The 115343-nt window shown below is 30.2% G+C and carries 115 protein-coding genes (1 of these 115 running past the window's edge); 49 read left to right on the top strand and 66 right to left on the bottom strand.

All coding sequences use genetic code 11. The features are described 5' to 3' along the window. The 3 genes from ACOQN8_RS11675 to ACOQN8_RS11685 all read left to right on the top strand — a co-directional run. Positions 1–2083: T9SS type B sorting domain-containing protein (locus tag ACOQN8_RS11675; RefSeq protein WP_420552822.1), on the top strand; the 2083-nt coding region annotated here is incomplete at its 5' end. A 51-nt stretch (positions 2084–2134) separates the two neighbouring features. Continuing rightward, entirely contained in the window at positions 2135–3040 is a 906-nt protein-coding gene (locus tag ACOQN8_RS11680; RefSeq protein ID WP_150901277.1) for a PorP/SprF family type IX secretion system membrane protein, read from the top strand. 12 nt (positions 3041–3052) lie between these two features. After that, the gene (locus tag ACOQN8_RS11685) at positions 3053–5206 is read left to right on the top strand and encodes an OmpA family protein (RefSeq protein WP_420552823.1); all 2154 of its coding nucleotides are present in this window, start codon (positions 3053–3055) and stop codon (positions 5204–5206) included. A gap of 387 nt (positions 5207–5593) precedes the next feature. Here the strand turns inward: ACOQN8_RS11685 and ACOQN8_RS11690 are convergent, their stop codons facing one another. The 6 genes from ACOQN8_RS11690 to ACOQN8_RS11715 all read right to left on the bottom strand — a co-directional run bounded on the left by ACOQN8_RS11690 (position 5594) and on the right by ACOQN8_RS11715 (position 12606). Continuing rightward, positions 5594–6733: an energy transducer TonB gene (locus ACOQN8_RS11690; RefSeq protein WP_272152073.1), complete on the bottom strand. Its 1140-nt coding sequence runs from the start codon at positions 6731–6733 to the stop codon at positions 5594–5596. 150 nt (positions 6734–6883) lie between these two features. Then, entirely contained in the window at positions 6884–7564 is a 681-nt protein-coding gene (locus tag ACOQN8_RS11695; RefSeq protein ID WP_420552824.1) for an energy transducer TonB, read from the bottom strand. Between the two features lie 74 nt (positions 7565–7638). Then, positions 7639–8301, bottom strand: coding sequence for an energy transducer TonB (locus ACOQN8_RS11700; protein WP_420552825.1), 663 nt, complete (start codon positions 8299–8301; stop codon positions 7639–7641). A gap of 182 nt (positions 8302–8483) precedes the next feature. Continuing rightward, positions 8484–9413 (bottom strand): peptidylprolyl isomerase, encoded by a 930-nt coding sequence (locus ACOQN8_RS11705; RefSeq protein ID WP_272152076.1) that lies wholly within the window; start codon positions 9411–9413, stop codon positions 8484–8486. A 57-nt stretch (positions 9414–9470) separates the two neighbouring features. Beyond that, a complete protein-coding gene (locus ACOQN8_RS11710) occupies positions 9471–11024 on the bottom strand; it encodes a hypothetical protein (RefSeq protein WP_420552826.1) in 1554 nt (517 codons plus the stop codon). Then, complete coding sequence (locus tag ACOQN8_RS11715; RefSeq protein ID WP_150901271.1) at positions 11017–12606, bottom strand: peptide chain release factor 3; 1590 nt, start codon at positions 12604–12606, stop codon at positions 11017–11019. The genes ACOQN8_RS11710 and ACOQN8_RS11715 overlap by 8 nt, the downstream gene beginning before the upstream one ends. A gap of 107 nt (positions 12607–12713) precedes the next feature. On the opposite strand from ACOQN8_RS11715, the gene idi reads away from it, so the two are divergent. Genes idi through ACOQN8_RS11730 form a run of 3 tightly spaced genes read left to right on the top strand, consistent with a single transcriptional unit; the run spans position 12714 to position 14625 of the window. Continuing rightward, complete coding sequence (gene idi / locus ACOQN8_RS11720) at positions 12714–13235, top strand: isopentenyl-diphosphate Delta-isomerase (RefSeq protein ID WP_272152078.1); 522 nt, start codon at positions 12714–12716, stop codon at positions 13233–13235. 1 nt (position 13236) lies between these two features. Next, positions 13237–13650: a 6-pyruvoyl trahydropterin synthase family protein gene (locus ACOQN8_RS11725; RefSeq protein WP_272152079.1), complete on the top strand. Its 414-nt coding sequence runs from the start codon at positions 13237–13239 to the stop codon at positions 13648–13650. 3 nt (positions 13651–13653) lie between these two features. Next, a complete protein-coding gene (locus tag ACOQN8_RS11730) occupies positions 13654–14625 on the top strand; it encodes a type I phosphomannose isomerase catalytic subunit (protein WP_420552827.1) in 972 nt (323 codons plus the stop codon). 58 nt (positions 14626–14683) lie between these two features. Here ACOQN8_RS11730 and ACOQN8_RS11735 read toward each other — a convergent pair whose 3' ends face one another. Continuing rightward, a complete protein-coding gene (locus ACOQN8_RS11735) occupies positions 14684–15034 on the bottom strand; it encodes a hypothetical protein (RefSeq protein WP_150901268.1) in 351 nt (116 codons plus the stop codon). Positions 15035–15512: 478 nt separating this feature from the next. Here ACOQN8_RS11735 and kdsB point away from each other — a divergent pair, with 478 nt between their 5' ends. The 5 genes from kdsB to ACOQN8_RS11760 all read left to right on the top strand — a co-directional run bounded on the left by kdsB (position 15513) and on the right by ACOQN8_RS11760 (position 18178). Continuing rightward, positions 15513–16247, top strand: a complete 735-nt coding sequence (gene kdsB, locus ACOQN8_RS11740; RefSeq protein ID WP_235274166.1) for a 3-deoxy-manno-octulosonate cytidylyltransferase — start codon at positions 15513–15515, stop codon at positions 16245–16247. Continuing rightward, the gene (locus ACOQN8_RS11745) at positions 16240–16926 is read left to right on the top strand and encodes an HAD family hydrolase (protein ID WP_150901266.1); all 687 of its coding nucleotides are present in this window, start codon (positions 16240–16242) and stop codon (positions 16924–16926) included. The genes kdsB and ACOQN8_RS11745 overlap by 8 nt, the downstream gene beginning before the upstream one ends. 1 nt (position 16927) lies before the next feature. Then, positions 16928–17557, top strand: coding sequence for a CatA-like O-acetyltransferase (locus ACOQN8_RS11750; RefSeq protein ID WP_420552828.1), 630 nt, complete (start codon positions 16928–16930; stop codon positions 17555–17557). Positions 17558–17578: 21 nt separating this feature from the next. Then, positions 17579–17845, top strand: a complete 267-nt coding sequence (locus ACOQN8_RS11755) for a hypothetical protein (RefSeq protein WP_150901264.1) — start codon at positions 17579–17581, stop codon at positions 17843–17845. Between the two features lie 135 nt (positions 17846–17980). After that, the gene (locus ACOQN8_RS11760; protein WP_150901263.1) at positions 17981–18178 is read left to right on the top strand and encodes a hypothetical protein; all 198 of its coding nucleotides are present in this window, start codon (positions 17981–17983) and stop codon (positions 18176–18178) included. A gap of 195 nt (positions 18179–18373) precedes the next feature. On the opposite strand, the gene ACOQN8_RS11765 is transcribed toward ACOQN8_RS11760, so the two are convergent. From ACOQN8_RS11765 to pdxH, 3 genes are read right to left on the bottom strand one after another with little or no spacing between them, the layout of a single operon-like run. Then, positions 18374–19270, bottom strand: coding sequence for a Ppx/GppA phosphatase family protein (locus ACOQN8_RS11765; RefSeq protein WP_150901262.1), 897 nt, complete (start codon positions 19268–19270; stop codon positions 18374–18376). A gap of 8 nt (positions 19271–19278) precedes the next feature. Continuing rightward, positions 19279–19767 carry a SixA phosphatase family protein gene (locus ACOQN8_RS11770; protein WP_299123174.1) on the bottom strand — a complete coding sequence of 163 codons (489 nt, stop codon included), beginning with the start codon at positions 19765–19767 and terminating at the stop codon, positions 19279–19281. Between the two features lie 31 nt (positions 19768–19798). Next, positions 19799–20446, bottom strand: coding sequence for a pyridoxamine 5'-phosphate oxidase (gene pdxH, locus ACOQN8_RS11775; RefSeq protein WP_150901260.1), 648 nt, complete (start codon positions 20444–20446; stop codon positions 19799–19801). Between the two features lie 236 nt (positions 20447–20682). Between pdxH and ACOQN8_RS11780 the strand changes: the two genes are divergently transcribed. The 4 genes from ACOQN8_RS11780 to ACOQN8_RS11795 all read left to right on the top strand — a co-directional run bounded on the left by ACOQN8_RS11780 (position 20683) and on the right by ACOQN8_RS11795 (position 24711). Beyond that, on the top strand, positions 20683–22839 hold the full coding sequence (locus ACOQN8_RS11780; RefSeq protein WP_150901259.1) for a TonB-dependent receptor: 2157 nt from the start codon (positions 20683–20685) through the stop codon (positions 22837–22839). Positions 22840–22939: 100 nt separating this feature from the next. After that, positions 22940–23359 (top strand): DUF2141 domain-containing protein, encoded by a 420-nt coding sequence (locus ACOQN8_RS11785; RefSeq protein WP_235274161.1) that lies wholly within the window; start codon positions 22940–22942, stop codon positions 23357–23359. 6 nt (positions 23360–23365) lie between these two features. Further along, complete coding sequence (locus ACOQN8_RS11790) at positions 23366–23992, top strand: hypothetical protein (RefSeq protein WP_150901257.1); 627 nt, start codon at positions 23366–23368, stop codon at positions 23990–23992. A 56-nt stretch (positions 23993–24048) separates the two neighbouring features. Next, the gene (locus tag ACOQN8_RS11795) at positions 24049–24711 is read left to right on the top strand and encodes an HAD family hydrolase (RefSeq protein ID WP_299123186.1); all 663 of its coding nucleotides are present in this window, start codon (positions 24049–24051) and stop codon (positions 24709–24711) included. Here the strand turns inward: ACOQN8_RS11795 and ACOQN8_RS11800 are convergent. Both ACOQN8_RS11800 and ACOQN8_RS11805 read right to left on the bottom strand, forming a co-directional pair. After that, positions 24708–25394: an SGNH/GDSL hydrolase family protein gene (locus ACOQN8_RS11800; RefSeq protein ID WP_420552829.1), complete on the bottom strand. Its 687-nt coding sequence runs from the start codon at positions 25392–25394 to the stop codon at positions 24708–24710. The two genes, ACOQN8_RS11795 and ACOQN8_RS11800, sit on opposite strands and share 4 nt — an antisense overlap. 96 nt (positions 25395–25490) lie before the next feature. Beyond that, positions 25491–26153: an NAD(P)H-dependent oxidoreductase gene (locus ACOQN8_RS11805; RefSeq protein ID WP_420552830.1), complete on the bottom strand. Its 663-nt coding sequence runs from the start codon at positions 26151–26153 to the stop codon at positions 25491–25493. Between the two features lie 99 nt (positions 26154–26252). Between ACOQN8_RS11805 and ACOQN8_RS11810 the strand changes: the two genes are divergently transcribed. Next, complete coding sequence (locus tag ACOQN8_RS11810; RefSeq protein ID WP_150901253.1) at positions 26253–26588, top strand: winged helix-turn-helix transcriptional regulator; 336 nt, start codon at positions 26253–26255, stop codon at positions 26586–26588. A 60-nt stretch (positions 26589–26648) separates the two neighbouring features. Here ACOQN8_RS11810 and ACOQN8_RS11815 read toward each other — a convergent pair whose 3' ends face one another. The 4 genes from ACOQN8_RS11815 to ACOQN8_RS11830 all read right to left on the bottom strand — a co-directional run bounded on the left by ACOQN8_RS11815 (position 26649) and on the right by ACOQN8_RS11830 (position 28193). Then, positions 26649–26828, bottom strand: a complete 180-nt coding sequence (locus ACOQN8_RS11815; RefSeq protein WP_420552831.1) for a hypothetical protein — start codon at positions 26826–26828, stop codon at positions 26649–26651. Positions 26829–26959: 131 nt separating this feature from the next. Further along, positions 26960–27418, bottom strand: coding sequence for an HAD family hydrolase (locus tag ACOQN8_RS11820; protein WP_420552832.1), 459 nt, complete (start codon positions 27416–27418; stop codon positions 26960–26962). A gap of 30 nt (positions 27419–27448) precedes the next feature. Further along, a complete protein-coding gene (locus ACOQN8_RS11825; RefSeq protein ID WP_420552833.1) occupies positions 27449–27883 on the bottom strand; it encodes a hypothetical protein in 435 nt (144 codons plus the stop codon). Between the two features lie 13 nt (positions 27884–27896). Further along, positions 27897–28193 carry a hypothetical protein gene (locus ACOQN8_RS11830; protein ID WP_420552834.1) on the bottom strand — a complete coding sequence of 99 codons (297 nt, stop codon included), beginning with the start codon at positions 28191–28193 and terminating at the stop codon, positions 27897–27899. Between the two features lie 480 nt (positions 28194–28673). Here ACOQN8_RS11830 and ACOQN8_RS11835 point away from each other — a divergent pair, with 480 nt between their 5' ends. The 8 genes from ACOQN8_RS11835 to ACOQN8_RS11870 all read left to right on the top strand — a co-directional run bounded on the left by ACOQN8_RS11835 (position 28674) and on the right by ACOQN8_RS11870 (position 33213). Further along, positions 28674–29123 carry a hypothetical protein gene (locus ACOQN8_RS11835; RefSeq protein WP_420552835.1) on the top strand — a complete coding sequence of 150 codons (450 nt, stop codon included), beginning with the start codon at positions 28674–28676 and terminating at the stop codon, positions 29121–29123. A gap of 87 nt (positions 29124–29210) precedes the next feature. Then, the gene (locus ACOQN8_RS11840; RefSeq protein WP_420552836.1) at positions 29211–29807 is read left to right on the top strand and encodes a hypothetical protein; all 597 of its coding nucleotides are present in this window, start codon (positions 29211–29213) and stop codon (positions 29805–29807) included. A 42-nt stretch (positions 29808–29849) separates the two neighbouring features. Beyond that, complete coding sequence (locus ACOQN8_RS11845; protein ID WP_420552837.1) at positions 29850–30230, top strand: helix-turn-helix domain-containing protein; 381 nt, start codon at positions 29850–29852, stop codon at positions 30228–30230. Between the two features lie 59 nt (positions 30231–30289). Continuing rightward, positions 30290–30685, top strand: a complete 396-nt coding sequence (locus ACOQN8_RS11850) for a VOC family protein (RefSeq protein WP_420552838.1) — start codon at positions 30290–30292, stop codon at positions 30683–30685. Positions 30686–30700: 15 nt separating this feature from the next. Next, on the top strand, positions 30701–31249 hold the full coding sequence (locus ACOQN8_RS11855; protein WP_235274146.1) for a VOC family protein: 549 nt from the start codon (positions 30701–30703) through the stop codon (positions 31247–31249). 160 nt (positions 31250–31409) lie between these two features. Continuing rightward, positions 31410–32027, top strand: a complete 618-nt coding sequence (locus ACOQN8_RS11860) for a hypothetical protein (protein ID WP_420552839.1) — start codon at positions 31410–31412, stop codon at positions 32025–32027. A 76-nt stretch (positions 32028–32103) separates the two neighbouring features. Next, positions 32104–32835 carry a DUF6348 family protein gene (locus ACOQN8_RS11865; protein ID WP_420552840.1) on the top strand — a complete coding sequence of 244 codons (732 nt, stop codon included), beginning with the start codon at positions 32104–32106 and terminating at the stop codon, positions 32833–32835. Beyond that, the gene (locus tag ACOQN8_RS11870) at positions 32836–33213 is read left to right on the top strand and encodes a hypothetical protein (RefSeq protein ID WP_420552841.1); all 378 of its coding nucleotides are present in this window, start codon (positions 32836–32838) and stop codon (positions 33211–33213) included. 7 nt (positions 33214–33220) lie between these two features. On the opposite strand, the gene ACOQN8_RS11875 is transcribed toward ACOQN8_RS11870, so the two are convergent. The 17 genes from ACOQN8_RS11875 to ACOQN8_RS11955 form a co-directional block, all read right to left on the bottom strand. Beyond that, the gene (locus ACOQN8_RS11875) at positions 33221–33811 is read right to left on the bottom strand and encodes an SMI1/KNR4 family protein (RefSeq protein WP_420552842.1); all 591 of its coding nucleotides are present in this window, start codon (positions 33809–33811) and stop codon (positions 33221–33223) included. Between the two features lie 59 nt (positions 33812–33870). After that, positions 33871–34647, bottom strand: coding sequence for a hypothetical protein (locus ACOQN8_RS11880; RefSeq protein ID WP_420552843.1), 777 nt, complete (start codon positions 34645–34647; stop codon positions 33871–33873). 78 nt (positions 34648–34725) lie between these two features. Further along, entirely contained in the window at positions 34726–35622 is an 897-nt protein-coding gene (locus ACOQN8_RS11885) for an oxidoreductase (RefSeq protein ID WP_420552844.1), read from the bottom strand. Between the two features lie 79 nt (positions 35623–35701). Then, on the bottom strand, positions 35702–36247 hold the full coding sequence (locus ACOQN8_RS11890) for a Crp/Fnr family transcriptional regulator (RefSeq protein ID WP_420552845.1): 546 nt from the start codon (positions 36245–36247) through the stop codon (positions 35702–35704). 20 nt (positions 36248–36267) lie between these two features. After that, on the bottom strand, positions 36268–36996 hold the full coding sequence (locus ACOQN8_RS11895; RefSeq protein WP_420552846.1) for a hypothetical protein: 729 nt from the start codon (positions 36994–36996) through the stop codon (positions 36268–36270). 26 nt (positions 36997–37022) lie between these two features. Next, complete coding sequence (locus ACOQN8_RS11900) at positions 37023–37973, bottom strand: XdhC family protein (RefSeq protein WP_420552847.1); 951 nt, start codon at positions 37971–37973, stop codon at positions 37023–37025. A 16-nt stretch (positions 37974–37989) separates the two neighbouring features. Continuing rightward, on the bottom strand, positions 37990–38382 hold the full coding sequence (locus tag ACOQN8_RS11905) for a hypothetical protein (RefSeq protein WP_420552848.1): 393 nt from the start codon (positions 38380–38382) through the stop codon (positions 37990–37992). 101 nt (positions 38383–38483) lie between these two features. Further along, positions 38484–38858: a M23 family metallopeptidase gene (locus tag ACOQN8_RS11910; protein WP_420553776.1), complete on the bottom strand. Its 375-nt coding sequence runs from the start codon at positions 38856–38858 to the stop codon at positions 38484–38486. Between the two features lie 71 nt (positions 38859–38929). Continuing rightward, positions 38930–39454, bottom strand: coding sequence for a hypothetical protein (locus tag ACOQN8_RS11915; RefSeq protein WP_420552849.1), 525 nt, complete (start codon positions 39452–39454; stop codon positions 38930–38932). Positions 39455–39498: 44 nt separating this feature from the next. Further along, a complete protein-coding gene (locus ACOQN8_RS11920) occupies positions 39499–40077 on the bottom strand; it encodes a GNAT family N-acetyltransferase (RefSeq protein ID WP_420552850.1) in 579 nt (192 codons plus the stop codon). Beyond that, on the bottom strand, positions 40067–42328 hold the full coding sequence (locus ACOQN8_RS11925) for a xanthine dehydrogenase molybdopterin binding subunit (RefSeq protein WP_420552851.1): 2262 nt from the start codon (positions 42326–42328) through the stop codon (positions 40067–40069). The genes ACOQN8_RS11920 and ACOQN8_RS11925 overlap by 11 nt, the downstream gene beginning before the upstream one ends. Beyond that, the gene (locus tag ACOQN8_RS11930) at positions 42328–43728 is read right to left on the bottom strand and encodes an FAD binding domain-containing protein (protein WP_420552852.1); all 1401 of its coding nucleotides are present in this window, start codon (positions 43726–43728) and stop codon (positions 42328–42330) included. The genes ACOQN8_RS11925 and ACOQN8_RS11930 overlap by 1 nt, the downstream gene beginning before the upstream one ends. 52 nt (positions 43729–43780) lie before the next feature. After that, positions 43781–44278 (bottom strand): GNAT family N-acetyltransferase, encoded by a 498-nt coding sequence (locus tag ACOQN8_RS11935; RefSeq protein WP_420552853.1) that lies wholly within the window; start codon positions 44276–44278, stop codon positions 43781–43783. An 86-nt stretch (positions 44279–44364) separates the two neighbouring features. Next, positions 44365–46209, bottom strand: a complete 1845-nt coding sequence (locus ACOQN8_RS11940; RefSeq protein WP_420552854.1) for a PLP-dependent aminotransferase family protein — start codon at positions 46207–46209, stop codon at positions 44365–44367. 76 nt (positions 46210–46285) lie between these two features. Then, entirely contained in the window at positions 46286–46969 is a 684-nt protein-coding gene (locus ACOQN8_RS11945) for a DUF6891 domain-containing protein (RefSeq protein WP_420552855.1), read from the bottom strand. A 48-nt stretch (positions 46970–47017) separates the two neighbouring features. Further along, positions 47018–47686 carry an FRG domain-containing protein gene (locus ACOQN8_RS11950; protein ID WP_150901235.1) on the bottom strand — a complete coding sequence of 223 codons (669 nt, stop codon included), beginning with the start codon at positions 47684–47686 and terminating at the stop codon, positions 47018–47020. Positions 47687–47707: 21 nt separating this feature from the next. Beyond that, complete coding sequence (locus ACOQN8_RS11955) at positions 47708–49354, bottom strand: M1 family metallopeptidase (RefSeq protein ID WP_420552856.1); 1647 nt, start codon at positions 49352–49354, stop codon at positions 47708–47710. Between the two features lie 84 nt (positions 49355–49438). Between ACOQN8_RS11955 and ACOQN8_RS11960 the strand changes: the two genes are divergently transcribed. The 4 genes from ACOQN8_RS11960 (at position 49439) to ACOQN8_RS11975 (ending at position 53121) form a co-directional block, all read left to right on the top strand. Further along, positions 49439–50239: an SDR family oxidoreductase gene (locus tag ACOQN8_RS11960; protein WP_420552857.1), complete on the top strand. Its 801-nt coding sequence runs from the start codon at positions 49439–49441 to the stop codon at positions 50237–50239. A 68-nt stretch (positions 50240–50307) separates the two neighbouring features. Continuing rightward, positions 50308–50961, top strand: coding sequence for a fructose-6-phosphate aldolase (fsa, locus tag ACOQN8_RS11965; RefSeq protein ID WP_150901232.1), 654 nt, complete (start codon positions 50308–50310; stop codon positions 50959–50961). A 74-nt stretch (positions 50962–51035) separates the two neighbouring features. After that, entirely contained in the window at positions 51036–52703 is a 1668-nt protein-coding gene (menD, locus tag ACOQN8_RS11970) for a 2-succinyl-5-enolpyruvyl-6-hydroxy-3-cyclohexene-1-carboxylic-acid synthase (protein WP_420552858.1), read from the top strand. Position 52704: 1 nt separating this feature from the next. Further along, complete coding sequence (locus ACOQN8_RS11975) at positions 52705–53121, top strand: S1 RNA-binding domain-containing protein (protein WP_150901230.1); 417 nt, start codon at positions 52705–52707, stop codon at positions 53119–53121. Between the two features lie 67 nt (positions 53122–53188). On the opposite strand, the gene ACOQN8_RS11980 is transcribed toward ACOQN8_RS11975, so the two are convergent. Beyond that, complete coding sequence (locus tag ACOQN8_RS11980) at positions 53189–54436, bottom strand: alpha/beta hydrolase (RefSeq protein WP_420552859.1); 1248 nt, start codon at positions 54434–54436, stop codon at positions 53189–53191. A 92-nt stretch (positions 54437–54528) separates the two neighbouring features. On the opposite strand from ACOQN8_RS11980, the gene ACOQN8_RS11985 reads away from it, so the two are divergent. The 11 genes from ACOQN8_RS11985 (at position 54529) to ACOQN8_RS12035 (ending at position 63275) form a co-directional block, all read left to right on the top strand. Further along, positions 54529–55368 carry a 1,4-dihydroxy-2-naphthoyl-CoA synthase gene (locus ACOQN8_RS11985; protein WP_150901228.1) on the top strand — a complete coding sequence of 280 codons (840 nt, stop codon included), beginning with the start codon at positions 54529–54531 and terminating at the stop codon, positions 55366–55368. A 16-nt stretch (positions 55369–55384) separates the two neighbouring features. Further along, positions 55385–55579, top strand: coding sequence for a hypothetical protein (locus ACOQN8_RS11990; RefSeq protein WP_420552860.1), 195 nt, complete (start codon positions 55385–55387; stop codon positions 55577–55579). 16 nt (positions 55580–55595) lie between these two features. Continuing rightward, positions 55596–56204 carry a fumarylacetoacetate hydrolase family protein gene (locus ACOQN8_RS11995; protein ID WP_420552861.1) on the top strand — a complete coding sequence of 203 codons (609 nt, stop codon included), beginning with the start codon at positions 55596–55598 and terminating at the stop codon, positions 56202–56204. Between the two features lie 46 nt (positions 56205–56250). Beyond that, the gene (locus tag ACOQN8_RS12000; RefSeq protein WP_420552862.1) at positions 56251–57501 is read left to right on the top strand and encodes a competence/damage-inducible protein A; all 1251 of its coding nucleotides are present in this window, start codon (positions 56251–56253) and stop codon (positions 57499–57501) included. Positions 57502–57579: 78 nt separating this feature from the next. After that, positions 57580–57819 carry a 50S ribosomal protein L28 gene (gene rpmB, locus ACOQN8_RS12005; protein WP_020082122.1) on the top strand — a complete coding sequence of 80 codons (240 nt, stop codon included), beginning with the start codon at positions 57580–57582 and terminating at the stop codon, positions 57817–57819. Between the two features lie 28 nt (positions 57820–57847). Next, a complete protein-coding gene (rpmG, locus tag ACOQN8_RS12010) occupies positions 57848–58030 on the top strand; it encodes a 50S ribosomal protein L33 (RefSeq protein WP_029034962.1) in 183 nt (60 codons plus the stop codon). Between the two features lie 38 nt (positions 58031–58068). After that, on the top strand, positions 58069–58221 hold the full coding sequence (locus ACOQN8_RS12015; RefSeq protein WP_150901225.1) for a DUF4295 domain-containing protein: 153 nt from the start codon (positions 58069–58071) through the stop codon (positions 58219–58221). 191 nt (positions 58222–58412) lie between these two features. After that, positions 58413–59366, top strand: a complete 954-nt coding sequence (gene ftsY, locus ACOQN8_RS12020; protein WP_150901224.1) for a signal recognition particle-docking protein FtsY — start codon at positions 58413–58415, stop codon at positions 59364–59366. 95 nt (positions 59367–59461) lie between these two features. Next, on the top strand, positions 59462–61051 hold the full coding sequence (locus ACOQN8_RS12025; RefSeq protein WP_420552863.1) for an amidase family protein: 1590 nt from the start codon (positions 59462–59464) through the stop codon (positions 61049–61051). Positions 61052–61097: 46 nt separating this feature from the next. Continuing rightward, on the top strand, positions 61098–62450 hold the full coding sequence (rimO, locus tag ACOQN8_RS12030) for a 30S ribosomal protein S12 methylthiotransferase RimO (protein ID WP_420552864.1): 1353 nt from the start codon (positions 61098–61100) through the stop codon (positions 62448–62450). Positions 62451–62540: 90 nt separating this feature from the next. Continuing rightward, positions 62541–63275: a Dph6-related ATP pyrophosphatase gene (locus ACOQN8_RS12035; protein ID WP_272148563.1), complete on the top strand. Its 735-nt coding sequence runs from the start codon at positions 62541–62543 to the stop codon at positions 63273–63275. A gap of 5 nt (positions 63276–63280) precedes the next feature. Here ACOQN8_RS12035 and ACOQN8_RS12040 read toward each other — a convergent pair whose 3' ends face one another. The 9 genes from ACOQN8_RS12040 to ACOQN8_RS12080 form a co-directional block, all read right to left on the bottom strand. Further along, positions 63281–64435 (bottom strand): sensor histidine kinase, encoded by a 1155-nt coding sequence (locus tag ACOQN8_RS12040; protein WP_420552865.1) that lies wholly within the window; start codon positions 64433–64435, stop codon positions 63281–63283. Further along, a complete protein-coding gene (locus ACOQN8_RS12045; protein WP_420552866.1) occupies positions 64436–65536 on the bottom strand; it encodes an FIST signal transduction protein in 1101 nt (366 codons plus the stop codon). Between the two features lie 123 nt (positions 65537–65659). Continuing rightward, positions 65660–65968 carry a DUF6122 family protein gene (locus ACOQN8_RS12050; protein WP_150901218.1) on the bottom strand — a complete coding sequence of 103 codons (309 nt, stop codon included), beginning with the start codon at positions 65966–65968 and terminating at the stop codon, positions 65660–65662. Then, positions 65968–66522 (bottom strand): PAS domain-containing protein, encoded by a 555-nt coding sequence (locus ACOQN8_RS12055; protein ID WP_420552867.1) that lies wholly within the window; start codon positions 66520–66522, stop codon positions 65968–65970. Before ACOQN8_RS12055 ends, ACOQN8_RS12050 begins: the two co-directional genes overlap by 1 nt. A 17-nt stretch (positions 66523–66539) precedes the next feature. Continuing rightward, positions 66540–68024 carry a S10 family peptidase gene (locus ACOQN8_RS12060; RefSeq protein WP_420552868.1) on the bottom strand — a complete coding sequence of 495 codons (1485 nt, stop codon included), beginning with the start codon at positions 68022–68024 and terminating at the stop codon, positions 66540–66542. Positions 68025–68053: 29 nt separating this feature from the next. Beyond that, entirely contained in the window at positions 68054–68815 is a 762-nt protein-coding gene (locus ACOQN8_RS12065) for a TIGR02757 family protein (protein ID WP_420552869.1), read from the bottom strand. A gap of 3 nt (positions 68816–68818) precedes the next feature. Beyond that, positions 68819–69370: a CPBP family intramembrane glutamic endopeptidase gene (locus tag ACOQN8_RS12070; protein WP_420552870.1), complete on the bottom strand. Its 552-nt coding sequence runs from the start codon at positions 69368–69370 to the stop codon at positions 68819–68821. 46 nt (positions 69371–69416) lie between these two features. Then, a complete protein-coding gene (locus tag ACOQN8_RS12075; protein ID WP_420552871.1) occupies positions 69417–70079 on the bottom strand; it encodes an ABC transporter ATP-binding protein in 663 nt (220 codons plus the stop codon). A gap of 90 nt (positions 70080–70169) precedes the next feature. Beyond that, on the bottom strand, positions 70170–72662 hold the full coding sequence (locus ACOQN8_RS12080) for a DUF5916 domain-containing protein (RefSeq protein ID WP_420552872.1): 2493 nt from the start codon (positions 72660–72662) through the stop codon (positions 70170–70172). A 242-nt stretch (positions 72663–72904) separates the two neighbouring features. Between ACOQN8_RS12080 and sucC the strand changes: the two genes are divergently transcribed. Next, positions 72905–74101 carry an ADP-forming succinate--CoA ligase subunit beta gene (sucC, locus tag ACOQN8_RS12085; RefSeq protein WP_150901211.1) on the top strand — a complete coding sequence of 399 codons (1197 nt, stop codon included), beginning with the start codon at positions 72905–72907 and terminating at the stop codon, positions 74099–74101. 86 nt (positions 74102–74187) lie between these two features. Here sucC and ACOQN8_RS12090 read toward each other — a convergent pair whose 3' ends face one another. The 16 genes from ACOQN8_RS12090 to ACOQN8_RS12165 form a co-directional block, all read right to left on the bottom strand. Further along, positions 74188–75462: an outer membrane beta-barrel protein gene (locus tag ACOQN8_RS12090; protein WP_420552873.1), complete on the bottom strand. Its 1275-nt coding sequence runs from the start codon at positions 75460–75462 to the stop codon at positions 74188–74190. Between the two features lie 77 nt (positions 75463–75539). Further along, positions 75540–77528, bottom strand: coding sequence for an excinuclease ABC subunit UvrB (gene uvrB / locus ACOQN8_RS12095; RefSeq protein ID WP_420552874.1), 1989 nt, complete (start codon positions 77526–77528; stop codon positions 75540–75542). Between the two features lie 26 nt (positions 77529–77554). Beyond that, positions 77555–80254 (bottom strand): T9SS type B sorting domain-containing protein, encoded by a 2700-nt coding sequence (locus tag ACOQN8_RS12100; protein WP_420552875.1) that lies wholly within the window; start codon positions 80252–80254, stop codon positions 77555–77557. A 71-nt stretch (positions 80255–80325) separates the two neighbouring features. Further along, positions 80326–83121 carry a T9SS type B sorting domain-containing protein gene (locus ACOQN8_RS12105; RefSeq protein WP_420552876.1) on the bottom strand — a complete coding sequence of 932 codons (2796 nt, stop codon included), beginning with the start codon at positions 83119–83121 and terminating at the stop codon, positions 80326–80328. 148 nt (positions 83122–83269) lie between these two features. Further along, a complete protein-coding gene (locus ACOQN8_RS12110; RefSeq protein WP_420552877.1) occupies positions 83270–87346 on the bottom strand; it encodes a choice-of-anchor L domain-containing protein in 4077 nt (1358 codons plus the stop codon). Between the two features lie 92 nt (positions 87347–87438). Next, complete coding sequence (locus ACOQN8_RS12115; RefSeq protein WP_420552878.1) at positions 87439–91953, bottom strand: T9SS type B sorting domain-containing protein; 4515 nt, start codon at positions 91951–91953, stop codon at positions 87439–87441. A 52-nt stretch (positions 91954–92005) separates the two neighbouring features. Then, positions 92006–92854 carry an ABC transporter permease gene (locus ACOQN8_RS12120; RefSeq protein ID WP_272148580.1) on the bottom strand — a complete coding sequence of 283 codons (849 nt, stop codon included), beginning with the start codon at positions 92852–92854 and terminating at the stop codon, positions 92006–92008. Between the two features lie 19 nt (positions 92855–92873). Next, positions 92874–93770 carry an ABC transporter ATP-binding protein gene (locus ACOQN8_RS12125; protein ID WP_420552879.1) on the bottom strand — a complete coding sequence of 299 codons (897 nt, stop codon included), beginning with the start codon at positions 93768–93770 and terminating at the stop codon, positions 92874–92876. A 127-nt stretch (positions 93771–93897) separates the two neighbouring features. Beyond that, the gene (locus tag ACOQN8_RS12130; protein WP_150899269.1) at positions 93898–94596 is read right to left on the bottom strand and encodes a response regulator transcription factor; all 699 of its coding nucleotides are present in this window, start codon (positions 94594–94596) and stop codon (positions 93898–93900) included. Positions 94597–94608: 12 nt separating this feature from the next. Continuing rightward, on the bottom strand, positions 94609–96174 hold the full coding sequence (locus ACOQN8_RS12135; RefSeq protein WP_272148583.1) for a sensor histidine kinase: 1566 nt from the start codon (positions 96172–96174) through the stop codon (positions 94609–94611). Between the two features lie 109 nt (positions 96175–96283). Next, positions 96284–96874 carry a dephospho-CoA kinase gene (gene coaE / locus ACOQN8_RS12140; RefSeq protein WP_420552880.1) on the bottom strand — a complete coding sequence of 197 codons (591 nt, stop codon included), beginning with the start codon at positions 96872–96874 and terminating at the stop codon, positions 96284–96286. Between the two features lies 1 nt (position 96875). After that, positions 96876–97805 (bottom strand): YbbR-like domain-containing protein, encoded by a 930-nt coding sequence (locus ACOQN8_RS12145; protein ID WP_420552881.1) that lies wholly within the window; start codon positions 97803–97805, stop codon positions 96876–96878. Between the two features lie 76 nt (positions 97806–97881). Then, positions 97882–98202, bottom strand: a complete 321-nt coding sequence (yajC, locus tag ACOQN8_RS12150) for a preprotein translocase subunit YajC (RefSeq protein WP_150899265.1) — start codon at positions 98200–98202, stop codon at positions 97882–97884. Continuing rightward, a complete protein-coding gene (locus ACOQN8_RS12155; RefSeq protein ID WP_420552882.1) occupies positions 98202–98666 on the bottom strand; it encodes a DUF1573 domain-containing protein in 465 nt (154 codons plus the stop codon). The genes yajC and ACOQN8_RS12155 overlap by 1 nt, the downstream gene beginning before the upstream one ends. Before the next feature lie 41 nt (positions 98667–98707). Then, complete coding sequence (gene nusB / locus ACOQN8_RS12160; RefSeq protein ID WP_150899263.1) at positions 98708–99646, bottom strand: transcription antitermination factor NusB; 939 nt, start codon at positions 99644–99646, stop codon at positions 98708–98710. A gap of 77 nt (positions 99647–99723) precedes the next feature. Next, on the bottom strand, positions 99724–100824 hold the full coding sequence (locus ACOQN8_RS12165; protein WP_420552883.1) for a Glu/Leu/Phe/Val family dehydrogenase: 1101 nt from the start codon (positions 100822–100824) through the stop codon (positions 99724–99726). A gap of 163 nt (positions 100825–100987) precedes the next feature. On the opposite strand from ACOQN8_RS12165, the gene ACOQN8_RS12170 reads away from it, so the two are divergent. Both ACOQN8_RS12170 and ACOQN8_RS12175 read left to right on the top strand, forming a co-directional pair. Continuing rightward, the gene (locus ACOQN8_RS12170; protein WP_420552884.1) at positions 100988–102742 is read left to right on the top strand and encodes an ABC transporter ATP-binding protein; all 1755 of its coding nucleotides are present in this window, start codon (positions 100988–100990) and stop codon (positions 102740–102742) included. 81 nt (positions 102743–102823) lie between these two features. Continuing rightward, positions 102824–103183, top strand: coding sequence for a PUR family DNA/RNA-binding protein (locus ACOQN8_RS12175; RefSeq protein WP_150899260.1), 360 nt, complete (start codon positions 102824–102826; stop codon positions 103181–103183). 159 nt (positions 103184–103342) lie between these two features. Here ACOQN8_RS12175 and ACOQN8_RS12180 read toward each other — a convergent pair whose 3' ends face one another. From ACOQN8_RS12180 to ACOQN8_RS12190, 3 genes are read right to left on the bottom strand one after another with little or no spacing between them, the layout of a single operon-like run. Continuing rightward, positions 103343–104389, bottom strand: coding sequence for a chorismate-binding protein (locus ACOQN8_RS12180; RefSeq protein WP_420552885.1), 1047 nt, complete (start codon positions 104387–104389; stop codon positions 103343–103345). Then, positions 104386–105237: an alpha/beta fold hydrolase gene (locus ACOQN8_RS12185; RefSeq protein WP_420552886.1), complete on the bottom strand. Its 852-nt coding sequence runs from the start codon at positions 105235–105237 to the stop codon at positions 104386–104388. The genes ACOQN8_RS12180 and ACOQN8_RS12185 overlap by 4 nt, the downstream gene beginning before the upstream one ends. Then, a complete protein-coding gene (locus ACOQN8_RS12190) occupies positions 105238–105654 on the bottom strand; it encodes a PaaI family thioesterase (RefSeq protein ID WP_420552887.1) in 417 nt (138 codons plus the stop codon). Positions 105655–105710: 56 nt separating this feature from the next. On the opposite strand from ACOQN8_RS12190, the gene ACOQN8_RS12195 reads away from it, so the two are divergent. The 3 genes from ACOQN8_RS12195 to ACOQN8_RS12205 are packed head-to-tail and all read left to right on the top strand — an operon-like array spanning position 105711 to position 107558. Then, a complete protein-coding gene (locus ACOQN8_RS12195; RefSeq protein ID WP_150899256.1) occupies positions 105711–106199 on the top strand; it encodes an IS1096 element passenger TnpR family protein in 489 nt (162 codons plus the stop codon). 5 nt (positions 106200–106204) lie between these two features. Further along, positions 106205–106825, top strand: a complete 621-nt coding sequence (locus ACOQN8_RS12200) for an L-threonylcarbamoyladenylate synthase (protein WP_150899255.1) — start codon at positions 106205–106207, stop codon at positions 106823–106825. 52 nt (positions 106826–106877) lie between these two features. Continuing rightward, positions 106878–107558, top strand: a complete 681-nt coding sequence (locus ACOQN8_RS12205; protein WP_150899254.1) for a ceramidase — start codon at positions 106878–106880, stop codon at positions 107556–107558. A gap of 15 nt (positions 107559–107573) precedes the next feature. Here ACOQN8_RS12205 and ACOQN8_RS12210 read toward each other — a convergent pair whose 3' ends face one another. Next, the gene (locus tag ACOQN8_RS12210) at positions 107574–108677 is read right to left on the bottom strand and encodes a hypothetical protein (RefSeq protein ID WP_420552888.1); all 1104 of its coding nucleotides are present in this window, start codon (positions 108675–108677) and stop codon (positions 107574–107576) included. A gap of 118 nt (positions 108678–108795) precedes the next feature. Between ACOQN8_RS12210 and ACOQN8_RS12215 the strand changes: the two genes are divergently transcribed. Further along, positions 108796–110040: a hypothetical protein gene (locus tag ACOQN8_RS12215; RefSeq protein ID WP_420552889.1), complete on the top strand. Its 1245-nt coding sequence runs from the start codon at positions 108796–108798 to the stop codon at positions 110038–110040. Between the two features lie 2 nt (positions 110041–110042). Here ACOQN8_RS12215 and ACOQN8_RS12220 read toward each other — a convergent pair whose 3' ends face one another. Together ACOQN8_RS12220 and ACOQN8_RS12225 are read right to left on the bottom strand one after the other, a co-directional pair. Then, positions 110043–111041, bottom strand: coding sequence for a glycosyltransferase family 2 protein (locus tag ACOQN8_RS12220; RefSeq protein ID WP_420552890.1), 999 nt, complete (start codon positions 111039–111041; stop codon positions 110043–110045). Positions 111042–111088: 47 nt separating this feature from the next. After that, a complete protein-coding gene (locus ACOQN8_RS12225; RefSeq protein ID WP_150899250.1) occupies positions 111089–111532 on the bottom strand; it encodes a type I restriction enzyme HsdR N-terminal domain-containing protein in 444 nt (147 codons plus the stop codon). 17 nt (positions 111533–111549) lie between these two features. On the opposite strand from ACOQN8_RS12225, the gene holA reads away from it, so the two are divergent. The 3 genes from holA to ACOQN8_RS12240 all read left to right on the top strand — a co-directional run bounded on the left by holA (position 111550) and on the right by ACOQN8_RS12240 (position 113874). Further along, positions 111550–112551 (top strand): DNA polymerase III subunit delta, encoded by a 1002-nt coding sequence (gene holA, locus ACOQN8_RS12230; protein ID WP_420552891.1) that lies wholly within the window; start codon positions 111550–111552, stop codon positions 112549–112551. Then, positions 112551–113129 (top strand): Crp/Fnr family transcriptional regulator, encoded by a 579-nt coding sequence (locus ACOQN8_RS12235; protein WP_420552892.1) that lies wholly within the window; start codon positions 112551–112553, stop codon positions 113127–113129. Before holA ends, ACOQN8_RS12235 begins: the two co-directional genes overlap by 1 nt. Before the next feature lie 67 nt (positions 113130–113196). Then, the gene (locus ACOQN8_RS12240) at positions 113197–113874 is read left to right on the top strand and encodes a hypothetical protein (RefSeq protein WP_420552893.1); all 678 of its coding nucleotides are present in this window, start codon (positions 113197–113199) and stop codon (positions 113872–113874) included. Between the two features lie 469 nt (positions 113875–114343). Here the strand turns inward: ACOQN8_RS12240 and ACOQN8_RS12245 are convergent, their stop codons facing one another. Then, positions 114344–115343, bottom strand: partial view of a serine hydrolase gene (locus ACOQN8_RS12245; RefSeq protein ID WP_420552894.1) — the 3' portion only. The gene runs 470 nt beyond the window's last position; only the last 1000 of its 1470 coding nucleotides appear in the window; its start codon lies beyond the right edge, outside the window; its stop codon occupies positions 114344–114346.

The raw sequence follows: 115343 nt of genomic DNA on the forward strand, positions 1-115343 counted from the left end.
TGCGATTTTCCCAGCAGGAAATACTACAGTAATTTGGACTGTGACTGATGCCGCAGGAAATGCAGTAACATGTGCTCAAACAGTAACTGTAAATTGTATAGATACTGATGGTGATGGTATACCAGATGTGACTGATGTAGATGATGATAATGATGGAATTCCAGATACTGAAGAAGGAACAGTAGATACTGATGGAGATGGAATTATTGATAGCTTAGATTTAGATAGTGATAATGATGGTATTTTAGATGTAGATGAAGGAGGTAATGGTTCATTAGATATAAATGGAGATGGAGTTATTGATTCTAATGATTCAGGATTTGTTGATGCTAACAATGATGGTCAAGCAGATGGATCAGTAGATGCAAATGAAGAGCCAGATACTGATGGAGACGGAGTACCAGATTATAAAGATTTAGATAGCGATAATGATGGTATTAATGATGTGATAGAGAATGGAAATGGATCATCAGATACGAATGGAGATGGAGTTATTGATTCTAATGATACAGGAGGGGCAGATTCAGATGGAGATGGAATAGCTGATAGTGTAGATGGAAATACAGCTGGATTTGGAGAAGGAAACTCAGGAAATGGAAATACAGTAGATACTGATGGAGATGGGATACCAGATTACCAAGATTTAGATAGTGATGATGATGGTGTAAATGATGTTGTAGAAGGAGGAAACCCAGATAGAGACGGAGATGGTCAAATAGATGATGCATTAAATGATTCAGATGGAGATGGTATTCCAGATAACTCTGATGGATTCAATGGGCATGGAGATGCTAATGATCCACCTGCTGATTCAGATTCAACTGATCCAAATAGTGGAGGAAATGGTACTGTAGGGGATAGTGGTACAGATTCAGATGGAGATGGTATTGCAGATAGTGAAGATGCATTAGATGGATTTGGAGATGCTATTGATACAGATGGAGATGGTATTGCAGATAGTATGGATTTAGATGATGACAATGATGGAATTCCAGATACAGAAGAAGGGACAGGAGATACTGATGGAGATGGAATAATTGATAGTTTAGATTTAGATAGTGATAATGATGGTATCTTAGATGTAGATGAAGGAGGTAATGGTTCATTAGATATGAACGGAGATGGTGTAATTGATTCTAATGATAGTGGGTTTGCAGATGCAAATAATGATGGTCAAGCAGATGGTTCAGTAGATGTAAATGAAGAACCAGATACTGATGGAGATGGAGTACCAGATTATAAAGATTTAGATAGCGATAATGATGGTATTAATGATGTGATAGAAAACGGAAATGGATCATCAGATATTAATGGAGATGGAGTTATTGATTCTAATGACGGAGCTTCAGGAGCTGATTCAGATGAAGATGGAATAGCTGATAGTGTTGACGGAGATGATGCAGGATTTGGAGAAGGGAATTCAGGAGATGGAGATACAGTTGATACTGATGGAGATGGAGTACCAGATTACCAAGATCTAGATAGTGATGATGACGGTGTTAATGATGTAGTGGAAGGAGGAAATTCAGATATTGATGGTGATGGTCAAGTAGATAATCCTCTAGATGATACAGATGGAGATGGAATAGCAGATAGTGTTGATGGATTAGACGGTTTTGGAGATGCTAACGATCCTAATAACGATTCAGATTCAACAGATCCAAATAGTGGAGGAAATGGTATTGTTACTGATAGTGGAACTGATGCAGATGGAGATGGAATAGCAGATAGTGTTGATGGATTAGATGGATTTGGAGATGCTTATAATGATGACTGTATCAAAGATGAAAATTATATTATTAGTCCAAATGGTGATAATTTAAATAATTATTTGCATATTGAATGTATTGATAATCCTGAGTATAGAAACAATACACTTGAAATTGTTAATCGTTGGGGTAATATTGTATACAGAGTAAAAGGTTATTCAAATATTGATAGTAATAAGAGGTTTGAAGGTATTTCAAATGGAAGAGCAACTATCAGTGTAGACGATAAATTACCAGTAGGAACTTACTTCTATAAGTTAAATTTAGGTAATGGATCACCAATAAGAAAAGGATGGATTTACATAAATCGATAAAAATTAGTATTTTAACAGTAGAATAAATTGATGTATAAAAGTTAAAGTTAAATGAAATTAAACCTAATCTTAGTATTTAGCATATGTTGTGTGTTTATTATAAATGCACAACAAGACCCTCAGTATACACAATACATGTATAATACTATGAGTGTAAATCCCGCTTATGCCGGATCTCGAGGCCACGGAGTTATTACTGCAATTGGTAGAACTCAATGGGTTGGTTTTGACGGTGCCCCAGAAACACAAAATTTAAGTTATGATACTCCTTTAGGGTATTCAGGTTTAGGTTTAGGTGTAAATTTGGTAAATGATAAAATAGGACCATCCCACGAAATTTATTTAGATGCAAATCTATCTTATACAGTAGAAACAAGTGATTTAGGAAATTTAGCATTTGGTTTACGTTTAGGAGGTAGATGGTTGAATATAGACTGGACTAAAGGTAGAGTGCAAGATGCTGAAACCTTTCCCCCAGTTAATAGATTTTTACCAACTATAGGAGCTGGTATTTATTTTCATAAACCTGAATGGTATATTGGTTTATCAGTTCCTAATATCTTAAGAAAAGAACATTACGATGCAGATACAGCTGTAGGTGAAGTAGCTGTAGAACGAATGCACTTTTTCTTAATAGCAGGTTATGTTTTTGATATAAATGAAGATTTAAAGTTTAAACCAGCAGCTTTATTAAAAGGTGTTTCTGGAGCTCCATTATCATTAGATGTATCAGCTAATTTACTATTTAATGAAAAGTTTAGAGTTGGTTTAGGTTGGAGATGGGGAGATTCTATAAGTGGACTTTTAGGATTTCAGGTATCAGATTCAATGTTAATAGGTTATTCTTATGATTTAACAACCTCAAATTATAATGTCGTTAATTCTGGAACACATGAAATTATGCTACGTTATGAGTTATTAAGAGAAATAAGATACAGATCTCCTCGATTTTTTTAAAAATAACATCTTATGAATTTAAAGAATACTTTATTACCAATATTATTAATGGTAGTTATTGCTGGTTTTGGACAAAGCAAAAAAGTAGCAGACCGTTATTATGATGAGTTTTCTTATGTTCAATCAGCAAAACTTTACAAAGCGTTAATAGAGAAGAAAGGAGATAGTTCTAAGCATGTAATAAGCCGTTTAGCAAATTCTTATTATAATAATGTTGAAACAGAAAAAGCTGAAAAATGGTACAAAAAGTTAGTGTCAATTTATAAAGATGATTTAGAGGATAGATATTTATTTAAATACGCTCAAGTACTTAGAAGTAATGGAAAATATAAAAAATCTGATTCTATTTTTTTAACGTTAGCTTCATCAGAAAATAATAATAGAAAGAAAGAATTAAAAAAAGAAAATTACTTACTAGATTATTCATCTAATAAAAACGTAAGAATAGGAATTAGAAATTTAGCAATTAATACTCCTTTTTCTGACTTTGGAGGAATGTTGTTAAATGGTAAATCATATTTTACTTCAGCAGTGCCAAAAGGAGGTAAGAGAGAAAGAATTTACAAATGGAATAATCAACCATTTTTGAATATTTATAGTGCTGAAGAAGAAATTCAAACACTAGAGGAAAATGTAAAAGATACAGTTTTAACGTTAGTTAGACCTCGTTTAATAGATGTACCTATTAGTTCAGATTATCATGAATCAACACCTATATTTACCAAAGATGGCAAAACTATTTATTTTACTAGAAACAATGTAAGTGGTAAAAAAGTAGGAAGAGACAAAAAGAATACATCAAATTTAAAAATCTATAAGGCGAATTTTATCAGTGGTTTTTGGATGAATGTAAGAGAATTGCCGTTTAATGGAGATGAATATTCAGTTGGTCATCCAGCATTAAGTCCCGATGAAAAAACATTATACTTTGTGTCTAATATGCCTGGAGGTTTTGGAGCGACAGATATTTATAAAGTTGCTATTTTAGATGATGATGAATATGGAGAACCAATTAATTTAGGAGAAACAATTAATACTTCAGATAAAGAGATGTTTCCTTTTGTAGGTGAAGACAATACCTTATATTTTTCTTCAAATGGACATTTAGGCTTAGGATTGTTAGATATTTTTCAATCAAAAATAAAAAATGATTCTATTTTTTCACCTATTAAGAATTTAGGATATCCATTTAATAGTAAGAGAGATGATTTTTCATTTTTTATAGATGAAACTGGTAAAAAAGGGTTCTTTTCTTCTAATAGAAAACAAGGAAAAGGAGATGACGATATTTATAGTTTTTTCATATATACCGATCCACAAATATGTAAACAATCTATCGAAGGTATAGTAACAGAAACAGTAAATAATACACCAGTAGATGGAGCAATTGTTAAGCTTTTTGATTTACAAGGAAAGGTAATAAAAGAAGCGATATCAGACTTTAATGGTAAGTATGTATTTAATGACATTTTATGTGATAAAAATTATAATATTCTTGCCAGTAAGTTAGATCATAAAACAACAGGTAAAAGAATGATAAAAATAATTAAAGGAAAGCCAACAAGTGTAGATCTAAATTTAATTCCTTTAATTGTTGGAAACCAAATTGTAATTAATCCTATTTATTTTGATTATAACAGAGCTATTATTAGAGAAGATGCACAATATGAATTAGAAAATATTGTCACAGTTATGACTAATCACCCAGAAGTGGTAATTAAAATTGAATCACATACAGATAGTAGAGGTCCTAGTGATTATAATAGAAAGTTATCTGATAGAAGAGCAAAATCTACAAGAGATTACATTTTATCTAGAGGTATAGAAAAAAATAGAATTATTAGTGCCATAGGATATGGAGAAGATCAACTGTTAAATGATTGTAATGATGCTAATAAAAGAAAATGTACAGAAGAAGAGCATCAAAAAAACAGAAGATCATATTTTTATATAGTTAAAGGAGTTGATAAGATAAAAGCTAGACAAGAAGCAGAAAAAATAGCTGTACAAAAGAGAATATCTAAAAGAAACAATTTCTTAGATTTTTTAAGAAAGAATTTTAAAAAATCTAAAAGCGATAGAGCAGAGGATAATAAATGTTATAGAGACTCAGAAAGAGATTGTGATGATAAGAAAAATATGATTATAAAGAATTATAAGAATTAAATAATTCTTTGATAAGTTTTCATAAACCTCTTATAAAGTAGTTTTATTAATCGATTAATTTTGATTTAAACTAGGGTTATAGGAGGTTTTTTATATCTATATATAAGATTCATTGATTTATATATTATTGAGCTTAAATAAGTGTTTTTATAACTTTATTAATAGTCAAAATAACCTCTTATCAAAAAAAATATCGATATATTAATAAAAGAACTATTATTAGTAATAAATAGTAGTTGTTATGAAATAGATATTATAAATAGAAAGATAAGAATAAACTAAGATTTTAATTAAACTTACTTCTACTAACACATCTTTTCAGGTATTTAAAAGCATAAAAAAAACGGATCATTTGATCCGTTTTTTTATTATTATTTATATAAACTCTTAGTTAAGAGTAAAGTTTACTGGAATGTAATATTCTACGTTAGCTACTTTTCCGTTTTGCTTACCAGGAATGAAAGTAGGTAATTTAGAAACCATTCTTTTAGCTTCTTGCTCTAATAAATGACCATTTTTAGGACCTTTCATTCTAATGTTACTTACTTTACCGTCTTTACCAATTATAAAACGTACCCATACTTTTCCTTCTATATTCTGCGCAGCTGCAGCATCAGGATAGTTAAAGTTTCTTTGAATATGGCTTACCATTCTTTCGTTAAAACAGTTAATCTTTTGAACGTCAGAAACTTTTAAACATGCTTTAAATTGAGGTATACTTTGAACTTGAGAAAACTTAACAAAGTCTGTTATTAATGTTTCTTTAGCAGGAGCTTTTACAACAGTTTTTGGAGTAGCTTTCTTCACTACTTTTTTAGCTGCTACAACATTGTTAGTAGTTTTAGCAGTTTTAGTAGGGTCTCTAAAAGTAATAGGAACACCATACTTAACTTTAACATTTCTTCCATTATGCTTACCAGGAATAAATTTAGGTAAAGTATTGATAATTCTGCTAGCCTCTTTTTCTAATGATTCTCCTCCTTTAGGCCCTCTTAATTGAATAGATTCTACACTACCTTGCTCGTTTATTGTAAACTGAACTAAAACTCTCCCCTGAACTCCTTTATCAAGAGCTTCTTGTGGATATTTGAAATTCTTCAAAATGTGCTTAGACATTTGAGTTTCAAAACATTTAGCCTGCTTTATTAATGGAACATTATTACATTTAGTAAATAAAGGAATCTCTTCAACTAAATTGAAAGGTACTTTTTCTATAGTAGAAGAATTATCTTCTAATTCAAGTTTTCCAATCAATAAAGAATTCTTCTTAACATCAGCAACTTTCTGAGTAGAGTTCATTGATCCTACAGCAGAAACAGCTTCTTTGTTCTTACGAACTACACGTCTTCTTGTAGAAACACTAATTGATAATTGCTTTTTATCTCCATCTTTACCATCCTCAATAGCACACTTAGTTATACTATTTGGATCAGCAATTGAATCATCAGGAGTATCACATTTTTCTTGTTGAGAAACAGCCATTGTAGACACTAGCATAGCTGCCACTAGTAAAGGGAATTTCTTCATAATAGTACTCTATTTAAGGGGTTAACAAGAAGGTTAACGTATTATTAGGTTGTAAATGTATGAAAAAATAGAAAACAAGCAAACTTATTTAAACTTTTTTTATAAACAAGTTAAATTACTGTAAAATAAGGTGTTAGTTTTGGTCCATGTTTAAGAACTCTTTTTTGGCATTTTGAAGATAATAGGTAATGCATATTTAACATTAACTTTATTACCGTTATGTACACCTGGGATAAATTTAGGAAGTTTAGCTATTAATCTTGTTGCTTCAGCTTCTAATAACTCTCCTCCTTGAGGACCTCTTTTCTTAATATCAATTACTTTACCTTCCTTATCGATAGTAAATTGAACTAAAACTTTACCTTCAATTCCTTGTGTAAAAGCTTCTTTAGGATAATTAAAGTTATTAATGATATGTTTTATCATTTGTTGTTCAAAACATTTAGATTGACCTAAAAGAGGCGTGTTTTCACATTTCTTAAATAATGGAATTTGTTCTACCAAATGAAAAGGTATCTTTTTTAAAGAAGATACAATATCGTTTTTAATGTTAAGTTTCTGTACGTTTAAAGTATTGTCTTTTATGTTTTTAACTTCATTGGAAGCATTTAGCGAAACGTTAGATTGTCTTACTTTTCTATGCCTTTTTCTAGTCGATAATTGCTTACTATCTGAATTTTCAAGAGCTTTCTTTACATCTTCAATAGAACATTTGGTTACACTAATACTATTAGGATCAGCAATATTCTCATTAGGTGTCTCACATTTTTCTTGAGCTATAGCAATTGTAGAGATAAATAAAGCTATAACTATTGAAAGGGGAAATCTCATAGTTAGTTTTTAAAAGGGTTATTTTGGGAGTGTGAAAATAATATAACGTTATGATATATTGAGTGTTTGGTATATTAATTTAATGTTAAGTTAAGAGGAAAAGAATAAGTAACTACAACTGGAATGCCTTGTACTTTACCAGGAGTAAAGTTTGGAAGTTTATTAAGTATTCGTATTAACTCTTTGTTTAGTAGTTTGTTATGTTTTTTACTTTTGATTCTTGGTTTTATAACTTTACCATAAATATCAATACTAAATTGAATGAATACTTTATCCTTAATTGACTCATCAAGAAACTCATAAGTAGAAAATTTTTTAGAAAAATGAGTATTTATTTTTTCTTTAAAACACTTAACATTATCTTTTCTTGTAGAATTTTTACATGAATTAAACATTGGGATTTCTTCCACAAGATTAAAAAGAACTTCTTTTGTTGCATTAGGAAGTTTTAAAACAGTTTTATTGTTTTGTATTCCTAAATCAATATTGTTTCCTTCTACTTTTAGTTGACTTGATTCTTGTTTATTAGCAATTTTCTTGAGAGGTCTCTTTCTAATTATTCTTGTTCTGGTGATTTTTTTCGTATAATCTTCTTTTTCTTCAATTTCACATTTTTTAACAGATATTGTATTTGGGTCAATAGTATTTTCTTTTTGAGTTTCACATACATTAACCTGACTATAAATGTATAGTACATTAAATAGATAGAATAGTGGAATAAGTATAACCTTTTTCATTTTAAATTGTCTTAGTTGTATTGCACTGTAAAGATGAAAAAGCTTTTTATTGTTTTGTTTAAGAGAATATAATATATGCTTTAATTAATGTTTGATTAAAAGTTAAGAAAGTTAATTTATGGTAAATAAAAAACTCCCTACTTAAGTAGAGAGTTTTTGAATTATGTTTTATTGAAAGTTGTTTACTTAACATTCATTAATTCAACATCAAAAATTAACGTTGCATTAGGAGGAATTACTCCACCTGCACCAGCTTCACCATACGCTAAGTTAGAAGGAATAACTAAACGGGCTTTATCACCAACTTTTAATAATTGAATTCCTTCATCCCAACCAGCAATAACTTGTCCTACACCAATAGCAAAGTCAATTGGTTGTTTACGCTTGTATGAAGAATCAAATACAGTTCCATCTAATAATTGACCTTTATAGTGTACAGAAACCATAGCTCCTTTAGTAGCTTGTTTACCTTCACCATTTTGTAAGATTTTATAGCGTAATCCAGAAGGAGTTTCGTCATAACCAGCAGCAACAGAATCTAATAATTCTTTTTGCTTAGCTAAAGCTTCTGCTTCACGTTTTTCACGAGCACCTTCAAAAGTTCTAAAAGCTTCAACAGCGTTAAAGTTTTCAGCAGTTTCACCTACACGAATAATTTCAACATCCATACTATCACCTTGTTCAACAGCATCTACAACCTCTTGTCCTTCAACTACACTTCCAAAAACAGTATGCTTACCATCTAACCATGGTGTAGCTGTATGAGTAATAAAAAATTGAGAACCATTTGTTCCTGGTCCAGCATTTGCCATAGATAATTTTCCAGGAGCATCGTGTTTTAAATCAGGGTGAATTTCATCATCAAATTTATAACCAGGATTTCCAGTTCCCGTACCTTGAGGGCAACCACCTTGAATCATGAAATCAGCGATAACACGGTGAAATTTTAATCCATTATAATAAGGAGTACCTTGAGGTTTAGCCGAGTTTTCTAAGTTACCTTCTGCTAAAGCAACAAAGTTACCAACAGTTCCAGGTGTTTTTTCATATTCTAAATTCACTAAAATATCACCTTTAGGTGTTGTGAACTTTGCGTAAATTCCGTTATCCATTTTTATTTAATTATCTTATTTATATTGAATAATGTTTTTTCCGAAGAAAAAGCAAAATTAGTTTTTTACTGATAAAGTTGAAAGGTTAAAATTTAAACCTATGTTAATATTGTTAGAGTTTACATTTCCAAATGGAGAATAGTAACGTCCACCAGAAATTGAAAGAGAGGCTCTGTTAGTTATATCATAATTTAATCCAATTGCTGGACGAATAATAATTCCTTCGTCAGTATCTACACCAGCACCACCTCCTGCACCAGCCATAAATTCTATAAAGCCACGAAATTTATTATTTATAAAGTATGGAGAATATATTCCTGCACCAACTAATCCGTGTGCATAACCACCAGAACGGCCTTCATAAGCAAAACTAGCTTCTCCAACAATATATAACCATTTGTTAAGATCATAACTTACTTTTAAGGCTATCGATTGTAAATCAATACTTTTTGCTCCAAAAGTATCATCTGTTTTGGCAACATCTAAATATGTTTGATTTTCAATACCAATTCTTATTCCTTGTGTATAATAACTATTATTCTCGTCTTTATTCGTTTTAGTCCCTCCATTTAAACCAAAATATTTTAAACCAAAACCAACAGTGTAAGCTTCTAAATCACCATTAATAGCTCTATAATATCCTCCATGTCCACTTAATGCTAGTTTGTTAGATAATTTTAAGTCAATACCAGCAGATGGATAAATCATTAAACCTCCTTCGGGAGCTACACGACCTCCAGCTGCACCAATTCCTAGTTTACCAAATATATTAATGTATTTAGATTGGTAAGGATGATATCCTGCTCCAAAAAATAAATCCATAAAACCAGCTCGTAGACCTTTATAAATAGCATCGGTATGAGCAAATAGAAAAGTGTTATCGTTTAAATATTTTTGATACTCAAATCCAATAACATATAATGTTTCTGTTAAAGGGTCACCATTATCTTTTTTAGAATTTCCAATTGGCCTGAAAAAATCAAAGCGAATTTGCTGAGCGTTTTTAACAGTTGGTTTACTCCAAAAGCTATCAGGGTCGATATTGTTAGCTACAAAGTTTTGATGTGCTTTTTTATAATCAGTAAAACGTAAAATACTCGGTATTTCAATAAAGAAAGAAACAGAATTACTTTTTATTTCACCAGAGTAAAAGTTAACATGACTATATTGGATACCAAAGGAGTAATTGTTCTTTTTGTATTGTAATCCTATATTTGGATTGATGAAACCACCATCATTAACTAAATAGCGATATCCGCCACCACCACCAAAATGGAAGTTAGCATCAAAGTATAGATTATTATATATTTTTTTATTAATTCCTAATTCAGCCCCAAGCGTAAATAATCCTCCTTGATCTCCTGTAACAGCAAAGTGAAATGCGGCCCCACCATATAACCAATCATTTAAAGGAACTTGGTAGTGCAAACCAGCTAACCCCATAGTTGATTTTAATCCTGGGAATTGATTAGAAGGCATCTCAACAGGAATAAAATTCAAACGAACTTTATTATGTAATTCAGTACCTTTTAAATTAGATAAATTTTCCTGACCTTGAGAGAAGACAGAAAAAAGGACTAGGAAAAAGGCTATTATGTAATGTTTATTCAAACTCACTTGTGAAATGTAATTTTACAGTTGGATATTTACTTTGTGTCATTTGAATGGTAAAAGCAGAATCAGCTAAAAAGACTAATTTACCTTGTTTATCTTTAGCTAAATAACGTTGCTTTACTCGTTTAAACTCTAAGAATTCTTCATTTTTAGGATCTTCAGGTTGTACCCAACAAGCTTTATGTACTGCAATATTCTCATAGGTACATTTAGCACCGTATTCATGCTCTAAACGATATTGAATTACTTCATATTGAAGAGCACCTACAGTACCAACAATTCTACGACCGTTCATTTCTAGAGTAAATAATTGAGCCACACCTTCATCCATTAGTTGATCTAAACCTTTATATAGTTGTTTAGATTTCATAGGGTCTGCATTGTTTACATAACGGAAGTGTTCTGGTGAAAAACTAGGAATCCCTTTAAAGTTTAATTTTTCTCCTTCTGTTAAAGTATCACCAATTTTAAAGTTTCCAGTATCGTGTAAACCAACAATATCACCAGGGAATGATTCATCTACAATTTCTTTCTTTTCAGCAAAGAATGCATTAGGACTAGAGAATTTAACTTTCTTTCCATTACGAACATGTAAGTAAGGAGCATTTCTTTTAAAGGTACCAGATACAATCTTTACGAAGGCTAAACGATCACGGTGTTTTGGATCCATATTAGCATGGATTTTAAATACAAATCCAGTTAGTTTTTCCTCTTTAGAGTCTACTAAACGTTCTTCTGCTTGTTTTGGTTGAGGGTTAGGAGCAATATCAATAAAGCAATCTAGTAATTCCTTTACTCCAAAATTATTCAATGCAGAACCAAAGAAAACAGGTTGTAAATCACCTTTAATATATTCTTCTTGGTCAAATTCAGGATATACTTCGTATACTAATTCTAATTCTTCACGAAGTGTTTCTGCTGCAGCTTCTCCAATAATGTTATCTAGTTCAGGATTGTTTACATCATCAAATTCAACTCCTTCAGAAATTGTTGTTTTATTTTCTCCAGAAAATAGGTTTATTTTTTTCTCCCAGATATTATAAATTCCTTTAAAGTCATATCCCATTCCAATAGGGAAACTCATAGGAGTTACTTTTAAGCCTAACTTTTGCTCAACTTCATCTAATAAATCAAAAGCGTCTTTACCTTCACGGTCTAATTTATTAATAAAAACTAGCATTGGTATTTTACGCATACGGCAAACTTCTACCAATTTCTCTGTTTGAGGCTCCACACCTTTAGCTACATCAATTACAACAATAACACTATCTACAGCAGTTAATGTTCTAAATGTATCTTCAGCAAAATCTTTATGCCCAGGAGTATCTAGGATATTTATTTTTTTATCCTTATAAATGAAAGCTAATACAGAAGTAGCAACAGAAATTCCACGTTGACGTTCAATTTCCATAAAATCGGAAGTAGCTCCTTTTTTTATTTTATTATTCTTTACAGCACCAGCTTCTTGAATAGCTCCTCCAAATAATAATAATTTTTCAGTTAAAGTAGTCTTACCAGCATCAGGGTGAGATATAATTCCAAACGTACGTCTTTTTTGTATTTCTTCTAAAAAACTCATCTATAAAATTTAAGGCTGCAAAGATACGTTTTAAAGTGGAACTGTTCAAAGGTTTAATTGTTGAACTGACTTCTATTTTGTAAGTTTGCTTCTCGTATATTTTTAGAATGAAAGAACAAGTAATATTAGTAGATGAACAAGACAATCCTATAGGATTGATGGAAAAAATAGAAGCGCATGAAAAGGCGTTATTACATAGAGCTTTTTCTGTTTTTGTTTTTAATTCAAAAGGAGAGTTGATGCTACAGCAAAGAGCTGCAGAAAAATATCATTCTCCATTATTATGGACAAATACTTGTTGTTCTCATCAAAGAGATGGAGAAACATCTCTAGAAGCAGGTAAGCGTAGATTACAAGAAGAAATGGGGTTTGTATGTGAACTAGAAGAAGTATTTTGGTTTATTTATAAAGCACCTTTTGATAATGGTTTAACAGAGCATGAATTAGACCATGTAATGGTTGGAAAGTTTGAAGGAGAACCTAAAATAAATAAAGAAGAAGTAGAAGCATACAAATGGATGCCTTTAGAGGATGTTAAAAATGATATAGAAAAGCAACCAGAGATCTACACTGAATGGTTCAAAATAATATTTAAAGAATCCTACGAAAAAATATCAAAATTTATATAATATGTCAAGGGTAACCGTACATAGAAAAGCTCATTTTAATGCTGCTCACAGATTGTTTAATCCTAAATGGTCAGATGAGAAGAACTATGAAGTTTTTGGAAAATGTAGCAATCCTAATTATCATGGGCATAATTATGAATTAATTGTTTCTTTAACAGGTGAAGTAGATAAAGAAACAGGGTATGTTTATGATCTTGGAAAGTTAAAAGAATTAATAAAATCAGAAGTAGAAGAAGCTTTTGATCATAAGAACCTAAATGTTGAAGTAGAGGTTTTTAAAGAGTTGAATCCAACAGTTGAAAATATATCAATTGTAATTTATAATAAATTACGTGTAAGTATTCCTAAGAATTTAGACTTAGAAATAACGTTATATGAAACCCCTAGAAATTACGTCACTTACAGAGGAGAATAATATATGATAAACCAGTTATTAAGATTTACCCCGATTTTAAAAGAAAAAATCTGGGGAGGAAATAAACTACAAACAATACTTAACAAAGAAACAGATAAGAGTAATATTGGAGAAAGTTGGGAGATTTCCGACGTTGAAGGAGATGTTTCAATAGTAACCAATGGCGATCTAAAAGGGCGAAGTTTAAATGCTCTTATAAAAGAACACAAACAGGACATTGTAGGAGAAAAGGTTTATCAAATTTTTCAAGATAAATTTCCATTACTTATTAAATTTATTGATGCTAAGAAGAAATTAAGTTTGCAAGTGCATCCTAATGATATTTTAGCACAAAAGAGACATAATTCTCTTGGGAAAACCGAAATGTGGTATATAGTTAATGCTGATAAAAAGGCTAAAATTATTATAGGGTTTTCTGAAGAAACAAATAAAGAATCTTTTCTTCAAACTATTGAATCTGAAAATGAATTAGAGTTACTGAATGTTGATTATGTAAAAAAGGGAGATACTTTTTTAGTGCCAGCAGGAAGAATACATGCAATAGGAAAAGGTGTTTTATTAGCTGAAATTCAAGAAACTTCCGATATTACTTATAGAATTTCTGATTGGAATAGAAGAGATGCTGAAGGAAATAAAAGAGAATTACATTTAGATTTAGCAGTTGATGCAATTGATTATTCGGCAAAATCCAATTATAAAGCTGAATATATTAAGAAAAAGAATGCACCATCTAATATTGTAGATTGTAAGTATTTTACCACAAACTTTTTACACTTAACAAAAGATTTACCGGTAGATCATTTCGATAAAGATAGTTTTGTAATTTATATGTGTGTAGAAGGTTCAGCTACCTTTGTGTATAAGGATAAACAAGAAACATTAGAAATGGGCGAAACCATTTTAGTGCCGGCTTGTTTAAAGAAAATGAACATTGTAACTGATAATGTAAAGCTTTTAGAAGTTCATATAAAATAAAAAACAGACTCAAGGTAAAACCCAAGAGTCTGTAAACAAACTAAATCAACTTAACGAGTTAAGAAGCTTTTAAAAGACTGTAACCAAATACAGCTTTACATATAATATTTTGTTGTTTTTCTTCTTTCTTTGATACAGTTATGTTTAAAACAATTTCAGTATCGCTCAATTTTTTGACATTATTTTTTATGATAAGTTTATCATGTAAATAAGCATTTTTAAGAATGTCGAATTCAATGCTTTTAAAATTTAAACGAGAAGTATTTTTATAAAAACTAAGGGAAGAGTGTAAGCTCGACTCAATTTTATTATATAAAATAGAAGTCTTTAATGTTTTGTTTTTACCAACTTGTTTTTTACTAACAACAAATTGTGAAGCATTTTTTTGAGGTGCTATATGTGTGTGCATTGTATTATGGGTTTAAGAGTGGAAACTTAAGTTCTCTAAAAAAGTGATTTTGCTTTGAGTTAATTGTTGAATAATACATGCCAATTCGTTTTGTGTTTTTTACTGTGTTCATAATGGTTAAAATTTAAAATGTTACTAAATAAAAAAGGTGCTTTTTGTAAAAAAAGCACCTTTTGTAGTTTATATGATTTATCTATTTTTAAAATCGTCTATTATATCTGTTTTGAGAAGTACTTTTTTTAATATATACATATTGTTTACGCATACAGTTATTATACGTAATCATGCCGATTGCGTTTAAAATGGTCGTATATGTATAAGTAAATAACTTCATAAGAGTACCAAATGTAGTAAAAGTTTTCTGAAAACAAAGAAAATCTAAAAATATTAGTGTTAAAGTTTTATTAGAGCGTGTTTTTTTAATTCTTTTTAAGAAGCATAAAATTGTATCTTTGATGTATATTATAGAAAAGAATTTATGAAGATTATTGCAATGATACCTGCTCGTTATAGCGCGTCTCGTTTTCCGGGAAAATTAATGAAAGATTTAGGAGGTAAACCGGTAATTGTAAGAACCTATGAAGCAGCAGTAGAAGCAAAATTATTTGATGAAGTTTATGTGGTAACTGATTCTGATGTTATTTATAAAACAATAGAAGAAGCAGGAGGAAAAGCAATAATGAGTTTAAAAGAGCACGAATGTGGTTCTGATAGAATTGCAGAAGCTGTAGAAAACTTAGATGTAGATATAGTAGTAAATGTCCAAGGAGATGAACCTTTTATAGATACAACCTCATTGTCAAAGTTAATTCAAGCTTTTGAAGAAGATGCTAACGAGGAAATAGATTTAGCATCGTTAAAAGTTGCAATGACCGATATGGAAGCTGTTCAAAACCCTAACAATGTAAAGGTGATTACAGATGTCAATAATTTTGCAATTTATTTTTCAAGAAGTGTTATTCCATATCACAGAGATAAAGAGTTAGAAGTAACTTATTTTAAACATAAAGGAGTTTATGCTTTTAGAAAAAAAGCTTTGATTGATTTTTATCATACACCAATGACTCCAATAGAAGCAGCAGAGAAAATAGAATGCATTCGATATTTAGAAGTAGGGAAGAAGATTAAAATGATAGAAACCTCTGTTGAAAGTATTGGAATAGACACACCAGAAGATTTAGAACAAGCCATAAAGCTAATAGGAAATGAATAATATAAAAGTAATTGCATTTGATGCAGACGATACCCTTTGGGTAAATGAAACTTATTTTCGTGAAGCAGAAAATGAATTTGCAAAAATTCTATCGGACTTTGAGACTGAAAATAAAATTCACCAAGAATTATTTAAGAAAGAAATAGATAATTTAAGAATTTACGGTTACGGAGTTAAAGGTTTTATGCTATCTATGGTTGAATGTGCTTTGGAATTGTCAAATCATAAAATAAGTCAGCAAAAAATAACTCAAATACTTGATATAGGTAAAGATATGTTAGAAAAACCTATTGAGTTATTAGATGGGGTAGAGGAAGTTTTACAGCAATTACATGGAAACTATAAATTAATTGTAGCTACTAAAGGTGATTTATTAGATCAAGAAAGAAAACTAGAAAAATCTGGAATTCTAAAATATTTTCATCATACAGAAGTAATGAGTGAAAAGAAAAAGCTAGACTATCAAAAATTGACAAAAAGATTAGATATTAATCCGTCAGAGTTTTTGATGATAGGAAATTCTTTGAAGTCAGATATTTTACCGTTGATTGAAATAGGAGCTTCTGCAATTCATATTCCATTCCATACTACTTGGGCACATGAAGAAGTATCTGAAGAGCAAAAATCAGATAAGTATAAAACAGTAGCTAAAATTTCTGATGTTTTAACGTATTTATAGAATGAAGTATTTAGATATAGAGAGCTGGAAACGAAAACAGCACTTTGAACATTTTAGAACTTTAGCTGATCCAACTTTTGGACTTGTAGCAGATGTAGAAGTTTCTAAAGCTTATCAATTAGCTAAAGAAAAAGGACAGTCTTTTTTTGTAAAGTATTTACATGCTTGCTTAGTTGCTTTGAATGCAGTTGAAAGTTTTAAATATAGAATAGAAGAAGACGGTAGAGTGGCCATTTATGATGTTATAAATGCTTCAGCAACTATTGCAAGACCAGATAATACCTTTGGTTTTTCTTATATAGAGTTTTCAGAGAGTATCGAGGAGTTTAATCGTAATTTTTTAGAAGAGAAAGAAAGAATTATAAATTCAAATAATTTATTTCCGCCAAAATACTCACCAGGATGTATTCATTGTTCAGCATTGCCTTGGGTAAGTTTTTCGAGTCATAAAGAACCATTTTCAGGAAATAAAAATGATAGTGTTCCGCAGTTAGCTTTTGGGAAAATTAAAAAAGAACATGGTAAAATGTTAATGCCAATTGCAGTAAATGTAAATCATGCATTGATTGACGGATATGATGTAGGACAGTTTTTTGAAAAATTTCAAGCTGAATTAGATAAAATCAACTAATTTTGCAGCAAAATAATAATTATGGCAAGCATAAAAAATTTAAAAAAGGATATAGATTATACATTAGGAGATATTCTTGATATCACTAATTTAGCAGCTCAGTTAAATTCAAATGTAGATTTAGAAAAGTCTGAAGCTATTAGAAATGAAATTTTTGAGGTGTATGATGATTTAATAGCTAAAGTTAATGCTAAAAATGTAGAGAACAAAAAAGCTCATTTTAAAGGTATTAGTGCTGAGTTAGAAACTAAGGCAAACGCTTTATTAGACAAGGTAAATAGCTTATAATTTTATAGTTAATTAAAGTATTTGAAAAGCGAGATTTTAATAAGTCTCGCTTTTTTTTGTAAATTTTAACATACAAGAAGGAATAAAATATTGTAAATTACGTTCTGTTATAAACAACTATTTTATCCCCTTATTATGGCAAGAGCAATGTACGAATACACAAAAACAGTATTAAAGAAAGTAAGTTTTAATACTGATTTATTTTGTAGAGAACTTGAAAAAGCACTTAATAGACTGTTACCTTACGAGATTGAAGAATTGACTATTTGGTTAAAACAGTATACAGCAAATAAACCTGATTTATATGTTTGTTTAGCTTTAGTAAAAAAATAAAATGTTGAATTTATTAAATAAAAAACCGAGCGTAAGCTCGGTTTTTCTTTTGATTTACTTTGTTAGAAGTAAAGTAGTTTTAGAATTATTTTGTTAATCGATGTGAAAACAAAGACGACTAATCTTTCATCAATTTTTTTAATCTATTTTACTACTAACCTTATGACACTTCCATAACTGAAAAGTCACAAAAAATTATAATTTATTTAAGTATAAGCTTTTTATAATACCATCTGACAATCCAATTTTAGGAACATAAATTTTTCGCGCTCCACTCCATTTCATTGCTGAAAGGTATATTTTAGTTGCAGGAACAATAACGTCGGCCCTATCTGGGTTTAAACTTAATTCAGATATTCTTTCTTTATAGCTCATCTTTTTCAAGAATTGGTATTGAGCATTCAAGTAAATATATGAAATAGGTTTTCCAGCATCTCTACCAGACATTTTAAACAATTTATTAATATTTCCTCCAGATCCTATTAAGGCAATACGTTTATAGTTTTGAGTATTTTCCTCAATCCATTGTTGTACTTTCTTAAAAAGAAGTTTGTTTTCAGATTTTTTATTGTTAATCAATCGAACAGTACCAATTTTAAATGATTTTGAATTGATAATCTTTCCTTTAGAAAATAAAGTAAACTCGGTACTACCACCTCCAACATCTACATATAAATAGGTTGCGTCAGATTCTATTAATTCATTTAAATCAGTAGAGAATATAATTGCGGCTTCTTTTTTTCCGTCAATAATATCAATTTCTACATCTGTTTTTTCTAAAATGGTTTTGGCTACTTCATCTCCATTTTCAGCTTCTCTCATTGCTGAGGTTGCACAAGCCTTGTATCTTTCAACTCCATGTACTTTCATAATTAATTTGAAAGCTTCCATGGCATCAATCATCCTACTAGTATTTTCTTCTGAAATAGCTCCAGAAACAAAAGAATCTGCACCCAAACGGATAGGAACACGAACTAAAGAAGATTTTTTAAATAAGGGTTCTTTATTTTTTTGTTCTATAACATTGGCAACTAAGAGTCTTACTGCATTAGATCCTATATCTATAGCGCCATATTTTTTTATTTTCAAAATATATAATTTTATCTATGATTCTTTGGAAACTCAACTAAGGTAGTAACACCTTTCTTAATGTTTTTCCAATGTTTTTCATTAAATTGAATACCAATAACTCCACAGGTTGCTACATGCGCTATTGGTTTGTCACCAAATTTATTAACAAAACTGTTAATACCATGGTCGTGACTAAATATTATAGCACTATTAAAACTATCGTCTAATGCTTTAACGGTTTTTACTAAATAGCCATCACTAAAACTATACAATTGTCGTTTAATTTGCAAGTTTGAAAGCGGGTAGCCAAAGTTTTCACAAAAGATTACTGCGGTATGAAGAGCCCTGTTTGCACTACTTGAAACAAAAACATCTGGTTTATTTATTTCTTTAGCAAGATATTTAGATAATAGATGTGCATCATTAATACCACGCTCTTTTAGAGGCCTGTCAATGTCTGCTACACTGTCATATTTCCAAGAAGACTTGGCGTGACGAACGATATAAAGTGTTTTCATTTAATTTAATAAAAGCTTTGTAAATATAAAACTATGGGGCTAAACGTTCAAGTTTCCAAGAAAAATCTTTTTGCAAGGTATATCGAATGCGATCGTGCATTCTATTGGGGCGCCCTTGCCAAAATTCAATAGAAACAGGTTTTACCATAAATCCTCCCCAATGTGGAGGACGTGTAATTTCTTTACCTTTAAACCTTTCTTCGGTTTCTTTTAATTTATTATCTAGTTCTTCACGAGAAGCTACTACTTCACTTTGATTTGAAGCCCAAGCTCCTAATTTACTACCATCTGGTCTTGATTCAAAATAACCGTCCGATAAGTTCTCTGCTAGCTTTTCTGCTTTTCCTTTTATAATTATTTGCTGCTCTAAGCCTGCCCAGAAAAACGATAAGCATACATTATTGTTTTTTACTATTGCCTTTCCTTTCTCTGAATTGTAATTGGTATAGAATACAAAGCCTTCCCAAGTGTATTTTTTTAATAATACAACTCTGTTTTTAGGAAAACCGTCCAATCCTAAAGATGAAATGGTCATAGCATTGGCTTCATCTACCATTTCTGATTCATCGGCTACAAAAAACCAATCTCTAAATAGTTCAATTGGGTTTTCTGGACAATGTTCTTTTAACAATTCCTTTTTTTCGTATGATTTTCTATAATCGCTTAAATCGTGTGACATTATAAATTTTTATACTGTGTAAAAGTACGATTTTATATAGTGTTAGTGGCTTTTTCGTTTGTAAAATTTAGCAAGATTTGGAAAATAGAAAGCAAGAAATGTCAAGTTTCAAACATGAAGTGCGAGTTAGTTTTGTGCAAGAAAAACAGTTCGTCAATATAATTATACAGTTGGGTATTGTTTTTTACTTTAAAAATTAAAAAGAGCGCAGTTTTGTCCTATCAAATAACAAAACAATGAAACAACTATTATTTATTTTAGCTTTATTTATTCAGTGCAGCATATTTGCTCAAACTACTATTTCAGGAAATGTAGTAGATGAAAAGGGTGTTCCAATTGAAGGAGCAAATGTATACTTAGATGGTACGTATGATGGTACTTCTACTGATACTGAAGGAAACTTTTCTTTTAAAACTTCTGAAAAGGGTACTCAAGTTTTAACCATTTCTTTTATTTCTTTTGAAACGTTTATTAAAACTGCTGATGTAACACAACTAAAAAATGTAAAAGTCAAATTAAGAGAAGACGTTAATACTTTAGATGCTGTTAACATTAATGCGGGAACTTTTGAAGCAGGAGATAATGCTAAAGTTACTGCCTTGAAACCTTTGGATATTGTCACTACGGCTAGTGCTTTGGGTGATTTCGTAGGAGCTTTACAAACACTTCCTGGTACTTCTGCTAATGAAGAAGATGGGCGTTTGTTTGTGCGTGGAGGTGATGCTAATGAGGCTCAAATTTTTGTTGATGGTATTCGTGTGTTTACTCCATATGCTCCTTCAGCAAGAAACATTCCTACTCGTGGTCGTTTTTCTCCTTTCTTATTTAAAGGAATCAATTTTTCTACTGGTGGTTACTCTGCTGAATATGGTCAAGCTTTGTCGAGTGTACTATTATTAAATACAAATGATGAGGCTTTAGAAGAAAAAACTGATTTGTCTTTTATGACTGTTGGTTTAGGCGTTGGAAATACTCAAATTTTCGGAAAGAACTCTTTAAGTGTTAATGCTTCTTATATAAACTTAGCTCCATATCAAAACTTATTTCCTGACAGAAATAAATGGAACAGACCTGTTCAAGCTTTAAGTGGAGAAGCTGTGTATAGGTTTAAGTTTGAAGATGAGTCGATATTAAAATTATATGGTGCTTTTAGTTATACTGATTTTGATATGATTCAGGATGATATTAACTATGTTGATGGTTTTCGTTTTGGCTTAAGAAATAGAAACTTATACTTTAATTCTTCGTATAAAAATAGTTTTGGAAATGGATGGAAAATTAGAACTGGTTTCAGTTTTACTAATGATCATTCTGATATCAATGTTTTAGATGATAAAGTTATTGATGAAGAAAACTCTGCTCATATGAAAGTTGCTTTGCAAAAACGTTTTTCTAACAGATTTAAATTAAACTTCGGTGCTGAGTATTTTATTACAGACTTTGCTGAAGATTTTAGAGGAGCTACTAGCGGAAACTTTAACTATGGTTTTGATAATAATATTGTTGCTACTTATGCTGAAGCTGATATCTTTTTTTCTAAAAAGTTAGGTTCTAAGATTGGGGTTCGTGGTGAGTATTCTGAATTGTTAAATGAGTTTACAGTTTCTCCAAGAGTATCGTTAGCCTATAAGTCAGGTGAAAGTTCTCAGTTCTCTTTAGCATATGGTCGTTTCTATCAGAATCCTAAGAATGATTATTTAAAGTTTAATACCAATTTTAAAGCTGAAAATACTTCTCATTTTATAGCAAACTTTCAGTATGTGAAAAACAAGCAGATTTTTAGAATTGATGGTTATTACAAAAAGTATAATGATTTAGTGAAGTACGATACGAATTTTGCCTTGCCTACATCTAATTATTCTAACTTGGGTGAAGGTTATGCTAAAGGTATTGATGTGTTTTGGAGAGATAATAAAAATATTAAGAATACCGATTATTGGATTTCGTACTCATTTTTAGATACTGAAAGAGATTATAAGAATTATCCTACCAAGGCAACTCCTAATTTCGCTTCTTCTCATAATGTTTCTGTAGTTGCTAAACATTGGATTGCCGATTGGAAAAGTCAAGTTGGTTTTAGTTACAACTTTGCTTCTGGTAGAACTTATACGAACCCTAATGAACCTGGTTTCTTAAACAATAAAACAAAGAACTATAATTCGGTAAGTGTAAACTGGGCATATTTATTGAGTCAACAAAAAATTCTGTATTTTTCTGTAAACAATGTTTTAGGTACTCAAAATGTTTTTGGATATAATTATAAAAATACGCCTAATGTTAACGGAACTTTTGATAGACAAGCTATTACTCCAAATGCTGATACCTTTTTCTTTGTTGGATTTTTCTGGACAATAAGTGATAATAAAAAAGACAATCAATTAAATAATTTATAAGTTTTACAGTTCAGTATTATAATTTAACAACTCAGAATAATTTATTGTTTCATACTAAAGAAGTTATTGATATTTGAACACACAATTAAAAACCAATACTATGCAAAGAATCATTTTACTAACCGTGCTAATTTTTGGAGGAATGTTAAGTACTCTAGCACAAGATAATCACACGATAACTATTGATTTCACAGGAATGAAATCTGATAAAGGAAGTTTGTTTGTAGCCTTATACAATTCTAAAGATTCTTTTTTAAAGAATGGTTATAAAGGGGAAATTGTTAAGATTAACGAAAAGAAAGCCACTGTACAATTTAAAGATGTTCCTTCTGGTACTTACGCAGTTTCTTCTTTTCACGATGAAAATGATAACAAAAAAATGGATACTAATTTTATTGGTATTCCTAAAGAACCTATAGGGATTTCTAACGATGCCAAAGGGTTTATGGGGCCTCCAAAATACAAGGACGCTAAGTTTGAAGTAAACAAAGACATAACACTATCAATTAACGTAAAATAATAAAACATGAAAAAAGTAATTACAATAATCATATTGGTTTTCGCTACTAATATGTTCGCACAAAGTCAATATGAAAAGGGAATGACCAAAGCTTTTGATCTTTGGGAAAATAAAAAGACTGCTGAAGCTTCTCAATTATTTGAAAGAATTGCAAAAGCTGAAAAAAATAATTGGTTGCCTCCATATTATGCAGCTACCATTGAAATTTTAGGAAGTTTTCAAATTAAAGAAGAAGCTAAGTTAATTGCTAAGCTTACGAAAGCTCAAGAGTTTTTAGATATGGCAAAAGCTGTTTCTCCTAACAATCCTGAGATTTTAATTACTCAAGCATTTTTAAATGTTGGCTACATGGCTTTTGATGGAAAAAAATATGGAATGACTAAGTCTATGGCAAATGCTAGTTTATATGCTAAGGCTTTTGAGTTAGCTCCTAATAATCCAAGAGTTGTTTTAAGTAAGGCAGAATCTGATATGGGAGCGGCTCGTTTCTTTGGACAGTCTACCGAACCATTTTGTAAAGATGTTAAAAGAGCTATTGAACTTGCTAAGAAAGAAAAAATTAGTCAGAAATTTTACCCAAGGTTTATGATGAAAAGGGCTGAGGGTGTGTTGAAACAATGTGAGAAAAAATAACATAAAGTTCATAATCAAATAGCTATTTTTACAGTCCACAACACAAACAAAAATTAATGGCTTTAAAAGCAGTATTATTTGATATGGACGGTGTTATTGTAGACACTGAACCTTTACACAAACAAGCATATTTTTTAATGTTCGAAAAAGTAGGGATTGATGTTTCTCAAGAACTATACAATTCTTATACCGGACAGTCTACTATTGAAATATGTAAAGATTTAGTCAATAAATTTAACTTATCGTTAGCAGCTACAGAATTGGTGGCTTATAAAAGAGCCTTTTTTAAAGAGCTCTTTTTTTCTGATGATAACGATTTACAATTATTAGATGGCGTTTTCGATTTAATTAAAGATTATTACGATAACAATGTTACCTTAGTTTTAGCTTCTTCGGCTTCTATGGTTACAATCAATAATGTTTTTGATAAATTTGGATTGAACCCTTACTTTAAAGGTAAAATTAGTGGTGCCGATTTAAAGGCTTCGAAGCCTCATCCTGAAATTTTTATAAAAGCTGCTGAAATTGCTGGTTTTGCTAAGGAAGAATGTATAGTTATTGAAGACTCTACCAATGGTATTAGAGCTGCTTATGATGGAGGAATTTTCTGTGTTGCTTATAAAAGCACTCATTCTAAAGGACAAGATTATAGCTTAGCTCAGAAAATTGTTACTAGTTTTTCTGAAATCAAATATGATTTGAGTAAGGAGCTTGTTTAGTTTGCTTCTTTTATAATGTATTCTATCATTTTATGAAATGATGTTGGATCGCTAATCCATTGTGAATAGTCTTTATAGTTTAATTCTTTTAGGCTTTTCTCTGGATGTAACTTATGATATATTGTCAAAGCTGCTAGGAAACTTCCAGCTTTTGACGGATGAAAATTGTCAAGGCTATATAGTTTTGACAATTTTTTATTTGTATTGTAGGCTTTCCATATTTTCCCTACAGGAAATAACAAGGCATTGTTTTTCTTTGCTGCTGCTTCATGGTTTTGGATTACTTTATCAAATGTATAGTAATATTGTACCGATGGCCATACCATAAAATATCCTAACTGTGCTTGGTGTTTACTTGCTAAGGTTTTCATTTTTGCTCCATCTTCTTCTAACATTCTTTTACCCGCTGTTTGTGATGATGGTCCTTGTTGTATTAGTATATAATCGTATTGTTTCTTGTTAAGTTGTTTTTGCACGTTCCCATCGTGTAAATGATCTATAATTGCATAGTTTGGTAAACATATACTTGTGGTACTTATGGTTGTTCCATTTTGTTTACCTAAGTATTCTAATATTTGCGGCATGTTATTAGAATAAGTTAAACTATTACCTACAAACATTATTCTTTGTGCGTTTACTGATACTTGTATTAATATAACGATGAGTACGATTATTCTTTTCAAGACTAACTTTTTTCTAAATTGGACTTGTAACAAAGATAACTGAAAAGAGGTGAATGTGTTTTTCTCCTCTTTTCTGCTTTCTTTTAATCGAGTTTCTTATTTCCAAGTTACTATGTTTTCTAGTGTTCTTCTAGACTTTTCTCTAGGTTCATTTTTTCTATATCCAAATGCTACCATGTATGAAAGACCATATTTTTCTGTATCTATTCCAAACTTTTCTTTTAATACTTCTTCTGTTTTTTCTTGATGAAACCCTTCTATAGGACAGCTGTCTATTCCTATCAATGCTGCTGAGGTCATCATGTTTGCTAATGGAATATAGGTTTGTTTTGATGCCCAATCGAATAAATGTCTGTCAGTATCTAAGTTAAAGTCTCTTTCTTGGAACTCTCTGTAAAACTTTGTGTAAGTTTCCATTACATCTTCTGGAAACTGTTTTACGTCTTTCATCATATGTGTTATGTACTCGCTGTTCCATTTGGTCATTGGTGATTTCATGGTTAATCCTAATACATAATGACTTGCAGTATCTAATTTTAAAGGTGCTCCCCAAGCTACTGGTTTTAGTAATTCTCTTAATTCTTTGTCTTGTACTACTACAAAGTGCCATGGTTCAAATCCGAAAGAGCTTGGTGATAACTGTGCTGTTTTTAAGATGAAATTAAAATCTTCTTCTGTTATTTTTTTTGTGCTATCGAATTCTTTACAAGCATGTCTGTTGTTAAATGCATTGATAATGTTTTCTTTAGTGATATTCATTTGTTTATTTTTATACTATAATTATTATAGTAGCAAAATTAAGTATAGTTGTTTATCTTTGCAATAACGGTCAAAAAGGATAGTTTAAATTTTTTGTTTATGCATACGTTTAATGGTACTAAATACCCATGCTGTACTAGCTTAACTATGGGATTGATAGGAGGGAAGTGGAAAACGGTAATTTTATATTACTTAAAAGATAAAACCCTACGTTATAATGAGCTTCGTAAAGAAATGCCTACGGTTACCGAACGTACTTTGAGTTTGCAATTAAAGAAATTGGAAGAGGATGGTATTATTAAAAGGAAAGTATATGTTTCTAAGCCACCTTTAAAAGTTGAGTATTCTTTGACTGATTTTGGTAAAACCTTGATTCCTGTAATTGAAGCTATTGCCGATTGGGGTGACTATGTGGTGAATTCTTACCAAAAGTAAATTCTTTCCCTAAAAGATGATGAAATAAAAAAACGAACCGAAGTTCGTTTGTGTGATTCATTATAATATTTCACAATAACCTAACCAACAGTTAAATCCTTCATTAGCAAATATTGGATGGTTAGCCCATCTTTTTTTACAATCTAATGCAGTGTTACAAGTTCCCCATCTTCCTCCATGAACTTGTTTTTGTTCTTTTTTATTTAATTCTGTTCCTAAGTTAGAAATGTTTTTTAACATGATATAGTTTTTTAAGTTTCTCAAAACTAGTGCTTTTGGTTTTTGAATCATGATAAAAATCCTTACTTATAGTAAGGTAAATCCTTATTTTTTAAAGTTTTATATTTTTTGGATAATTATATTATTGATACCTAGATTAAATTTTCTAGTTCTTTGATTTTATTATTTATTTTAATTACCCAATCTTTATCAGAAGGATTAATAATAATAGTTTTAAAACCATATTTATTTCCTTCAATTTCAACACCTTTTAAATCATCAATATGTATATGAAAATTAAATGCTGGAGGGAATTTAGAAGCATTATTATTTAAAGAGTTTAAAATTTGTCGATTTTCTTTTTCATTTATAACTCGGTTAACTTTTATTCCATAATATTTTAAAGTATATCTGATTTTTCTTTTTGAGCGGAATGATGTAGTGTATATATGGACTTTGTGTCCTCTTTTTTGTAAATTAAAAATTAGTTTGGTAGTTCCTTTTCTTATTTCTTCAACTCCAAATAGTTTTGCAATTGTGCTAATATTTTCGGTTTCAAATTCTTTTCCGTTAGGAATTAATGTACTATCAAGATCGAAACTTATATTCATTTAAGTAATAATTTTTTATTAATGTATAGCTTACTTTTTTGTATAATATTCTTTTTTAAGTGTTTGTATTCTATTTACAATTATTCCAATATAGGCTGTGAAAATAATGAGATATGAAAAAAAGACTTCCCAGTGATCTAAGATATCGTCTCTAAATATGACTTTGAATTCTTTGCCTAGTATCCAAACAATAGTTATTATTAAAACTGAAAATGTAATTAGTGATATTAGATTGTGTTTTGCTGATTTGGGTTTGTAACCTTTTAAAATTTCTTTAGTATGTAGAAGTAGTATTGCAATGGTTAATATGTGTGGTAACGTTAGGTTCCAAAAATTATACTTTTCTTCTCCAATATTTCCTAACGTTAGCAAAACAAAAGTAATTGAACCTAAAATAAAAATTGTAAATACAGTTCCAGCAACCCAGATTAATTTTAAAAGTATTTCTAGTTTGTTAATTTTCATTTTTATTAGAGGATTAAAATCTACAAGCTATCGTTTGCATGGATGTTTTATCGGAATATTCTTCTTTCCAATAATGTGGATCATTTACATCCCTATACTCTAAACCTTTTATGGTATACTTTTTTATAAATGGTTTTTTCATAATGATTAAAACTGAATTCTGTTTTGGCCAGCCTTTGCTAATTTCTGCAACTTCATTACCAGTTTTAATTTCTGCTTTTAATAGCGTTTCTATGTAAGGACTTATTTCATATTTTAAAATGGTTTCCATAGAAGGATTTTGATTTGTTTGAAAGTCTCTATTTTTCATTTAGTCTTAGCTTATTTTTTCTTTAAAGTTACAACTTAAATAAATGTTGTTTATAAAAAATATTTATTTAATGAAGATATTGGTCTTTTTAAAATTAAGAGTTTTCTAAAATAGACCGCTAGAATTCTACTTTAAGATGGTAGTTTTCTAAATGAGACCGTTAGTTTTCTTAAAAAGGTTGTTAAAATACTCGAACCGATTGTTAAAATATATAATGAGATTGGCAGTTTTCTACTTTAGGGTGGTAGTTTTCTAAATGTGATTGCTAGTTTTCTTAAAAAGGTTGTTAAAATACTCGAACCGATTGTTAGAATATATAATGTGATTAGCAGTTTTCTACTTTAGGACGCTAGTTTTATAAATTAGGGTGATAGAATATTCAATGGGATTGGCAGTTTTATACTTTAGGATGCTAGTTTTATAAATTGAAGTATTAATTTTATGAACTTAGAATGTAAGGGAGAATTTTTAATTGATTAGATGGAAAACATTATTGTACATGGAAGAGATACTTCTTTAAACTTAACTTTTGTAGATGCATTTCATCCATCAGAATTAAATATTAAAGCTGAACATTGGTATTATAGATATAAGCTTGCTCTATTAGATAGTTCTTATGAATTTGATGGTTGGTTTACTGGAAAATTTTGGCATTTAGAAAAAGAAGAAATAATTGTTTTTGAAGAGTATATAAATGAAAAATTTAATGCTGAAATTATTAAAGAAGACAAAGATGTTGAGTTACGACTATTTCTAGTTGATTTTAAAAGAAATGCTGTAGTAAAATTTTCTCGATTAAGTGAAGGAAGATTTGAAGTAATAGAATTGACAGAAAATAGATCAATAATCTATCTTAAAAAGAAGTATGATAGAATTGGAGAATTTGAGGTTAGTCTAGATTCTTTAAAGTTTATAGCGATAAATAATTAAATAACAATATCCTTTTATATTTACCATTCTAAAACCTCAGATTATAATATTACTTCCTATTATATCTGAGTTAATTAATTGCAACAAATGAAAAAAACTGAAATAAGATTACTAGTTGGAATTGGTGTTGTAATTTTATTATTAGATGCTCTTTTTATGAAGTATTGGGTAAATAGCATAAAACCTTATACTAATATGTCTGTTAGTGTAGAAATTTACAGACCAAAAATTTTTATAGTTAATATTCTTATAGGAGGAGTTATTTTCTATTTTAAAAGAATAGTATCAGTTCTATTTTTTGTTAATGCCTTTGTTTGTTATTTTATCTTCTCGTTTTTCTGGAACTCTTGGATAGAAGAGCATCCATATTCTAGACAGCAATTTCTTTTTAATTCCGATAATAAAAAGTATAGTTTAATCTTAGAGGAGAATCCAAATTTTTATGCTATATATCAGATAAAACCAAATTCTAAAGATTCATTATTAATTCTTTATGTTGGTGAAAATGAGAGAAAAGGGGATAGGGTTTTCTTAAAAAGAGAAAGAAAAAACACAAATGATTTAATGTATGTATATAATAATGAGTTGATTGGGTTTTCTGAAAAATTAAACAGTATTAAATTATTGAAAATCACACAAGAAACTCAAAATAAAGAAGAACTAACCTTAAATAGAAATCAATAATTTTATTCTTGTTATATTTATATACTGACACTAGAAGGATAAATGAGTTTTTATAAAGAAGAGATATTACGAATTAAAGCTGATTGTTATGCAAATCAATGGCAAATTGATACTGTTATTGGTTTAAGGAATTATATAAACAAGAACTTTAAAGAAAATTTAAATCTTGATCTCTTTTCTCGTATTCGATTTGTTTCTAAATATCACCTTTTGCGTTTGTTTAAAAGATACTATGGACAAACTCCTAATCAATATTTGATTGATAGGAGGATTGAAATGTCTAAAGAATACATAAACAATGGTTTGTCGGTGTCTGATACTTGTTTTGAGGTTGGGTTTGAAAGTCTAAGTTCTTTTAGTAATTTATTTAAAAGAAAAACAGGGTTTTCTCCTAGTGCCTATCGAAAGCGCAATTTTCGATAAATTTCTTTGGCTTATAATTCGAAACTTTGCAGTATCAAATCATTTTAAAATTATAGAAGATGAAAATTAGAATTGTAAGTGTGCCTGTTCATGACCAAGAGAAAGCTCTTGTGTTTTATACTGAAAAACTAAATTTTGTTAAGAAAATTGATGTTCCTGTTGGTGGTGATAATCGATGGTTAACATTAGTTTCTGGTGAGGAGCAAGATGGTCCTGAGTTGTTATTGGAGCCTGCTCCTAAAGATTTTGAACCCGCTAAAGTTTATCAGAAAGCTCTTTTTGATGCTGGTATTCCTTATACTCAGTTTAATGTTGAGGATGTTGAAAAAGAATACAATAGATTGGTTGATCTTGGTGTGGTTTTTAGTGTAAAGCCTACTGAAATGGGAACTGCGAAACTGGCTGTTTTTAATGATACCTGTGGTAATCATATACAGATTGTTGAAATCTTATAAGTTGTATTATTCGGTATGAGAAAACTTATTGTATTTGTAATTCTTGGAGTTATTACTGTTTGTTGTAAAAATTTCAAGGCAGAAGGAAACTTAAACAAAGAATTAAATCATTTAAAACAAGAAAGGGATAGTATGTTAGCTTTATTAAATCAAAACAAATCGAATGCTGAAAATGGAATTGCAAGTTTTTTGACTTTTCAAGACGGTAATGCAGAAGAAGCTATGAATTTTTATGTGGACTTGTTTGAAAACTCAAAAATTGTTGATATTCAACATAATCAAAAAAATGAACCTGGTGCAGGTAAGGTAAAAGTAGGTCGTTTTATATTGAACGGAAGCCTTTTTATGTGTAGCGATAGTTATATTAAACACGATTGGACTTTTACTCCTGGTGTTTCTTTATTTGTAGATCTTAAGTCTGAAGAAAGTATTGCTAGTACTTTTGAAAAACTCTCTGAAGGTGGTAAGGTTATGATGCCTTTAGATAACTATGGGTTTAGTAAAAAGTTTGCTTTTGTTGAAGATCGCTTTGGTGTTTCTTGGCAATTGAACCTAACCGAATAAATTTATTTTATTTTTATAAAAGTATTAACATCCTATATCTGCCGAAAGAAAAAGGTAGCATAGGGTGTTTTTAGTTTATAAAAGAATAATTATATGCTTATTTTTACGGTCAACGTTTTACATTGTTATGTGTAAATAATTTATATAAAGATAAAATTGAATGAAAAAGAATATTGCATTAATCTTGATTTTGGCTATGATTTTCAGTTGTAAATCTCAAGAAAATTTAAAGAATTTTTATTATCCATTTTCTAGTCAACATGAAACTAAGGTATATAAATATGTTGATAAAAATGATTCTACAAAAATTGAGTATTGGAAAGTAACGTCCATTCCTGAAACTAAGGAATTAAAAACGGTTTCTTATGATTCTAATTTCAATATCTATAATAAATTTAATGAAGTTATAACTGAAAAGGGAGCAGAGTTAACTTCTTATATCGATTTTGAAATAGATAGAGATGGAAATAGAAAAGAAATTAAAGCTAAAATAATTGATAAAGATGTTTATAAATGGAATGGAGAGAAAGTGTATACTTATTCAGTTAAGTATGTAAATAAGTATGGTCGTTTTGAATTTGAAAAGAAAAGAGCAGAAATAGGAATTGAGACTATTACTGTAAGAGGAAAAGAATATAAAGCTGTTAAATTTAGAGATGATTATATAATTAAAGCACTTGATCATAAGGTTGAGCAAATATTTTATCAATATGCATACTATGTGAAAAATATTGGAATGATAAAGTATAAAGAAAAATACCTATTCAACACGAAGTAATTGAATTAGAATTGGTAGAGATTATGACTGAAAAGGAGTTTGAAAAGTTAAAAGCTTAATATAGATTTTAAACAGGATGGGAATATTTAATTTTTTTAAGTCTAAAAAGAAAGAAGAACCAATAGATATAAATTCCTATTTACTTCTTAAACTGAAAGAAAGAATTGAAGAGGGAGGACATACTGTAGTGTTTTCAACTGAATATGCAGGCTTAATTGTCAATTCGGAAATAGAGATTGCTACGGCTATTATACCTGGCGATTTCCATTCTTCAATTTTACCTTTGTTAACTGTTACTATTCATAAGGATTATTTTCCTGAGGGTATTCAATCTAGTTTAATGGGGGCTGGTATTACTGCTGAAGAAAAAGTTGAGTCTGCTATAGATAATTATATTAGTACAACTTATTCAACGATTATTGATAGTTTTAATGATACGCATTCTGAGGAGTTTGATTTTATAGCTGTTCTTAATCATCGAGAAGTTTTATGGCACCCCAAAATGAGTAATGATTTTTTTCAAGGAAATTGGAATGAAACTGATGACCAAACAAGTTTATATTCTATTATAGAAAATGAGATTAAGAATAATCTTTTGGATAATAAGTTTAATTGGTTGAAATTGTATATATCAAGACAACCTAATGGAGAAATCTCAGGAGAATGTCTTTTAAATAATGATGTTTGGGAAAAAGGTTATTATTTGCTTGAAGAATATGCTAAGACCTGGAAAGATGATGGTGAGTTCTTAGGTCAGAAACAATTTATAATGTTTAGAAGATGTGATTCATATGATAAAAATATTTAAATGGAAAGAGTTAAAAAATTAGCAGAAGACACAAGACAACAGTTAAAACTTAAATATGATTCTAAATCAATTAAATTTTTAGAAGGTTTTATTGAAAGAGTAAAAATGAATTTTGGAAAAGAAGAAAGAGAAGGACTAATCACATCATGTGGAGCTTTTCTTGGAGAAACTATAATTAAAAATTATGGAGGAGAATGGGGAAAGGATTCTAACGGAGTAACATGTGTAAAGTTTGATAATAAAAATGTAGCTTATCCTTTTGCTAAAGTTGAAAAACAATTTGAAAACGGATTAGAAGATTCTGTTTATTCCTTTTTTTCTGTAATTCCATCCGTTTTTGAAATTAAAAAAAAGAAATGGTGGCAATTTAGTTGGTAATAAATTTTTATTGAAATAACATTTTTAATTCTTTATCTAGCCAAGCTTCGTACCAATCTAAGAATTGAATTCGTTCATTTTTATCAGAATAAGTTTCAGGGAAAATTCCTTGATCGTTACACCTATCATCAACCCATAAATTTCCATGTTCTGCTCCGTAAACGACTAAATTTATAGAAACACCACAACCAAAATTTGAGATTCGTAGAAGTCCGTTTATCCATTTATTTTCAAAATATTCTTCTTCGTTTTCCGCTGTTATTTCGATGAAATTCCAAGGGGTAGTGTGTAGAAAAGGTTGGGTAAGATTGATTAAGTCATCTTTTCTTTTATAATCTAAGTCAGAGAATCTTCCATTTTCTAGAGGTTCAAGTCCATAGTAAGGTCCTACACCACCATTTCCAATATTTTTTAAGAAGCTTCTATATTCTTTTGGAAGTGTTATTGAATATTCTTTTTCATAAGCGATTAACTCTTGCTCTGTTTTTCTTTTATTGAGTTTGTATTTATGATTTTCAGAACCAAAAACTTTGTAGTTCTTATCTAATTTTTTTAGTAAGCTAAGTTTTTCTTTTATTCTTTCAATTTTTTCAATCATTTAGATGTGTACTTAGTAAAAGTATTATTTTAAAATGTATATAAAATATTCTTTGTTATTCAATTAAACTGTTCTGGGTTTATCGATCCTTTAAATGGTTTTGAATATATTATTTTATTATTAGTTTTGATTTTGAGCCTGATATCTGTTTTGAAAGAGCCTTGATAATGCGCTTTTTTTATAACAAGTATATCATTTTTTCCTAAATAATAGTCTCCATAACTATTACCACAAAAAGAGTAAAGCCACTTTTCTATTGGTTTCCAATTTCCTTGTTTGTTTTTTGCTTCTTGTATTAAAATTATTGCACCATCTTGATGCTCAATTTTAATTGTGTCTTTAGACTTATTTCTTATGAAGATAGGATATGCTTTAACATATTTTCTAGGTCTATTTTTCCATACATCTAATATTGAATCACTTAAATGTTTATCAATATCTGGATTGTTTTGACTAATGAAAACAGGAGGAGGGGGAAAAGAAAATTGTTCTATATCAATACTCAAATTTTGTGTTGTATCGGGGATGATTTCTATTTCTGTATGTTTGTTATTAGCTTTTTTAAGACTTCCAAATTCATAGTTAGGGTTTATGTTTTTTTGAGCAATCCAGATTGAATCTTCATTTGTGCCAATAAATATTAATTGGTTATAAGGAAGAGAGGTGTTTTTAGTATCAAAAAACTTTTTAGCAATAGGTAATGAATCAATAATGATTGGGTTTTTCCATTTTTTTGATATTTGTTTCTTTTTCTTATTACACGATAGTAAAGTAGCTGAAAGTACTATTAATAAAGATGTTTTTATTAAATGCTTATTATAAGGATATAATTTCATAGTTATCGAAAGGTACTAGAAATATGGTAAAGTATCAAAATAAAAAAGGCTTAAGAAAACTCTTAAACCTTAACTGCTTTAAAATTCATAATTAACGCCTGTTGTTTCTACACTATATTCCCATAGTTTTTTTGCTAAGACTTCATCAAATACTATTTCTTTTAGTTTTGTTGGCTTTGGATTTCCTCTAATAAACCATCTAGGACCAAAATAAGTTTGTCCTTTGATGCTTTTAGCTGTTGCCCCCATTAAAGCTGGTAAAGCTCCCATTTTAACCGACTGTGCCATGGTTTTATAAAAGAGTCCTTTTGCTCTTCCTTTTTGCCCTTTGGTTGCTGAAAGTCCTGGATGTGCACCTACCGAAATTGCTGAATATTTATGTGTTTTGAATAACTTATCGAGACTAACCATAAAAAGTAAATTGGCTAATTTACTTGCTCCATAACATTTGGTTCTTTCGTATGTTCGTTTTTCGTAATTGATGTCGTCAAAATCGAGATTTGCAAAAAGATATGCTCCACTAGACATTGTTACGATTCGTGCATTTGGTGTTTTTTTAATTTGTGGTAATAATAATCCAACCAAGGCAAAATGTCCTAAGTGATTTGTTGCCATATGCATTTCAACACCATCTTTAGTAAGTTGATGTTTTTCTAGACTTACGACTCCTGCATTGTTAATCAGCATGTCTAAACGATTGTATTTTTTAGTAAATTCTTTGGTGAACTCCTTTACCGAATTAATATCGGTTAAATCCAAACGAATAACATCTGCATCAATTTTTTTGTTTAATGTTTTTTCTATTTGGTTTATTGCTGTAAATCCTTTGTCAATAGTTCTACAAGCTATTATGATTGTTGCATTTTTTCGTGCTAACTCTAAGCTTACTTGATATCCTAACCCTGTATTACCTCCTGTTATAATCGCTACTTTATTACTAAGGTTTGGTATGTTGTTTTCGTCCCACTTTGCCATAATTTCTTTTTTACCTTCCGTAAATTCAATGCAAAATTGTGACTAATAAGTTTTTTAAATCTGAAATTAATTTCAGAAATCAAAGTTTGTGTTTTAGTTTGCTAAGCCATTGTGGTGTAATTCCGAGGAAATTTGCAATGTATTTTGAGGGTACTTGTTGTACAACTTGTGGCAAGTTTTGGTGTAGGTATTTTAGCATTTCTTCACTAGTCAAACTAATTAACATGGCTCTTAATTCGTTTTTATCTAATAAACTCATGATTCCATAGTTTTGAAAAACTTCTGCTAATTTTGAGCTTGCTCTAAATTCCGTAATTGTTTCTTTTGTAAGTTCTATTAACTCAGTATTGGTAAATGTAGCAAGTCGGTATTTGGAAGGTGTATTATAAGTAAATGATTGAGCTACTGTCGCTATAGGATGATAGTTGGGGATGAAAAAATTGATAGCTCTTTCTTCTCCTGTTGTTGGATGTACATGATACAATACAGCACCTCCTTTTTTTACTAAAAATAACTTTTGTGCTATTTCATTAAATTCTATTAATGTTTTATGGCTTTGTAGTTTAATTGGTTTTCCAATTTTTTCAAGCTCTAGAAACAGTGTATTGATTGTGTTATTGTCCATGCTTTTGAAAGATAGTGGAATTATTGCGAGGAATAAAATAGTTTTTCCTGCTCTATCATTTGAATTACAGTTGAGATCTTTTCAGAGTATTTCTTGTTAATTTCATCAATTCTGAAGAATTCTTTTTCTAGATATTCAATCAATCCTTTTTGATTAACTATGAACTCACTAAATTCTTTGTGATAGATTTTATCTCCAACTTTTAACCCTTTATTCATTAAATCTGTTCCATTTCTGTAAAAGAAATAAATAAAGTTCTTTAAAGTGTTTTCGTTTTTTGCTATTTCCCATTGGTTTAACAAATACTGAGGTGTAAAGAAGAATGAATAATATTCTAAGTCAGAACTACTAATTTCAGAATAGGGGGCATTTACAAAACTATTCCAATCGGCTAAAATGAAATTATTAATAGCGTCAATTTCATTTTGTTCCCAAGTTTTCCATTCTATGCTTTCTAGTTTAATGGTAATTTCACACAAATCAATTAAACCTTTACCATTTTTTTGATTATGAACTTCAAGAACTCTTGGTAAAAAATGTTTGTAGTGTTCTACACTTCCCCAAGTATAAGTGGCTTTTCCGTGATAATATGAGAAATCATCTTCTTCTAGATCTCTTAATTTTTTAGAAGCTAGTTTTTTAACATGAACTTCTTTAATACAACCACAATCACAATAATACATATCAGAAGTGGTATATTTTGAAAATACGCTATATAGGTTTTCTATGGCTTCTTTTATATCGATCATTTGAATAGGGGAGTATTACTAGAATCTTACTTTCCTAAATTTTTAACTTGTATAATTTGTGCAGCAATACTTACTGCAATTTCTTCAGGTGTTTCACTTTTGATTGAAATTCCAATAGGAGCGTGGACAGTATTTAGTTCTTCTTGTGTAAACCCTTCCTGTAATAACACATCCCACATTGTTTTTAGTTTGGCTTTACTTCCTAAAACTCCCATAAACTTATAGTTGTTTTTTAAAAGTTTACTCAAGACTAATTTGTCATCTGTGTATTTATTCGTCATAATAGCTACGTAGCTAGTATTACCTTTAATAATGTAATCACTAACATTGTTGTAGTCTATTATTTGTTTTTGATGTGCAAATTTGTTGTTTTCTAAAGTGTTGAGGTTTTCTCTGTTGTCAAATATAACAACATGGAAACCTAGTTTTATAAATAGTTCTGAAACGGCTACTCCTACATGACCTCCTCCTACAATATATAAGGTTTCTTTAAAACCTATGTGTTCTTTAAAATACCAATCGTTATTAGTGTTGATTTGATATTCGAATTGATTTTCAATGGTTTCTTTTGTAAATGTGAAAGAGTTAGGCGTTAATTGCAAACTTCCTTTTTCTCCTTTTTGTAAACAATTAAGTAGTTCTTGAATTGTAGTTATGTGCTCACTATGTAAACAGTGAAATGCAACTGTTTGCTCTCCTGAACAAATCATTCCAGATCCATCTTTGATGTTTCCTTTATGTATTTGTTTTTTTATAAAAGTAGGAGAGTGTTCTTTTTGAAGTAACTCCTGAGCTTCTTCTACCAAAGAGAATTCCATAACACCTCCACCTACTGAACCATAGATGAATTTGTTTTGAGTAACTAGCATTTTAAACCCTTTCCTACCTGGTGAACTCCCAAAATTTTCTATGACTGTTAAGACATATAGTTTTTGATTGTTTTGTAGTTGTTCTAATACGTGTTTCCAGAATTCCACTTTGTATACTGATAGTTTAATTAAAAATGGTTTCGCTTAAGGCATAGTATATTGCCATTAATGCCGAAAATATAGCACTAGCCATAAATCGCCAATCTAAACGAATTTTGTTTTGAATCAAATAATTAGCGATAAATGATATTGGTATGTTTGCTAAAAACGACCAACATGCTATGATTAGCAATTGACTATTTATCAAATCATAATTTCTTGTAAATAACTTAATAAAAGCTAAATGCCTGAAAATCCATAACGGATTAAAATAAGCTATTGCTAAACCTGTTTTTGCTAATGTTTTTTTTATACCAAAATATGCCGCTGTTTTTTTATCTATCCAAGTAAAGTAATTAGGTATTTCAAATGCATAAATAGTGGCTCCCACTAAAACTATTCCGAGTAATCTATACATAGAAAACTCGTTTAATAATAAAGCGGCAATGGTATCTCCTGCACTATAAATAATAGCGCCTCTTATGATATTATGTTTGGTATATTGTAATTTGATAGCGATTAGTTTGAAATGATGTCTCCTTTTACTGGAGAATAGTTAGACTTTTCGTTTCCGTTAACGTTTACTTTGTCAAAGAAACATTTTACTCCATCGGCTCCATTGATATCCTCGATATTTTGTACATGAAAATGTAATTGTGGATAATAGGAAGCTCCTGAATTTCCTATTTGTGCTATGGTTTGTCCTTTAGTAACCTTATCACCGACTTTTACTTTGATCGATTGGTTTTTTAGGTGTCCAAAAAATAGAAATTCATTATTTTTTGTTTTTAAGATAACCGTATTTCCTGAATAATAATAACGATTGATATGTCCTGGAATGTTATCTTTTATTCCATTGATAACCGATACTATTTCTCCTTCTACTGGAGCAATAACTTCTTTGCCAAATGAAAAGTGGTTTTCGTTTTGACGTCTATTACCTGTGTATCGTTTACTGTCTTTATTTAATAAAACAAAGTCGAAAGCATTTTTTTGGTATTTTTTTGGTAGTTTATGGTCTGGTGATTATTTTGCTTTTTAGTATCACCTCCTTGCATAACCCACCATTTTCCTTCTTTAAAAGGCAGTGTTATTTTTGAAATGTTTTTTTCTAAAACTGGATTGTCTCTGTATAAAAAAGCATCTAGTTTATTTAAAATTTGTTCACTTGGATAAATTTTAAATCGTTGATTTCCTTTTTCAAACTTTACATTAAAGCGTACTGCTGCTCGTGAAACTTCAATAAAGTTAAAATACTTAATCTTACCATATTTGGTTTGAAACTCTGATAAGATTGAGTTCCATTTTTCTTTTGAAACTTTTTTTTGAAAAGGAACTGTAAATCGGTTATAAATTTTACCGTATAATTCTTTGTTGTAGTTTTCTTCAAAGTAAAACATAAATTGACTTGCGATGGCTTTTTTACTTTGTGAATAGGTGTGTAAACTAAAAACTAAAAGGATTAGTAGTAAGGTTAATTTGTTTTTCATGACAATTGATTTTTGGAGTGTTCTTATTTAATAGCTTTTTTGGACTACAAATCTGTTTTTAATAGCGAGTATATTTCGCTATCTAAAAACTTTCCATTGTAGTAATAGTTTTCTCTAAAATAAGCTTCTTTTTTAAAGTTAAATTTTAAAAGTGCTCTTTTTGAGTTTTCATTTTCTGGATTTACATTGGCTTCTAAACTATGTAGGTTCAAGATGTTGAAAGCAAAATTAATTAACGTAACCATGCTCTCTTTCATATAGCCTTTTCCCCAATAATCTGGACTTAAGACATAACCTATTTCACCTCTAAAGTTTTGCCTGTCCAATTTCCAAATCCCAAAATCACCAATAAGAGTATTGGTGTTTTTATCGATAATTGCCCAAGTAATTCCTTTCTTTTCTGAGAATGCCTGTTGAATACCTTCAATTCTTTTCTCAGTATCTTCTACTGTTTTAGGAACTTCTGAATCCATGTATTTGGAAACTTTTGGATGTGATCGAATATAAAGTAAGCTAGCAGCATCTTCTTTTTGATATTCTTTAAAAAGAAGACGCTCGCTTTCTAGCTCTGGAAACTTTTCGAAAATTGTTTCGTTTATGATATGTTCAGTATTATTTTTCATACAATCCCATTAACACTTTTTCTGGTGTGAATGGTGAGTGGAATTTTAATTTGTAATTTGGATTGAACTCCTTAACGGCTTGTTGTATGGCAAAATAAACTCCAATTCCGTACATTAAAGGTGGTTCACCTACAGCTTTTGATTTTTGAATAGCCATATCATTACCTGCTGTTTCTACTGGAATAGTTTCTACTGTTTTTGCTGCCGAAAAGATATCTGGTACTTTGTATGTTGATAAAGCATTTGATAACAAACGTCCGTCTTTGTTATAAGCAATTTCTTCCATTGTCATCCAGCCAATTCCTTGTGCAAGTGCTCCTTCTATTTGACCTAAATCGATTCCTATGTTCATTGACTTTCCAAAGTCGTGTACAATTTTTACAGAATCAATTTCGTAAGTACCTCTAATACAGTCTACCGTTGTAGTTGTAATTGCCGTACCGTATACGTGGTATGCAAATGGATGTCCCTTTTCTTTGGTCTTATCAAAGTGAATCACTGGCGTTGCATAATGTGCATTTTCTGATAATGCTACACGTTGTAACATTGCTTCTGCAATTAATGCTTCCCAAGTAAGTGTTGACTTTTCTCCGTTTACTAAAACCGTATCTTCTTTAAAAGAAATGTTTTTTTCTTCGGTTGAAAGCATTTTTGAAGCTACCGATGTTAATCTTTCTATTAGTGAATTACAAGCCATTTCTACTGCTTTACCATTTAAATCGGCTGTTGAACTTGCTGCAGTAGGAGAGGTGTTTGCAACACGTGTAGTATTGGTTGTTTCTAACTTTAATTTCGATGCAGAAATACCAAAAACTGATTGGGCTACTTGTAACATTTTTGTGTTTACACTTTGCCCCATTTCTACAGCTCCTGTTGATACACCTACACTTCCATCTTGGTAAATGTGTACCAATGCTCTTGCATGATTCATTGGTGTGTTGGTAAATGAAATTCCGAAGGTTATTGGCATTAACGAAATTCCTTTTTTATACAGCTTATTTTCGTTGTTGAAGTTAGTTACTTCTTCTTCTAACTTTTCTAACTCAAATTTATCTTTGGCTGTAAACCAAGTATTTTTAGCTTCTACTTGCTTGGCTATTTGCCCATATGAAAACTCATCGTTTTCATCTATTAAGTTCGCTTCTTGTATGCGTCTTCTATTAACTCCTATTTGATCAGCTGCATCTGCAATTGCACTTTCTATTACAAACATTCCTTGCGGTCCTCCAAAACCACGGAAAGCCGTGTTTGGTGGTAAGTTTGTTTTACAACTGTATACGGTTGTACTAACGTTTGGAATAAAATAACTATTGGTTGCGTGAAATAATGTTCTTTCCGCAATAGCAGGCGATAAATCGGCAGCTGCTCCTGAATTTTGTAAGAACTCTACTTCAAACGCTTTTATTTTTAAATCTTTTGTTAATCCAATTTTATAAAAAGAAGAGTAGGGGTGTCGCTTACCTGTCATACGTAAATCGTCATGACGATTTAACATATACTTTACCGGACGGTTTAAGTGTTGCACTGCCACTGCAGCCATAACTGCCCAAGGTGTTGCTTGATCCTCTTTTCCTCCAAATCCACCTCCTAAACGGATAACATCCACCTCTATTTTATGCATTGGAATACCCAATACTTTGGCTGCTGTTTTTTGTACAGCAGTTGGGCCTTGAGTAGATGATACCAATTTAATGTTTCCATTTTCTTGTGGAATCGCATAACATCCTTGTGTTTCTAGGTATAAGTGTTCTTGTCCGTTTGAAAAAGTTTCTCCTTCAAATACATAATCACAATTGGCAAATGTATTTTCTGAATCTCCTAATTTAAAAGAACGTGGTGCATTGATAAAACTCTTTTTTTCTTTAGCTTCTTTTGCTGTGGTAATTACAGGTAGTTCTTCAATATCTATAGTAATTAAGGCTCTCGCTTTTTTAGCTATGGCTTCGCTTTTTGCTACGATAAATGCTATAGGTTGTCCCCAAAAGTGTACTTCATCTTCTGCCCAAAGAGGCTCATCTGGAATTATTCCTCCAATTTGATTTTCTCCTAGTACATCTTTGTAGGTAAATATTTTTACAACACCATCTAGTGCTTCTGCTTTTGAATAGTCTACCGATTTTATTTTTCCATGTGCTTTTGGCGAATCGAAACACAATCCGAATAAAGCATCTTGTCGTAACATTAAATCGTCAACAAATAACGATTCTCCTCGAACGTGCGTAAAACTGTCAATATTTTTCATCGTCTTCATTAGGCAATCAGTTTTTTTAGTTCAACTTCATTAGGAAATAACTCTATAAAATGTGCAAAGAATAATTGTTTTGCTAACAAACGTTTGTATTCTGAAGCACCTCTAACATCACTAATAGGTGAAATCTCTGATTGTAAAACAGCTTCTGCTTCTTTTATTGTTTCTGAATTGATTGTTTTTCCAATTAGAAATGCATTGGTTTTTTCCAAGTATTTTGGAGTTGCTGCTACACCTCCCACTGAAAAGTGTGCACTTGTAATAATATTGTTATCTGCAGTAATTCTTCCTGCAGCATTTACACTTGCAATATCTAAATGTGTACGTTTACTTACTTTTTCAAAGTTGAAATAATCGTTTGATTGTGGAACTTTAAAAGAGATACTCTTTAAAATTTCCCCTTCTTGTAAATCGTATTTTTTATAATCTTGATGAAAGTCTTGGAAAGGGATTTGCCTTTCTGAAGCATCGTCTTCTTTCTGAATTGTTAAAGTTGAATTTAATGCCAAAAAGAAAATAGACATATCACCAATAGGTGAAGCATTTACAAAGTTCCCTCCAATAGTTCCCATGTTTCTAATTTGTTCTGATGAAACTAATTTTAAAAACTGTTTAAGTTTTGGGAACAAGGTTTGAAGTTTTTTGTTTTCTGCTATTTCAGTAACCGTAGTATTCGCTCTAAGGGTGCAAATTCCTTCTGTAAATGAAATTCCTTTTAAAGCATTTTGATCTGTTAATAAATGTACATCTTCTTCTGCCATTTTATCTGCATGACGTACATAAACATCGGTTCCGTTGGCTACTTTTACTCCTGTTTTTTCAAAAACTTTTGGTTGTAATTGTGCTAACTTTTCTGGAATGGTTTTAAAATAATTCGGAATAAATCCTTCGTTGATTAACCATTCTATTTGGTGGTTTTTATCTTTTTGTTCAAGCTTTTCTTCTATTTCTAAACCAGCTTTCTCTATTGATTTATATCCTGTACATCTACAAATGTTACCACTAATAGCATCGTTGCAAGTATTTGATTTACTATCGTCTAAAGCATACCCGGTCATAGAAACAACAAAACCTGGTGTACAAAAACCACATTGTGTTGCATAATTGTCGGTCATTGCTTTTTGAACGGTGTTTAATTCCTTTGGTAAGTTGGTTCCTTCTACGGTAACTATATGTTTTCCATTTGCATTTCCTAATGGTGAAATACAAGAGGTAATACTTTGATAAGCAACATTGTTATTATTTAATTCTCCAACTAAAACAGTACAGGCTCCACAGTCTCCTTCTCGACATCCTATTTTTGTACCTTTTAACTGTTGTTGTTCTCGAATAAAATCGAGTAAAGTAACACCCGATTTTTCGGATGTTTTGATAATCTGATTGTTAAGTATAAATTGTATCATAATGCAGAGGGCAAGATACGAATTTGTGTCGAAGTGTATAAGAGTTTGTTTTTTATACTAGTTTTTTCTCCATTTTATAATCGTTTACAGAGTGCCCGTTTGGAAAAGAGTTTGTTATTGAATCGATTATTTTAAATCCATTTTTTTGATAAATCTCTACAGTGTTTTGGTTTTGTTGATTAACAATCAATTCAATGTTTTCGATATGGTTTTCTAAAGCATACTGATGAACATAATTTAAAGCACTCTTTCCTATTTTTAAACCACGAAAAGCTTTTAATATATACAATTTGCTTAAAATTAGTTTTTTATCAAGTTTTTGAATTCCTAAATATCCTACATTTTCGTTTCTATATTGTAAAAGATAATACTGATAGTTTTCTTTTTTTACTTGGTTTTCAATTGCTTTTTCTGATTGAAATCTTTCTAAAAAATAACGAGTGTGTTCAGCAGGAATTATAGGGTCATAAACTTCATGTAAAATGATGCTTGCTAATTTTTCAATTACTTTAAATTCGGTATTTGTAAGAGCTTCTTTTATTGTTATCATATTTAAACTTTAGAAAGAAAAAATGGCTGTATGCACTATTTTAAAGTTTACATACAGCCATAAATTTATACTGTTATATCTCAGATTTATATACTTTTAACAAAATCTAAAAATACTTTTTTGTGTAATTCTAAATCCATGTCTGGCGAAAGTGCTACACGCGCAATATAATCTTTGTCTCCTTCTTTAGTAGTTCCTTGTGTTGAAGTAGCCGGAATAGTCCAATAGCATCCTTTTAACTGTCCGTAACTTACACAGTATTTACTTTCGTTTGGAATTTCTGTAATCATTAAGTTGATTAACTTATGATTCAAAGCTCTTTTATAAGTTTCCTTTTCTTCTGCTGTATCTCCTTTTGTAGGAAGATCTAATGAAAAAACTGATGGTGTAAATCCTTGTTCTGCTAATTCTTCCGATACAAAGTTGATTTTAGCTCCAGGTAATGTTTCTTCAATAAAGCTAACAAACTCACGAGTGTTTTTATAAGCTCCTGCAATTCTTTGTACCATTGAAGGCATTTGTTCTGCTAGTATTTCATATTGAAGATGTGTAGCTTCATTGTCGCAAAGATTTAAATGTGCTTCTACTTTATCTAGTAAAGCATCAGTCATTTTATTTCCTACACAGTAACCCGCTGTACATTTTCCTCCACTTGGAAATTTTGATCCACTAGCAAAAGAAATGGTTCTTACTGTTGAAAGTATTTCTCCTTCTCCTAAAAAGTGTACGTTTGGACAAAATGTTTGATCTAATATAAATACTGGATCAATAGCTGTTTCTCCTGATGGTGTTGTGCGCTTTTTACTAAGTGTTTCTTGTAGTTTTACAAGATTTGGAACTTCTACTCTTGGGTTTGTAGGAATCTCAGCAATGATATATGGAACGGCATCTTCACTAGCAATTTTATTTAGAACTACTTCTATACTTTGTACCATGTCGTTACCACTATCTACTGGTAAGTCCATGATTTCTACATTATCTAAACAAGAAGCAACACGTCTTGCTTGGTCGTTAGTCCCTCCATAACAGTTTGGAGGTACTACAAACTTGATTGCTTTCCCTTTGTGGTTTTCTTGTGCGTAATCTACAAGTCCCATTAAAATGGCATATTGTATAGATAATCCACTAGAACCTACCAATGCTTTGGTGTTTGAACCTGTAATAGTTGCTATTGAATTTAAAACTGATTGTTTGTTGTTAGTAGTATTATTATCAGTATGAGTGTAAGTAGTTTTTTCTACTAACATTTTTAATGCCTCCAAGCAATTTGCTGGTGTCATAGCTACTGTTTCTCTTCTTCGTACATGCTGTATTTCTGAAATGTACGATTCGTTTTGAGCTCCGTTAACTAATAAGATACTTCCTAAATGTGGATAAAGACTAATGTAAAAATCAATATTTGAATTTAGCTCAAGTGCCTCAACTTTTTCTTGCTCTGAAATGAAAACGGTACTACCATCAAATTCTGTAACTTCATTTGAACTTTCAACTTGTTTTAAGTCGAATTGGTATCCATATACATTTCGAATGATTTCTGCATCAAACGAACTAGGTAAGTTTCCTGTGTAAAGGATTTGAGTTTGCTTATTTTCTAATAAGTTTTTTCTTAAAATAGCTAAAATAGGAACAACCTGTGATGAAAAACTGATGACATTTTCTGAGTTTAGGTTGTTAATATTCGCTACTCCCCATTCTAATACACATGATAATGGATGTCCTAGTCTTATATAATCGTAAGCTGTAGGTAATTCATTTAGAGTTGCTGTGTCTGAATTATTGTTTTCATATAAAGCTTCAAACTGTTCTATGAATTGAGTTTTAGCTAACTCTTCGTTGTATATATCTAGTCGATGTGTCGTTATGCTCAACCATCCTGTTGGCATATTTTTTATCACATCTTTTATGTAGTTTAACCTTTTGTTTTCTTGCATAATTAGTGCCTTTTAATGGGGTGGCAATATACGCCAAATAGATTTTTTTATAAAGTGTTATGAGATGTTTTAGTCCTTACCAAAACTTCCAAAATGGCTTTTTAGAGTGGTTTTTGGTTTGAATGTTATTTATTTTATAATGTTTTTCCATTAAATCAAATACTTGGTTATAATTGTAGTCAATATTATCAACTGTTTTTTTCCAGTTAATTTCAGAAATTTCAATTCTAGTATCCAAAGAGTTGTTCCATTTGATAGTAAAACCATTCTTTTTTAAAACATCAACTATTTTTTTAGCAACTTCCATAGCAAGTTCATCATTTTGATTATGACTATCGTATCCAATAAATAATGTTTTTTCTTGACCAATAGCTCTTTCTAAATCTTGTGTATGATAATAACAGTATCCTTTAGCTAATATTCCAATATTTTTTAATTCATCAATAATTTCTAAACAATCGCCTTCTGCATCTTGTCTGGTGTATCCTGCTTTGTGAAGAGAAACAATTCCTTCTTTATTTAACTCGTTGAAAGATTTAGCTAATCTTTCAAAGTCAGTTGGTTTTTCCCATTTAAGACTTTCAGTTTGATGTGTTTTTAACCTTAAATCAATTTCTTTTTTTAACCAGTTTGTATCAAGTTCTTCATAATCATAAAACATATCATTTATACTTTCAAATAATTTTTTTTCATTTTCAAACCCAAAAAGAATATCTTTTTTTAACTGTTTTAGTATTTCTTCTTTTATCTCTTGGTTCATGATTGTATGTTTATTTTGTGATAAATGTGTTTTGTTTTGATAGAATGTTTAATAAATACTAGTTTCCAACCATTTTAAATCTTTAGCAATTCCTTCTAAACCTGGATAAATCATTCGTTGATTTATTCCGTACTTGAATAGTGTTCTTTTAATATCTCTTTTTACTTCTTTTGGAATGATTACTTTTTTCATTTTTTCATGTGTAAACACTTCCTCTGGGTTATTATGTACGGTAAATAATCCTGATTGATTTTGTATTCTTGAAGAGATATAAGGAGGTCTGTATTTTTTAACTTTGTTTAGGCTCTCTATTTTAAAAGTGTCTGGATTTTGAATTGTACTACATCCCGATAGTAAAAACAAGGCTCCATCTGTATCTGGATTGTCTTCAACAGCAAAATATGTTGCTACCAATGGATTATAAGACCAATCTAAAAGACGTGTTGGGAGTCCAAAATGCTGAGCTACAGCTAGCCATTCTAACTCTGAACTTGGTCTGTGTTCCAAGTAAGGGAGTGAAGACTCTTTAAATAATTTTAATAAACGTTTTTCTAGTTGTTGTGTTGTTCTTCCATAGAATGAATCACATCTTCCTAAAGATGTTTTTAATTCGTATTCGGAATTTGAGTGGCCTCTGAAAACAAAATTTTGATTCTCTTTTTCGCGTTCAAATTCTTTTAAAAGTTCCTCAAATTTTGCAATTTTTACTTCAGTCATTTTAGTTACGGGGGATTGTGATTAATTTACTTTTTTGGTTTTTATATAAAAATTAATATCAACTTCTATATCGTTTGATTTGATTGTTTTTGTTTGCCAATTTTCTGTTGGTTTTAACACTAGTATATTATTATTTACTTTAATATTCAATGGCATATTAAAGTCTTTAACTACGTTAGTCCAACGATACGATAGTTTGTTGTTTTTAATTTTGTATTCGAAAACAGGTATTTTAACAGTACGTAAATATTGATCGAAAATCTTCGTTAAATCTAAACCAGATTTTTCAATCATATAGTTTTCTATTTCTTTAGTAGTTACTGTTTTATGGTAGAATGTTTTATTTAATCCACGAAGAATCTTTCTCCATTTTTTATCATTATTAATCAATTGTCTAATAGTGTGTAACATATTAGCTCCTTTATAATACATGTCTCCTGAACCTTCATTGTTAACATCGTATTGTCCAATAATAGGAATGTCATTTTGAATAGCTCTTCGCGTTCCTATTACATAGGCTGCTGCAGCTTCCTTTCCATAGTAATAATCTAAAAACAAGTTTTCAGAATAGGCTGTAAAGCTTTCATGAATCCACATGTCTGCTATATCTTTATAGGTAATATTGTTTGCAAACCATTCGTGTCCTGATTCGTGAATAATGATGAAATCGAATTTTAATCCCCATCCTGTTCCGGATAAATCACGACCTAAATACCCGTTTAAATATTGGTTTCCATAAGTAACAGAACTTTGGTGCTCCATTCCCAAATAAGGAACTTCTACTAGTTTGAATCCGTCTTCGTAAAAAGGATATTTTCCAAACCAATGCTCAAAAGCTTTCATCATTTTTGGAGCATCCTTAAACTGTTTTTTTGCCTTTTCTAAATTGTAGTGTAAAACATAATAATTCATATCTAGTTCACCATCTTCACCATTATATTTTTCTGAAAAATGAATATAATCACCAATATTAATGTTTACTCCGTAGTTATTAATTGGGTTGTTTACAAACCAATGATAGGTAGTTGTATTGTCTTTATGATGTTCCGTTTTACGTAAGCGTCCGTTAGAAATATTCATTAAACCTTTTGGTACTCGAACATTGATAGCCATACTGTCTACTTCATCATACATGTGGTCTTTGTTTGGCCACCATATACTTGCTCCTAATCCTTGACAGGATGTTGCTACAAAATGTTTTCCGTTTTTATCTTTTTTCCATGAAAAGCCACCATCCCAAGGAGCGCGTTTTGCTTCTCTTGGTTTTCCTTTATAGTATATATCTACTGAGTTAATACTTCCGGTTTTTTGCTTTTCTTTTAACTGAATAAAATGAGCATTTCCCTCAGAGATTATATCTAATTTTTTTCCGTTTTGTATTGCCTTTGTTATTTTTAAGGGAGCTTGCAAGTCTATTTGTAAAACATTGTGAGGTTTTAATACTTTGTATTGTACTGTATTTTTTCCTTGAATGAATTTTTTATCAGGATCTACTTGCACATTTAAATCGTAGTAAGTTAAATCCCACCAAGCACGTTCCTTAGTAATACTTCCTCTTAAAGAATCTTGACGTGTAAAGTTTTTTGAGTGGTCAAAAAGAGAAGTTTGCGAAAAAGACAAATAAGAACTTAATAAAGTTAAGGTAAGAAGGAGGTGTTTTTTGAACATAATCACTAATTAAAGCGCTAATATAAGTGTTTAAAGTTTTTTTTATTGAAGGTATCTTTTAGATATTTGCTTAAAATTATATCAATGTCTAAAGTTATATTTATAACAGGAGCTTCTTCTGGAATAGGAAAATCAATTGCCACTTATTTACATACAAAAGGATATACTGTTTATGGTACTAGTAGGAATCCTGATAAGTTAACACTACCATTTAAAATGGTTGCTTTAGATGTTACTGATGAAGTTTCGATACAAAGCGCAATAGCTAAAGTAGTTGCTGAAGAAGGTAAGATTGATGTATTGATTAATAATGCAGGGAAAGGAATTACGGGACCTATTGAAGATACACCAACTAGTGAAATGCGTTCTAACTTTGAAACTAACTTTTTTGGAGCTATTGAAGTAATGAAAGCTGTTTTGCCAACCATGAGGAAGCAGAAAAGTGGATTAATTATCAATACTACTTCTATTGCTGGTTATATGGGATTGCCATTTAGAGGAATTTACTCAGCAAGTAAAGGTGCTTTGGAATTAGTGACAGAAGCCTTGAGTATGGAGGTAAAACAATTTGGTATTCGAGTAGTGAATGCTGCACCTGGTGATTTTGCTACCAATATAGCAGCAGGAAGATATCATACACCAGTATTTGAAGAGTCTGCTTACAAGAAAAAATATGCCGAAAACTTAGCGTTAATGGATGAACATGTAGACTCTGGTGCTGATCCATTAATTATGGCAAAGGCAATTCATCAAATTATAGAGAATAAAAATCCAAGAATACATTATAAAATTGGAGGCTTTATGGAGAAGTTTTCTATTGTGTTGAAACGAATTCTACCTGATAAAGTATATGAAAAATTGTTAATGAACCATTATAAGTTGTAAATTCGCAACGTTTTAGAAAACATAGTTTTTTAGATAAGTGTTGAACACAACTTTTTAAATTTATATAAATGAAATTTTTTATTGATACAGCTAATTTAGATCAAATTAGAGAGGCGCAAGCTTTAGGAATTTTAGATGGAGTAACTACAAACCCATCTTTAATGGCTAAAGAAGGAATTACTGGAGAGGAAAACATAATCAATCACTACAAAGCTATTTGTGATATTGTTGATGGTGATGTTTCTGCTGAGGTTATTTCTACCGATTTTGAAGGAATGGTAAAGGAAGGTGAAGCGTTAGCTGCTTTAAATCCACAAATTGTGGTAAAGTTACCAATGATTAAAGATGGTGTAAAAGCTTGTAAATATTTTTCTGATAAAGGAATTAAAACGAATGTAACATTAGTGTTTTCTGCAGGTCAAGCGTTATTAGCTGCTAAAGCAGGAGCTACTTATGTTTCTCCATTTATTGGTCGTTTAGATGATATTTCTACAGATGGATTAAACTTAATCGAAGAAATTCGCATGATTTATGATAACTACATGTTTGATACTGAGATTTTAGCTGCATCTGTACGTCATACAATGCATATTATCGATTGTGCTAAAGTAGGATCTGATGTAATGACAGGACCTTTAAGTGCAATTGAAGGATTGTTAAAGCACCCTTTAACTGATATCGGTTTAGCTAAGTTTTTAGCAGATTATAAAAAAGGAAATTAATCAACATTGTTGATTTTATTATAAAATGTCATTTTAAAGTTTTTGCTTTAGAATGACATTTTTAAACTAAAAGAATGTTCCCAAAAAAAGAACTCGCACAATTAGTAGTTACAGCTTGTAATCAATTTGAAATTGATACAGTTGTTATATCGCCAGGATCAAGAAATGCTCCGTTAACTATTGGGTTTTCAAATCACCCTAACATAGAAACATTAAGTGTTGTTGATGAGCGGTGTGCTGCTTTTTTTGCTATGGGAATTGCCCAGCAAAAACAAAAGCCTGTTGTAATTGTTTGTTCATCAGGTTCGGCATTGCTAAATTATTATCCAGCCATTGCTGAAGCGTTTTACAGTAACATTCCTTTAGTTGTAATTTCTGCTGATAGACCTAAACATTTAATTGATATAGGAGATGGTCAAACCATTCGTCAAGAAAATGTTTTTGACAATCATATTTTATATTCTGCAAACTTGATTGACGAAGAGCATCAGCTAGAAAATAATACAACGTTATTAATTAATGCTTTAGAAACTGCTGTTTCTAAAAAAGGCCCTGTACATATTAATGTGCCATTTGATGAGCCTTTATATGAAACGGTTGAAATATTAAAGTCCTTTGATTTTCCTGATAACACTTTAAATACAGTTAAAGAGTTAAAAAGTGATTATCAACAATTAATAACGACTTGGAAAACTACTGCTAAAAAAATGATTTTAGTAGGTAGTAATTTTCCAGATGCAGATTTACAGTATGTTTTAGATGAGTTGATTGAAGACGAAACTGTTGTAGTTTTAACAGAAACAACTTCAAACTTATACAATCCGAAGTTTATCAATTCTATAGATAAACTTATTTTTCCTTTAGATGCTACTGCGTTTTTAGATTTGCAGCCTGAAGTCTTAGTAACTTTAGGTGGAATGGTTATTTCTAAAAAAATCAAGCAGCTTTTAAGGAAGCATCAACCTGCAGCGCATTGGCATATTGATGAATTGAGAGCAATGAATACTTATCATTGTTTGTCAGAACACATAAAAGAAAAACCAGTTTCTTTTTTAAGAAAATTATTGGCAACTGAAAAAGGCTTATCTCGAAATGAAGAGGTAACTTATCAGAATAAATGGTTGACTAAAAATCAAGATCGTTCAATAAAGCATAAAGAGTATTTAGCGAATACTGAATATTCAGACTTAAAAGTTTTTGAGGCTGTTTTAAAAGCGATACCAGATAACTCGCAACTTCAAATAAGTAATAGTTCTACTATTAGATATTCGCAGTTGTTTAATTTAAATCCGACTTTACAAGTATTTTGTAATAGAGGAACGAGTGGTATTGATGGAAGTACAAGTACTGCTATTGGAGCTGCTTATGCCCATAAGAATCAAACTACTTTTATAACAGGAGATTTGAGTTTTTTTTATGATAGTAATGCCTTATGGAATACTTGTATACCAAATGATTTTAGAATTATTATTTTAAATAATGCAGGTGGTGGAATATTCCGATTTATACCAGGACCATTGACGACCAATGCAACTGAATATTTTGAAACTCCTCACAATTTGACAGCTGAACATTTAGCAAAGATGTTTAATTTTGAATATGTTTCAATAAAGGATTTGGAGGAGTTACATAATAACTTGCCTGCTTTTTATGCAGTATCAAATCAACCAAAAATAATGGAGGTTTTTACTCCTAAAGAAATTAATGATGTAGTTTTAAAGAACTATTTTAAAAACTTATAAAATGGAATTACAAGAAGGTGATAAAGTAGACTTAGTAATTGGTCAGCAAACTGCATTAGGATATACTGTTTTAATCGATGAAGAATATGAAGGCTTGTTATATAATAACGAAGTTTTTAAAGACTTAGAAGAAGGAATGAAAACAGTAGGTTATATTAAAAAGATTAGAGAAGACGAAAAAATAGATGTTTCTCTAAGACCTCAAGGTTTTAGAAATGTAATTGATTCGGATGCAGAAGTAGTTCTTCAGAAATTACAAGAGAAAGGTTATTTAATGTTAACTGATAAAAGCTCACCAGAATCGATAAAATTCCGATTACAAATGAGTAAGAAAGCGTTTAAAAGAGCGGTAGGGAATTTATATAAAAGTAAAAAGATAGTTTTAAAAGAAGACAGAATAGAGTTGGTGAAGAAATAAACCAATTAACATATAAAAAGAAAGCACGTCTAATTGACGTGCTTTTTTATTTTGAGTTGAGAAGAGATTATTGTTTGTCCTCTTCTTGTTTGTCTTCATTTTCTTGATCTTCTTCTGGAAGATCTTCAAGCGGTGCTTCTTTTGGTTGACTATCTTTTAAATCGTTTACACGTTTAATGTTTTCGTAAAAAGCATTCGCATTTGGGTCAGAAGGATCCATCTTACCGTAAGCAGCTTTGTAATAAAAATCTGCTTTTTCGTAATCTTTACCAAGCTCGTAATATTTACCTACGTAGAAATCACCAATATGAGAGTTAGGATACTTGATCATTACAAAATCACCTAATACTCTAAGGTAATCACCGTCTAATTTGTCTATAACAATTCCTTCAATAGCAAAAATATCATCTAAACGAACATTTAAGTTTGTACCGTATAAATATTCAATGTCTAAATATTTTTGTTCTACATATTTAATAGCTTCTAAAGGACCTAAATCCTTAATGTTATTGTCAAATTCGTCTTTCGTAATTTTAGAATATATAGAAAACATTTTATCAAATGCTCTTGGAATAGTTTCACTAATAACAGATAAATGATTTGGTGCGTCTTTGAATTCATTAAAAGTAAAATGAAGGTTTTTAGCATCAAAAGAAGATAGGTAAGTAGCTATCTGATTGTATCTGTCGTCTACTTCTTTTCTAATATATTTTTTATTGTTACTTGCGTAGAAAAAATATGAATTATCTACAGAAGCTAATCTTCCTAAAGAATAAGAAGCAATAGTGTTTGCTGCTAATTCAGAAAAATTAGGAGTAATACATATAAAAGAATTAAAAATAGGTTCTTGTGCTTTTAAGAAATGAGTAATAAAGTTAGCTCCAATACCTTGACCAACAATGGTCATAAAAGGAGAAGTTCTATAATTACCTTCCATGTGAGGGATTAACTCTTTTTGTATAAAGTTGAAAAACTTAGTAGAGTGACTTGTTAATGCATTGTTTGAAGGAATAATAGAAACATCTTTATTGTAAGAGTTTTTCATACCTATTCCAACTACAATTTGTTTAGGAGCTTTATCTACATTAGCATATAGTTTAGCATTACCCACATATAAGTCGAAAAGATAACCATCACCTAAAACAATTGCCACAGGATAACTCATGGCTTCCTCTTTGTCGTAATCTTTAGGAATGTAAATTTTTACAATTCTATCTTTATTAAACTCTTTAGAATTAATCTTTTCAGTAATTACTTTTTGAGAAAAAAGCTGTAAACTGAATAATACGGTAAATAAGAAAAATAGTTGTTTCATAAGGGAATATATTATATCGTTCAAATATAGAAAAGAAAAATAAAGTTATTATGTTATTTTTGCTTTGTTAATAACGAAAATATTATTGAATTATGATACAACCTCAATGGAAAGTTGCCAAAGAGTATAAAGATATTACTTATAAGAAATCGCATAACGTAGCTAGAATAGCGTTTAACAGACCTAATGTACGTAATGCATTTCGTCCGCATACTACTTCAGAATTGTTAGATGCATTTAAAGATGCTCATGAAGATACAAATATTGGTGTTGTGTTATTATCTGCTGAAGGACCATCTACAAAAGATGGAGTATGGAGTTTTTGTTCAGGAGGAGATCAGAATGCTCGTGGACATCAAGGATACGTAGGAGAAGATGGTTATCACCGATTAAATATATTAGAAGTACAACGATTAATCCGTTTTATGCCAAAAGCAGTTATCTGTGTAGTACCTGGTTGGGCAGTAGGAGGAGGACATAGTTTACATGTTACTTGCGATTTAACTTTAGCAAGTAAAGAACATGCAATTTTTAAACAAACTGATGCCGATGTTACTTCGTTTGATGCAGGATATGGTTCGGCATATTTAGCTAAAATGGTAGGGCAGAAGAAAGCCAGAGAAATATTTTTCTTAGGAAGAAACTATTCTGCACAAGAAGCTTATGAAATGGGAATGGTAAATGCAGTAGTTCCTCATGATGAATTAGAACAAACAGCTTTTGATTGGGCACAAGAGATTTTAGAGAAATCACCAACATCAATTAAAATGTTAAAGTTTGCCATGAACTTAACTGATGATGGTATGGTAGGACAGCAAGTATTTGCAGGAGAAGTTACACGCTTAGCGTATATGACAGATGAAGCTAAAGAAGGACGTGATGCTTTCTTAGAAAAGCGTAAGCCAAACTTCCCTAAAACTTGGATTCCTTAATGATTTAAATAATTGAATGGAAGATTTCTTTAGCGGTTTTTTACAAGAAACTCTTTTTTCAAGCATTTCTAAATTAGGAGCTTTTATAAGATGGTTATTTCTGAAAAGGAAATATTCATACAATGAAGTTTTAAAACAAGACTGGAATGGAAGAATAGGTTTATTAGTTATAATTTTAATGATATACTTAATTTTTTATTTCAATAACTAAAGTTTTATTAATAAGAATGAAAATAATATGCATAGGGCGTAACTACGCTAAACATATAGAAGAATTGGCAAATGAAAAGCCAGAGAGTCCTGTGATTTTTTTAAAACCAGACTCTGCAATTCTTCCGAAGAAGATGCCTTTTTTTAGACCTCCATTTTCTAATGATATACATTATGAAGTTGAGGTATTGGTTAAGATAAATAAAGTAGGGAAACATATTTCTCCAAAGTTTGCACATAAGTATTATGACACTATTGGACTGGGAATTGATTTTACAGCCAGAGATGTACAAGCAGTGTGTAAAGAAAAAGGATTACCATGGGAAAAAGCAAAGTCTTTTGATGGTAGTGCTGTAATAGGAGAGTTTTTTCCTAAAGAGGAGTTTGATTTAGATAATTTATCGTTTCAACTGAAAAAAAATGAAGAAGTAGTTCAAGATGGAAATACCTCTAGTATGTTATGGAAAGTAGATGAGTTAATTAGTTATGTTTCTCAATATTTTACCTTAAAAAAAGGAGATGTTATTTTTACTGGAACACCAGCAGGAGTTGGAAAAGTAAATGAAAATGATGTGTTAACTGGAACGATAGAAGGTAAACAAGCTTTTCAAATAAAAGTAAAATAAGTTATTATCCCGCTGTATAAGCGGGATTCTTTTTTAAGAAGATTAAATGAATGCAGAAATAATAACGATTGGAGATGAAATCTTAATCGGACAAATAGTTGATACGAATTCGCAGTGGATAGGTCAAGAATTAAATAAAATAGGAGTGTCAGTATATCAAATTTCGTCAATTCAAGATGAAAGAAAGCATATATTAAATGCTTTAAAAGAAGCAGAAAATAGAGCTGACATTGTTATAATAACTGGAGGACTAGGGCCTACAAAAGATGATATTACAAAAAAAACAATAGCTGAGTACTTTAATGATCATGATGTTGTTGAATACCCTGAGGTAATAGAAAACATCAAAGAGCTCTTTAAAAAAGTAAATCATCCTTTTAATGAAGCACAAAAGTATCAAGCGCAATTACCTTCTAAAGCTACATTATTAACCAATCGTTTTGGAACTGCTCCAGGAATGTGGTTTTATGAAAATGAAACTGTTTTTGTTTCCTTACCAGGTGTGCCTTATGAAATGAAAGGGTTAATTACTTATGAAGTATTACCTAGAATTCAACAAAAATTTAAACTTCCATTTATACTTCATAAAACAGTAATGACAGTGGGTACAGGTGAAAGTGTTATTGCTGGGAGAATAGAGGAGTGGGAAAATAGTTTACCAGAACATATAAAATTAGCTTACCTGCCTTCGTTTGGAAAGGTTAGATTGCGAATTTCAGCAAAAGGAAATAATAAAGAGGTTTTAGAAAAAGAGGTAGCAGAAAAAATAGAAAGTCTGAGTTTATTAATATCAGATATTATAGTAGGGTATGATGATGAAGCTTCTATAGAACAACGAGTAGGGGATTTATTAAAAAAGAGAAACCAAACTTTGAGTACAGCTGAAAGTTTGACAGGTGGAAAAATAGCTTCAACATTAGTTGCTATTCCAGGTTCTTCTGCTTACTATATGGGAAGCTTTATTACTTACACGGCAGCATTGAAACAAGAATTATTAGGTGTATCTAAACAAACGATTGAAGATAATACTGTAGTAAGTAAAGAAGTTGCTTTGGAGATGGCAAAAGGATGTTTTGAAAGACTAAAAACCGATTATGCAATTGCTGTAACAGGTAATGCAGGACCAACCACAGATCATAACGATAAAAGTGTAGGCTTGGTGTATATAGCCATTGTATCGAAAAATGGTGCTGAGGTTCAGGAGTTTAATTTTGGTCAGCCAAGAGAGAAAGTAATAAACAGAACTGTAACAAAAGCTTTAGAATTATTAACTGAAAATATTTTAAAAAATTACTAGTAATATTTTGTTTATTTCTCTTAAAAGTTCGTATATTTGCACCTCGTTTAGAAATAACACTATAAAACTGTCAAGAAGATGTCTAGAGTTTGTGAATTAACAGGAAAGAAAGCAATGGTAGGGAACAACGTTTCTCACGCCTTAAATAGAACTAAAAGAAAGTTTAACGCTAATTTAATGACTAAGCGTTTCTATATCCCAGAAGAAGATAAATGGGTTACCTTAAAAGTATCTGCTTCTGCATTAAAAAATATTAATAAAAAAGGAATCTCTGCTGTGATTAAAGAAGCTAGAGAAAAAGGTTTCTTAACTAAATAATTCCTTACTTAGATAAAATTTTACAGAGATGGCAAAAAAAGGAAACAGAGTACAGGTAATATTAGAATGTACTGAGCACAAAGCGACTGGAAAACCAGGAACTTCACGTTATATCACTACAAAGAACAAAAAGAACACTCCTGATAGAATGGAATTAAAGAAATTTAATCCAATCTTAAAGAAGATGACAGTTCATAAAGAAATTAAATAATTAAAAGTTTTTTATAAAACTTTATAACCTATAGGAACATGGCAAAGAAATCAGTAGCATCGTTACAAACAGGAGCAAAAAGATTAACTAAGGCTATCAAAATGGTAAAATCTCCAAAAACAGGAGCTTATACTTTCGTTGAAGCTATTATGGATCCTTCACAAGTAAACGATTTCATCGCGAAAAACTAAGACTTGTATATACAGTTTAAACTAAAGCTACTTTCTGATAGAAGGTAGCTTTTTTTATGTGTTAAAAAACTGTATTTTTGAGCTTTGCTCTTTCAAAAGAAATGGAAGAGAAAAACAAAATAATGACAATTTGACCATATAATAAGTTTGGTATAGTTTTTAACCTATATAAGCGATTATAAAATTTAACGATGAGTTTTTTTAAAAAAATCTTCTCGAAAGAGAAAAAAGAAACCTTAGATAAAGGATTAGAAAAAACTAAAACAAGTTTTTTCTCTAAGTTATCAAAAGCAGTAGCAGGTAAAGCCAAAGTTGATGATGATGTTTTAGATGATTTAGAAGAAGTATTAGTATCGTCTGATGTAGGTGTTGAAACTACTTTAAAAATTATTGATAGAATTGAAGCTCGTGTTTCTCGTGATAAATATTTGGGGACTGATGAACTGAACCAAATTTTACGTGAAGAAATAGCAGGTTTGTTATCTGAAACAAATACTGGAGACGAAACTGAATTTACAATACCAGCCAATAAAAAACCTTATGTTTTAATGGTGGTAGGAGTTAACGGTGTAGGAAAAACAACTACGATAGGTAAGTTAGCTTCACAATTTAAAAAACAAGGTTTAAAAGTAGTTTTAGGAGCAGCAGATACTTTTAGAGCAGCAGCAATTGATCAATTACAAGTTTGGGCAGATAGAACTGATGTACCAATAATTCGTCAAGAAATGGGATCAGATCCAGCTTCAGTAGCATTTGATACTGTAAAGTCGGGAGTAAATCAGGATGCTGATGTAATTATTATTGATACAGCTGGACGTTTACATAACAAGATTAACTTAATGAATGAGTTAACTAAAATTAAACGTGTAATGCAAAAAGTTATTCCAGATGCACCTCATGATGTATTGCTAGTATTAGATGGTTCTACAGGACAAAATGCATTTGAACAAGCAAAGCAATTTACTAAGGCTACAGAAGTAACTTCATTGGCAGTAACTAAATTAGATGGTACAGCAAAAGGTGGAGTTGTAATAGGTATTTCTGATCAATTTAAAATACCAGTAAAATATATTGGAGTAGGAGAAGGAATTGACGATTTACAAGTCTTTAATAAATACGAATTTGTAGATAGTTTCTTTAAATAAGAAAACTAGATAGATAATAACAAAAACTCCTTTCATAATTGAAAGGAGTTTTTCGTTTTTAAAAGAATTATATTTGGTTTTCAAATAATTAAAAAATGAGAAGAGTATATTTTTTATTAGCCATAGTTCTGGTATTTATTTCTTGTAAAGAAGAAAGAGAAGTAAATGTGCGAATGCAATTCAAACTTATAGCATCAAAATATCAAAATATAGATGATGTCTTTAAACCATTTGAAAGTAGTTTGTCTACTTTTTCAGAAGAAGAATACAATACACTTAAACCACTAATTTTAGAGCAAGACATCCCGTCACTTCAAAAAAGCATTAAAGAAGGGAAGCTGAGCTATGAAAAACTAACATTATTCTATTTGTATAGAATGAGAAAAATAGAAACAAACTCAGAGCTTTCGTTGAATAGTATTATAGCCTTAAATCCAAATGTATTAGAAGAAGCTAGAGAGAAAGATTTGAAGAAAGAAAATATTTCTGAGTTCTCTATTTATGGGATGCCAATTCTTTTAAAAGATAATATCAATACTAACAATATGCCTACAACTGCTGGAGCAATAGCTTTGGCAAATAACAGAAAAACTGAAGACGCTTTTATTGTTCAAAAGTTAAAAGAAAAAGGTGCTTTAATTTTAGGAAAGGTAAATTTAAGTGAATGGGCATATTTCTTTTGTTCAGACTGTCCGTTAGGATATTCAGCAGTAGGAGGGCAAACGTTAAATCCATATGGAAGAAAAGTATTTGAAACTGGCGGAAGTTCGGCAGGAAGTGGTGTAGCAATAGCAGCCAATTTTGCTGCTGCTGCTGTTGGAACAGAAACAGCTGGTTCTATCACTTCTCCATCAAGTAAAAATTCTGTTGTAGGATTAAAACCTACTATAGGAGTGTTAAGTAGAAGTGGAATTGTTCCAATTTCTAGTACCTTAGATACACCTGGCCCTATGACAAAAAATGTAATCGACAATGCTATTTTGTATAATGCAATGCTTGGAGTTGATAGTACTGATGTAGCTTCGACAAAAGCAACTTCTTTAGATTTAAAGCTTGATAATAAGCTAGTGAATGCTAGTTTAAAAGGAAAGAAATTTGGCGTTTTGAAGTCACTTTTAGAAAATAAAATTTATAAAGAATCAGTAGAGAAAATTAAAGTAGCAGGAGCAGAAGTTATAGAAGTTGAACCACCTACAATTTCATTTGATGGTTTTTTAACTTTATTGAATATCGATATGAAGCATGATTTGCCTAAATATTTAAAAAACTATTCAGACAAAAATGTAAAGATTGCTTCTGTACAAGATGTGATTTCATTTAATTTAAAAGATTCAATATTAAGGGCACCATATGGTCAGCAATTATTGGATGGTATTGTAAAGGATGAAACAACTTTAGAAGAATTGGAAGTTGTAAAAAATAAATTAAATGCTGAGGGTAAAAAGTATTTGCATGCAATCGAAAATCAGAATTTAGATGCAATTTTGTCAATTGATAATTTTGATTCAGGAATTGCTGCTGTAGCTAAATATCCGACTATAACAGTCCCAATGGGCTATGAATCAGGAGAACCTAAAAGTTTAACATTTATAGGTAAGCCTTATTCAGAAGCTAATTTATTAAAATTGGCTTATGCTTTTGAACAATTAACAAAGGTTAGAAAAATGCCAAAAAACTATCAATAGCAATTATTAATACAGTATTTTTGCAGTCGCTTAAAAGTTAAATAAGATGCGTACTAAAACAACAAAGCAAAATAAAATTAATGTAGTTACTTTAGGATGTTCTAAAAACGTTTACGATAGTGAGGTTTTAATGGGACAATTAAAAGCTAATGGTAAAGACGTAGTTCATGAAGATGAAAATGATGATGGTAATATTGTAGTAATTAATACTTGTGGGTTTATAGGTAAGGCTAAAGAAGAAAGTATTGATACTATTTTGCATTATGCACAACGTAAAGAAGCTGGAGAAATAGATAAAGTATTTGTTTCTGGTTGTTTAAGCGAACGTTATAAGCCAGATTTAGAGAATGAAATAAAGAATGTAGATCAGTATTTTGGTACTCACGATTTACCTGCTTTATTAAAGGTTTTAGAAGCAGATTATAAGCATGAATTAATAGGTGAACGTTTAACAACTACACCTAAACACTATGCGTATTTAAAAATAGCTGAAGGTTGCGATAGACCTTGTTCTTTTTGTGCAATTCCTTTAATGAGAGGAAAGCATAAGTCTACTCCAATAGAAGATTTAGTTACTGAAGCAACTAAGTTAGCGGAAAAAGGTATTAAAGAAATTATGTTAATAGCTCAAGATTTAACTTATTACGGGTTGGATTTATATAAAAAGAGGGCTTTGGCTGATTTATTGAGAGCGTTGGTAAAAGTAGAAGGAATTGAATGGATTCGTTTACATTATGCTTTTCCATCTGGATTTCCAATGGATGTATTAAATGTAATGAAGGAAGAACCTAAGGTTTGTAATTATTTAGATATTCCATTACAGCATATTAATACTGAAATTTTAAAATCAATGAAACGTGGTACTACGCATGAAAAAACCACAGCTTTGATTCATAAGTTTAGAGAATATGTGCCTAACATGGCAATTAGAACAACTTTAATTGTTGGATACCCAGGAGAAACAGAGGAGCAATTTCAAGAATTGAAAGATTGGGTGGAAGAAATGCGTTTTGAACGTTTAGGAGCTTTCGAATATTCGCATGAAGAAAATACTGGAGCTTTTGTTTTAGAAGATGATGTTCCTGCTGATGTTAAATTCCGAAGAGTAAATGAAATCATGGAGGTACAGTCACAAATTTCATGGGAATTAAATCAGGAAAAAATAGGAAATACTTACCGTTGTTTATTTGATAGAAAAGATGGCGAATATTATTACGGACGTACTGAGTTTGATTCACCAGATGTAGATAACGACGTTATCGTTGATGCTCGTGAGCACTATATCAAACTAGGAGAGTTTATTGATATAGAAATATATGATGCTGGCGACTTTGATTTATACGGAACACCTGTAGTAAAACAAGAAAGACCAGTTCCAATGCATCAAAAGAAAAAATAATTGTAATTACATTATATTTTTACTTGAAGTGATAAAATAAACTAATATATAAATCCTGCTTTTGCAGGATTTTTTATGCATATTTGCCACATGAAGAAAGCATACTTTAATTGGAGTTCTGGAAAAGATTCGGCTTATGCCTTGTATAAAATATTACAGCAAGGTGAATATGATATCGAAAAACTTGTAACAAATGTAAATCAAGATTATGAGCGAGTTTCTATGCATGGACTTCATGAAAATTTGTTAGATGCTCAAGCGGAAAGTATTGGTATTCCTTTAGAGAAGATTTATTTTCCTGCCGATGTAACTATGGATTTATACAATGAGAAAATGAAAGACAAAACATCTGAATTGAAATCATTAGGCTTAAATCACGCTATATTCGGGGATATTTTCTTAGAAGATTTAAAAAATTATAGAGATTCTAAACTTAAAGAAGTAGGAATTACTGGTGTATATCCATTATGGAAACAAAACACCAAAGATTTACTAAGAGAGTTTTTAGCATTGGGTTTTAAAACTATTACAGTTTGTGTAAATGCTAAGTTATTAGGAGAAGAGTTTGTAGGAAGAATTATTGATGAAGATTTTATTAATGAACTACCTGATAATATTGATGTTTGTGGAGAGAATGGAGAGTTTCATACCTTCTGTTTTGATGGCCCAATCTTTAAAAATCCAGTAGCGTTTGAAATAGGAGAGAAGGTTTTAAAATCATATACTTTAAATAAAGATAATTCTCAAAACTGTCATTCTTCCACTAAAGAAAAAGTAAAAAGCTACGATACTAGTTTTTGGTATTGCGATTTAAAAAAGATATAGAAAAATTACTTTTCTAAAGTAAAGAAGAAAGTAGTTCCTTTACCAAGTTCAGAAGTTAACCAGATTTTACCTCCATAGTTACTTATTATCTTTTTAACTATAGAGAGTCCAATACCAATAGAATCTTTTGTGTCTTCTAGTTTTAGAAAAGCATTGAATATTTTTGAATGGTATTCTTTTTCAATACCTTTTCCATTATCCTTTACGTAATAAACAGTTTTTTCATCTTCTTCAAAGAAACCAACTTCGATAAGACCTTTTTCCTTATCGTTATATTTAATAGCATTTCCAATTAGGTTTTGAAACAACTGTTGTATTCTATGTTCATTTCCTAAAATAGAAGGAAAGTCTTTAGAAACTGTTATTTCTATGTTTTCTGGTACATTGGTATATTGAAGAATTTTATTGATAATATGATTTAAGTCTAGTTTAGAAAAATTGAAATCATTTCTATTAATTGTTGAATATTCTAGTATTCCTTTAACTAAAGATTCCATGATGTGAATATTATCACTTATAGAGTCAAGAAATTGAACAGCTTCATTATTTAAATTTTCTACATGGTCTGCTTTTAGCCAGGTAACAAGTGTTTCAATATTTCTTAAAGGTGATCTTAAATCGTGAGAAACGATATGTGCATAATTACTAAGGTCTTTGTTTTTTTCTTCAAGTTGTTCTAGTAATTTCTGTTTTTTCTCAAAAAACATACAAGCTTCCAAAGTATGTGAAAACTTATTTATTACAGGTAATAATTGCTCAGAATTTTTTTTATAAATATTAGATGTATTCGTATATAAGAATAAATAATTTCCTTGATAAAGCTTATAAATTACAATAGTACCTTCATTTACTTTTATAGGTACTAGTTCCTTAAAATCTTGACTATATTCAATTATGATATAATTGTTTATAGAGTTTAAAAACGATTTTAAGTTTGGGCTTAGTACAGGGTTTATATCATTACCATGTGGAATTGAATATTTTTTTATTAACTGATCTTTTTCATTCAAGTTAAGAATCCAACAAGCATTTAGATTTCTTCTAGTAAGAAGAAGTTTTAAAAAAGAATTACAATTTTCATAGTAATCTAGCGATTTTCCTATGCTCATTGAGTATTCATAAAGTCTTAAAATATCTAATATTTTATTGTCTTGCTCCATTTATTCAAATAAACCAACTACTATAGTTTTATTATAAAATTCAATATAGCCATTTCCGTAAGAAGATATTTCTCCTAGTGTTAAAGCACCACAAGTTGGAATAGTAGGATGCTGATTTGAAATTGCTTCTGAAACATTTTCTAATTCATGTTTAAAATCATCTTTTAAATATAGAATTCTAGAGATACAATCAATAATCATTGCAAACTTTGGTTTTTGAGCTTGATCAGCAATACTTTCAGCAGCTTTTCTAGCCGCTTTAATTAATAAACCTTTATCTCCTTTCATAATATTAATCATTGTATTCTCTTCAACTTCACCAACACATACCAATGAATCATTTTCGTCTGTAGATAAAGGGTCTCGAATAATATAATCTGTTCCTTGTTTTATAACACCTAAAGGATACCTCATGGCTAATTCGAAAAATCCAGTATCGCTAAATTTCATTCCAGAATCATTTTCAACTACTTTCTTATATAAATCATAAGGAGCATCCCAGTTGATTCCTTCAATAGAATTACCACTAGTTTTTGTGACGATGTAAGGACCATCTAGCTTTTGCCATCCATGTTCTACACCAATAGAAGATTTCATTTCTATAATAGCAACTACAGCAGCATCTTCTAAAAATCCCTCCTTAGAAAAAACACATGGCTTTTGTTGTAAAGTTAAGCTACCTGCACCTCCTCCAAAATAATTGGTTTTCATTCCGTATTCTTGATAAAGCCTACTTAGATAATTAGAAATACTTGAGGTTAAACCATCTACAAAAGTGATTAAACTGTAATTGGTATTTTCTTTAAAATTAGTTTTTGGAATCTTAAATTCTTTTTGACTAATATTTCTGATTGTATAAGTTTGAACTACATTACTTAATTCATGAACAATAATTCCCTTGTCTTGTACATCGTTTTTCCAGATTACCATAGGGAAAATTCCACCAATAAAATTAATATCGGCCTCATTTAATGAGCTTACAAGATTATCAATATTTATGTCTGTGTGTTCACCAATAGAAATTAATGCAGTATTGTTTTTTACTAATTTTTTTATTTCTAAAGTTATTTCATCTATGTTGGTTGTAGTTAAGTGAAGCATATTTAATAAGTTAAGCTATTATAAATATACTTTTAAGTTAAAGAGGAAAAATGTGAAATTAGATGAAAGGTATTTATGTATAGATGAAAGGACTAAATTTTTGGTTAATTTGTTTTTAACTAACTACATAAATAAACAGTCAATATAGTCTGTTAACATGTGTAATAATAAACCAATCCCGATAATATTAAAAGGTTTTTTAAAAAAGAGAAGAAGCACATATATAATCATTGCATAATAGGTGTGCAAAGGGTGAAAATTAATGCTACATCTATTTGGTGCAAAAATAGGTGTAGCTAATAAATGATCTAAATCTACAAGCATGGTTGCTAATAGAATTAAACTTACTTTTTTCCATTCTTTTTTAAAGAATACATAAGCTAGAATAAAAGGGAAACCGAAATGTAAAAAGTAATGAATAAATGTTTGCATTAAACAACTTCTTTTTCTAGTGCTAAAAAATGTGTGGTTTCGTTTTGAGCATATAAAGGGAAAATTTTTAACTCACATTTATATGTTGATCTATCTTTTTTATAATTAATTATAACCTCTTTAAATGGTTTGTTTTTTAATAGTTTTTTACGAATTTTCTCTCTAGAAGTATCAGTAGTTTTTTCTCCTTGTAAAAATACAGGTGACTTTCCTATAGCAAACTCATTATCATAACCAGTCATCTTTTTAAAGCCACTATTTACCCAAATAATTTGTTTATTACTGTTGGTAATAACCAAAGATTCATAAGAGTTTTCTTTTAAAATAGAGTTAAAATTGTTTCCCCAATCAAAATTGTTGGCTAGTTTATGTATGTGTTTAAGATCGTCAGCAAGTGTGTTAACAGTAAATAAATCTTGAATACCCCAGCTTAGCAAATTGATACTTTGTGTTTTGTTTTGGTTAATTAAAGAGCTAGTTTCTTTGTATTTATCATCATCTAAAGAAGATAAATAGGTATCTAAGCACATCATATCATTTAAATCATTCTTCATAAAACTATAACTATCTTTTAATATTTTGCTGGACCAATATTTTCTGAACTCTTTTTTATAAAGTCACGTAAATCGTCATTTGCTTTTTCTAAGTCTTCTTTTCTAAGGTACATCATATGACCGCTTCTATATCCTTTAAAACTTAAACGATTTTTAAATTTACCACTTGGGTCTATTTTCCCCATTGTATATTTAGCAGCAGAATAAGTGGTAGCACCATCATAATAACCTGATTGTACTAATACGTTTAAATATGGATTTTGAGCCATTGATTTACGTAAGTTTTCTCTAGCATTATTGTTACTGAAATCCCAAGGATGCACAGAACCAAACATATTATATTTTACATCTGTCTTAAACTTTAAAACATTTTGAATGTAGTAGTTAATTGCTGGAGTAAATGAATGTAACCAAGAAACTAATTCTGGACTATAATCTGGAGAACTACCAGTTTCTCTTCTGTCAATACCTAAATATCTGCTATCTAAACGACCTATAGTTTTTCCAGAGGTATCTCTTAGTAATTCTTTCCAGAAATAACTATTTGGAACTTCCAAGTTATGTCTAAGTATTACCTCTTTTTTAATTCCAGAATAATACGCCATTTTTTCAGCCACAGCTTCTTTTTCTTCTTTAGATACATAACCACCTTTTGCTAAAGCTGGAAGTAATTTATTAATTGCAAAACTTTCAGATTCTGGTAAAATATCTAATAAATCTTGCTGTTGTAATTTTTGCGGTAACATTTTGTGATACCATGCAGCTGCAGTAAAATAAGGGAAGTTAATAGCGTAATCCTCAGAGTTTTTGTTTCTTAATAGTTGATAATCTGCTGGAGAAACCATAATTACTCCGTTTAAATACATCCATTGGCTATTTTGTAATTCATAAGCTAACTGCATTACACGTGTACCACCATAACTTTCACCAATAATATATTTAGGAGAGTTCCATCTGTTATTCCTTGTTATAAAAGTATTTAACCAACCTGCTAAATATTTAGCATCTGCATTTACACCAAAAAAGTATTTTTTATCTAACTTCTTTTTCTCCTTTACTATAGGTCTAGAATAAGCTGTGTTTACTGGATTTACAAAAACAATATCAGCTACATCTAATATTGAATAGGGATTGTCTTTGATACCATAAGGTTGTATAGGGTTTCCTTCATCATCAATTTTTAAAATTTTAGGTCCAGTATAAGCAATATGCATCCAAACAGAGGCAGAACCAGGTCCACCATTAAAAGACATGATTAGTGGTCTTTTTTCACTATTATTTACATCGGTTCTTTTATAATAAGTATAAAAAAGAGTTGCTTTTATAACTCCATTTTTATCATATACTGGTTGCGTACCTGTTTGAGCCTTATACTGAATTCTTTTACCTTTAATAACAACTGAATTGGTTGTAGTTACAGTAGAGTCAATAGGTACTCTATTGTCTTGTGCAATTGCAATAATTGAAAATGATAAAGCGAATAAAAAGATAAATTTTTTCATAGTATAGTTAGTTATGAGAGTTAAAAGTATTAAAACTTCTCAAAAACACCTAATCCAAACAATGCAAAGTCATATTTAACTGGATCATTTTTGTCAAATTTTCGTAAGGTTGTATCCAATTCAACCAAAGCTTTCCAGTCGTTTTGTTTTCTTTTTAAAATACCAAGTTTACGAGCAACGTTACCAGAATGTACATCTAAAGGGCAATGTAAGTGAGCTGGGGAATGTGTTTTCCATATACCAAAATCTACTCCAGTTTTGTTGTCACGAACCATCCAACGTAAGAACATGTTAATTCTTTTAGAAGCTGAATTTTTTAAAGGATCAGAAACATGTTTGAGTGTTCTATCTAAATACGGAATTTCAAAAAATATTTGCTTGAAATTATGAATGGCTAGTTTATAATTATCATTTTCTTTAGTTGATAAAACAGCTTCTAATCCATTGTGATTTTGATAGATGTTTTTTAAAGATTTGATGAAAAATTTAAAGTCTTCAGCATTAAAAGTACGGTGAACAAAGCCATCAAAATTTTCCAGATGTTCTTCGGTGTGATTCATGACAAAATCGTAAGGAGAATTCCCTAGTAATTCAGTCATTCTTGAAGCATTTTTAATAATCATTTTACGATTTCCCCAAGCTATCGTTGCTACTAAAAAACCAATGATTTCTATGTCTTCTTTTAAGCTAAATCGATGCGGAATTTGAATTGGATCACTTTCAATAAAGTCTAGATTATTATATTTTAAAACTTTTTCGTCTAAGAATTCTTTAAGTTCTACTTTTTTCATTTTTTATATTGAATCTCCCGCAAAACTAATAAAAACAAAAAAAGCATTGTAAGTAGCATGTAAAAGAATACTCCAAATTAATCCAAAACGAACTCTAATAAAACCTAAATAGCCTCCTAAAATTATTTGAGGAGCTACCAAGATAGGAGCGAGGATAAGTACATTGTTTGTTATAGGAAAATTGCTTAAGTGAATTAAACCAAAAGCAACTGCAAACACATAAAAAGCTATTTTAAATATTTTTCCTCCTCGAAATAAGGTTATAGGAGCTCTAAAAATGGATTCCTCTAACAAAGGTGCAGCAACTACAGCAAAGAGGAAAATTTGAACTTTAGACAAACTTTTCATTAGTTGTTCCATAGCATGATTATTCATATCTACCCAACCTAAATGTTCTATTAATACAAAAAGAGGAGATAAAGCTGCTCCAGTTAATATACTTATAATAAGTATGTGTAAGAATTTCTTTAATCGATATGTGCTATTCTGATTAAGATCTTTTTCTAATACAGGATTTTTTAAAAAAGCAATTAGTTCGTTAAATGTTTCTATCATGTTAGTTGATTTGCTAATAAGTAGCTTAAAACATGAATTTGTTACACTAACTAATTATAATTCCGTCTTTCATGGTTAAAGTTCGATCAGCCATTTGTGCTAGTTCTTTATTGTGGGTAACTAATACAAACGTTTGCCCAAATTTATCTCTAAGTTCAAAGAAAAGTTCGTGTAATTTTTTAGCTGAATTCGAATCTAAATTACCAGAAGGTTCATCTGCAAAAATAACAGAAGGTTCATTTATTAAAGCTCTAGCTACAGCAACTCTTTGTTGTTCTCCACCTGATAGTTGACTAGGTTTGTGATTTTCTCTATGTGATAATCCTAAAAACTCTAATAGTTCTTTGGCTCTTTTTTCAGTAGCTAATTTTGATTTACCTCCAATATATGCTGGTATGCACACATTTTCTAAGGCAGTAAATTCAGGAAGTAATTGATGTGATTGAAAAACAAAACCAATATTTTTATTTCTAAAAGAAGATATTTCGTTATCATTTAAATCTTTAATAGATACATTATCAACTAAAAGGTCATAATCTTGTTCTTTTAGAGGTTTATCTAAAGTACCTAAGATTTGAAGCAAGGTTGTTTTTCCAGCTCCAGAAGGACCAACAATAGCAACAATTTCTCCTTTTTTTATATGAAGGTTTACACCTTTTAAAATTTCAACATTACCATAATGTTTATGGATGTTTTTAGTAATAATCATAATCCTGAATTCAATGTAACGAAAGTATAAAAAAGAAATAAGATAAACTTTAAAGCTTACCTTATTTCAACTTATATATAATAAACCCTATTATAATATATTTTTAAGATTGTTATAATCGATAAAATAAACCAATCGAACAGAGAATGTATGTCTGTTAGCCTCATCAAATAAACTATCTAAATTGTTAAAGAAGGTTTGATTGGCATTATCATTGAAATTTGAAATAGAATTTCTGTAAAAAGCTATTAGTTGACTACCTGGAGCAAATTGCCATACATAATTAAGGTCTAAATTCCAGCTGTTAAAATTAACATCATGGTTATCAGAATAAGGATTGGCTTCTAACAAACCATTATTAGTATTTAGTTTATAGAATTGATCTTGATATGGAACTTTACTCCAATTATGACGGAATGTTAATGATAAGGATGATTTGGTGCTAAAGCTATATTTTCCAGAAAGAGAATTATTGTAAGAAGATTGATCTCTTTGCCCAAAAATAATATCATCATTATCTAAAGTAGTTACATAACCTTGATCGCTATTGGATTTGTTAAATCTAAAACCATAGATTAGTGAGAACTGGTTGTTAAAACGGTATCTTGGTGAAACTCTAAAGCCATATCCTTCTCTTGGGTTATTTCTAAAGAAAGTATAGTACCAGCTATAGTCAATAGCAAACTTTTTTCGATAATCTGTAGAGCCCCAATGGTTAACATTCAATCTTTGAGGTCTGTTAAAAAAGATACCACTTTGTGTTCCTTGTCTTGGTTCGAAAAAGTCTTTTGATTCGGTACTGAAATTTAAATTCCCCCCAAAACCAAAACGACTTCTTGTTTGAGACCAAAAAGATAAGCCTCCATTAGTGCCAGTATACGTTCCTGGGTTATGCAAAAAGTTAACATTATAATAGAAATTTACTCCATAATTATTAAAAATTCCTTTAGGTTTTAATAATCGATATCCTAAAAAACCATAGATTCTTTGTCTATTATTACTGAATAAAATACCTAAATCATTAGGGTTGTAATCTTTGTTTTCGAAATTATAACCGATTTCACCTCTCCAGTTTCCAGACTGTTTTCCAATACTAGTATCAAATGAATATCCAGTATTAGGGTTATCTACATCATCAGTGATGTTTGTCATTTTAAATGAACCGTCTATATTGTAGTTACTACCTTTATCTTCAACATGCCATAATAATCCAGTAGCATTAGCATCCCTAAATCTTCCATCACGAGTAACATTAGTATTAATTAATGTTACTGAAGAATTTTGATTAAACTGTTGATCGAATACAATAATATTATAGTTTGTTAATGGGCTTGTAACCGTTTTGTAGCTACTAACATTTTTTAAGGTTTCTGTTCCATTAATTATTTGTTCTGTTTTAGTGATGGTAGCTTCAGTTTTGTCTGTTATCGCATTAAAAAAACCAATTCCTAAACCTTTTTTAGTTCTTCCAGATATTTTTATAGCATTTAACATTTTTACATCTGGGTAATCAGTAATTTCTTCATTAACCTTTCTACCATTTGTAAAATCTTCGTCATCAATTAAATTCCTTTCACCAGAAAACTGATCTATTGGATTTCCCCCAATTCTTCTAGAATAAAATAATCGTCCCTTTGTAAATAATTCTGTTCCTTCAGTAAAAAATTGACGTTGTTCGCTAAACTGTTGTTCAAAAGGACCTAGGTTTAATGTTACATTATCAAAAGCAGTTTGACCAAAATCTGGAATTAAAGTAGCATCTAAGGTGAAGTTTTCTGTAATTCCATATTTTACATCCATACCCACACTCCAATCAAAATCTGTATCACCATCAAATGAAGTTACCGTAGTAGAAGCATAAGGATAAAAACTTAATCGAGTAGGGGGCGTTATATCTTTAAAATTTTCAACCAAACCATCATATTGTGTCCAGTTTCCTTGAGTATTGTCTATATGATTCCAAGTATAACGAGCATTTAGATTTTTTACATCTCTATGAAAATTAAAACCCCAAGATTGTATAGGTCTGTTAGCAAAACGTAATGCTCTGTATGGTATTTTCATTTCTACAGACCAATTGTCCTCATTCATTTTTATGGCACTATCCCAAACAGCATTCCAATTAAAGTCTTCATTATTGGTAGAAACTTTTGAATCGGCTTGTACTCCAGATGCTGTAACCACAAACATATTAGGATTTTGTCCATCGTCATTTGGATTAATTAGCATCATAAAAAAATCTGAGTTCCCAATTCGATCTCTATTGTTAAACTCAGCAGGTATTTTAGAAGGATCTGGAGCATACATTACAGCACTAACGTAAATAGCTTCATCGTCATACACCAATTTAACTTCAGTTTTGTGTGTATTTGGTTCAGCTTCTCCATTATTAGGTCGCATCATTACAAAATCTTTAGCAATAGGAGTATTTTTCCATGCATTATCATCTAAAATACCATCTATTTTGGGAGGAGAATCAACACGTGTGGCGTTAATTTTTTTTCTGTTTTTGTTGACTTCTTGAGCATATATCCCATTAGAAATAAAAAGAATAGCGCTTATTAATGTCGCGATTTTATACATAGTTGATTGATAGAGTAATAAGGATTAGCTAAATTATTTATGATTTCATGAACCAAATCATAAAATCATGTTAATTAGAGTAAAGACATGTTAAAAAAGTTAACGTTACATTTTAAACGTTAAAGATATGTGAAAGTATAATTCTAAGAATATCACACGAAATACTTCAAATTAAAGGGTAAAATGTAACGTAATATCATTTGAATTTGTATTTTTGTTCGACTTTTAAAAATTCATATCTAATGAACTTACACGAATATCAAGGTAAAGAAATATTAAGCAGTTTTGGCGTTCGTATTCAACGCGGGATTGTTGCAAATACACCAGAAGAAGCTGTTGAAGCAGCAAAAAAATTAACTGAAGAAACTGGAACTGGTTGGCACGTAATTAAAGCACAAGTACACGCAGGTGGTCGTGGAAAAGGTGGTGGAGTTAAGTTAGCTAAAAACTTAGATGAGGTAAAAAGTATTTCTAATGATATTTTAGGAATGATGTTAATTACTCCTCAAACTTCAGCGGAAGGTAAATTAGTAAACCAAGTTTTAATTGCTGAGGATGTTTATTATCCTGGTGATAGCGAACCGAATGAATTTTATATGTCGGTTTTATTAAATCGTGCTACTGGTAGAAATATGATTATGTATTCTACAGAGGGTGGTATGGATATTGAAACTGTAGCAGAAGAAACTCCTCATTTAATTTTTACTGAAGAGATTGATCCTGCAACTGGATTAATGCCTTTCCAAGCTCGTAAGATTGCTTTTAACTTAGGCTTAAGCGGTGCGGCTTTAAAAGAAATGGTGAAGTTTGTTACAGCTTTATATACAGCATATATTAAGTCTGATTCAGCAATGTTTGAAATTAACCCGGTGTTAAAAACATCTGATGATAAGATTATGGCTGTTGATGCTAAAGTAACTTTAGATGAAAACGCTTTATATCGTCATAAAGATTATGCAGCAATGCGTGATATTCGTGAGGAAAACCCAATTGAAGTTGAAGCTAAAGCTGCAGGTTTAAATTATGTAGATTTAGATGGAAACGTTGGATGTATGGTTAACGGAGCTGGTTTAGCAATGGGAACCATGGATTTAATTAAGCAAGCAGGTGGTGATCCAGCTAACTTTTTAGATGTTGGAGGTACTGCAGATGCTCAACGTGTTGAAACTGCTTTTGGAATTATTTTAAAAGATCCAAACGTAAAAGCTATCTTAGTAAATATCTTCGGTGGGATCGTTCGTTGTGATCGTGTTGCTCAAGGTGTTGTAGATGCTTACAAGAATATGGGAGACAAAATTAATGTGCCTATTATTTGCCGTTTACAAGGAACAAATGCAAAAGAAGCAAAAGAATTAATTGATAATAGCGGAATGGAAATTATCTCAGCTACTGAGTTCCAAGAAGCAGCTGATAAAGTTCAAGAAGTTTTAGGAGCTTAATCAATCGAATAAATTAATTCTAGTTAAATAAGAAAAACCTGAACGAAAGTTCAGGTTTTTTTGTACAATTATATTATTCTTTTTAACTAAAGGAAATTATAACTAATTATAAAAGAAAAGGTATCATAATTAGATTTTGAATAATAAATTGTATTGTTATTCATATGATTTAATAATTCTAAATTTCTAGGTGTATTGTATCTAAATTCTACTTTATACTTTTCGTTCATCGTATATCCAAAGCCTAAGAAAAGATTAGGTTTAAGAGTAAAAGAAACATCGGAAATATTTACATCATTAGAGAAATTGAATTTTTCTGTTACTAAAGAGCTAAAAGGAACATCTACATTTATACCAAGATCAAAAAACAATTTATGCTTTTTTTGATTGTTTAAAAATAGATAGTGTCTAACTCCAATAGGTAATTCTATAGATTTATAATCTACGCTAGTAGTTCTATTAAATGATGGATGTGAAGGAAATGTATCTGTTATTTCTGATTTATATGATTGATATGAAGGATCTATAAATAAACTCCATTTATTGTTGTTAAAAGGCATTACGTATTCTAATTCAAATCCTGGTGCATATATAGGTTTTGAATCAAAACTAATATCTTGACTTATGTTTTGGAAATTTCTAGAAACATAAAGTTGAAGTTTAGAATAATTTAATCCTAGCCTTGCATATAAATTGAATTTAGATTTTCCTTTGTTATTGACAACATAGTTAATGTTTTTTATCTCAGGAGATAGGGAGTTAGGGTCACATAAATTATAAGTTATGAAATACTTAACTAAAGATTTTTCTTTGTATTCAAGGTTTTTATTATTTGCTTTTTTACAAGGAAGTTCTTCTCTTAGTTGTTTTAAATAATTTAAATTTTTCCCTATACGATTTTTAGAATCTTTATATAGTTTATATTCTAATTGTTTTATTTGGTTATCCTTTTCATAAAAAAAACGGGTAAAATCATTATTTTGAAATACTAATAAGTTTACTTTTCCCTCCACAAGTGTTTTTAAAAACAATGTTTTTTTAACGAATTCAGATTGTCTGGTGGTGCTCAATCTTTCAACTGAAGAAACTGATTGATCAATATTTACATTAAATCGAGTGTACTTTAAAATATTAGGTATTCCAAATTCTTTGATGTTTTTAATAGTTCCTTCTTTATACTCAGAGTTTAAAGTGTTTTTATACTTAAATTCATAAGGAGTGTTAATCCAGTCTTCATTTTTAATATAACATTCCTTTTTTATGTTATCATTTGTGATGATATACCCTTTTTGGTATTTTGTTTGGGCAATAGCATTTAGTCCTGTTAAAAACAGGACAACCATCATGAACTTGATTTTCATAAAGTTTTATGTGTTAATTAGCAATTAATTTATAAGACTGCAAAACTAACAAAAAAGTAAACTCTTTGAAAAGTATTTTATAAGTTTTCTTTTAAAACAGCAATTTCATCACGTAATTGAGCGGCTACCATGAAATCTAATGCTTTGGCAGCTTCTTCCATTTGTTTACGTTTTGCACGGATACGTTTTTCTATTTCTTCTTTAGGCAAAAACTCTAAATCCTGTTCAGCTGCTTTTTGAGCAACATTATCATAATGATAGGAGGTTACTGTATCTTTAGATAAAGTATCGTCAATTTTCTTATTAATTTGAGTTGGAGTAATCCCGTTAGCTGTATTGTAGTTAATTTGTTTCTCTCTTCTTCGATTCGTTTCGTCAATAGTACGTTGCATACTATTAGTAATTTTATCAGCATACATTATAGCCACTCCATTTACATTACGAGCTGCTCTACCAATAGTTTGTGTAAGTGACCTATGTGAACGTAAAAAGCCTTCTTTATCTGCGTCTAATATGGCAACTAAGGAAACCTCTGGTAAATCTAATCCTTCACGTAGTAAATTTACTCCAATAAGTACATCAAATAAACCTTTACGTAAGTCTTGCATTATTTGAACACGCTCTAAAGTATCTACATCTGAATGAATATATCGACAACGTACTTGTATTCTAGTTAAATATTTTGCTAATTCTTCCGCCATTCGTTTGGTTAAAGTTGTAACCAATGTTCTTTCATCTTTTTCTACACGAATTTGAATTTCTTCAATTAAATCATCAATTTGATTCAAACTAGGGCGGATTTCAATTACTGGGTCTAACAATCCTGTAGGTCTAATTACTTGTTCTACAAAAACACCTTCTGTTTTCTCTAATTCATAATCTGCTGGAGTTGCTGATACATAAATTACTTGGTTTTGAAGTAATTCGAATTCATCAAATTTTAATGGACGATTGTCCATAGCGGCTGGTAATCTAAAACCATACTCCACTAAATTTTCTTTTCTACTTCTATCCCCGCCGTACATGGCATGTGTTTGCGGAATAGTAACATGACTTTCATCTATTACCATTAAATAGTCATCTGGGAAATAATCTAGTAAACAGAAAGGGCGAGTTCCTGGATCTCTTCCGTCTAAATAGCGAGAGTAATTTTCTATTCCAGAGCAATAACCTAATTCGCGAATCATTTCTAAGTCAAACTCTGTTCTCTCTTGTAATCTTTTTGCCTCTAAGTGTTTGCCTATTTCTTTAAAATAATCCACCTGCTTTACCATATCTTCTTGAATTTTATGTATGGCATTTTGTAATATATCTGGCGATGTAACAAATAGATTGGCAGGATATATTGTTAGTTCATCTAGTTTATCAACTATTTGATTTGTTTCTATATCAAAAGTTTCAATTTCTTCAATTTCATCTCCAAAAAAATGAACTCGATAACCACTATCTCCATAAGATGGGTAAATAGTTACTACATCTCCTTTTACTTTAAATGTACCGCTTTTGATTTCTACTTCTGTACGAGCATATAAACTGGTTACCAAAAGGTGTAAAAACTTTGTTCTTGATATTTGTTGATCAACCTTAATTGGAATTACATTTTTCTTAAACTCATTTGGGTTTCCAATACCATATAAACAAGATACTGAAGCTACTACTAATACATCTCTACGACCTGACAATAAGGAAGAGGAGGTACTGATTCGTAGACGTTCTATTTCATCATTAATAGATAAATCTTTTTCAATATAAGTTCCTGTAACTGGAATATATGCTTCAGGCTGATAGTAATCATAGTATGAAACAAAATACTCAACAGCATTGTTAGGGAAAAACTGTTTGAACTCTGAATATAATTGAGCGGCTAAAGTTTTGTTATGAGCCAAAACTAAAGTAGGTCTATTGACCTCTGCAATTACATTTGCAACAGAGAAAGTTTTACCAGATCCAGTAACACCTAACAGAGTTTGGTATTTTTCATCTGATACAATTCCGTTTACTAGTTGTTTTATGGCAGAAGGTTGGTCTCCCGTAGGCTTAAATTCAGAGTGCAATTGAAAGTTCATAGAGCAAAAATACGAATAGTTTTACGCTATTTTCTCATAAGGCTTATGTTTCCTGTTTTTTCAATAACTTTATCCTTGTGGTCAATAAGTTTTGCTTTATACCAATAGCCATCAGAAGGTAATATTTTTCCATTAAATGTACCTTCCCATCCTAATTGAGCATTATTGTTGTTCATTCTATATAGTACCTTTCCAAACCTATTAAATATTGTTATATCTATAGTTTTAAAGAAATTACTAGTAGCTCCATAAACAAGCCAAACATCATTTTTTCCATCACTATTTGGTGTTAAAAATTTAGGAAATCCTATGATAGATATTTCACGTTGAATTGAAGGCTCACAACTATTAAAATCTCTTATATATATTGTTTTAATTCCTGGGGTTACATTATTAAATGTATAATTAATACTATTCCCAAGATAGTTTATCCCATCAAGAGAATATTCATAAGTACTCGTTCCTTCGATTTCTATACTAACAAAGTTGTTAAGATTGTTTTCAGTATTAATTTCTAAGTTTTTTATAATTGGTTTTTTAGGATTGACAACTGTAAAATCTTTTGAGTTTGAACATTCAATACCATTTTCAGTTTTATATACAGTTAATGTAAATTGACCTACTCTGTCTAATGTATAAGTTTGATTTGTTGAAAGAATATTATTATTAGCATCTTTCCATTCAAATTTATCATTAGTAGTATCAGCTGTTAACGTTATTGGAGGGTGTTTTTTAGGATCTACACATAATGTATATTCATCTTGTAGATTGATTTGAGGAGTAGAATTAACTATTAAATCTATTGATTTTATACCTCCACAACCAATCGCATTATCTATTCTTAGCCATGCTGTAGTAGAGCTAGATGTAATAATATCATCAAATTTATTAGTTGTAGTTTGAGCGTCTATCAGAGTAGGGTATAAGTCTAAATTTAATGAACTAGATAAACCTAATTGATTTCTGATATCTTCTTTTTTAGTTTTGATATCAAATTGTCCCTCATTATTATTTACAATACCATCAGAATCTTCACAAACAATCATTGGGGCTATTGCTGGAATATTAACAAAAGAAGATTCAATAGTGAAATTTTCAATGGTATAGCAATCGTTTTTATTTACAGCTCTAACATATATGATTTGCGGGTTCATTTTATTTTGATAACTCTCAGGAGTTAGAATTTTATTAGTATCCTGTTCAGCATCAGTTTGTGTTTCATAAAAGTAAAAAGTTAAATCGCTATTAGGTTGTGAAATTTTATCTGTAATTGTATTTAAATTGAAGTAGTCAATTCCATCGTTGTTTACATCACATTGAACTAATTTTTGATTAGGAATTAGTATTGGATTTGGATGAATTACAATATCTTTTGCTGTTGTTATCTGTCTATTATTAACAGTGATGGTAACTTTTACATTAAAAGTACCAGCACTTGAAAAAGCATAACTAGGAGAAATATCATTCGATGTATTTCCATCACCAAAATCCCAAGATGCAGCTGTAATTGGGGCATAGGTATCAACTTCAAAATCTATAGGTTGATTTACACAGCCTTTTTCGTTTAAAATTCGTGTTCTAAAATAAGACTGTATAAAATTTGGGAAATATTGTTTAACCCTATCAGTCATTAATACTTGATTTTTTATAAAATTACTTTCATTACCTAATTTGTTAGGTTTTGTAATCACATCTAAATTATTACCATTACTAATACCGTCAGTTTGTGTTTTATAAATTTTTCCATCTATAGCAAGTTGAAGACTGCTTTTTCCTTTAAAACCTTCTCTATGAATAGTTACAATTTTTTCTTCCGGGTTTGAATTCAATAAGTCATATTGGTTTATTAATGTTTCATTTGAATCTAAATCTACAGTAATTGTATATAGGAAATTTGAATCATTAGAAAAAGCTAAACTATTTACATAAACATTGTTGAAGAAAATTTTTGTTGTAAGTAAAGGTAACCAATTGGATAAAGCTCCAGTTGAAGCATCAAAATCAAATGTTGCAAGTTGTCCTCCTATATTACTAACAATTATTCTTTTTCCATCAGGTGAAAACTTCATAGTACCTTCAATACCTCCTGTGTAAAGCTTGGTAGAGGACACAATAGGAGTAGAATCAACTCCAGTTTCTGTTACTTTATAAGTTAAAAATGAAAACTCAGTATCAGTGTCTTTTTCTTTACTTGTTATTGCTACCCAAATGGATTTTCCGTCACTATGATGTACTGCAGTTAATTTAGCAGAAGGTTGATCATGAATTTTTATGTTTTTTTCTACAATACCACCTTGACCACCGTTTAATGAAATATCTATTTTTGAATAATACAGCCCAGGTAAAATAGGAGGCTCAGGAACACCTGGAGGAAAAGCACTTACAACAGATTTGGCTGTAAATATGTAATAAACGTTAGTATTACCAGGATCTGGTACAATGATAGATGATTGTGGTACTAATATTTCCCCATAAAAAGCTATTCCATCTTTTACAATTAAATGATTTTTATTCCAAAGTGTAAAACCATTTGTATACAACACTAAATTTCCTTGATGGTCTGAAATACATGAAACACTGTTTTCAGAGTTCATACCACTAGTGAATAGAGTATTGGGAGTAAAAGAATTAAAATTTACAATACTATTTTTTCCAAAAACCCAATTATTTGTCTCATTTTGGGAGAAACAGATTAGAGGAAAAAGAATAAAAAGTAATTTCTTCATAGCTAAATAGTTCATTTTTATAACTGTAAATATAAAAAACATATAATTATTAATGACATAATCAAAATGATTTATAGTCTTAATAAAGCAAAATGACTCTTTTTTACCCGAACTTTACCATATTTATCAACTAAAGTAGCATGATACCAATAATCAGTTGAAGGAAGTTGTTTACCATTATAAATACCTCCCCAACCTTTATGGTTTTTGCTAGGTATTACAGCAACCCTTTTTCCATAGCGATCATAAATATTAACTGATACAGATTGGAAAAAGTCATTATCAACACCCAATATCTTCCAAGTATCATAGATACCATCTTGATTTGGTGTACAGTGTTTTTGAAAAAAAATGATAGGAATTTCATCAGAGATTGTAATTCCACATCCATTTTTGTCTCTTATTCTTATTGTATATATACCTATATTTAAATTTGAAAAAGTATAAGTAAAGTTATCAATTCCGCTATTGAAAACATTAGAATTATTTAAAGCATATTCATAATCGCCATTTCCCTCAACAGTTATTGTTATACTGTTATCATTTAAAGTATCATCTATAGGAATTATGTTTACAATTAACGCTTTGCTAGATATTGTAACAGTAAAAGTATTATACCCTACACAAGGATTTTCTGTTAATGAATTATTTGTAAGTGCTTCTACTTTATAAGTACCTGCATCTGAAGCTTTATAAATTGAATTTGTTGCATTTGGAATGAGTTCTCCATTTTTATACCACTGATAGCTATCTAAAATATTTCCTGTTGAAGCATCTAAATCTACAGTTGCTGCTGGTAAAGTTTCATTAGGTGAATTAATACATAAAAGAATGGGGTTAGGATTACCTCTTGGTACTGGTAAGGGTTCTATAAAAATTTTAAAGCTAGTAATAGTAAAACAAGAAGATGTAGATCTTGGTGTGATTCTTACATAGAGATCTGAATTGTTGGTAAATAAATCATCCTCATAAGGAGCTATTATAGCATTTGTATTATTATTTGCATCATCTAGTCTTCTATAAAAATTAATAGTATGAGTGTTAAGTGAAATTGCAGGGTTTTGTGACGTTATTTCATCTATTTTTTTTGAAAAATCATAAAACCCATTTCCTGAACCTTGACTATTTGTAGCATTTGGGTTGTTGGCATTGAGGTCAGTTTCACAAACATAAACATCGGTTAAGTTATTAGTAAAATTAGAACTTAAAACCCTTAGTGTTAATGTTCCTGTAGCAAAACAGTTATTATTATTGGAAGAGTTAAAACTAACTCGAACAACAATTGTTTCAGGATTAGTAGTGTTGATATAATTAGTTTTTGGTAATGGATTTAAGAAGTTGATATCTGCTTGATCAAAAAAATCTACGCTAACATTAGTGGCATTATTTGTTAATTCTCCTTCTTTTGTAGTTAAATCAAATGTGGTTCTTTGATCTGAAGGATCTGAATCTGTATCACATTTTTCAAAATCTGGTATGGCAACTACAGTTGGTTGCGGTACAAACTCAATATCAGCATCAGCAGTTAAAGTTGTATTACAAGCATCATTTAATTCAATAGTGAGTTCATATATTCCGGGGCCAAAGTTTATATCATTTGTTGTTAATATAGAATCTGTACCTATAATATTTCCATTTTTTACCCAAGTGTATGTTGCCCCAGGTTCTATTCTACCAGCTTTTAAATCATAATCTCTTCCTGAACAAAAAAACTGTTTTTCATTACTAATCACAAGATCATTTTCGGCATTTAAAATAGTTGTAGGTAAAAAATAAGATTGGATAAATGGAGGAAGTCCTTGTGATGATTCTCTACCATTAAGATTTACTCCATTATGAATATAGTTTATCGAGTTTTTAGGATTTTCAGGAGAGTTAATAACACCTAAAAAATTTTGTCTATTTACTGCATGATAAATTTTACCGTTAGGGCCAATTTGTAATGCTCCTCTTGACCCTTGATAAGTGTAAAAAGGAGTACCTCTTGAATTATTAATAGTATTGATATCTGAGGTAGATGTATCAAATTGATAAAGGTTTGCAGTTCCACCATTTGAAGAAATACCTGTGGCTATATATAATTTATTTCCAGATATTGAAAACTCAACTCCGTATCCATCATTAAAATCTAAATCAAGATGTCTTCCATTAGTAATTATTCCTGTATTAGTATCTAAATCATATATAAATGATCCAGACTCAGCCGCTGCCATTGCTAATTTAGTTCCATCTGGTGAAGCTTTTAGATAGCCTCTACTCAACATCAAAGCCAAAGGACTTATGAGGCTTGATTGAACAGGAGTAGTGTTAACTCCTGCAGTGGTAACTTCGTATGCATAAAAGTTTGTAGTATCAGCTGTTATTACCCAAATAGCATCACAACTTTTACCTATAACAGCTGTTATTTTTTCTATAGATGTATTAACTAGCGGAACATTTTTGGTTGTAATATCTCCATTACCACCATTTAAATTCATGTCAACTATAGAGTAATTGACTCCATGCATATTACTTTCTTGTGCATCGACAGTAAAGAGATAATAAATGTTATTTATTGTTGGATTGGGAACAATCAAAGCTGATTGTGTACTAGAGCTATTTCCTAAGAGGTTAGTTCCGTTCGGCATAATATTATGAGTTCTATCCCAAACTGTACTACCGTCTGAATAAAATAGTAAGTTCCCATCTTTATCTGAAATAGTTGAACAACCTTCAAAAGTATTTAACTGGCCATTGTTAAGCGCAGTTGGGGCTCCCGCACTAAAATCAATTCCCGCATTTCTTCCGAAATACCATATGTTAGCTTCTTTTTGTGCAGATGTTATTAGAGAGGTGAGGAGGAAAAAAGTGATAATTACTTTCTTCATTTTAATAGTTTGTAGCTAAATACAAAGTTAGTTAAAAAAGAAAATTTAGTACCTAGGTTTTTTCCCTAATTTACTGTCTGTTAGTTGTTTGTTTGATTTTAAATAAAAAAGCCCGTTACTTTAGTAACGGGCTTTTTGTTTGCTATAATTATTTTCTTAAAACAGAGAAGTGTCCTTGATGTTGGTGCATTTTTCCTTTTCTATCTACAAGTTGAATTTTAAACCAGTAATCACTAGAAGGAAGTTGTTTTCCGTTGTAAGTTCCATCCCATCCTTGACTATCTATAGGGATAATAGCTACAGTTTTACCGTATCTATCTACAACAGTAATATTACTAGAAGGATAGAAGCTTGAATCTGCTCCTTTAATTTTCCAAGTATCATTTGTACCATCACCATTAGGAGTGATAAACTTAGGGTATTCAATAACAGATACTTTTAATTGAGCATCAGGTTTACAACCATTTTTATCTCTTACAATAACATTGTAAAATCCACCATAGATATTATTAAATAAAGGATCGTCTTGAAAACCAGCCATATTATTTTGCTCATCAACAATAGCAAATTCATAATCACCAATACCTAAGTTTTGATTTTCAGTGATTATTTTAATAGAATATGTATCAAGTCCGTTATTGTTAGTATCATCAACAATAACTATGTCATCATCATTTAAAGTAGGATTGATAGATTCATTAACTACAATTTCTCTACTTCTAGTACACCCAGTACCATCTTGCATTGTTGCAGTTACTATATATGTTCCTCCTTTTAAAACATCTAAAAATGCATCTGTACTTAGTACATTAGGATCTCCTTTTAAAGTCCATTTATAGCTATAAGTAGCATTAGGGTTAAGAGCTTCTAATCTAGTTTGTGGATTATTTAAACATACAATTACAGGAGTATCTACTGTAAATGCAGGTAATGGATTAATTACAATGTTGAAAGATAAATCATCATGTACACAAGATGTTTTAGTATTTACAACTCTTACATATATAGTTTGATTGTTAGCAGTATTTTCATATTTGTTTTCATCCAAAGGAGCATTACCAGATTGAGCATCAGCTAAACTACTATGAAATGTTACATTATAATTACTATGTTCTGCCACAGGGTAATTAGCTAAAATTTGAGGAATTTTATTTTTAAGTGTAATATCACCATTAATTCCGTTAGTATCATCATTGCTAGCATCTGATTCATTATCACAATCAATATAATCAACAATATTTAAAGGGATATTAGGTTCAGGCATTATCACTAATTGTAATGTTGCAATACCATATCTACAGCCAGTAGTTCTATTTAATAAACTAACATGTATAATTTCTGTAGCAGGATCATCACTTAGTAAATTAGCTGGAAAATTAGTAGTAGTAGGATCGTTTGAATAATTAGTTTTCGATAATGGTAACACACCATCAATAGCATTCTGTAGTGTTCTGTGATAAGAAACTTCAAATAAATTTGGATCTCTACCATTTAAAATATCAGCATCTCTTTGTGATAAATCAATGTTTTGAGCTAATCTATTTCTAGGGTCACCATCACTAGGAGTAGCTACATCACAAACTTCTAAGTTAGGAATAGCATTGGCTATTGTAGGAAGAGGATTAATGATAATATCGAAAGTTACGTGGTCATTAAAACAACCAGTAGTATTATTTACCACTCTAACATAGATTGTTTCTCTATCTTTCGTTTGATTAGTATAATTTGTATCGTTAGGGATAGGATTATTTCCTGTATTAGCATCAGCCGCACTTGTATGGAAAGTTACTGTAAATCCTGTTGTTTGAGTAGGTCCTAAAATAGTATTAACTCTATCTCTTAAATTAATATTAGTATTGAATCCATCATCAATAGCACCACTATTAAAGTCGTCGCAAAGTTCAAAATCTAAAGGTTTATTAGAAATTGGAGGTTGTTGTGCCCAAATAGTAAAACTACCAATACCAGTACAATCATTATTCACAGTATTTATAATTTTGATGTATAAAGGCTGTGGAGTTTGAGCAGGAACATTTTTATTTCTATAGTTAGTTAGATTAGGGATAGCATTTAAAACGGCATCTCTATCGGCAATAGTTTCAAAGATCAATACATCTAAATTAGGACGTATTGCAGCAGGGAATAAAGCCTTAACATCATTAACAACAGAACTAATATTGAATGTAGTAATTCCATCAGTGTCATCATTGTTAGCATTGTCATTACCATCAGCATCTAAAAAGTCATCACAAGTTTCAAAAGGAGTATTGTAAGCAACATCAGCAGAGAATCCTACAATAATTTCTATTCTTGAAATACGATAACAATTTTTATTAGAAATGGTTCTTACCCAAATAACATTTCCATTAGTAACAGGATGTGCTGTAATATTAGTTATTTCTGCAGTATCGTTAATAGCATCATTTTGAGTAGGGTAGTACTTAAAAGTTTCGTTCGCATGATTAGCAGAAATATTCATTTGAGATAATGTAAGGTTGAGGCTTGTGTTTAAGTCAGCATCGGTATCACATTGTCTAACAATTACAGGGTTGTTAACAACAGGTAATGGATTTACAACTAGGTTAAATGATTTGGTTGTATCATTACAAGCAGGATTGTTTCTGTTTTCTACTCTTACATAAATTGTTTGAGTATTTGCATTGATATTTCTATACGGATTGTTTTTATCAATAACATCCGTATTTTTATCAGTATTAGCACCAGTTAAGGTTGTATGATAAGAAACTTCATAAGTAGCTGGAGATAGTGTTCCAAGAATTTCATTATCTTTAGAATTCAATAAGAAATTATTAAAGAAACCGTCTGTATCTCCGCCATTAGCAGTATCATCACATTCCTCATAATCTACTGGTGTTTGCGGAATAGGTACTCCAAATATTTGTGATTTAAATGAAGAATCAACAAAACAATTTATTGCTCCTCTATTTCTTATTCTTACATAAATAGTATCATCAGCAGTATTGTTTACATGAGTAGCAGGAGTAGTTATTTGTGTTGTGTATGCTGAATCTGAGAAAAATAATACTTCAAATGTGGTATTACTTTGACCTGCTAAAATTTCATTTGTTTTAGCTGTTAAGTCTATATTAGTTGTTAGGCTATTACTACAAGTTAAAAGAGGAGTAATAGCAGTATTATTTACTGGAGGAGTAGAAAATTCTAGAGTAACATCATCTTCATCATTACAAGTACCAGTTGTAATTTTACAGGTATATTTTCCATTACCTAAATTAGCTAAATAATCTTTATTAGTAGCTCCAGGAATTATAACATCATCTTTAAGCCATTGATACGAATCTGCAGTAATGTTTGAAGATAATAATTTTTCTGTTCCACAAACTGAAGTGTTAGTAGCTGCTAGAAAATCTGTTCCTAAATTTAATCCTAAGTTAAAACTTCCTTTTTCTAAAAATACAGCTGAGTCAAGTCTATTGTCTCTATTATCAGCAATTACTAATTTTATATGGTAAGTAACATTAGGTTTTACTTTTGATTTAGCGGTTAAAATTGTAGTTCTACCATCAAAATTGGTATCTCCCAAATTGTTTCCTGCAAAATAAGTAGGATTGGCAGCGGCACAACCAGTAGCACCACTAATTGGACCGTGTACATTAGTAACACTAACAGGTGTCGTTGTACCAGGTAGTACAGCGATATTAGTATATGTAGTTGTTCCAGATTCTCTTAATAAGAAAGCAAAACCATCTGCATAGCTACAAGGATAATTGTTTTGATACTCTTCCGATGCCATTAAATAACGAAAGCTTATTTCGTCAGATTTAGGGACAAAGTCAAATTCGATTACACTAGCATCAAGTAAATTAGGTTCTCCTAAAGAAGCTCCTAAATCAGCATCATTGTTTCCTGTAGTTCCATCATCCAAACTTGTAGAACCAGGTTGTCCTATAGAAAAAGCTTTACCAGTAGAAATAACGATACCTTCTTTAAAAGGAAAGCTACTTCCAGGTTTAGCCTTAAAGTATCCATAACTTTTATTTCGTGTATCTGTTGGAGTACCAAAAACGGATGACGTTATGTTTGTAACTGTAGCACAGCTATTATTAATTAAAACCTTTTCAATAAGGTCTTCAGGTGTGTATTCTGCTTCTGCTTGACTGGCAATATTTACATCTATTGTTTGTGCTTTTAGGGAAAAAGAAGCAATAAATAATAATATAATACTAAGAGGTAGTTTTGACTTCATATTTTAAAAAAAAGTATGTAACAAATAAAACAATTAAAATTCAGTTTTCCCTACTTTTATTGTAACAAAAAAAGAGAAAACTGAACTAAAAATTATTTTCTAAGGATAGAGAAGTGTCCTTGATGTTGGTGCATTTTTCCTTTTCTATCTACAAGTTGAATTTTAAACCAGTAATCACTAGAAGGAAGTTGTTTTCCGTTGTAAGTTCCATCCCATCCTTGACTATCTATAGGGATAATAGCTACAGTTTTACCGTATCTATCTACAACAGTAATATTACTAGAAGGATAGAAGCTTGAATCTGCTCCTTTAATTTTCCAAGTATCATTTGTACCATCACCATTAGGAGTGATAAACTTAGGGTATTCAATAACAGATACTTTTAATTGAGCATCAGGTTTACAACCATTTTTATCTCTTACAATAACATTGTAAAATCCACCATAGATATTATTAAATAAAGGATCGTCTTGAAAACCAGTCATATTATTTTGCTCATCAACAATAGCAAATTCATAATCACCAATACCTAAGTTTTGATTTTCAGTGATTATTTTAATAGAATATGTATCAAGTCCGTTATTGTTAGTATCATCAACAATAACTATGTCATCATCATTTAAAGTAGGATTGATAGATTCATTAACTACAATTTCTCTACTTCTAGTACACCCAGTACCATCTTGCATTGTTGCAGTTACTATATATGTTCCTCCTTTTAAAACATCTAAAAATGCATCTGTACTTAGTACATTAGGATCTCCTTTTAAAGTCCATTTATAGCTATAAGTAGCATTAGGGTTAAGAGCTTCTAATCTAGTTTGTGGATTATTTAAACATACAATTACAGGAGTATCTACTGTAAATGCAGGTAATGGATTAATTACAATGTTGAAAGATAAATCATCATGTACACAAGATGTTTTAGTATTTACAACTCTTACATATATAGTTTGATTGTTAGCAGTATTTTCATATTTGTTTTCATCCAAAGGAGCATTACCAGATTGAGCATCAGCTAAACTACTATGAAATGTTACATTATAATTACTATGTTCTGCCACAGGGTAATTAGCTAAAATTTGAGGAATTTTATTTTTAAGTGTAATATCACCATTAATTCCGTTAGTATCATCATTGCTAGCATCTGATTCATTATCACAATCAATATAATCAACAATATTTAAAGGAATATTAGGTTCAGGCATTATCACTAATTGTAATGTTGCAATACCATATCTACAGCCAGTAGTTCTATTTAATAAACTAACATGTATAATTTCTGTAGCAGGATCATCACCTAATAAATTAGCTGGAAAATTAGTAGTAGCAGGGTCGTTTGAATAATTAGTTTTCGATAATGGTAATACACCATCAATAGCATTCTGTAGTGTTCTGTGATAAGAAACTTCAAATAAATTTGGATCTCTACCATTTAAAATATCAGCATCTCTTTGTGATAAATCAATGTTTTGAGCTAATCTATTTCTAGGGTCACCATCACTAGGAGTAGCTACATCACAAACTTCTAAGTTAGGAATAGCATTGGCTATTGTAGGAAGAGGGTTAATGATAATATCGAAAGTTACATGGTCATTAAAACAACCAGTAGTATTATTTACCACTCTTATATAGATTGTTTCTCTATCTTTCGTTTGATTAGTATAATTTGTATCGTTAGGAATAGGATTGTTTCCTGTATTAGCATCAGCCGCACTTGTATGGAAAGTTACTGTAAATCCTGTTGTTTGAGTAGGTCCTAAAATAGTATTTACTCTATCTCTTAAATTAATACCAATATTTATTCCATCGTCGAAAGCACCACTATCAAAATCGTCGCAAAGTTCAAAATCTAAAGGTTTATTAGAAATTGGAGGTTGCTGTGCCCAAATAGTAAAACTACCAATACCAGTACAATCATTATTCACAGTATTTATAATCTTGATATATAAAGGCTGTGGAGTTTGAGCAGGAACATTTTTATTTCTATAGTTAGTTAGATTAGGGATAGCATTTAAAACGGCATCTCTATCGGCAATAGTTTCAAAGATCAATACATCTAAATTAGGACGTATTGCAGCAGGGAATAAAGCCTTAACATCATTAACAACAGAACTAATATTGAATGTAGTAATTCCATCAGTGTCATCATTGTTAGCATTGTCATTACCATCAGCATCTAAAAAGTCATCACAAGTTTCAAAAGGAGTATTGTAAGCAACATCAGCAGAGAATCCTACAATAATTTCTATTCTTGAAATACGATAACAATTTTTATTAGAAATGGTTCTTACCCAAATAACATCTCCATTAGTAACAGGATGTGCTGTAATATTAGTTATTTCTGCAGTATCGTTAATAGCATCATTTTGAGTAGGGTAGTACTTAAAAGTTTCATTCGCATGATTAACAGAAATATTCATTTGAGATAATGTAAGGTTGAGGCTTGTGTTTAAGTCAGCATCGGTATCACATTGTCTAACAATTACAGGGTTGTTAACAACAGGTAATGGATTTACAACTAGGTTAAATGATTTGGTTGTATCATTACAAGCAGGATTGTTTCTGTTTTCTACTCTTACATAAATTGTTTGAGTATTTGCATTGATATTTCTATACGGATTGTTTTTGTCAATAACATCCGTGTTTTTATCTGTATTAGCACCAGTTAAGGTTGTATGGTAAGAAACTTCATATACAGTAGGTGGAAGTGTTCCAAGAATTTCATTGTCTTTAGAATTCAATAAGAAATTATTAAAGAAACCGTCTGTATCTCCACCGTTAGCAGTATCATCACATTCCTCATAATCTACTGGTGTTTGTGGTACTGGATTTCCGGTAACTACTAATTGAAAAGATTCGGTATCATAACAAGCATCAGGAGCCAATATATTATGCATTCTAGCATAAATAGTTTGGTTACTAAACGCTGTTGGGTTTGTATAAGGATTGGCTATTGCATTACTATTTGCATTGGCATCAGCTTGAGAAAGAAAATATTTTACCTCATAAATTGTATTACTCTGACCATTTAAAACCTGTGGAGTAACAGAAGCTTGTAAATCAAAAGTGTTAAAACCATCATTATCTACATCGCAAAAGAAAATATCATTTGGTTTAGTTGCTGATGTAGGTTGATATACTTCTAGCTTAAAAACTCCTTCTAAGGTAGTAGCGTTTCCACAATTATCTGTTAAGCTAACACTTAATCTATAATCACCAGCATTTGCAAGTGTTAAACTAGGTAATGTTAAATTACTTGTTGTGGCTATTGGAGTGGTACCATTATTAAAATACCATTCATAATTAATTGTAGATCCTGGTTGTGCTGTAATACTTTCAGGGACAACGGTTAAAGATTCTCCGATACAATTTTGTTCCGTTGTGTTATTAAGAACTTTACCAGTAGAATTGTCCGTTATTTCTATAGGTAATAATAAAGAAGATAAAAAAGGAGGTAGACCTTGAGTAGCTACTGCACCACCTAAATCAACAGATAAGTGGGAGTAATCACAAGCTGCTCCTAACTCTTCAGGTTTATTTATAACACTAATTCTATTACTTAAATGACTTGTCCAGTAAATTTTACTATCAGGTCCTAATTGTAAAGCTCCTCTTGCATTAAAATAAGAATGTACCGTATATCTTGAACTATTAACTTCAGTCATAGTACTTTTAGTTACATCGAATTGGTATAAATTTTCTATAGAGTTAGAAAATTCACCCGTAGATACATACATTCTTCTACTAGAAGTTGAAAATTCCACACCATAAACACTTTCAAAATTAGTTCTTATTACTTGTGGAGTTGCTTCATTATTATAGTTAGTAACTCTACCTGTTTTATCATCAAAGTTAAATAAATGTGCTCCACTAGTCATATTAGCTAATGCAAGTTTGGTACCATCGGGAGATACTTTTAAGTAACCTCTTGGATCATTTACAGATAAACCATTAATAGTAGAAATTACTCGGTTTGCTATATCAACTCCATTTTCATCAACTTTGTAGGCGAAAAAAGTATTACCTCTCGCAAATGATATTACCCAAAAGGTATTACATTCATCACCTCTTACAGCTGTTACCTTTTCACTCCATTCATCTTTTAGAGCAGGAACGTGTAATTCTACAGGCCCATTAACAATATCACCAAAACCACCATCTTTGGTCATGTCTACGGTATAATACCAAAAACCATTTTCACCAGCAGCGCCTAATCTAGCACCAACAGTAAAGAGATAATAAATATCATCTTTTTTTGGTGCGGGTACCGTTAAAGCGGATTGAGAACTAGATGAATCTCCTTTCAAGGTTTGCCCTCCGTTAGTAACGTCCGAAAAAGGCATTGGAACATTATCTCTATTCCAAATAGTTAAATTTCGTGCATTAGGACTAGGAGCACCTACATAAAATAATAATTCACCTTTATCATTTGAGAAAGAAGAACAACCTTCCGTTGTATTTAATTCACTATTACTTACTGGTACAGGTGTTCCTGAATTAAAGTCCAGAGCAGCCCTGTTTCCAAAATACCAGAAATTCGCTTCTTTTTGAGAATATACTGATATTGAAATTAAAAATATGAGTAGAAGTAAAGGTTTTTTCATTCTTTTAAGTAATTTTCTGCTAATATAGAACAACTAAACTACTTAAAACGTATTATAAATCTCGTTTTTTTAACAAAAAATATGAAGCATATATAAAAACAAAGGTCCAAACTAGTACAATTAAAACGTTTAGAAAGCCAACTGAATAATCTTTTGTAAAGTTTTCACCTATTTGATTAGCTACAGATTTAACAGCTCCTAATCTTGTAAAAGGCTCTTTGATTAAGTTAGCCATTGCTTCCAATGGTAAAAACTGCATAATTGAATCTACTGCTTCATTTGTACTTGTTTTTAAATCTTTAAATGTCCAAAATAAATATCCTTTAAAAATACTTTCAATAATCAACCATACTATCATTGCTGCTACAGCAAAGGCTGATCTTTTAATTAAAATTCCTAAAAACAAACCAAATGAAAAGAACCCAACTAGTTTAACAAAGAATGCAGCTAAATAACTAAGGTCTGAGAAAATTATTGATAATTCATTAAAATCAGAATATATAGCTCCTAAAATTAATGAAACTATAAAAACAAAAAGTGTTGAAACAGCAGCAAAAACAATAACTGTATAAAATTTAGAAAGGATGAATTCTTTTTTACTTAAACCATCAATCAAGTTTTGTTTCAATGTTTTATAGCTATATTCATTTGCCATCATAGAAACTATAACAAGTAATAAAAAGAACTTGAAAATGGCAGCCATATAAGTGTTAAAATGCCAGATGTAAGGGAAATTAAAAATACCTTGTTCTGCCAAGTGAAATTTTATAGGGCCAATATCAAACTTGATAGCAGCAATTAATGCTATAGAAGTTAAGAGCCCAAAATATATAATTGAAAGAACTTTACTTGCTCTATTATGTTTTAATTTATGAAATTCTATTTGTAAAAGTCGTAACATGGTAAGTTGGGTAGTAAGATTAGTTATTGTTTGTTAAGTCTAAGAATTGCTGTTCTAAGCTAGGTTTTCTTTTTACTAAATGAGAAAGCGTAATATTATCTTCGAAAAGAAATTTATTAATCTCTGCAGAAGATAATTCATTGTTTAATAAAGCAATAATGTGCCCGTTTTCTTCTTTAATATTACCTATTGCTGGGTGCTTTTTTAATGAACTAACTAAAAGGTTATTGTTTTCTGAGTTTAATTCAAAAAAACCATTTGAAGTAGTCATTTCATCAACTCTACCACTATATAATTTTACACCGTTTCTTATAATTAAAACATGAGAACAAACTTTTTCTACTTCATCAAGTAAGTGAGAGGCTAAAAGTATTGTAGTTCCATTTTTAGCAATCTTTTTTATAATCTGACGAATTTCGTGAATCCCTTGTGGGTCTAAACCATTGGTAGGCTCGTCTAAAATTAAAATTTCAGGATCATTTAAAAGGGCAGAAGCAATGGCTAATCGTTGTTTCATACCTAAAGAATAGGTTTTAAACTTGCTGTCTTTCCTGTCAAAAAGATTTACAACTTTTAGTTTTTCTTCAATTTTATCATGAGAAACACCTTTAATTTTACAAATTAACTGTAAGTTTTGAACAGCTGACATGTATGGATAAAAATTAGGACGTTCAATAATTGCTCCAACTTTCTTTAAAGCATCGTGAGTTGACAAGTTACCGTCAAACCAACTAAATTCTCCTGAGGTTCTATTTACTACATTTAAAATAATACCTAGAGTTGTTGATTTACCGCTTCCATTAGGACCTAGAATACCGTAAACATTTCCTTTTTTGATATCAAAAGAAAGATTGTTAACAGCATGGACTTTACCATATTTTTTATCAAGGTTTTTTATAGATAAAATTGTTTCCAAATTTGTTTGAGTTTGTTGATTATATGTATTTGACGATTAATCAGAATTATTGTTACAATTTATAAAAAAGAAAAGACTTCCTAATGTTGTTAGGAAGTCTTTTCTTTTTTGTTTTCTTTGATGTTTTTTATGACTTGTCTATTAATCTGAATCCTTCACCGTGGATGTTTAAAATCTCAACATTCTCGTCATTTTTTAAATACTTTCTTAGTTTAGCAATATATACGTCCATACTACGAGAAGTAAAATAATTATCATCTCTCCATATTTTTGTTAACGCTAATTCTCGAGGCATTAAATCGTTTTTATGAATAGCAAGCATTCTTAATAACTTACTTTCTTTAGGAGATAATTTTTGAGTTTCTCCACCATTAAAGGTTAAATGACGTAATTTAGAGTTAAAATCAAATCCACCTATTTTAAATTCAAACTCATCAGTTTCGTTTGACTTTTCATTTTCTTTTCTTTGTAGAATAGCTTTGATTTTATGTAATAAAACTTCAGAATCAAAAGGTTTATTTAAATAATCATCAGCTCCCACTTGATAACCTCTTAAAACATCTTCTTTTAATGTTTTAGCGGTTAAGAAAATTATTGGAATTTCTTTGTTCGTTGTTCTAATGTCCTGAGCTAATGAAAACCCATCTTTTCGAGGCATCATCACATCTAAAATACATAAATCATATTCAGCATTTTTAAACATGATTAAACCGTCTATACCGTCTTTAGCATGTGTAACATTATAGTCGTTTAATGCTAGGTAATCTTTTAGGACAGTTCCGAAATTTGGATCGTCTTCTACTAATAGTATTTTTTTACTCCCCATCTTATTTTAAATTTATATTAATGGTAATTTAACCGTAAACAAGCTTCCTTTGCCTTTTTCACTCTCAACGTGTATGGTTCCTTGATGGTTGTCTACAATTTCTTTTACATAGGCTAATCCTAAACCATGACCTTTTACGTTGTGAATATTTCCTTTATGCTCTCTATAAAATTTATCGAAAACATATTTTTGAGCATTCCTGCTCATTCCTATACCTTGATCTTTTATCTTAAAGATAAAATATTTATTTGTACTTTCAGTATATACATCGATTTTTGGTGCACCATCAGAGTATTTTAAAGCGTTTTCAAGCATATTAACAATTACATTTGTTAAATGGAATTGATTACCTAGTATTTCTGTAGAAATAGCTTTAAAATGTGTAGTTACACTTCCTTTTTTATCATTTATTAGTAACTGAATGTGTTCTATAGCTTCTTCAATAATGTCGTGAACGTCAATAGCATCCTTACTAATTTCTATTTGATTTTTTTCTAATCTTGAAATTCGTAAAACATTTTCAACCTGTCCATGCATTCTTTTATTCTCGTCACGTATCATTTGAACGTAACGTTTTACTTTGTCTTGATCTGATATGATTTTTGGGTTTTTAATAGCATCTAAAGCTAGGTTAATTGTAGCGATAGGTGTTTTAAACTCATGTGTCATATTGTTTATAAAATCTGTTTTTATCTCAGATATTTTTTTCTGACGAATTAGTTGATATAATGAAGCAGAAAAGGCTGCAATAATTATACCAATAAATAACAATGATAAACCTAAAATTTTAATCATACCTGAGAGCAAATTTTTACGCTCATCAGGAAATCTTATATATAATTTATACTTACTATTTCCATTTTCATCTTCGAAAAGAGGATAGCTAGTATCACTAGATTTAATATTGAAATAACCAGATTTTAACTGTGTAGCAAAACCGTCTTCGTAAACACAATATTTAAAATCTTGAGTTATATTCATTTTAGCTAATTCGTACTTAATGGTTTCATTTAGTTCTTTATTACTTACACGTTGATGGATAGGATATAATCTTTTTCTTTGACGAAACATATCTTCAATCAACTGTTTATTAAATTTTGAGTATGTTTTATAGGTAGAAAAACTATTCTCTTTAGTAAAAGAAGGAAAGTCTTTATTTTCAGATTTAATTATTTGAGAGGAATAAAAATCTTGTTTTCCTGAATAGCGTTTAAAAATAATAGAGTCATTATTAATAAAATCACCAGGCATTTTTATACTCTCACCTAATATTGTTGTTCCAAATGTGAATTTTCTTTTGTTAGTAGTATCTATTTGCTGAATAAGGTATGTTGTTATTTCGGCATCAGATACAAACTTCTTGTCTTTTAAAAACTCTTGGTTGTTTTGAATAAATTCATCGTGTTCTCTATCTTTTATACTTTCAGAAGTACCAGCTAAAGCAATAAATACGTTGTTGTCGAATTGTTGCTGTTTATTTTTAATAGCGTCTTTAATCCAGTATACTTGAACAGAGATTATTCCTATTAATGAAATACTCATTAAAACAACAATAAGCATGAAAATTTTCTTACCCATTATTCAAAAATAAATCAATAAAGTGAAGGGATGTTTTCTTTTAACTTAGATTAACAAAGTTAGTGTAAAATTAAGATAATTTTAAGAAAAAGCATTAATAAAACGTAAATTACTTAGACTTTTTTGTTAAATTATTGTGGATTTTTAACACCTGATCATTACTTGAGTTAAGTGTCAGGTTCTCAATTATATAATGAGATTGTAGTGTTTTTTTAGTTTGATTCCACTGATTTTTCATTCTGTTTTTTACAGCTTCTATGTTCGAGTTATCTCGTTTTAAAACACGTTCTAATCTGATGTTTTCAGGAGCAGTTACGGTGATTATTTTGTCGCAAATATGATTGCTACCATTTTCAAAAAGAATAGCATTTTCATAAAGTATGTATTTCTTTTTTGAATTGTTATCAATAAAGTTTTGTAAGTGTTTATGAACAACTGGATGTACTATAGAATTTAGTTTGGTTAGCTTGCTTTTATCTTTAAAAACAATATTAGCTAAGTACTCTCTGTTTAGTTGGTTGTCTTTATAGGTTTCTTCTCCAAATTCAGCAATTAATTGAGATTTAATTTCACTAGAAGAAGTCATGAGCTTTTTTGCCTCTTCATCGGCAATATAAACTGCAACGTTTTCAAATTTGGAAAACATTTTTAAGATCGTTGATTTTCCGCTACCAATACCACCCGTTAATCCTACAACCATATTATTTATGAATTAAAAAATCTATTTTATTTGGAGTAATTCTTACAGAAGAAACCAAGTCAGATGAAACAATTAGCTTTGGGGTTAAATAATCGGTACCGTTATTTTCTATTTGATGATAGTTGCATTCAACTTTAAATAAATCTGGAGTAACTTTATTGAAGTTATTTAAACTTACTTTGTAAATTAATTTTACTTTCTTAGGGTAGATGTTAATGCTTTTAGGAGCATTTTTAACTGAAATAGGAACTTCAACTTCACCTTCTGTAAATTTATCTACATAAACGTTAACTTTTGCGGAAGTGATATTTGTTTTAATTTCTCCTTCTTTTGGGAATAGAATAGCAGATTGAATACTTTTATTTTCTGAGATGTTTTCTAAGTTAATTTTTTCAAGCATCAATGAGTTGATGTTTTTTAAAAAAGTTTCATCCCCAGAAATTAAAATACTATCAGGAGTAATAGTAGTAGGACTAGAGTAATCATAACCTAATTGAAAAGTAGTGTTAAGATTCGCTATTAATGGAACTTTTTTTGAATATAATGTTCCTATTTTTAATAAGATACTGTCTTTTTGAATTTGAGTTAATTCTGTTCCGGATTTTAATTGATCTTGAATGTCTTGGAATATATTTTTTGATAAAAAATAATAATCGTTTGCGCTTTTTTTAGAAAGCTTCTTTAGGCTAAGCTTTATAGGTTTGTTAGCAATTTTAGCAGAAATTAAGTTAAATCCAGTTCCTTTTATAAGTACAGGTAGCTTTTTTAGAGGAGGAGAGAGCAGTATCTTTTTTTGAGGTAAATCAGTATATACTATTTCTAAGTTTGAAATAGAAGTGTATTCTTTAGATAGGTTTATAAGTAGCCAAAAAAGGATAGAAGCTATTAAAAAACCAAAAAAGGTTTTAGGTATGTTGAAAGTTTTATTCAAAATTTAAATATTATGCAATCTATATAAAAAACAAAAAAGTGAGCTTATAAGCTCACTTTTTTTAAATATAGGAATACTATTTTTTCTCTGTAGTATTATATTTTTTACTAAGCTCCATAGAGATAGCTGAGCGTTCAAACTTAATTTTACCAGCTCCAGTTTCAATAGTCACTGTATTATCTGAATCGTTAATTTCGGTAATTTTACCATGAATACCACTAGATGTAACTACTTTAATTCCTTTTTTTATTGTGGTTTGGAATTGTTTTTCTTTTTTCTGACGCTTCATTTGTGGACGAATAATCAGAAAGTAAAAAACACCAATCATAGCAATAAAAGGAAGCATGTTCATAATGCTTTCTTGTGAGCTTGCTTGTAAGAAAATGGTTGTAAACATTAAGCTTTCTTTTTAGGAGTTACCATACCAGAAATTTTAAGAATTTCTCTTCCTTTTTCTGTGTTAGTAGATAAAGTTATTGACTTAGATTGTTTGTTTGGTTTTCCGTTAGTGTTAAAGCTTACTTTAATATCTCCAGTTTTACCAGGTGCAATAGGGGTTCTTGGCCAAACAGGTACAGTACATCCACAGCTAGCTTGAGCATTAGTAATTACTAAATCTGATTTACCAGTATTTGTAACAACAAAAGTAGTTTCAACAACTTCTCCTTCATTAACGGTACCAAAGTCATACTCTTCTTTATCAAAAGAAACAGTTGGAGCACCTAAGCTTATAGAAGTATCTCTTTTTTCTGCTTTCTCAACATTCTCCTTTTTTACTTTTGATGATGCATTTCCTTGACCACAAGAAACTAACATTCCTGTTGAAACGAAAAACGCTATTGCTATTGCTATTTTTTTCATTTTAAAAAATATTTAATTTATTCTGTTGTAAAAATAATAAATTATAACAAACCTCTACCTATTTTAACCATCTTATCAGAGGCTAAATAATCTTTTGCTAATTTATCTAAAACTCCGTTTATGAAATATCCACTTTTGTTTGTAGAGTAATCCTTAGCTAACTCGATATACTCATTAATACTTACTCTACTAGGTATAGAAGGGAAATGTAAAAATTCAGTAATAGCCATTTTAATAATAATCATATCAATGTCGGCTATTCTATCTGCTTCCCAGTTTGGAGTTTTGTCTATAATATCTTCTTCATATTTATGCTGATTAAGCATTGTCTTTGTAAACAAATTAGATACAAACAATTTATCTTCATTGTCTTTATAAAGGCTTCCTAAAATAAAAGGATTTTGTGGTTTCTGTTTGTTTAAAGATTTAATAATCCAAGTGTTTACAAAAGGAATATCATCAATCCAAGAAATCATTTTATCTTCAAAGTAATCAGCTAGCTTTTCGTTAGGAGCTACTATTTCTCTAAAAAACTCAATTACAAAAGCTCTATCTACATTATATGAATCTTCAACTGTATTCATGTACTTTTTATACATGTCGCTATTTTGAAGTTCATCTAAAAGGATTTTGATATACTCGTCATCAAGTTCCCAATAGTTAAGCTTATTTAATTCCACATAACCTTCTAAACTAACGCTTTCGTTTAATAGATTAATAAGTCTGTTATTGATAAATTTTTCGTTAGGATTTAAATCCTCTTTAGTCGCAAGTATTTTCTTTTTTGAAAGTTCAATTCTTTTACGAGCTAATTTTTGTACTTCTACTAATAACTGAAGGTTTAAAACATACAAATCGTACATTTTTTGTATGCTGTGTTTTAAAAACTTTTCTTCCTTCACTAAATCATCACTGTGTGATTGCTGCATCGCATAAACCGATTGCATTACTTTAACTCGAATATGTCTTCTGTTAATCATTTTAAAGAACTTTAAAAAAAAGAGCGATAGAAATTGTTTCTAACGCTCTGCAAAAGTAAAACTTTTTTGTTTTTTATCTAGCTATTTTGCTCTTTTTTACGTGCATCAATTCTTGACTGTGCAATATTGAAAGCAGCTTGATGTGTAGTGATGTTTTCTTTTTCTGCTAAATTGAAAATATCTAATGTAGTATTGTAAATGTTTTCAGTTCTTTTTAAGCTTTCAGCTTTGTCATAACCAACTACTTCTGCATATACATTAATAATTCCACCAGCATTAATTAAGAAGTCAGGAGCATAAGCAATTCCTTTTTCTTGTAATAATTTACCGTGTTTTAATTCGTTTGCTAATTGATTGTTAGCAGCACCAGCAATAACTTTAGCTTTTAATTGAGAAATACTCTCATCGTTTACTGTAGCACCTAAAGCACATGGAGCATAGATATCGATATCTAAACCGTAAATATCGTTTCCTAATACTACGTTTGCACCGTACTTTTTGCTTAACTCCTCTAAACGAGCTTCGTTAATGTCATTTAAGATAACTTGAGCACCTTCATCAGTAATATGCTTAACTAAAGTTTCTCCAACATGACCAACACCTTGTACTAATACTTTTTTACCATCTAAGTTTTCAGAACCAAACTTATATTTAGAAGCAGCTTTCATTCCCATGTATACTCCATAAGCAGTAACAGGAGAAGGGTTTCCAGATCCACCAATCGCTTCAGAAACACCAGTTACGTGAGGAGTAACTTCGCGGATAATATCCATATCGCGAGTTTCCATTCCAACGTCTTCAGCAGTAATGTATTTTCCACTTAAAGAATTTACATACTCACCAAACTTACGCATTAAAGCATCATTCTTTTGAGTCTTAGCATCCCCAATAATAACAGCTTTACCACCACCAAGATTTAATCCAGTAATAGCCGATTTATATGTCATCCCACGAGATAAACGTAAAACATCATTTAATGCTTCCCACTCGCTTTTATATTGCCACATTCTAGTACCACCTAAAGCAGGTCCTAAAGTTGTGTTATGAATACCAATTATTGCTTTTAATCCTGTATCTTCGTCGTTGCAAAAAACAATTTGCTCGTGATTATCGAAAGAAAGTTGACCAAATACTGGGTCGTTCTTAAGATCTTTAGTATCAATGATTTCTGATGTCATTTTTAGTTGTTTTTTAATTTGAGACTGTTTTATAAATCTCAAAAATTCGAGTGCAAAAGTAAGAAATCGTCAAAACATAAGCAAAAAAAGAGAACTAAATTATGTTATTATTAACAAAAAGCATTTGTTAGTTTAATTTTTTTATTTAAACATAAATTTAAATTTGAAAGCATTACAATATCTTAATAAATACTTTGTAAAATATAAATGGAGATTACTTTTAGGTGTGTTAATTACAATATTATCTAAAATATTAACACTTAAAATTCCTGATTTTGTTGGAGATTCTCTCAATGTAGTAGAAGATTATCAGTTGGGTAAGTTAACAGAACTATCTGAGGTTAAAACTATACTACTTAATAATATATTATTGATTGTTGGTGTAACTCTACTAGGAGGTTTTTTTACTTTCTTAATGAGGCAAACTATTATTGTAATGTCGCGTATGATTGAGTTTGACTTAAAGAATGAAATCTATCAACAATATCAAAACCTATCGATTAACTTTTATAAAAAGAATAGAACAGGTGATTTAATGAATCGTATTAGCGAAGATGTATCTAAAGTACGTATGTATTTTGGTCCAGCTATTATGTATTCATTAAATATGATTATATCTTTTATTATTGGTTTTACTCAAATGTATGCAATTTCGCCAAAGCTTACTTTTTATACGATGATTCCATTTCCAGTGTTATCGATATCAATTTTTATCTTGAGTAAGCAAATTAATAAAAGGAGTACAATTGTTCAGCAGTATTTATCGAAGTTAACAACGTTTAATCAAGAGTTCTTTTCAGGAATTAATGTTGTAAAATCCTATGGAATAGAAAAAGAAGTGATTACTTCATTTGATGAGATCGCAAATCAGAGTAAAGAAAAGAATATTGATTTGTATAAAGTTCAAGCTTTGTTTTTTCCTCTTATGATATTATTAATAGGAATTAGTAACATTATTGTATTATACATCGGAGGAACACAATATATTGCTGGAGAAATTCAAGTAGGGGCTATTGCTGCTTTTGTTATGTATGTAAATATTCTTACTTGGCCAGTTGCAGTTGTTGGTTGGGTTACTTCTATGGTACAACAAGCAGAAGCTTCACAACAAAGGATTAACGAATTCTTAGAGCAGGTCCCAGAAATAGAAAATACAGTTGAAAAACCTACAAAAATAAAAGGAAAAGTAGAGTTTAAAAAAGTATCGTTAACTTATGATGATACTGGTATTACTGCGTTGAAAGGTGTAACTTTTACTATAAATGAAGGAGAAACCTTAGCTATATTAGGAAAAACAGGAAGTGGAAAATCTACAGTAATAAATCTGATTTCACGTTTATATGATGTAACAGAAGGTAAAGTATTAATAGATGGTGAAAATATTAAAACTCGTAATTTAAATGATGTTAGAAGTCAAATAGGTTTTGTACCTCAAGATCCATTTTTATTTTCAGATACAATAGAAAACAATATAAAGTTTGGTAAAGAAAATGCTTCTGAAGAAGAAATTGTGGACGCAGCCAAGAATGCTGTAATTCACGATAATATCATTGGTTTTAAAGACGGTTATAAAACTATTTTAGGAGAAAGAGGAGTAACGCTTTCAGGAGGACAAAAACAACGTACTTCTATAGCAAGAGCCATTATAAAAAATCCTAAGATTTTAATTTTTGACGATTGTTTATCGGCAGTAGATACTGAAACAGAAGAACAAATTTTATCAAACTTAGAAAGAATATCTAGCGATAAAACTACAATTATTATAAGTCACAGAGTTTCATCAGCTAAGAATGCAGATAAAATTATAGTTTTAGATGAAGGAAATATAATTCAGCAAGGTATTCATAATCAATTAATAGAAGAAGAAGGATATTATAAAGAATTATACGAACAACAACTTTTAGAAAAAGAAATGTAGTGTTTCGTATTGTCAAGTCAAATATTTTGTTAGATTTGTTGAGCAATTCTAAGTAAACAACTATTATTTAAGAAACGAATTATGAGCGAGAGAGTAGAACAAGAAGAAATTTTTTCACAAGTTTTAAGAGCAGGGAGAAGAACGTACTTTTTTGACGTTAGGTCTACAAAAGCAGATGATTATTATTTAACTGTGACTGAAAGTAAGAAATTTACTCATGATGATGGTTCTTTCCACTATCAAAAGCACAAGATTTATTTATATAAAGAAGATTTTTCTGACTTTAAAGAAATGTTGAATAAAGCAACTGACTTTATCGTAAACGAAAAAGGTTCTGAAGTAATTAGTGAGCGTCACCAGAAAGATTATAAAAAAGAAGAAGTAGCAGAAGCAAAAGCATCTACAGAAAGCTTTACTGACGTTTCTTTCGAAGATATTTAAACAGAAGAAACTGTTTAGCGTTTAATTTTTAGCGTAAAGAAATTTTATGCTTTTAACTGAATGCTTAAAAAAATCAATTCAAATTCAATTTACACACGAAAACCACCATTGAAATCAACATCAATAGGTGGTTTTTATTTTTAACAAAAGGAAGTAAGTTTATAAAACTTTCCTCATAGTTGAAGTTTTAGCAACTGTTTCCTTCCACTCATTTTCAGGGTTACTATCTAAAGTAATTCCACCACCAATAAAAACAAGTGCTGAATTATTTTTAATCTCCATACATCTAAGATTTACAAAGAGTTCTGATATATTTTGGTTATTGTTGGTTAAATTCAATTCACCTAAAAAGCCAGTATAAAAGCTTCTGTTATAATTTTCATTATCTAAAATGAATTTTTTTGAAGGCTCTAAAGGTAAACCACAAACAGCAGGAGTAGGGTGTAAGGCTTTTATTAATGTTGAGTTTTCAGCGTTTATGGTTCCTCTGATAACAGAACGTAAGTGTAATAAATTTCCAGCTTTAATAGTTTCAGTTTTAGAAATTTTAATCTCCTTAGAAATCTTAGAAACTCTATCATTTATATAGTCAGTTACAAATTGTTGTTCTTCTATTTCTTTTGTTTTCCAAGTAACATCAGTAGTTCCATTAAAAACTTGTGTTCCTGCTAGTGACATTGTTTTGAAATGAGTACCTTCAATTTTAACTAATGTTTCAGGGGTTGCACCTAACCACATACCAACTTTAGGATGATACCATAAATAAGTAAAAGCGCTAGAATAGTTTACAAGAAGTTTCTGAAAAGTTTCAATAGCGTTAAAAGAATTAAGTTTAACTTCTTCTTTTCTCGATAAAACAACTTTTTTAAACAAGTTATCACTAATAGCTTTTACACCTTTTTCAACTAATTCAATATGTTCTTTTTTAGAAGAATTGTTTGAATCAAACTCTTTTTGCTGAGATACTTTAATATCTAAATCTATTTCTTCTTGAAAAAAAGACGATTCTGTTTCAGGAATTAAAATAGCAGAGTTGTTATTGTCAAAAGGAGCAAAAACAAAACCACTTTCTGTGTAATTTTCAGAAGTGTATAAAGTATCGTTTTTTTGAAACCAAGCTTTTAGTATTGTTGTACCTGATTTTCTGTAAATAACAAAAGGAAGCCTGTTTTCTAATGCTTTTTTTGTTGCTGAGAATATATTCAATCTATTTGATTTAGTAGTTGTTGTTTAATTTCTTTAAAGTTGCTCCAAATAAATCCATGCCCAGCATCTTTAATAGAAATTAATTTAAATTGTTCTTTGGGGAACTGTTGTTCTAAAAAAGTTGAGTTTTCATAAGGAACAATCCAATCGTTAGATCCATGAATACTTATAACTTTATTAGGAGAAGATTTCCAATTGTTTTCAAACTTTTGTAAATCTTTTTGATGAGACATTTTTTCTTTCGAAGCTTCTTGCCATATATCAGGAACAAGCCATCTAGTTAATTTTGATTTGTATAAATTAACAGCCCAAGGCATTGGCTCTACTTTACTGTAAACGGCTGGAGCTAATAAAATTGTTTTATTAATTTTTTCTTTAATAGCTAAAGCAATTGGTCCACCATAAGAGTAACCAACTAATATTGTTTTTTGATGATCTAAGCCCTGAATAATATGTTGTAGCATATCGCGTTCAAAAGCAATACTTTCTTGTACAGGATTTGCATCTTTATAGTTATATCCAATTCTATCGTATGAAATCATATTTACCTTGCTTAAAAGTAAACTGTCTTTCATATATTCAATAAAATCGGTAGATGAACCAATAGTTCCGTGAACAAATACAAGTGTAGGTAAAGTAGTATCCTTTTGTATAGTTAGTTTTCGGAATTTATAGTTTTTAAATGTATCGTGAGAAATAACAGGCTTTACGCTACTGTTTTTAAAGCTGTCTGTAACTTCTTCATCAGACTTAGGAGCTGTAAAACTTGAAAATAAATAGTAAAGAACTAAAAGAGCTACAAAAAGAATAGCTCCCACAATTTTTAATATTTTTTTTAATAATGTCATTTACTTTTTATCTAAAACAATGTTGGTTATTTTACATAAAGAAATTAAAGTATTTTCTTCATCTACCACTCTAACTTCCCATAAATGAGTAGTTTTTCCTTTATGAATTGCCTTTGCAGTGGCAAAGACAGTTCCTGTCTTTTTACTTTTTAAATGATTAATACTTAGTTCAATTCCTTTTACTATTTTATTAGGATCTTTTAAGAAAAAAGCAGAAGCAGAACTACCAACAGTTTCAGCTAAAGCAGCAGTGGCTCCTCCGTGCAATAATCCATAAGGTTGATGAACTTTTGGGTTTACAGGCATCTTAGCGGTAATAAAATCATCACCAAAATTAATAAATTCAATAGCTAAAGTTTCCATTAAGGTGTTCTTATTGTAGCTATTAAGTATATTTAGAGATTCTTGCTTATTCATTTTACTAAAATTATCATTCAAAAATACGTATTTTTGTGGCTACTAAAAATGATAGAATGTATAAAGTACGCGTAATTTTAGATACAGAAGAAGATGTAATCAGAACCTTAACAGTAAACGAAGGAAAATCGTTAGAAGATTTACATTTTGAAATATCAAAATCATTTGGTTTTGATGGTCAGGAAATGGCCTCTTTTTACCGTACAGATGAAGGTTGGAACCAAGGAGAAGAAATTCCATTATTTAACATGGCTGAAGCTGGAGAAGGACTGTCAATGGCTACTTGTGTTTTAAAAGAGGAATTACCAAGTAATAATGATAAGCTAATTTATGTTTATGATTTTTTACAAATGTGGACTTTCTATGTTGAAGTAATAGAACAGTCTAATGAAGTGGTTAATGAAGCAAAAACAATTTTGTCGGTAGGAGAAGTACCAGCAGAAGCACCAGATAAAGAATTTAAAGCGGATGATTTGACAAAAGATTTAGACGATGAGTTTAATGATTTTGAAAGTTTAGATGATTTCGATTTTGATAATTATTAAAAAATATGGCACAATTCATAAAACTATATAGCGATAACCCAAGTCCAAAACAAATAGAAAAAGTTGTAGATGTACTACAAAAAGGAGGCTTGGTAATTTATCCAACAGATACTGTTTATGGATTAGGCTGCGATATTACCAATACAAAAGCACTAGAAAAAGTTGCAAAAATTAAAGGTGTTAAATTAGAAAAAGCAAACTTTTCATTTGTTTGTAATGATTTGAGTCATTTGTCAGATTATGTAAAACAAATAGATACACCAACCTATAAAATTTTAAAAAGAGCTTTACCAGGACCTTATACCTTTGTATTACCTGGAAGTAATTCTTTACCAAAGGTTTTTAAGAAAAGAAAAACAGTAGGTATTCGTGTTCCAGATAACAACATAGCAAGAGCTATTGTTGAAGCTCTAGGAAATCCTATTGTATCAACATCTATTCATGATGAGGATGAAGTATTAGAATATACTACGGATCCTGAATTGATTTATGAAAAATGGCAAAACATAGTAGACGTAGTAGTTGATGGAGGCTATGGAGATAATTATGCATCTACTGTTATTGACTTAACTACCAGTGAACCAGAGGTTATTCGTGAAGGAAAAGGAAGTTTAGACATTTTGTAAATAAACGATTATTTTCTTATCTTGTTGTAAATGAGATAGATGATGTTTATTTATGACGATACTATACTGTTTACTAGAGCAATTTCCAAATGATAGCGGGCCAATTTACCAAGAAACAATAGCAGGCAGAATGCCTGTTGAACCTTTCAATACGTTTAGCAATCTAATTTTTTTAGCAATCATATATTATTTAGGTAAGAAAATATATGAAAGTAAAAAGCAACACTTGTTTTTACTAAGCTGTTTGCCCATTATTTTTATAAGTTGGGTAGGAGGAACTGTCTATCATGCAACTAGAAGCCATGAGTTTTGGATTATGTTAGATTGGATCCCTATTATGTTATTAAGCTTAATGGGAGTAGTCTTTTTTATCTTTAAAGTAAAGAAAGGATGGAAGTCCCGATTGTTAATTATTACTTCAATAATAGTATTATCCATTTTACCAAGGATGTTACCAATTCCTGAAGAGTATGATTCGTCAGTAAATTATTTAATCACAGCCATATCACTAGTAGGTCCAATTTTTTGGTATTTATATTTAACTCATTGGAAACATGCGAAACTAATGATATTGGCATGTGTTATATTTTTGATAGCAGTGTTTTTTAGAACTTTAGATAACCTAGCTATCATATTACCTATGGGAACTCATTGGCTATGGCATACATTTGGAGGTATTTCGGTATTCTTTTTACTTTATTATATCTATAAAGATGAAGAAGGCTTAGCATAAAGACCGAGAATTCTATTACTCAATAACCTTAACGTGCTTACTATTTTTAAATCGTCCAGTAATTAACCAACCACCAAAGTCTTCAGAAACAGCCATAACTAACGTGTTTTTTCCTTTTTTAAGAGGCAAGTAAATAGCATCAAAAAGACCTACAGTTCCTAAATATCTATAATCTCTAGATCGCCACCTATTAGTTCCTCTATATATAGGCTTTTCATTCAGAAAAGCAACAACACGATCACTATAGCCAAATTCGAAAATTTTAGTTTGAACTTTATCAGAATGAATGTCAATTTTAGCAAAAACAGTATTACCTGGTTTTCCATCCCTTAGTTGAACTACTCTAGAAATATTAGCAGCAGTACCTTCCTCGATTTCAGTAGTACCAATCCATTTTCTAGAATTTAAAAGTGATTTAAAGTTGTTTAAGTTATCAAGTTGTTTTTCTTCAAACTTATTAGATACTTTCCATTTAGAAACAAGGTTTTTAATAGGTTTTCTATCTAATGGTGCAAAATTAATAATCTCAGATTTATTAGGAGTTATTTTAATATTAGCCAAATGTAAACCGCTTGAATTTCCGCCTCTAAAACTAATTCCTCCTTCTTGAGTTGGGTTAAACAAGTTCCAAGATAAGTTAGGCTTGTCGGAATAGTCTAAATATACTTGTGCTTTGTTATCATTTACTACAAGTTTAACATGTGTCCAATCGTCAAATTTATATTTATGAGGAAATGAATACTTTTTACCAAAGTACAATTGCCAAGGACTAATTCCTTTTGTAGTTGGAGCAGCTTGATTTGCATCTGGTTTTCCAGATAAATGTGGTCTCATATACCATTGTTCAGAATCTAAGCTTTTGGTAGTTCTAAAATAAACACCTGGAAAAGCAGGTTCTTCTTTTAAGAAAATATCAAACTCTATAGTTCCATTTAAGAAGGTTTTATCTTTTAGAGTTATAGATCCAGCTTGTAAGTAAATAGCATCTTTGCCTTTGTAGTTTTCAATAATATAAGACTTCGCTTTGATATCCCAATTAATAGTGTCTAAAGGAATGTGCTTTTGAGAATATCCAAAGTAGGTAACGAATAATAGAATGGCTAATAATCTTGAGTTCATGATTAATGTGTTTAATTTTTGCTCAAAAGTCTAAAAAGTTATTTTTCAGAGAGAAACAAACATGTTCAAGTTCATTCATAGTTGTTCAAGTGGTAATTTTTGGTGATTTTTGTAGTGAATGAATACTTTTAAAGAACATACCGAATTACAAAAGTGCTTGAGCCTAATAGAAGAGAAGCTAAATTGGGGAGACTCTAAATTATGGCATAATAATGTTTTTACAGAATTGAGTGAAAAGATTCATGAAGAGACAAAAGTGTTGTTAAGTGCCACTACCTTAAAAAGAGTTTGGGGAAGAGTTAATTATAAGAGCACTCCAAGTATTAGTACGCTAAATGCTTTGGCTCAATTTGCAGGTTATGTAAATTGGAGAGATTTTAAGAATGCTAAAAAAGAATCGAAACTTACCTTTTACCAAAAAACAGTTTCTGCTAACTTTCGAGTTATTATGTTTTCAGCATTTATTATTGCCGTATTGTTTATATCAATACTAGCTATGTCAAATAATAAAAGTGCAGAAGCTAAAGATTATTCTAAAATCCTTTTTAAAAGTAAACCGATTGTTGAAGGTTTACCTAATTCAGTAATTTTCGATTTCAATTTAGAAGGAGTCACTTCTAATAATATTTTAATTCAACAATATTGGGACACTTCTAAAACAATAGAAATTAATAAAGATCAAACACAAGCTACAGGACAATATTATTATCCAGGTTATTTTAGAGCTAAGCTGTTAATAGATAATGAAATTGTTAGAGAGCACGATTTATTTATAAAAACAAAAGGTTGGATGGGTACCATAGATTATAAGCCTATACCAAAGTATTTTGAGCAAGAGCAAGTAAAAGTCAAAAATACATTAGCCTTTTCAAAAGAGGTGTTTGAAGAAATTAGTGGCAATGAAAAACCAGTAAATTCTACTTTTCACTTTGTAGATGACTTAGGAGATTTCTCGGGAGATAATTTTCAATTGGAAAGTAAAATTAAAAGTACATTTAATGAAAAATGGGGCGTTTGTCAGAAAACAACCTTGATTATTATCGGTACAAAAAGCGCTTTTTTAATTCCGTTTTCAATTACAGGCTGTGCTTCAGAAATGAATTTAATGTTGAGTGATGTGTACTTGGAAGGTAAAAAGAACGACTTGTCTGCATTAGGCACGGATTTATCAGATTTCAGAAAAATTAAGGTACTGAATCAAAATAAAAAAGTAAGTGTTTTTATTGATAGTACTCAAGTGTATAGAAAAGCTTATAAAGAGTCTATAGGAACAATTGTGGGAGTTCGTTTTAGGTTTAAAGGAGTGGGAGAAGTTAAGGACTTTAGACTATCTAACTTAGAAGGAAATAAAATATTAGAATAAACCTAACGCAGGTTTTCAAATTTCTTTCTTCTTAAACCAAAGTGTTGCCAAACAATTGACGTGTGTAAATTGTAAGTAGACTTTTTCTGAAGTGTTTTACGTTTACTTAAAAACTTAAAAAAGTTCTTGTAAAAGCTAAAGTGTGCTTTTAAAATAGCCCATGTATGTATAGGTCTTAATTCAAGCATAAATTTTAGTCCAGCAACACCATCTAAAATTAAACGAGAAAAAACAACAAACAAGAACCATTGTTTAGGTACATTTTTAACAATGTTAAGTAAGCTGTTTCTAAAGTTTAAAAAAGTTTTATGAGGGTTACTTTCTTGTAAAGTAGCTCCACCAACATGATACACTGTAGAGCTTCCTACATATTTAATAGTGTAGCCTTCATTTTGAGCACGCCAACATAAGTCAATTTCTTCTTGATGAGCAAAATAGTCTTCATCAAAACCATGTAATTTATGGTATACTTCAGAACGTATAAACAAACAAGCGCCAGAAGCCCAAAAAATAGAAGTCGTATCGTTGAACTGACCGTTATCGGTTTCTAAGTGATTGAAAACTCGACCACGACAATAAGGATAACCATATAAGTCAATAAAACCACCACCAGCACCAGCGTATTCGAATTTAGTTTTGTCTTTAAAATCTAATAGCTTAGGTTGAATAATAGCAGTGTTTTCCTCTTCTTTAAAAGTTTTTAAAATAGGAGTTAACCAATTTTCGGTAACTTCAATATCAGAGTTTAGTAAACAATAAATGTCTGCATCTATATGTTGTAAAGCGTCATTATACCCTTTAGCGTATCCACCATTTTCTTTGTTTTCAACAATTTTAACACTAGGATAATGTTCTTTTACAAAAGCAATAGAGTCATCAGTAGAAGCATTGTCAGCAACATAAACTTCGGCTTCATTAGAGCTAAAATTTACGACTGATGGTAAAAACTGTTCTAACAATTTTTTACCGTTCCAATTTAATATGACGATTGCAGTTTTCAAGACGGCAAAAATACACTTTTAAAGTGATTAAGTGATGCAATAATTTGTTAATTATAAGAAGGAATATCCCTTAAAAACACATAGGTTTCGTTTTCTTTATCCAAACTACAATAATAATGTTCCAAACCATTGGTAATAACAAGATAGTTGGCATCTAGCTTAAGATTGTATCGAGCTATTTGGTCAAAAGTATCTTGTGTTATTTTAACAGATGGTGCTTTACATTCAACAATAATATTTGGTTTACCGTTAGAGTTAAAGATTAAAATATCTGTTCTTTTTTTTCTGTTATTTATAGTAAGCTGTTTTTCAATAGCTATTAAAGAAACAGGGTAGTTTTTTTCCTTAACTAAGTACTCAACAAAATGTTGACGCACCCATTCCTCGGGAGTTAATACCACATATTTTTTTCTCAAATTATCGAAAATAAGCATCTTATTTTCGTTACTTTTGGTCTTGAATGTATAGCTAGGAAGATTGAGCTTTTGCATAAATCAAAAGTAAGAAAATGAACGAAATAAAATCCATCATATCTGATATAAAAGAAGGAAACCTAAAGCCTATTTACTTTTTAATGGGAGAAGAACCTTATTATATTGATAAAATTTCTGATTATATAGAAGAAAACGTACTTGAAGAATCTGAAAAAGGATTTAACCAAGTAGTAATGTATGGTAGAGACGTTTCTATGGAAGAAATTGTTTCTTCAGCAAAGCGTTTTCCAATGATGGCGGAGCGTCAAGTAATTATAGTAAAAGAAGCACAAGATTTAAGTCGTACCATAGATAAGATTGAAGCCTATGCAGCCAATCCACAACCTACAACGGTATTGGTATTTAACTATAAATACAAGAAGCTAGACAAGCGTAAGAAATCATATAAAACCATTGCTAAAAATGGATTGATATTTGAAAGCAAAAAGCTGTATGAAAACCAAGTAGCCGATTGGATTCGTAAGGTTTTAGGAGGTAAGAAGTACAATATAGAACCAAAAGCTTCTCAAATGTTGGTGGAGTTTTTAGGAACTGACTTGAGTAAAATATCTAATGAGTTAGATAAACTAATCTCTGTTTTACCTAAAGAAACGATTATAACCGATAAGCATATTGAAGAGAATATAGGAATTTCAAAAGACTTCAATAATTTCGAGTTACGAAAAGCAGTAGGACAAAAAGATGTAGTAAAAGCGAATAGAATAATCAACTACTTTGCACAGAATCCAAAGAACAATCCATTGGTAATGACTATTTCCTTATTAAATAGCTTTTTTACACAGCTATTAATGTATCATGGATTGCAAGACAAATCAAAAGCATCGGTAGCAAAAAATTTAGGAGTTAACCCTTACTTTGTTGATGATTATAGCTCAGCAGCTCGTAATTACCCAATGCGTAAAGTATCACAAATCATAGCCTTATTAAGAGAGGCAGATGTAAAGAGTAAAGGAGTAGGGGCGAACCAATCACATGCTGATATTTTAAAAGAGTTGTTATTTAAAATTTTACATTAATGGAACCAATTACTGTGCTTACTCATGAGTTTAAAGATTTGTTATTATTTAAAGAGGAGCAACAAGTAATTTTTTCAGGATATCAGCTTATTAAAGTAAAAAAGGGCGATTTCTTAATCAATTCAGGAAAGGTAGTCAATCATTATTATTTAGTAGAAAAAGGATTTTTACGTTCGTTTGTTATAGATGTAAAAGGAAATGAAGTAACCACTAATTTTTATGGTAAGGGAGCTATTATTTTGGAAGAAACTTCTTTTTTCTTAAGAACTCCCACCAAAGAGTATATACAAGTAATGGAAGATACTGAGTTATGGGCTAAAGATTTTGATACATTTCAAGAACATTTTAATTTATCAGAAAAGTATAGAGAATGGGGAAGGGCTCATTTATCAAAAAACTTTTTTGAGTTTAAACAAAGAAGCTTGGCTATGATTACAGAAACAGCTAAAGAACGATATCAAGATTTGGTAGAGAACTCTCCAGAAATTATTCAAAAAGCTTCCTTAAAACATATTGCTTCTTTTTTAGGAATTACCGATACTTCATTAAGTAGAATTAGAAAAGAAATCATTCAATAGTATTTCTTGTCATATGGCAAGTTTTTAACAGATAGCGGAACGTATTTTTGAGTAAAACTTAAAAAAGATGATTCCAAACTTACCTTTATACATTTCAATTTCGTTTATATTACTTACAGTGTATACAGTTTTTATGTTTATAAAATCAAATAAACTATCAATTACCACTGCAACTATTTTCCTAGTTTGGATTGTCCTTATTTCTATTTTGTCCTATATAGGAGTTTATCATTTTAAAGAAGGAGATAGTGTTTCTCGGTTTGGCCTTATCATTATACCAACTACAGTATTTATTCTGTATTTACTTAGAGCAAAAACAATTTATAATAATAGAGACATTCGTTGGAGTACAGCACTTCATATTGTCCGATTTCCTATAGAACTATTATTATTTCAATTAGCAATAAGAGAATGGCTTCCCATGGAAATGACTTACAAAGGTTGGAACTTCGATATTATACCAGGAATGACAGCTATATTATTGGTTGTTTGGATGCATTACAAAACAATTAATAGGCAACTTTTAATAGGTTGGAATATTGTAGGAGTGTGCTTAGTGCTATTTGTTTTTATCAACGGTGTATTATCTCAAGAAATGTTATACCAAAGATATGGATACGCAGTACCTAACAGGGGAATAGCTTACTTTCCAATAATATTGTTAGCGGGTGTCATAGTTCCTGTTGTAGTGTATACGCACATTTCAGATATTTTGTTGCTTATCAAAAGAAAGACTATTAAATAAAAGGTAATATTTATATGTGCTTTAATACTTCACAGTTATAATAAAAACAAGAGTTTACCTTATAGAAAAAGAGAAGAAATAATTTTATAAAACTATTTCTTCTCAAAATTTAACTATTACGTAAATAAAATCATTAGGATAATTTCAATTTACAGAATCTAAGATATATATCAGTAATAGATAATCTTTCCAATATCGACTAGATGCCAATAAGTATAGTTAAAATGCCTTTATGTGTATTTGATTGTAAAAATTAAAGAAAAAAATACCCACCATAAGTGGGCATTTTTAAGGGGATGTTAAACTAGTTTTTATTCTTGCTTATCATCCCATAAAAAAAAGTAATGTCTATAAAATACAAAAAATAAATTACAAGTAATAGTTTACAGTTTTTTGCAACGCTTTAAATTCTCTGTTGTCTTTAAGTATGTAAAATCGCTATTGGTTTTATACTATATTATGTAAGGTTTTAATTATTCTTAACCAAGTCATCAAGTTTTTTTTGCGAATCGGTATAGCCCAACTCAACGGCTTTTTGATAACTTCTAATAGCATCTTGAGTTAAATTATGAGCTTTATATCCATCGGCTAAAGAGTCCCATAGGTTACCGTCTTTTGGATATAGTTTTACATTCTCTTTAAATAATTCCAATGCCCAATCTTGATTTTTATTCGATTTAAGGATGAGGTAAGCAGTAGTGTTTAAAACCCCTGAATGGGTAAAGTCATCTTCGTATTGCTCTTTTAAAATAGCAATTAATTCTTGATGTTTATTAGAAGGGTGTTGCTTTGCATACTCCAATATAAATGAGAAAATATTGTTTTGTATTGGTTTAGGAACATAGTTTTCGTCCAATAGCATTTTTGCAACTGGATAGGCAGCAAATTCAACTCGATCGCTATTAGCATTGGTTGCATATACAATATAAATATCTTCTTTAGGAAACCATATGAGCGAATGTGAATAAGAACCATTAGATCCATTGTGAGCTACTCTTTTAATATTGTTTTCTAAAATTCGAACACCCCAACCATAGGCATAAGCATATTTATATTTTCCACTTGAATAATGAATCGCAGGAGTAAGCAATTTTTCTAAAGATGCTTTCGATAAAATTTTGTGCTCTTTTAAGGCTTTATGCCAAAGAAGCATATCGTTTTGAGTAGAATTGATTCCGCCATTAGCTTTCAAATGCCAGTTAACTCCTTTATCTTTTTGATAACGAAAAATAGGCGATTTCCCTTCAATAATTCCTCGATTATAACTACGAGAAATTTGATTGGTATCCCATTTTGGTAAAACATATCCGGTTTGTGACATTCCCGCAGGTGTAAAAAGATAGTTGTTTAAAAATACCTCATAAGGTTGACCAGAAGTAAGTTCTATAATTCTCCCTAACACACTATAGCCAACATTAGAATATGAGTATTTCTCTCCAGGTTTGGATAATAAAGGCGTAGCAAAAAGC

It is taken from the genome of Tenacibaculum aiptasiae (assembly GCF_965221665.1).
GTDB classification, from domain to species: Bacteria; Bacteroidota; Bacteroidia; order Flavobacteriales; family Flavobacteriaceae; genus Polaribacter; species Polaribacter aiptasiae.

Excerpts from the sequence above, each read along its gene's own strand:
- ACOQN8_RS11680 (WP_150901277.1), top strand. The coding sequence starts at position 2,135 with ATGAAATTAAACCTAATCTTAGTATTTAGCATATGTTGTGTGTTTATT.
- ACOQN8_RS11685 (WP_420552823.1), top strand. The coding sequence starts at position 3,053 with ATGAATTTAAAGAATACTTTATTACCAATATTATTAATGGTAGTTATT.
- ACOQN8_RS11690 (WP_272152073.1), bottom strand. The coding sequence starts at position 6,733 with ATGAAGAAATTCCCTTTACTAGTGGCAGCTATGCTAGTGTCTACAATG.
- ACOQN8_RS11695 (WP_420552824.1), bottom strand. The coding sequence starts at position 7,564 with ATGAGATTTCCCCTTTCAATAGTTATAGCTTTATTTATCTCTACAATT.
- ACOQN8_RS11700 (WP_420552825.1), bottom strand. The coding sequence starts at position 8,301 with ATGAAAAAGGTTATACTTATTCCACTATTCTATCTATTTAATGTACTA.
- ACOQN8_RS11705 (WP_272152076.1), bottom strand. The coding sequence starts at position 9,413 with ATGGATAACGGAATTTACGCAAAGTTCACAACACCTAAAGGTGATATT.
- ACOQN8_RS11715 (WP_150901271.1), bottom strand. The coding sequence starts at position 12,606 with ATGAGTTTTTTAGAAGAAATACAAAAAAGACGTACGTTTGGAATTATA.
- idi (WP_272152078.1), top strand. The coding sequence starts at position 12,714 with ATGAAAGAACAAGTAATATTAGTAGATGAACAAGACAATCCTATAGGA.
- ACOQN8_RS11725 (WP_272152079.1), top strand. The coding sequence starts at position 13,237 with ATGTCAAGGGTAACCGTACATAGAAAAGCTCATTTTAATGCTGCTCAC.
- ACOQN8_RS11730 (WP_420552827.1), top strand. The coding sequence starts at position 13,654 with ATGATAAACCAGTTATTAAGATTTACCCCGATTTTAAAAGAAAAAATC.
- ACOQN8_RS11735 (WP_150901268.1), bottom strand. The coding sequence starts at position 15,034 with ATGCACACACATATAGCACCTCAAAAAAATGCTTCACAATTTGTTGTT.
- kdsB (WP_235274166.1), top strand. The coding sequence starts at position 15,513 with ATGAAGATTATTGCAATGATACCTGCTCGTTATAGCGCGTCTCGTTTT.
- ACOQN8_RS11745 (WP_150901266.1), top strand. The coding sequence starts at position 16,240 with ATGAATAATATAAAAGTAATTGCATTTGATGCAGACGATACCCTTTGG.
- ACOQN8_RS11750 (WP_420552828.1), top strand. The coding sequence starts at position 16,928 with ATGAAGTATTTAGATATAGAGAGCTGGAAACGAAAACAGCACTTTGAA.
- ACOQN8_RS11755 (WP_150901264.1), top strand. The coding sequence starts at position 17,579 with ATGGCAAGCATAAAAAATTTAAAAAAGGATATAGATTATACATTAGGA.
- ACOQN8_RS11760 (WP_150901263.1), top strand. The coding sequence starts at position 17,981 with ATGGCAAGAGCAATGTACGAATACACAAAAACAGTATTAAAGAAAGTA.
- ACOQN8_RS11770 (WP_299123174.1), bottom strand. The coding sequence starts at position 19,767 with ATGAAAACACTTTATATCGTTCGTCACGCCAAGTCTTCTTGGAAATAT.
- pdxH (WP_150901260.1), bottom strand. The coding sequence starts at position 20,446 with ATGTCACACGATTTAAGCGATTATAGAAAATCATACGAAAAAAAGGAA.
- ACOQN8_RS11780 (WP_150901259.1), top strand. The coding sequence starts at position 20,683 with ATGAAACAACTATTATTTATTTTAGCTTTATTTATTCAGTGCAGCATA.
- ACOQN8_RS11785 (WP_235274161.1), top strand. The coding sequence starts at position 22,940 with ATGCAAAGAATCATTTTACTAACCGTGCTAATTTTTGGAGGAATGTTA.
- ACOQN8_RS11790 (WP_150901257.1), top strand. The coding sequence starts at position 23,366 with ATGAAAAAAGTAATTACAATAATCATATTGGTTTTCGCTACTAATATG.
- ACOQN8_RS11795 (WP_299123186.1), top strand. The coding sequence starts at position 24,049 with ATGGCTTTAAAAGCAGTATTATTTGATATGGACGGTGTTATTGTAGAC.
- ACOQN8_RS11805 (WP_420552830.1), bottom strand. The coding sequence starts at position 26,153 with ATGAATATCACTAAAGAAAACATTATCAATGCATTTAACAACAGACAT.
- ACOQN8_RS11810 (WP_150901253.1), top strand. The coding sequence starts at position 26,253 with ATGCATACGTTTAATGGTACTAAATACCCATGCTGTACTAGCTTAACT.
- ACOQN8_RS11815 (WP_420552831.1), bottom strand. The coding sequence starts at position 26,828 with ATGTTAAAAAACATTTCTAACTTAGGAACAGAATTAAATAAAAAAGAA.
- ACOQN8_RS11820 (WP_420552832.1), bottom strand. The coding sequence starts at position 27,418 with ATGAATATAAGTTTCGATCTTGATAGTACATTAATTCCTAACGGAAAA.
- ACOQN8_RS11825 (WP_420552833.1), bottom strand. The coding sequence starts at position 27,883 with ATGAAAATTAACAAACTAGAAATACTTTTAAAATTAATCTGGGTTGCT.
- ACOQN8_RS11830 (WP_420552834.1), bottom strand. The coding sequence starts at position 28,193 with ATGAAAAATAGAGACTTTCAAACAAATCAAAATCCTTCTATGGAAACC.
- ACOQN8_RS11835 (WP_420552835.1), top strand. The coding sequence starts at position 28,674 with ATGGAAAACATTATTGTACATGGAAGAGATACTTCTTTAAACTTAACT.
- ACOQN8_RS11840 (WP_420552836.1), top strand. The coding sequence starts at position 29,211 with ATGAAAAAAACTGAAATAAGATTACTAGTTGGAATTGGTGTTGTAATT.
- ACOQN8_RS11845 (WP_420552837.1), top strand. The coding sequence starts at position 29,850 with ATGAGTTTTTATAAAGAAGAGATATTACGAATTAAAGCTGATTGTTAT.
- ACOQN8_RS11850 (WP_420552838.1), top strand. The coding sequence starts at position 30,290 with ATGAAAATTAGAATTGTAAGTGTGCCTGTTCATGACCAAGAGAAAGCT.
- ACOQN8_RS11855 (WP_235274146.1), top strand. The coding sequence starts at position 30,701 with ATGAGAAAACTTATTGTATTTGTAATTCTTGGAGTTATTACTGTTTGT.
- ACOQN8_RS11860 (WP_420552839.1), top strand. The coding sequence starts at position 31,410 with ATGAAAAAGAATATTGCATTAATCTTGATTTTGGCTATGATTTTCAGT.
- ACOQN8_RS11865 (WP_420552840.1), top strand. The coding sequence starts at position 32,104 with ATGGGAATATTTAATTTTTTTAAGTCTAAAAAGAAAGAAGAACCAATA.
- ACOQN8_RS11870 (WP_420552841.1), top strand. The coding sequence starts at position 32,836 with ATGGAAAGAGTTAAAAAATTAGCAGAAGACACAAGACAACAGTTAAAA.
- ACOQN8_RS11875 (WP_420552842.1), bottom strand. The coding sequence starts at position 33,811 with ATGATTGAAAAAATTGAAAGAATAAAAGAAAAACTTAGCTTACTAAAA.
- ACOQN8_RS11880 (WP_420552843.1), bottom strand. The coding sequence starts at position 34,647 with ATGAAATTATATCCTTATAATAAGCATTTAATAAAAACATCTTTATTA.
- ACOQN8_RS11885 (WP_420552844.1), bottom strand. The coding sequence starts at position 35,622 with ATGGCAAAGTGGGACGAAAACAACATACCAAACCTTAGTAATAAAGTA.
- ACOQN8_RS11890 (WP_420552845.1), bottom strand. The coding sequence starts at position 36,247 with ATGGACAATAACACAATCAATACACTGTTTCTAGAGCTTGAAAAAATT.
- ACOQN8_RS11895 (WP_420552846.1), bottom strand. The coding sequence starts at position 36,996 with ATGATCGATATAAAAGAAGCCATAGAAAACCTATATAGCGTATTTTCA.
- ACOQN8_RS11905 (WP_420552848.1), bottom strand. The coding sequence starts at position 38,382 with ATGTATAGATTACTCGGAATAGTTTTAGTGGGAGCCACTATTTATGCA.
- ACOQN8_RS11915 (WP_420552849.1), bottom strand. The coding sequence starts at position 39,454 with ATGAAAAACAAATTAACCTTACTACTAATCCTTTTAGTTTTTAGTTTA.
- ACOQN8_RS11920 (WP_420552850.1), bottom strand. The coding sequence starts at position 40,077 with ATGAAAAATAATACTGAACATATCATAAACGAAACAATTTTCGAAAAG.
- ACOQN8_RS11925 (WP_420552851.1), bottom strand. The coding sequence starts at position 42,328 with ATGAAGACGATGAAAAATATTGACAGTTTTACGCACGTTCGAGGAGAA.
- ACOQN8_RS11930 (WP_420552852.1), bottom strand. The coding sequence starts at position 43,728 with ATGATACAATTTATACTTAACAATCAGATTATCAAAACATCCGAAAAA.
- ACOQN8_RS11935 (WP_420552853.1), bottom strand. The coding sequence starts at position 44,278 with ATGATAACAATAAAAGAAGCTCTTACAAATACCGAATTTAAAGTAATT.
- ACOQN8_RS11940 (WP_420552854.1), bottom strand. The coding sequence starts at position 46,209 with ATGCAAGAAAACAAAAGGTTAAACTACATAAAAGATGTGATAAAAAAT.
- ACOQN8_RS11945 (WP_420552855.1), bottom strand. The coding sequence starts at position 46,969 with ATGAACCAAGAGATAAAAGAAGAAATACTAAAACAGTTAAAAAAAGAT.
- ACOQN8_RS11950 (WP_150901235.1), bottom strand. The coding sequence starts at position 47,686 with ATGACTGAAGTAAAAATTGCAAAATTTGAGGAACTTTTAAAAGAATTT.
- ACOQN8_RS11955 (WP_420552856.1), bottom strand. The coding sequence starts at position 49,354 with ATGTTCAAAAAACACCTCCTTCTTACCTTAACTTTATTAAGTTCTTAT.
- ACOQN8_RS11960 (WP_420552857.1), top strand. The coding sequence starts at position 49,439 with ATGTCTAAAGTTATATTTATAACAGGAGCTTCTTCTGGAATAGGAAAA.
- fsa (WP_150901232.1), top strand. The coding sequence starts at position 50,308 with ATGAAATTTTTTATTGATACAGCTAATTTAGATCAAATTAGAGAGGCG.
- menD (WP_420552858.1), top strand. The coding sequence starts at position 51,036 with ATGTTCCCAAAAAAAGAACTCGCACAATTAGTAGTTACAGCTTGTAAT.
- ACOQN8_RS11975 (WP_150901230.1), top strand. The coding sequence starts at position 52,705 with ATGGAATTACAAGAAGGTGATAAAGTAGACTTAGTAATTGGTCAGCAA.
- ACOQN8_RS11980 (WP_420552859.1), bottom strand. The coding sequence starts at position 54,436 with ATGAAACAACTATTTTTCTTATTTACCGTATTATTCAGTTTACAGCTT.
- ACOQN8_RS11985 (WP_150901228.1), top strand. The coding sequence starts at position 54,529 with ATGATACAACCTCAATGGAAAGTTGCCAAAGAGTATAAAGATATTACT.
- ACOQN8_RS11990 (WP_420552860.1), top strand. The coding sequence starts at position 55,385 with ATGGAAGATTTCTTTAGCGGTTTTTTACAAGAAACTCTTTTTTCAAGC.
- ACOQN8_RS11995 (WP_420552861.1), top strand. The coding sequence starts at position 55,596 with ATGAAAATAATATGCATAGGGCGTAACTACGCTAAACATATAGAAGAA.
- ACOQN8_RS12000 (WP_420552862.1), top strand. The coding sequence starts at position 56,251 with ATGAATGCAGAAATAATAACGATTGGAGATGAAATCTTAATCGGACAA.
- rpmB (WP_020082122.1), top strand. The coding sequence starts at position 57,580 with ATGTCTAGAGTTTGTGAATTAACAGGAAAGAAAGCAATGGTAGGGAAC.
- rpmG (WP_029034962.1), top strand. The coding sequence starts at position 57,848 with ATGGCAAAAAAAGGAAACAGAGTACAGGTAATATTAGAATGTACTGAG.
- ACOQN8_RS12015 (WP_150901225.1), top strand. The coding sequence starts at position 58,069 with ATGGCAAAGAAATCAGTAGCATCGTTACAAACAGGAGCAAAAAGATTA.
- ftsY (WP_150901224.1), top strand. The coding sequence starts at position 58,413 with ATGAGTTTTTTTAAAAAAATCTTCTCGAAAGAGAAAAAAGAAACCTTA.
- ACOQN8_RS12025 (WP_420552863.1), top strand. The coding sequence starts at position 59,462 with ATGAGAAGAGTATATTTTTTATTAGCCATAGTTCTGGTATTTATTTCT.
- rimO (WP_420552864.1), top strand. The coding sequence starts at position 61,098 with ATGCGTACTAAAACAACAAAGCAAAATAAAATTAATGTAGTTACTTTA.
- ACOQN8_RS12035 (WP_272148563.1), top strand. The coding sequence starts at position 62,541 with ATGAAGAAAGCATACTTTAATTGGAGTTCTGGAAAAGATTCGGCTTAT.
- ACOQN8_RS12040 (WP_420552865.1), bottom strand. The coding sequence starts at position 64,435 with ATGGAGCAAGACAATAAAATATTAGATATTTTAAGACTTTATGAATAC.
- ACOQN8_RS12045 (WP_420552866.1), bottom strand. The coding sequence starts at position 65,536 with ATGCTTCACTTAACTACAACCAACATAGATGAAATAACTTTAGAAATA.
- ACOQN8_RS12050 (WP_150901218.1), bottom strand. The coding sequence starts at position 65,968 with ATGCAAACATTTATTCATTACTTTTTACATTTCGGTTTCCCTTTTATT.
- ACOQN8_RS12055 (WP_420552867.1), bottom strand. The coding sequence starts at position 66,522 with ATGAAGAATGATTTAAATGATATGATGTGCTTAGATACCTATTTATCT.
- ACOQN8_RS12060 (WP_420552868.1), bottom strand. The coding sequence starts at position 68,024 with ATGAAAAAATTTATCTTTTTATTCGCTTTATCATTTTCAATTATTGCA.
- ACOQN8_RS12065 (WP_420552869.1), bottom strand. The coding sequence starts at position 68,815 with ATGAAAAAAGTAGAACTTAAAGAATTCTTAGACGAAAAAGTTTTAAAA.
- ACOQN8_RS12070 (WP_420552870.1), bottom strand. The coding sequence starts at position 69,370 with ATGATAGAAACATTTAACGAACTAATTGCTTTTTTAAAAAATCCTGTA.
- ACOQN8_RS12075 (WP_420552871.1), bottom strand. The coding sequence starts at position 70,079 with ATGATTATTACTAAAAACATCCATAAACATTATGGTAATGTTGAAATT.
- ACOQN8_RS12080 (WP_420552872.1), bottom strand. The coding sequence starts at position 72,662 with ATGTATAAAATCGCGACATTAATAAGCGCTATTCTTTTTATTTCTAAT.
- sucC (WP_150901211.1), top strand. The coding sequence starts at position 72,905 with ATGAACTTACACGAATATCAAGGTAAAGAAATATTAAGCAGTTTTGGC.
- ACOQN8_RS12090 (WP_420552873.1), bottom strand. The coding sequence starts at position 75,462 with ATGAAAATCAAGTTCATGATGGTTGTCCTGTTTTTAACAGGACTAAAT.
- uvrB (WP_420552874.1), bottom strand. The coding sequence starts at position 77,528 with ATGAACTTTCAATTGCACTCTGAATTTAAGCCTACGGGAGACCAACCT.
- ACOQN8_RS12100 (WP_420552875.1), bottom strand. The coding sequence starts at position 80,254 with ATGAAGAAATTACTTTTTATTCTTTTTCCTCTAATCTGTTTCTCCCAA.
- ACOQN8_RS12105 (WP_420552876.1), bottom strand. The coding sequence starts at position 83,121 with ATGAAGAAAGTAATTATCACTTTTTTCCTCCTCACCTCTCTAATAACA.
- ACOQN8_RS12110 (WP_420552877.1), bottom strand. The coding sequence starts at position 87,346 with ATGAAGTCAAAACTACCTCTTAGTATTATATTATTATTTATTGCTTCT.
- ACOQN8_RS12115 (WP_420552878.1), bottom strand. The coding sequence starts at position 91,953 with ATGAAAAAACCTTTACTTCTACTCATATTTTTAATTTCAATATCAGTA.
- ACOQN8_RS12120 (WP_272148580.1), bottom strand. The coding sequence starts at position 92,854 with ATGTTACGACTTTTACAAATAGAATTTCATAAATTAAAACATAATAGA.
- ACOQN8_RS12130 (WP_150899269.1), bottom strand. The coding sequence starts at position 94,596 with ATGGGGAGTAAAAAAATACTATTAGTAGAAGACGATCCAAATTTCGGA.
- ACOQN8_RS12135 (WP_272148583.1), bottom strand. The coding sequence starts at position 96,174 with ATGGGTAAGAAAATTTTCATGCTTATTGTTGTTTTAATGAGTATTTCA.
- coaE (WP_420552880.1), bottom strand. The coding sequence starts at position 96,874 with ATGGTTGTAGGATTAACGGGTGGTATTGGTAGCGGAAAATCAACGATC.
- yajC (WP_150899265.1), bottom strand. The coding sequence starts at position 98,202 with ATGTTTACAACCATTTTCTTACAAGCAAGCTCACAAGAAAGCATTATG.
- ACOQN8_RS12155 (WP_420552882.1), bottom strand. The coding sequence starts at position 98,666 with ATGAAAAAAATAGCAATAGCAATAGCGTTTTTCGTTTCAACAGGAATG.
- nusB (WP_150899263.1), bottom strand. The coding sequence starts at position 99,646 with ATGATTAACAGAAGACATATTCGAGTTAAAGTAATGCAATCGGTTTAT.
- ACOQN8_RS12165 (WP_420552883.1), bottom strand. The coding sequence starts at position 100,824 with ATGACATCAGAAATCATTGATACTAAAGATCTTAAGAACGACCCAGTA.
- ACOQN8_RS12175 (WP_150899260.1), top strand. The coding sequence starts at position 102,824 with ATGAGCGAGAGAGTAGAACAAGAAGAAATTTTTTCACAAGTTTTAAGA.
- ACOQN8_RS12185 (WP_420552886.1), bottom strand. The coding sequence starts at position 105,237 with ATGACATTATTAAAAAAAATATTAAAAATTGTGGGAGCTATTCTTTTT.
- ACOQN8_RS12190 (WP_420552887.1), bottom strand. The coding sequence starts at position 105,654 with ATGAATAAGCAAGAATCTCTAAATATACTTAATAGCTACAATAAGAAC.
- ACOQN8_RS12195 (WP_150899256.1), top strand. The coding sequence starts at position 105,711 with ATGTATAAAGTACGCGTAATTTTAGATACAGAAGAAGATGTAATCAGA.
- ACOQN8_RS12200 (WP_150899255.1), top strand. The coding sequence starts at position 106,205 with ATGGCACAATTCATAAAACTATATAGCGATAACCCAAGTCCAAAACAA.
- ACOQN8_RS12205 (WP_150899254.1), top strand. The coding sequence starts at position 106,878 with ATGACGATACTATACTGTTTACTAGAGCAATTTCCAAATGATAGCGGG.
- ACOQN8_RS12210 (WP_420552888.1), bottom strand. The coding sequence starts at position 108,677 with ATGAACTCAAGATTATTAGCCATTCTATTATTCGTTACCTACTTTGGA.
- ACOQN8_RS12215 (WP_420552889.1), top strand. The coding sequence starts at position 108,796 with ATGAATACTTTTAAAGAACATACCGAATTACAAAAGTGCTTGAGCCTA.
- ACOQN8_RS12225 (WP_150899250.1), bottom strand. The coding sequence starts at position 111,532 with ATGCAAAAGCTCAATCTTCCTAGCTATACATTCAAGACCAAAAGTAAC.
- holA (WP_420552891.1), top strand. The coding sequence starts at position 111,550 with ATGAACGAAATAAAATCCATCATATCTGATATAAAAGAAGGAAACCTA.
- ACOQN8_RS12235 (WP_420552892.1), top strand. The coding sequence starts at position 112,551 with ATGGAACCAATTACTGTGCTTACTCATGAGTTTAAAGATTTGTTATTA.
- ACOQN8_RS12240 (WP_420552893.1), top strand. The coding sequence starts at position 113,197 with ATGATTCCAAACTTACCTTTATACATTTCAATTTCGTTTATATTACTT.